This is a genomic window from Granulicella mallensis (genome assembly GCF_014203225.1).
Lineage (GTDB): Bacteria > Acidobacteriota > Terriglobia > Terriglobales > Acidobacteriaceae > Granulicella > Granulicella mallensis_A.
This window is the reverse complement of record NZ_JACHIO010000026.1, coordinates 1-92092: the sequence shown is the minus strand read 5'-3', so window position 1 is coordinate 92092 and position 92092 is coordinate 1. Positions and strand designations below refer to the sequence as shown.

Annotated in this window: 60 protein-coding genes; 29 read left to right on the top strand and 31 right to left on the bottom strand. The window is 56.3% G+C overall.

The window, feature by feature from the left end:
* Nucleotides 1–595: 595 nt before the first annotated feature.
* Complete coding sequence (locus tag HDF15_RS22730; RefSeq protein ID WP_184259806.1) at nucleotides 596–4051, bottom strand: TonB-dependent receptor; 3456 nt, start codon at nucleotides 4049–4051, stop codon at nucleotides 596–598.
* A gap of 156 nt (nucleotides 4052–4207) precedes the next feature.
* Nucleotides 4208–5281 (bottom strand): LacI family DNA-binding transcriptional regulator, encoded by a 1074-nt coding sequence (locus tag HDF15_RS22725; RefSeq protein ID WP_184259803.1) that lies wholly within the window; start codon nucleotides 5279–5281, stop codon nucleotides 4208–4210.
* Between the two features lie 174 nt (nucleotides 5282–5455).
* On the opposite strand from HDF15_RS22725, the gene HDF15_RS22720 reads away from it, so the two are divergent.
* Both HDF15_RS22720 and HDF15_RS22715 read left to right on the top strand, forming a co-directional pair.
* Nucleotides 5456–7714 (top strand): GH39 family glycosyl hydrolase, encoded by a 2259-nt coding sequence (locus tag HDF15_RS22720; protein WP_184259800.1) that lies wholly within the window; start codon nucleotides 5456–5458, stop codon nucleotides 7712–7714.
* A gap of 167 nt (nucleotides 7715–7881) precedes the next feature.
* Entirely contained in the window at nucleotides 7882–8814 is a 933-nt protein-coding gene (locus tag HDF15_RS22715) for an alpha/beta hydrolase (RefSeq protein ID WP_260331284.1), read from the top strand.
* 77 nt (nucleotides 8815–8891) lie between these two features.
* On the opposite strand, the gene HDF15_RS22710 is transcribed toward HDF15_RS22715, so the two are convergent.
* Entirely contained in the window at nucleotides 8892–10172 is a 1281-nt protein-coding gene (locus HDF15_RS22710) for an amino acid deaminase (RefSeq protein ID WP_221314578.1), read from the bottom strand.
* A gap of 88 nt (nucleotides 10173–10260) precedes the next feature.
* Between HDF15_RS22710 and HDF15_RS22705 the strand changes: the two genes are divergently transcribed.
* Genes HDF15_RS22705 through HDF15_RS22695 form a run of 3 tightly spaced genes read left to right on the top strand, consistent with a single transcriptional unit; the run spans nucleotide 10261 to nucleotide 13530 of the window.
* The gene (locus HDF15_RS22705) at nucleotides 10261–11715 is read left to right on the top strand and encodes an amidohydrolase family protein (RefSeq protein WP_184259798.1); all 1455 of its coding nucleotides are present in this window, start codon (nucleotides 10261–10263) and stop codon (nucleotides 11713–11715) included.
* Nucleotides 11716–11756: 41 nt separating this feature from the next.
* Complete coding sequence (locus HDF15_RS22700) at nucleotides 11757–12149, top strand: RidA family protein (RefSeq protein WP_184259795.1); 393 nt, start codon at nucleotides 11757–11759, stop codon at nucleotides 12147–12149.
* 31 nt (nucleotides 12150–12180) lie between these two features.
* Complete coding sequence (locus HDF15_RS22695; protein WP_184259792.1) at nucleotides 12181–13530, top strand: gluconate:H+ symporter; 1350 nt, start codon at nucleotides 12181–12183, stop codon at nucleotides 13528–13530.
* Between the two features lie 8 nt (nucleotides 13531–13538).
* On the opposite strand, the gene HDF15_RS22690 is transcribed toward HDF15_RS22695, so the two are convergent.
* The 7 genes from HDF15_RS22690 to HDF15_RS22660 form a co-directional block, all read right to left on the bottom strand.
* Nucleotides 13539–14174: a hypothetical protein gene (locus tag HDF15_RS22690; RefSeq protein ID WP_184259789.1), complete on the bottom strand. Its 636-nt coding sequence runs from the start codon at nucleotides 14172–14174 to the stop codon at nucleotides 13539–13541.
* Between the two features lie 902 nt (nucleotides 14175–15076).
* The gene (locus HDF15_RS22685) at nucleotides 15077–16357 is read right to left on the bottom strand and encodes an amidohydrolase family protein (RefSeq protein ID WP_184259786.1); all 1281 of its coding nucleotides are present in this window, start codon (nucleotides 16355–16357) and stop codon (nucleotides 15077–15079) included.
* Nucleotides 16358–16388: 31 nt separating this feature from the next.
* Nucleotides 16389–17738, bottom strand: coding sequence for an APC family permease (locus HDF15_RS22680; protein ID WP_311733188.1), 1350 nt, complete (start codon nucleotides 17736–17738; stop codon nucleotides 16389–16391).
* A 119-nt stretch (nucleotides 17739–17857) separates the two neighbouring features.
* Entirely contained in the window at nucleotides 17858–18715 is an 858-nt protein-coding gene (locus HDF15_RS22675; protein WP_184259780.1) for a fumarylacetoacetate hydrolase family protein, read from the bottom strand.
* A gap of 53 nt (nucleotides 18716–18768) precedes the next feature.
* A complete protein-coding gene (locus tag HDF15_RS22670) occupies nucleotides 18769–19806 on the bottom strand; it encodes an ROK family protein (protein WP_260331283.1) in 1038 nt (345 codons plus the stop codon).
* Nucleotides 19807–19830: 24 nt separating this feature from the next.
* Nucleotides 19831–21207 carry a sugar porter family MFS transporter gene (locus HDF15_RS22665; protein ID WP_260331282.1) on the bottom strand — a complete coding sequence of 459 codons (1377 nt, stop codon included), beginning with the start codon at nucleotides 21205–21207 and terminating at the stop codon, nucleotides 19831–19833.
* Nucleotides 21208–21239: 32 nt separating this feature from the next.
* Nucleotides 21240–22343 (bottom strand): SIS domain-containing protein, encoded by a 1104-nt coding sequence (locus HDF15_RS22660; RefSeq protein WP_184259774.1) that lies wholly within the window; start codon nucleotides 22341–22343, stop codon nucleotides 21240–21242.
* Nucleotides 22344–22652: 309 nt separating this feature from the next.
* Between HDF15_RS22660 and HDF15_RS22655 the strand changes: the two genes are divergently transcribed.
* The 4 genes from HDF15_RS22655 to HDF15_RS22640 all read left to right on the top strand — a co-directional run bounded on the left by HDF15_RS22655 (nucleotide 22653) and on the right by HDF15_RS22640 (nucleotide 28111).
* Nucleotides 22653–23855: an ROK family transcriptional regulator gene (locus tag HDF15_RS22655; protein WP_184259771.1), complete on the top strand. Its 1203-nt coding sequence runs from the start codon at nucleotides 22653–22655 to the stop codon at nucleotides 23853–23855.
* Nucleotides 23856–23976: 121 nt separating this feature from the next.
* Complete coding sequence (locus HDF15_RS22650) at nucleotides 23977–24780, top strand: sugar phosphate isomerase/epimerase (protein ID WP_184259768.1); 804 nt, start codon at nucleotides 23977–23979, stop codon at nucleotides 24778–24780.
* Nucleotides 24781–24817: 37 nt separating this feature from the next.
* On the top strand, nucleotides 24818–25954 hold the full coding sequence (locus HDF15_RS22645; RefSeq protein WP_184259765.1) for a redoxin domain-containing protein: 1137 nt from the start codon (nucleotides 24818–24820) through the stop codon (nucleotides 25952–25954).
* Between the two features lie 207 nt (nucleotides 25955–26161).
* Complete coding sequence (locus tag HDF15_RS22640) at nucleotides 26162–28111, top strand: beta-N-acetylhexosaminidase (RefSeq protein ID WP_184259762.1); 1950 nt, start codon at nucleotides 26162–26164, stop codon at nucleotides 28109–28111.
* Between the two features lie 27 nt (nucleotides 28112–28138).
* On the opposite strand, the gene HDF15_RS22635 is transcribed toward HDF15_RS22640, so the two are convergent.
* A complete protein-coding gene (locus tag HDF15_RS22635) occupies nucleotides 28139–28897 on the bottom strand; it encodes a ThuA domain-containing protein (protein ID WP_260331281.1) in 759 nt (252 codons plus the stop codon).
* A 77-nt stretch (nucleotides 28898–28974) separates the two neighbouring features.
* Entirely contained in the window at nucleotides 28975–31410 is a 2436-nt protein-coding gene (locus tag HDF15_RS22630) for a GH116 family glycosyl hydrolase (protein ID WP_184259756.1), read from the bottom strand.
* A 398-nt stretch (nucleotides 31411–31808) separates the two neighbouring features.
* On the opposite strand from HDF15_RS22630, the gene HDF15_RS22625 reads away from it, so the two are divergent.
* On the top strand, nucleotides 31809–35162 hold the full coding sequence (locus tag HDF15_RS22625) for a TonB-dependent receptor (protein ID WP_184259753.1): 3354 nt from the start codon (nucleotides 31809–31811) through the stop codon (nucleotides 35160–35162).
* A 73-nt stretch (nucleotides 35163–35235) separates the two neighbouring features.
* On the opposite strand, the gene HDF15_RS22620 is transcribed toward HDF15_RS22625, so the two are convergent.
* Nucleotides 35236–35997 (bottom strand): ThuA domain-containing protein, encoded by a 762-nt coding sequence (locus HDF15_RS22620; RefSeq protein WP_260331280.1) that lies wholly within the window; start codon nucleotides 35995–35997, stop codon nucleotides 35236–35238.
* 98 nt (nucleotides 35998–36095) lie between these two features.
* Between HDF15_RS22620 and HDF15_RS22615 the strand changes: the two genes are divergently transcribed.
* Nucleotides 36096–37226: a YncE family protein gene (locus HDF15_RS22615; RefSeq protein ID WP_184259748.1), complete on the top strand. Its 1131-nt coding sequence runs from the start codon at nucleotides 36096–36098 to the stop codon at nucleotides 37224–37226.
* A gap of 84 nt (nucleotides 37227–37310) precedes the next feature.
* Nucleotides 37311–38108: a HugZ family protein gene (locus HDF15_RS22610; RefSeq protein WP_184259745.1), complete on the top strand. Its 798-nt coding sequence runs from the start codon at nucleotides 37311–37313 to the stop codon at nucleotides 38106–38108.
* Nucleotides 38109–38169: 61 nt separating this feature from the next.
* On the opposite strand, the gene HDF15_RS22605 is transcribed toward HDF15_RS22610, so the two are convergent.
* A complete protein-coding gene (locus tag HDF15_RS22605) occupies nucleotides 38170–38487 on the bottom strand; it encodes a hypothetical protein (protein WP_184259742.1) in 318 nt (105 codons plus the stop codon).
* A gap of 240 nt (nucleotides 38488–38727) precedes the next feature.
* Nucleotides 38728–39024 (bottom strand): hypothetical protein, encoded by a 297-nt coding sequence (locus tag HDF15_RS22600; RefSeq protein WP_184259739.1) that lies wholly within the window; start codon nucleotides 39022–39024, stop codon nucleotides 38728–38730.
* A gap of 351 nt (nucleotides 39025–39375) precedes the next feature.
* On the opposite strand from HDF15_RS22600, the gene HDF15_RS22595 reads away from it, so the two are divergent.
* Together HDF15_RS22595 and HDF15_RS22590 are read left to right on the top strand one after the other, a co-directional pair.
* Nucleotides 39376–40086 (top strand): hypothetical protein, encoded by a 711-nt coding sequence (locus HDF15_RS22595; RefSeq protein WP_184259736.1) that lies wholly within the window; start codon nucleotides 39376–39378, stop codon nucleotides 40084–40086.
* A gap of 43 nt (nucleotides 40087–40129) precedes the next feature.
* Nucleotides 40130–41161 carry a LacI family DNA-binding transcriptional regulator gene (locus HDF15_RS22590; RefSeq protein ID WP_311733187.1) on the top strand — a complete coding sequence of 344 codons (1032 nt, stop codon included), beginning with the start codon at nucleotides 40130–40132 and terminating at the stop codon, nucleotides 41159–41161.
* A gap of 142 nt (nucleotides 41162–41303) precedes the next feature.
* On the opposite strand, the gene HDF15_RS22585 is transcribed toward HDF15_RS22590, so the two are convergent.
* Nucleotides 41304–45230 (bottom strand): carboxypeptidase-like regulatory domain-containing protein, encoded by a 3927-nt coding sequence (locus tag HDF15_RS22585; RefSeq protein ID WP_184259733.1) that lies wholly within the window; start codon nucleotides 45228–45230, stop codon nucleotides 41304–41306.
* Between the two features lie 255 nt (nucleotides 45231–45485).
* Here HDF15_RS22585 and HDF15_RS22580 point away from each other — a divergent pair, with 255 nt between their 5' ends.
* Together HDF15_RS22580 and HDF15_RS22575 are read left to right on the top strand one after the other, a co-directional pair.
* Nucleotides 45486–47039: a VWA domain-containing protein gene (locus HDF15_RS22580; RefSeq protein ID WP_184259730.1), complete on the top strand. Its 1554-nt coding sequence runs from the start codon at nucleotides 45486–45488 to the stop codon at nucleotides 47037–47039.
* 161 nt (nucleotides 47040–47200) lie between these two features.
* Entirely contained in the window at nucleotides 47201–50467 is a 3267-nt protein-coding gene (locus tag HDF15_RS22575) for a glycoside hydrolase family 2 protein (RefSeq protein ID WP_184259727.1), read from the top strand.
* A 24-nt stretch (nucleotides 50468–50491) separates the two neighbouring features.
* Here the strand turns inward: HDF15_RS22575 and HDF15_RS22570 are convergent, their stop codons facing one another.
* Nucleotides 50492–52669: a polysaccharide lyase family 8 super-sandwich domain-containing protein gene (locus HDF15_RS22570; RefSeq protein WP_184259724.1), complete on the bottom strand. Its 2178-nt coding sequence runs from the start codon at nucleotides 52667–52669 to the stop codon at nucleotides 50492–50494.
* Between the two features lie 158 nt (nucleotides 52670–52827).
* On the opposite strand from HDF15_RS22570, the gene HDF15_RS22565 reads away from it, so the two are divergent.
* From HDF15_RS22565 to HDF15_RS22545, 5 genes are all read left to right on the top strand, one after another.
* Nucleotides 52828–55563 carry an RICIN domain-containing protein gene (locus HDF15_RS22565; RefSeq protein ID WP_184259721.1) on the top strand — a complete coding sequence of 912 codons (2736 nt, stop codon included), beginning with the start codon at nucleotides 52828–52830 and terminating at the stop codon, nucleotides 55561–55563.
* Between the two features lie 174 nt (nucleotides 55564–55737).
* A complete protein-coding gene (locus HDF15_RS22560) occupies nucleotides 55738–57030 on the top strand; it encodes a glycoside hydrolase family 71/99-like protein (RefSeq protein ID WP_184259718.1) in 1293 nt (430 codons plus the stop codon).
* 30 nt (nucleotides 57031–57060) lie between these two features.
* Nucleotides 57061–59406, top strand: coding sequence for a GH92 family glycosyl hydrolase (locus tag HDF15_RS22555; protein ID WP_184259716.1), 2346 nt, complete (start codon nucleotides 57061–57063; stop codon nucleotides 59404–59406).
* 83 nt (nucleotides 59407–59489) lie between these two features.
* A complete protein-coding gene (locus HDF15_RS22550; RefSeq protein WP_184259713.1) occupies nucleotides 59490–60320 on the top strand; it encodes a GDSL-type esterase/lipase family protein in 831 nt (276 codons plus the stop codon).
* A gap of 225 nt (nucleotides 60321–60545) precedes the next feature.
* Entirely contained in the window at nucleotides 60546–60788 is a 243-nt protein-coding gene (locus HDF15_RS22545; protein WP_184259710.1) for a hypothetical protein, read from the top strand.
* Between the two features lie 293 nt (nucleotides 60789–61081).
* On the opposite strand, the gene HDF15_RS22540 is transcribed toward HDF15_RS22545, so the two are convergent.
* A complete protein-coding gene (locus HDF15_RS22540) occupies nucleotides 61082–61459 on the bottom strand; it encodes a hypothetical protein (RefSeq protein WP_184259707.1) in 378 nt (125 codons plus the stop codon).
* A 584-nt stretch (nucleotides 61460–62043) separates the two neighbouring features.
* On the opposite strand from HDF15_RS22540, the gene HDF15_RS22530 reads away from it, so the two are divergent.
* Nucleotides 62044–62427 carry a hypothetical protein gene (locus HDF15_RS22530; protein WP_184259702.1) on the top strand — a complete coding sequence of 128 codons (384 nt, stop codon included), beginning with the start codon at nucleotides 62044–62046 and terminating at the stop codon, nucleotides 62425–62427.
* Nucleotides 62428–62642: 215 nt separating this feature from the next.
* Entirely contained in the window at nucleotides 62643–65129 is a 2487-nt protein-coding gene (locus tag HDF15_RS22525) for a DPP IV N-terminal domain-containing protein (protein WP_311733184.1), read from the top strand.
* Nucleotides 65130–65222: 93 nt separating this feature from the next.
* On the opposite strand, the gene HDF15_RS22520 is transcribed toward HDF15_RS22525, so the two are convergent.
* Nucleotides 65223–65771: an alpha/beta hydrolase gene (locus HDF15_RS22520; protein WP_221314577.1), complete on the bottom strand. Its 549-nt coding sequence runs from the start codon at nucleotides 65769–65771 to the stop codon at nucleotides 65223–65225.
* 175 nt (nucleotides 65772–65946) lie between these two features.
* Between HDF15_RS22520 and HDF15_RS22515 the strand changes: the two genes are divergently transcribed.
* Nucleotides 65947–66816 (top strand): Rossmann-like and DUF2520 domain-containing protein, encoded by an 870-nt coding sequence (locus HDF15_RS22515; protein WP_184259700.1) that lies wholly within the window; start codon nucleotides 65947–65949, stop codon nucleotides 66814–66816.
* A 382-nt stretch (nucleotides 66817–67198) separates the two neighbouring features.
* Here HDF15_RS22515 and HDF15_RS22510 read toward each other — a convergent pair whose 3' ends face one another.
* Both HDF15_RS22510 and HDF15_RS22505 read right to left on the bottom strand, forming a co-directional pair.
* A complete protein-coding gene (locus tag HDF15_RS22510; RefSeq protein ID WP_311733183.1) occupies nucleotides 67199–68644 on the bottom strand; it encodes a GH1 family beta-glucosidase in 1446 nt (481 codons plus the stop codon).
* 385 nt (nucleotides 68645–69029) lie between these two features.
* Nucleotides 69030–72464 carry a DUF1349 domain-containing protein gene (locus tag HDF15_RS22505; protein WP_184259696.1) on the bottom strand — a complete coding sequence of 1145 codons (3435 nt, stop codon included), beginning with the start codon at nucleotides 72462–72464 and terminating at the stop codon, nucleotides 69030–69032.
* 651 nt (nucleotides 72465–73115) lie between these two features.
* Here HDF15_RS22505 and HDF15_RS22500 point away from each other — a divergent pair.
* Together HDF15_RS22500 and HDF15_RS22495 are read left to right on the top strand one after the other, a co-directional pair.
* Nucleotides 73116–74411 (top strand): alpha/beta hydrolase, encoded by a 1296-nt coding sequence (locus HDF15_RS22500; RefSeq protein ID WP_311733182.1) that lies wholly within the window; start codon nucleotides 73116–73118, stop codon nucleotides 74409–74411.
* A 105-nt stretch (nucleotides 74412–74516) separates the two neighbouring features.
* The gene (locus tag HDF15_RS22495) at nucleotides 74517–75833 is read left to right on the top strand and encodes a hypothetical protein (RefSeq protein WP_184259694.1); all 1317 of its coding nucleotides are present in this window, start codon (nucleotides 74517–74519) and stop codon (nucleotides 75831–75833) included.
* A 206-nt stretch (nucleotides 75834–76039) separates the two neighbouring features.
* Here HDF15_RS22495 and HDF15_RS22490 read toward each other — a convergent pair whose 3' ends face one another.
* Nucleotides 76040–77617: a Gfo/Idh/MocA family oxidoreductase gene (locus HDF15_RS22490; RefSeq protein ID WP_311733181.1), complete on the bottom strand. Its 1578-nt coding sequence runs from the start codon at nucleotides 77615–77617 to the stop codon at nucleotides 76040–76042.
* Between the two features lie 194 nt (nucleotides 77618–77811).
* Here HDF15_RS22490 and HDF15_RS22485 point away from each other — a divergent pair, with 194 nt between their 5' ends.
* Nucleotides 77812–78603 (top strand): TIGR03435 family protein, encoded by a 792-nt coding sequence (locus HDF15_RS22485; protein WP_184259690.1) that lies wholly within the window; start codon nucleotides 77812–77814, stop codon nucleotides 78601–78603.
* Nucleotides 78604–78663: 60 nt separating this feature from the next.
* On the opposite strand, the gene HDF15_RS22480 is transcribed toward HDF15_RS22485, so the two are convergent.
* From HDF15_RS22480 to HDF15_RS22445, 8 genes are all read right to left on the bottom strand, one after another.
* A complete protein-coding gene (locus HDF15_RS22480) occupies nucleotides 78664–79758 on the bottom strand; it encodes a mechanosensitive ion channel family protein (RefSeq protein ID WP_184259688.1) in 1095 nt (364 codons plus the stop codon).
* A gap of 240 nt (nucleotides 79759–79998) precedes the next feature.
* On the bottom strand, nucleotides 79999–80559 hold the full coding sequence (locus tag HDF15_RS22475; RefSeq protein ID WP_260331279.1) for a DUF2306 domain-containing protein: 561 nt from the start codon (nucleotides 80557–80559) through the stop codon (nucleotides 79999–80001).
* Between the two features lie 127 nt (nucleotides 80560–80686).
* The gene (locus HDF15_RS22470) at nucleotides 80687–81895 is read right to left on the bottom strand and encodes a putative sugar O-methyltransferase (protein WP_184259684.1); all 1209 of its coding nucleotides are present in this window, start codon (nucleotides 81893–81895) and stop codon (nucleotides 80687–80689) included.
* Between the two features lie 145 nt (nucleotides 81896–82040).
* Nucleotides 82041–83891 carry an ABC transporter ATP-binding protein gene (locus HDF15_RS22465; RefSeq protein WP_184259682.1) on the bottom strand — a complete coding sequence of 617 codons (1851 nt, stop codon included), beginning with the start codon at nucleotides 83889–83891 and terminating at the stop codon, nucleotides 82041–82043.
* A gap of 107 nt (nucleotides 83892–83998) precedes the next feature.
* The gene (locus tag HDF15_RS22460) at nucleotides 83999–84991 is read right to left on the bottom strand and encodes a phytanoyl-CoA dioxygenase family protein (protein ID WP_260331278.1); all 993 of its coding nucleotides are present in this window, start codon (nucleotides 84989–84991) and stop codon (nucleotides 83999–84001) included.
* A 712-nt stretch (nucleotides 84992–85703) separates the two neighbouring features.
* A complete protein-coding gene (locus HDF15_RS22455; RefSeq protein ID WP_184259680.1) occupies nucleotides 85704–86222 on the bottom strand; it encodes a hypothetical protein in 519 nt (172 codons plus the stop codon).
* Between the two features lie 34 nt (nucleotides 86223–86256).
* Entirely contained in the window at nucleotides 86257–86742 is a 486-nt protein-coding gene (locus HDF15_RS22450; protein WP_184259678.1) for a VOC family protein, read from the bottom strand.
* A gap of 97 nt (nucleotides 86743–86839) precedes the next feature.
* Nucleotides 86840–87619 carry a VOC family protein gene (locus HDF15_RS22445; RefSeq protein ID WP_184259676.1) on the bottom strand — a complete coding sequence of 260 codons (780 nt, stop codon included), beginning with the start codon at nucleotides 87617–87619 and terminating at the stop codon, nucleotides 86840–86842.
* 120 nt (nucleotides 87620–87739) lie between these two features.
* On the opposite strand from HDF15_RS22445, the gene HDF15_RS22440 reads away from it, so the two are divergent.
* Nucleotides 87740–88381 (top strand): TetR/AcrR family transcriptional regulator, encoded by a 642-nt coding sequence (locus HDF15_RS22440; protein WP_184259674.1) that lies wholly within the window; start codon nucleotides 87740–87742, stop codon nucleotides 88379–88381.
* 297 nt (nucleotides 88382–88678) lie between these two features.
* A complete protein-coding gene (locus HDF15_RS22435) occupies nucleotides 88679–89380 on the top strand; it encodes a hypothetical protein (protein WP_184259672.1) in 702 nt (233 codons plus the stop codon).
* A 183-nt stretch (nucleotides 89381–89563) separates the two neighbouring features.
* Here the strand turns inward: HDF15_RS22435 and HDF15_RS22430 are convergent, their stop codons facing one another.
* Complete coding sequence (locus tag HDF15_RS22430) at nucleotides 89564–91912, bottom strand: GH92 family glycosyl hydrolase (protein WP_260331277.1); 2349 nt, start codon at nucleotides 91910–91912, stop codon at nucleotides 89564–89566.
* Nucleotides 91913–92092 lie beyond the last annotated feature (180 nt).

Genomic DNA, 92092 nt, shown 5'->3' with positions numbered 1-92092 from the left:
CAACGCTTCCTTGATCCGTTCATACTGCGCCTCTGTCAGTTCCATCGGTACGAACAGGCTAACAGAAGTCTAGCCAATAGTGTGAACACGCCCTAGTAGATGGATGCTGTAACCAGTATAGAAGACTCAGAAAGGTGTCTCCCGGAGAGTAGTCGCTAGAGTGTGTCTGACGGATTGGAGACCCGTTTTCAGACCGAAATTAAGCTCGCTGCACGCATAGCTTTTATTCTTCGCCTCCCCACCAGAAACGTCATCCTGAGCGAAGCGTCCCAGCTTTTGGGGACGCGGAGTCGAAGGACCCCGAGGGCTGCATCTTGCCCGCACCTTTTGCCCCTTTTCAACCTCAAGCGCTCGAGCCATACGTTCGTACTGGAAAAGGTTCCAACAGCAAGGGTGAGATCAAGTCTCTCGGGGTCCTTCGACTCCGCACCTCGCAAAATGCGCGAGGTGCTCCGCTCAGGATGACATCTCTGTGGGGAACAAAATATGTGATTCGTCGTTGTTCACAATTCACCAGACACTACCTAAACTTCCTTCAGCGAACCTACCAGGCTCGCCACAAACAGGTCGCAACAATCACAACCTATTTGCCAGGCTAGAAGTTATATTTCAAAGCCACCTGAAGAATGCGCTTCTCGCCTGCGCCCAGTACCTGCCCTGTCGTGCCGTCGTCCTGCGTGGTATCCACATTGTTATAGTTCGTGTGGTTCCAAACGTTGAAGGCCTCGGCGCGGAACTGGAACAACTGATCTCCATACACTTTGATGTTTTTGAGCAACGCCATATCCCAGCGCTGACTTCCGGGTCCCAGAATGCTGGCTCGTGTCGAGTTACCAGGCCGGAATTCATTCGCCGGCACATCCACGAAAGCGGTTGTGTCATACCACGCAGCAATAGTGTGTGGAGCGTGGCGGTTCGGGTTTCCAACCTGGTCCGGCCTCGGGTCATTTGGAGCGGTTGCAGAGGTAAATACGCCGAGTCCACCGGGATCTGCCGATGAATTTCCGATTGCGCTGAGCCATTGTCCGGACTGCAACTCGACAATTCCGGAGAACTCCCATCCTCCAAGCACACGCCCTGTCAGTCCCTTTTGTTCGGCAAAGAATGGCAACTCATAGACCCAGTTTGCATTGAACACATTGCGGCGGTCGAAACGAGAAGGGCCATATTCAGCACTCAGATTGTAGGTGTTCTGCGGAACTGGAAGGTTGCCGCCAGCCTGGTCGGGGCGGTCCGTCAACGACTTAGACCAGGTGTAGTTCACACTTACGAGAGATCCCGCCTTGAAACGCTTTTGCAGGCTGCTCTGAAACGAGTTGTAGTTGGAGCTGAAGATCGGCTCATAGATGTCGATCGGCCCATACCCCTGATAGGGACGAATAATGTTGAGCAGGTTTTCCGTATCGGCGGTAATCTGCTGGCCGGGCCCCAGGGCATTCTCGATGGTTGCATTGTTGATATACGTACCCGGCAACGGTTGATTGATATCCACCTGAGAAAGCTGATGCGTGCCCTTCGACCCGTAGTAGCCCACGTCGAGAATGATGTCGTAAGGAATTTGACGCTGGATATCTAGATCCCATTGTTGCGCATAAGGCTGGTGCCAATCTGTCGACATACCTCCCAACGACTGCACGCTGTTGTTGGCCGTACTGCCCGCGCCGGGATTATTGAAGGTGCCGCCAACGACCGTTGTGTTCCCTACGAACGGCGGATTGATGAACTCGCTGTTCTCGAGAAATCCAACACCCGGAGAATCCACGAAGACTCCATAGCCCCCGCGTACGGCGGTCTTGCCGTTGTTCCAGGGATCGAAGGAGAAGCCGATACGTGGCTGGTATCCGTTGTGAAACTGTGGCGCAACGGCTGTATTGTAGGGCGAGTTGTGTGCCCCGTTTCCGCTGCCTCCAATAATCACGCCATTGAGCGGGTCATAACTCGGCGTTGCTACGACATTTCCGTTATCGTCGATTGCCGGGGCATTCGCGGCGATGTAGCGTGTGGGAGCAAAGTTGGTTGCGCGTCCATTCCCATCCGTTGGCTGGCGAAAGATCGAATATCGCAGACCAAAGCTCAGTGTCAGATTCGGGATTGGCTTGTACGCATCCTGGCCAAAAAACTCAAACTGGTTCTGGAAGATGACGGCGCGGAAGTCATTGGCCAACTGCGTAAACTGAGAGGGTTGGCCGGAGAGGAACAGCGCAAACTCCTGCTCGAACTCGGCCTTTGAATTCACCGTTGGGTCCGAGTAGGGTGTCGCCGCAAAGTTGAATGTACCGGCATTGTTTCCGCCCGAGTTCTCGGATTTCTCATAGTGATTGTAGGAGAAGCCGAACTTCAGGCTGTGCCTGCCAATCGTCTTCGTCAGATTATCGAAGATAGCGTTATTCTTATTGAAGTCGCCGTACGTGCCAAAGCCAAAGAAGCTTGCATTGGCAACGCCATAAGCGATGCTTGGGATGCGGTTCAGCGTCTCCTGGAAAGGCAGCGTGATGTCGCTCACCACATCCGGCGAGTTGCCGGCAGCTAGCTGACCTGAGTTGTGGCTCTTGATCGCTCCGGACGACCACGCATACTCCACCTCATTGAGCAGGGTTGGGGTAATGATCCACGTCAGGTTGGCGGCCACGTTCTGCCCCGGTGAGTCCGTTGAAGTCTGCGTGATATTCGGCAGAGGATTGCCGTTGAACAGGCCGCCGCCTTCGACCGTCGGAATCGAATCCTGGATGTAGTGCACGAAACCGGAGAGCTTCGAACTAAAGGCGTGATCGATACGACCGATCTCCTGCTGGAAGTTGAAGATGTTCCCCTCGTTTGCAAAGAGAAGATCCGAGCTTGGATCGGACGGCAACGGCAGGTGGGAATATACATCTTTGAGATATGCAGCGGCAGCCGGATTGATGCTGCTTATATTGGTAATGATCTGCCCTGGACATGATCCAACGGCTTGCGGGTAGACACTACAAACCGGATCCTCAAAATTTCCCGCCCGCTCATTCGCATCAGGCACCACGCCCGTCACCGGGTTCTGCTGCACCACGCGTCGCAGTTCCTCGGAGTAGAAGAAAAATGTCTTGTTGCGCTCCGTATTGTAGAGATGAGGAATGAAAACCGGACCACCGAGCGTCCAGCCAAAATCGTTGTAGCGGAAGGGCGTACGACTCGCAACGGGCGATTGCTGTTTGTTGCCCCAATCATTGGCGTCGAGCACGTCATTGCGGAAAAACTCATAAACGCCGCCATGAAACTTCGATTTTCCGGAACGCGTGATGACGCTGATGATGCCACCCGCGCTGCGTCCATATTCAGCGCTGTAGTTGCCGCGCAGAACTTTGAATTCGTCGATGGCATCGACGCTGGGATAGTTCAGTAGAGAGAAGTTTCCGCCGCGATCGACGTTGTCCGCGCCGTCCACCGTCCAGCTATTGGAAGAGCCGAAGCTGCCATTCAGCGAAAATGCTGTCTCGTTCGTGTTGCCATTCGGCGCGCTGACGCCAGCGTAGAGTGCGTCTCCGATATCGGCACTGACTCCGGGCATCAACTGCACCAGTTCTTCATAGTTGCGACTCTGCAAGGACAACTCCCGAACCTGCGTGCCGGTAATCAGTCCCGTAGCCGCATCGGATTCGGAGTTTACCTGAAGCGCATTGGCTTCGACAGTCACCGTTTCGTTGTTGCTTCCCACCTCGAGTACGGCATTCACATCGCGCTTATCGTTCACATTCAGGATAATGTGCTCCTGCGTCGCCTTCTTGAAGCCAGGCCCTTCGATCGTCACCGAATAGAGCCCGATCGGCAGCAGCGGCGCGGAGTATTCACCCTCTTTGCCGGTCTTCGTCGTACGCACTACGGCGTTGCGATCCGTGTTCGTGATCGTCACCTTCGCTCCAGGCACCACGGCGCCCGAGTTGTCAGTCACCGTGCCCAGGATCGTGCCTGTAACTTCCTGGGCCACCAACAAAGGGGTACCGGTCACAAGCAGAAGAGCAAGGAGGAGCATTCCATAACCAAAACGGCGTGCTGTGGATCCTGACAAGAGGGCAAGCGACATAGGGTCTCCGTGCATCCAGGAAATGATCGTGACAGACTTGCTATTCTGCTGCGTCGATTGAAATAACTCACATTCGCATGGAAGTATTAAATCGATTGAATATCAGTTGATATGTGTAGATATCTTGTCCCGCGGAGAATGTCAAGAGGGAAATATCTAGCTGGGACTCGAGGTCGAATCACGCAGCACCAGCGACGGAGGCAGAAGTTGAAGATCCGGCGTGACTTCGCGCGCTTCTCCAACCTCCTGCAAAACATCGAGTACCCGCTGGGTGGCCAGGCTACCCATCTCGTCCATCGGCTGGCGAATGGTGGTGAGACCGGGCGTAGTCAACGCGGCCAGCGGCACGTCGTCGAAGCCGATGATGGAGCAGTCCTGCGGAGCCGTGCGCCCCATGCGCGCCAGGCCACGCACCGCCCCCAGCGCCGTCAGATCGTCGAAGGCTACCAAGGCCGTAAACTTCAACCGGGAGCGAATCAACTCTTCGGTAAGCTGCACGCCGCCTTCAAAACCTGAGACGGGATCGAGCGCGTCAGACAGTTGGCGGACTCGGCGTGGGTCGAACTGTAAGCCCTGCTCTGCCGCAAAACGCTGCATCCCATTCCAGCGGAGCTGGCTGTCGTTCAACTTCGCCGGCCCGCGGATGACGGCGATCTTTCGATGCCCAAGCTCATACAGATGCTTCATGGCCTCATAGCCGCCAGCCTCGTTGTCCACCGTCACGGAGCCGATCTGCTTCTCCGTCACATCCCGTCCCACCACCACGATGGGCATCTTCTTTTCCTTTAATCCCACCAGCAGCCCGCCCTCATCGAAGAGCCAGTTCGCCACTACGATCAGCCCTTCCACGCGGCGCTCCATCAGCAGATCGAGATAGCCTTCAAATTGCTTCTGGTCGTGATGCGCGTCCATCAGGATCGGCAGATACGGCGTGGGGAGAAGCGTCTTCTCAATGCCCTGCAGGATCAATACGCAGTAGGGATCGGAGATATCGAAGACCAGCACTCCAACCGTGTGGCTGTGGCGGCTGCGCAAAGAGCGCGCGAAGACGTCCGGGCGATAGCCAAGCGACTGGGCCGTCTTGCGAATCCGCTCCTTCGTCTGGGCCGCAACATAACGCGAAAGCGGAGCCTCGCTCAACACGATGGATACCGTGGATGGCGAGAAGCCGCTCTTGCGCGCGACATCGACCAGAGTCACACGTGCCGATTTGGATTTACGCTCCGGCATCTCTTTTAAGCTCCCACTTCAAACCAATGCGCTATCGATTATGCACGTTGCATACGGATCTTCCGTGCAAAAATCGCAAGTCTCCCCTTCGCAGGCCTCTCTTCGCCTTACGAAAGCCAATCGTATTAAAACGATTGAATATTTCGTCAACACCTGTGTATAACAGATTCGACTATGTCGAACCAACCTTTATCGCCGGTCGCCTTCACAAGTCATTCCCTTTACCGGAACGGCCTTCTGCTCGCCGCGCTCAGCCTGATTTCGCTGCGCCTGCTCAACGCGCAGACCGTACTCGTGGACATCACGCCGGACCATGCCGTCAATCGCTTTGTGCCGCGGGAATCCCTCGGCTCCGGCGTTGATCGCATCCCCGTCGAGGCCATCGACAAGGACTTTACCAAGCCGGTGTTAAACCAGGCCTTTGCAGCCGGATGGCAGCCGGTTACCTATCGCCAGAACACCGACCTCGCCGTGGAAGCCTGGCACTGGAACCCTGAAGGCACCTGGAGCGATCCCACCGGCAAAGGCTACTTCACCGGCTCTACCAGTTCGACCAAATTTATCCGCTACTCCTTTGGCTATGCACTCCCGCATCGCGGCGTAACCCGCAACGACGGTACGGGAAACACGGGCTATTCCCGATTGACCGACGGCGACGAAAGCACCTACTGGAAGAGCAACCCTTATCTCACGAGCCACTTTACAGGTGAGAGCGATGCCCTCCATCCACAGTGGGTCATCCTCGATCTTGCGAGTGAAACAGCCGTCGACACGCTGAAGATCGTATGGGCCGAGCCCTACGCGAAAAACTATCTCGTCCAGTATTGGAGCGGTACCAGCCTGGGCAGTGGGCTCGGCGCCGGCACGGACCCCATCCACGCCCCCAAGCGAGGCGTCTGGAACACCTTCTCCCAGGGCGAAATCATCAACGGTACAGGCGGCACGGCCCTCCTTCACCTGACCCAGATCCCTGCAACCGTTCGATATATCCGTGTCTTAATGACACAGTCCTCGAACACCTGTGACGATCACGGCGCGAGCGATATCCGCAACTGTGCCGGCTACGCGATTCGTGAGCTCTACCTTGGAAACACGTCAAGCGACGGCGCCTTCCACGATGTGCTTCGTCACACCGCCGACCAGGAGCAGACCGCAACCTTCAGTTCTTCGGTCGACCCGTGGCACACTCCTGATAGCCACGTGAACAACAAGGAAGCACAGGTTGGCTTCGACCTCTTCTTTCAGAGCGGCCTCACACAGGGCCTGCCTGCGATGGTGCCCATCGCAATGCTATACAGCACACCCGAAGATGCAGCGGCTGAGGTTCGATACCTCGAAGGTCACAAATACCCTATATCCAGCATTGAGATGGGCGAAGAAGCGGACGGCCAATACATGCAGCCCGAAGATTACGCCGCACTCTACCTGCAATATGCGACGGCGCTTCGCAAGGTCGATCCGAACCTCAAGCTCGGAGGCCCGTCCTTTCAGGGCGCAAATCAGGACATCGAAGTCTGGCCCGACGCGCAGGGAAAGACCTCGTGGCTCGGCCGCTTTCTCGACTATCTCAAACAGCATGGCCGCATGCAGGACCTGCAGTTCTTCTCCTTCGAGCACTATCCCTACGATCCCTGCCATATCAGTTGGGCCAGCCTCTACGAGGAGCCCGGTCTGATCGGCCACATCATGAAGGTCTGGCGCGATGATGGCCTGCAGCCTGATCTGCCCGTCTATCTCACCGAATCGAACCTCTCCTCCTCCACCAGCGAAACGTACATGGATATCTTCGGTGGTCTCTGGCTGGCCGACTACATCGGGTCGTATCTCAGCACCGGGGGCAACCAGGTCTACTACTTCCATTACCTGCCGCTAGCAATAGAACACGGCTGCAACGATTCTCCAGGCACCTTCGGCATGTTTAAAGTCAGCGCTGACAATCAGATCGAACAGCCACTCTCGCAGTTCTTCGCCAGCCAGATGATTAACCGCGAGTGGCTCCAGCATGACGGCGGCATGCATACGCTCTTCCCTGCCGTAGCCGACCTTGACGACGGCGCCGGGCACTCCATCGTAACTGCCTACGCGGTAGAACGGCCTGATGGCGAATGGTCCGTCATGCTCATCAATAAAGACCAGCACAGCAGCCACAAGCTGAATCTCGTCTTTCAAAACCAGCAACGCGGCGGCGAAAGCTATTTCTTCTCAGGACAAGTTCACGAAGCTACCTTCGGCCGCGATCAATATCACTGGAAGACACCGCAACACGACTTCAACGCTCACCAACCGTTGGCCGCCGACACCCCGAGCCCCGGCGGTTCCGCCGATCCGGACGGCCCGATCAGCTCGCGCAACTTCGAGGCAGACAAGGCAACACGTTACGAACTGCCGGCGGCCTCCATCGTTGTCCTTCGCGGCAAGTTTACGAGCCGGTAGATGACGCTGTTACGAAACGAGATGAGCTAACCCATCTCGTCGCCGATACAACTTCCAAGTGGCTGACGAGCCGGAATCAAGTGACGAGGAGGGTTCTCCGACTCTCTCTTCATTCAGGAGAGGGGTTGTCTTGCTCTATGCTGTCTGCGGAGACCGTGATTAAGCCTTTGATCATTGCTCTTTGTGTTGTGTGCATGCCCGGCATGTTGGGCGCACAGAAATTTGATTGGCAGCCATCGCCTGGCCATAAACAAGTACCGATATGGCCAGGAAAGGTTCCCGATGCGCAGCCGGCGAAGGGACCTGAATTTGCGCTATCGTCCGGCACAACTTTTCTAGTTGCCGGTAAGTCGGCAACGGAAATTGACAACGTAACCCAGCCAACGATGACGGTTTATTCGCCGAAGGGTATCAACACCGGTGCCGCGGTCATCGTCTTTCCTGGCGGGGGCTTTTCTGTCCTGGCGATCGATCTCGAAGGAACGGAAGCGTGCGATTGGCTAGTTTCCAAGGGAATCACCTGTGTGCTTCTGAAGTACCGTGTCCCTGATTCAGGTCCGCATGACGACGCCGGAAATCAAAGATACCCCAAAGCGCCCATGGCGCTTGAAGATGCGCAGAGGACGATGCGGCTGATTCGTTTCCATGCAGCCCAGTACCACGTCGATCCACACAAGATTGGGGTACTGGGATTTTCTGCGGGCGGGTATCTGGTAGCAGACATCAGCACGAACTTCGACAAACGCGTGTATCCGCTCCTGGATGAAGCCGATAAAGTAAACTGTCGTCCGGACTTTGCCGTAGCCCTTTATCCAGGCCATCTCCGGGCCTCCCACATTGGATTACAGTTGACTCCAAAGATTCCCGTCAGTAGGCAAACCCCTCCTACCTTTTTGTTGCAAGCGGAGGATGACCACGTCGACAACGTGAATGACTCACTGGTTTATTACATTGCGCTCAAAAATGCAGGGGTTCCCGTGGAGATGCATCTGTTCGCACAGGGCGGCCATGCATTCGGGCTACGGAAAACAAACTCGTCGATTACAGAATGGCCTCAACTCGTGGAGAGATGGCTGCGGACGATAGCAATACTTTCGTAGTAGGAGAACTGGGGCGGTCTAGCTCCGCCAGGGTCAATGATGTGTAGTGACTGCCGGCAGAGCTAGACATCCGTCACTCAGAAGAAGGTCTGAACCGCATCGACTACCTGATACTCCGCGTTTAGCACCAGCAACGAACGCCACTTGTCGAAGGTCAGGCAAGGATGCGAGATATCGAAGCCGATCATATCGCCGACGCGAAGGTCGTCCCTTTCCGCAATCTGCAGGTAGGCGTGCTGGTCCATCATCTTCGTAAGCGTCCAATGCGCGGGTGCTGACTTTGGCACTGCCCCGCCAGGTCTGAAGTGCAGCGCAGGTGCCGGCAGTCCTGCATCGAAAGCGGCATCCCGTTTACCCATCGCAATAATCGCCTTCTCCGGCTCCGGCACTGACTGCACGTAGGCCCAGACATGAAGCGCGGGCAATAGACCGGAGCGCATTCGACGCGCAATCGGATTGCGTTCCAGGATCTGTGTCTGGGCATCACGATACGCACCAATATCGTGGGTGAGATAGCAGCCGGGGCGAAGGACGATCTCTACATTGTCTCCGAAGCCGGCAGCGGAGAATACTTCGGCAACCACGTCATACCATGCCGAGCCAGCACCTGAGAGCAGAGCAGGCGCGCGTTCGAAGCGCTTCTCCTCGGCAAGCGTCCGTGTCACAGCAACTGCTCGGTGCAGAAAGGCACGAATGGCCTCCTCTTCTGCAAGAACGCCTTCGTACATCTCAACGCCGCATAGAGCGATGGAGGCGCTCCAACGAGCCAGGGCCTCGAGCACGGTCTGCAACTGCGCCTCATCGCGAACGCCGGTACGGCCACCCATCGCTCCCAGCTCAAGCAACACCTGCAACCGCTGCCCGGTCTGAGAAAAAAATGCCCCAAGCTGATCGACCTGTGCCGCCGAATCCACCAGGCAGTAGTAGTCAAAGCTTTGGTCCTGCAACAGGCGCGAGATGATCGCCATGTTCTCTTTGCCGACCAGTTGATTCGCCATCAAAATGCGGCGTACTCCATGCTCATAGGCAACGAGCGTTTGATGCGCGGTCGCGAGCGTAATCCCCCAGGCACCCGCTTGTAGTTGCAGCCTGAACAATTGCGGAGCCATCGTGGTTTTTCCATGAGGCGCGAGCTTTACCCCATAGGCTGCGATGAATTCCTGCATCCAGTTAAGGTTGTGCAGCAACCGGTCCTCATAGAGAACAGCCGACGGCAGGCTGAGATCCTCGGCCAACAGGTTCCAGCCAAGCGATGCGATCTCTCCGGATGCGACCGGTCGCCCCAGATGCCCCAGGCCTTTGTTCAGCGAAGTCATCGCGGGAAAAGCAACGGTATGCGTGGCTTGTTTATCGTTCAAGGAAAGAACCTCCGGTAGGTCGCAGAAATAAGAATGCGATAACCCACATCACCAAATGTATTCAGCCTATTATGCTAGGAACAACAAGATGTTGAATTGCGATACGCTAATCCGAAATGCCAGCATACTGGACGGCAGCGGTGCCACTCCCGAGCTCCTTGACGTCGCTCTCCGTGGCGACCGCATCTGCGAGATCGGGCCATCCCTCGATTACAGCGCGAAAGCAATCGTAGATGCAAAAGGGCTCTCACTCTCACCGGGCTTTATCGATGTCCACACCCACGACGACACCAGCGTGATCCAGACTCCAGCAATGCTGCCGAAGCTCTCGCAAGGCGTCACCACGGTCATCGTAGGCAACTGCGGCATCAGTGCTTCTCCCGTGCAGTTGCGCGGTGAACCACCAGACCCCATGAACCTGCTCGGCGATGCAGCAGCCTTCCGTTACCCGACCTTTGCAGCGTATGTAGAGGCGATCCGTGAAGCACAGCCTGCAGTAAACGTTGGAGCGCTGATCGGCCATACCTCGTTGCGCAATAACCATATGGACCGGCTCGACCGTGTTGCAACCGGGAACGAGATCGCAGCCATGCGCGCGCAGTTGCAGGAGGCCCTCGACGGCGGCGCACTCGGGCTCAGCTCCGGCCTAGCCTATCTCTCGGCCAATGCGGCCTCAACCGAAGAGGTACTGGCGCTGGCACAGCCTCTTGCCGCAGCAGGAGCCGTCTACACGACGCACATGCGCTCCGAGACCGAAGCTATCCTCGATGCCATGAACGAGGCCTTCGAGATTGGACGTCTGAGCCGCATCCCGGTCATCATCTCTCATCTGAAATGTGCCGGCATCGCCAACTGGGGCCGCAGCGGCGAGGTCCTGCAAGCCTTGGAAGAGGCACGTGACTCGCAACAGGTCGGCTGCGACTGCTACCCCTACGCAGCCGGTTCGAGCACCCTCGATCTGCGCCAGGTAGACGAGCGCGTAGAGATCACGATCACCTGGAGCACGCCCCATCCGGAGATGGCAGGACAATCCCTGGCGCAGATCGCAGCGGCATGGGACCTACCCCAGGTGGATGCGGCACGCCGTCTGCAACCGGCCGGAGCGATCTATCACAGCATCTCCGAACAAGACATGCGCCGGATACTCTGCCATCCCGCCACCATGATCGGCTCCGATGGCCTGCCCAACGATCCGCGGCCGCACCCTCGCCTGTGGGGCACGTTTCCTCGGGTCCTGGGCCGCTATAGCCGCGAAGAAAAGCTGCTCTCCCTTCCTGCGGCCATTCACAAGATGACTCAAATGCCCGCCCAGCGGTTTGGGCTCGAAGAGCGCGGAATGATTCGCCAGGGATACTTCGCCGACCTGGTGCTCTTCGATCCCGAGAAGATCAGGGACACAGCCACCTTCACCGATCCTGTGCGCGCCTCAGAGGGCCTTGTGAGCGTATGGGTAAACGGTGTTCTCTCCTATTCCACCGAGGGAGCCACAGCAGAGCGCGGCGGACGTTTTCTTTCTCGCGGTAAGACGTCATGGCTTCAATAATTCAATAGAATTCGATCATCCAGTTTGAGAGGAATAGAACAATGAGCATCAAGCGATATGGCGTAGAGGGCGGTAAGGGCACAGGCGGGCAGCACCTCCCTTTTGCACGCGCGGTAGAAGCCAACGGCTGGCTGTACGTCTCGGGCCAGGTCCCCATGGTCGATGGCGAAGTCATCACGGGCAATATCGTTGCCCAGTCTCAGCAGGCCATTCGCAACCTCCTCGCGATTCTGAACGAAGCAGGCTATGGCCCGGAAGACGTCGTGCGTTGCGGCGTATGGCTCGAAGACCCGCGCGACTTCTCCTCGTTCAACAAGGTCTTCAAAGAATTCTTCGGCGAAAATCCGCCTGCACGCGCCTGCGTCGTATCGAGCATGGTCGTCGACTGCAAGGTAGAGATTGACTGCGTGGCCTACAAGGCGCCAGCCGCATGATCCCCGGGCTCCATCAACTGGAGGCGCGGTCATGATCGATCACCACACCATCTTTCTGCTCGTCTCGGCGCTGATCTCCGTCATCGGCCTGATCCTGCTGATTGCCGTCTTCAAGCTGAACCCGTTCATCACCCTGTTTCTCACGGCTCTGTCACTTGCCGTAGCTACAGGCATGCCGGCTACCAGCATCGTTCATTCCTTTGAAACCGGCGTCGGCGGTGCCCTGGGACACATCGCGATCGTGGTAGCACTCGGCACCATGCTCGGCAAGATGATGGCGGAGTCGGGCGGCGCGGACCAGATCGCGTACACCCTCATCCGTCTCTTCGGCGAAAAGAATATTCCCTGGGCCATGGCTCTTATCGGCCTTGTGGTCGGCCTGCCGGCCTTCTTTGAAGTGGGCTTCGTCCTCCTGATCCCGATTGCATTTACGGTTGCCCGGCGCACCAAGACTTCGCTCATCCTCGTCGGTTTGCCCATGCTGGCCGGGCTCTCCGTCGTCCACGGCCTGGTCCCTCCACATCCCGCGGCCTTGATGGCAGTCACCATCTTCAAAGCGGATGTAGGCCGTACGATCTTCTACGCCTTGCTCATCGGGGTTCCGACCATCGTCATCGCCGGTCCGCTTTACGCGAAGCTGATCGCGCCCCACATCAAGCTTGCGCCGGATAACCCCATGGCTGCGCAGTTCGCCGACCACGGCACAGAACGCAAACTACCCAGCTTCGGACTCACCTTGTTCACCATCCTGCTGCCGGTGTTTCTTATGTTGATGGGTAGCTGGGCCAATGGGCTCTCTGCCCCCGGGAGCAGGTTGAATGAAGCCTTGCGCCTCGTCGGCAACGACGATATGGCACTGCTGATCGGAGCGCTCTTCAGCTTCTTCACGCTGGGCACCCTGCGAGGCTTCTCTCGCGAGACCATCCTCCGTTTCAGCAATGAGTGCATCGCGCCGACCGCAACCATCACGCTGCTGGTCGGCGCAGGCGCGGGCTTCGGAAGAATCCTGCAGGATAGCGGCGTCTCCAACGCGATCATCCTGGTAGCGATGCGCAGCCACGTTCCACTGTTGTTGCTGGCCTGGCTGCTCGCCGCGCTGATGCGCTTGGCGACAGGTTCGTCGACCGTGGCCATGACCACCGCCGCCGGCATCGTAGCCCCCATTGCATTACATAGCACCGGTGTCCGCCCCGAGTTGCTGGCCATCGCCACCGGAGCTGGCTCGCTTATCTTCTCTCACGTGAACGATGGCGGCTTCTGGCTGGTCAAGGAATACTTCAACATGTCCGTAGCGGACACCATCAAGACCTGGTCGGTCTGCGAGACGATTATCTCCGTCGTCGCATTGCTGCTTACGATGGCCTTGGCCCTTGTAGTCTAAGCACGGTTCTATACGAGATTCTCTACACCTTCCCGATGGGACATCATCCTGGATGCTGTAGCAATATTTTGCATGGAGACCAACATCTCCCGATACTTCCGAACCGCCGTCAAGTTCAGAGTAGTGAAGTGCCCCTTGTGCCTTAGATTCGCTATTCCCGAGGATGCGCCAATCAGTGTTCCCGCAAGTTCCATGAACGCATACTTCGAAGACCCGCCGGAATAGATCGTCACGATTCCCGCCAGCTTGAAAGTGCTGGCCATAAATTGAGCGATACGGATGCTCTGTTCTTCATCGATCCAGTTCTCACCGACCATGAAGTATTCCTGAGTCTGCCGAATCATGTTTGTTCCTTCGCCGATCGCCCAGGCTATCTGTGAAGTCTTCCCTGCCCCCACTGGCGTTTCCGAAAAGGAACTGGCTGCGCCTGAAATACCGGAAACGGTGTTTGCGGCTCCTTGTATATAGTCGAAGATCAACGTCCAGTTTTTCCGCCGTTCCAACTCCTTCAGGCCAGAATAGAACTGCCACATGCCTCCGACACTGAATAGACTTTCTCCGAGAAAGTTGAGCGCGGTACTTCCGGGGGTTGCCTGGTTGTAGGCCACCATCAATGAGGAAATCTCCCCTAGCAGGTTGCTCAACTCACCGAGAGTCTTTCCACTGAAGCCCTTGAGCCGTGGCCCTTGGCTTGCCCATGGATTCGGAGAGATTGGCCTTGGACCGATCGGGCGATTGGGTGGCAGAATCGGACTACCTGGCCGGCTGGCCCAGGGGTTTGGAGAGACTGGCATTGGACTGATCGGACGTCCGGGAGACAGGATCGGACTACTTGGTCGACTGGCCCACGGATTTGGAGAAACTGGCCTTGAGCTAGCCGGACTACTGACAGGTGAAATGGGCGTTGGACTCGCTGGACGACTGGCCCAGGGGTTCAGCTCGCTCAACGAATCTAACTTCACCGTAATGGCATTAGGATCCGGACCTACCTGGGTGCCTTTCGTAAAACTCGTCTCCCAGGACACTCCAACCAACGGTGGCGAGCTCTTAGGCAGTGGAGGAAGAATCGGCGTACCGGGTCGGGAAAGAGGCGTATTAGGAGGTGTCGGCATAATCGAAACTGTCATCTCCATCCTAAGGAGGAAGAAGTGAGTTTCTTATAAAGACGCTTTAGGGCCAACGGCCCGATTCATACCAGCCTGGGGCAAAGCGAACCAGGGGCAACACGCGATAGCGTCGTGCTCGGGGAGCGACGCCCCAGGTTAGGCGCAGGAGTAGAAGTTGAGGGCTGTAGGTCCAACTCACCTTTGTGCAGGCACGATAGATGAATCGGGCTTACAGCCCTCCGCTTTCGAGTTGATCCTGTACCTGGGGCTACGCTTGCAGCGAGCTAAAACCGCTCGCTGCTGCGCTTCACCCCAGGCTGGTATGAAACGGGCCTTTGGCCCTAAAGATCAAGACTTTCTTCCCAGCTAAAAGTTTTCCCCAGCCTGTGAAAGCCCTCCCCTTCAAAGCAAGAACTTCCAGTGCGACTGGCAGCGTTCTCCTATCCCACCACCGTATGCTCAAGCGTAGCCGTCGCAGAAACATCCTTATAAAGCTCGCCTTCCTTCATAATCACGTGCAGATTCTTCGTATGCACCACAAGGTCGATATCCTTGAGCGGATCGCCATCGAGCAGCAGCAGATCGGCGATATAGCCTTCCTTCACCTCACCCAACTCCTTGCCCAGACCCATCACCTGTCCGCCGATGCGCGTACCGCACTGCAGCGCCTCGTTCGGAGAGAAGCCTAGCAGATCGACGAAATGCTTGAGATCCCGCGCATTGTCGCCTTGTGGCGACTGGGCGAATCCATAGTCTCCACCAATAAGAATGCGCACGCCCCTCTTACGCAGCTCCGTATAGACCTCCGCCGTCGTGTCGATCACGCGCTGCATCTGCCGCCCCACCTCGGAGTCACGATAGAACCCAAACTTTTCGCCCTCGTAGAGCGTGCTGTAGATAATGCCGATGGCCGGACCGACGAAGATCCTATCCTTTGCGGACTCCAGCATGTCGATCGCTTCTTCATCCGCAGACTCGCAGTGATAGATCACATCCACACCGCAACGAACGGCTCGCTTTACGGACTCCGCCGAGCGCGCATGGCAATTCACTTTCTTGTTGAAGTCACGTGCGACACTGACGGCCATCTGGATCTCGTCCTCGCGCATCACAGTCAGGCCGCCATGAGCCGCCGGACTGAGATCGTCTCCCGAGATATTCACCTTGATGTTGTCCACGCCCTCACGACAACATAGACGGACTACCTTCTTGATCTCTTCAACACCATCGGCGATCATGCCAAAGCTCTCGTAATACATATGTGCCTTGCGTTCGTCGCCGAGGCCTCCGGTGACCGTAATCTCCGGGCTGCCCGCACGGATGCGTGGCCCAGGAAACTCCCCCGCATTCACCGCATTGCGAATAACAACATCGAGCCGCAATTTTGAAGTAGCCGCGCTATAAGCGCTGGTAAAGCCGTGGTCCAGCAAGGTCTTCGCATTCCGTACCGTCAGCAGCATGTGCTCTTCGGGAGGAATATTCCCCAGATCGGAATCGTTCACCGCGCCGCCGAACGAGATGTGCGCATGCCCTTCGACAAGGCCCGGCATCAGCGTTCTGCCGCGGGCTTCGATCACCGTAGCGCCCTCTGTGGCAAGCCGGTCCGGCGCGCGAGCAATGGTCTTGATTCTGGAGCCTTCAACAAGCACGTCGGCCAGAAAGGCCGGAGCACCGCTACCGTCCCAGACACTGGCACCGCGAAAAAGAACTCGATTCATCATGGTGAACTCCTTCGATATTGAATAGTTGGCTTTACTGATCTGCTACGTAAGCACCGATACGCCGCGCGAGGCCAGGAGACAATCGCGCGATCACCGTGCCATAGAGGACGGATAGAACGAGAACCCCTAATACGATCCAGGGCAATACATTGAAGGGCCAGGATTGCCCTGGCTGAACAAAACCCCACAAAGGGAAAAACATAACCAAAGTGCCGGCGATCGGCATCACGACATGGCGAACGATGTTGAGTTCGTGCCGTTGATACCGGACGATGTAGACCGGCAGTGCGAGATTGGTGAGCATATAAGTGAGAATGATCGGGACAGTACCGAGTGTTCCGGCAAAGCCGAAATAGTCCATGGGTGCGATTCCGCCGAGCAGGCAGAACCCGAGGATCAGTGCAACAGCGATGAGTAGAAACACCCACATCGCGCTATGCGGCGTCTGATGCCGTGGATGAATCTTGCCAAGAAACTCCGGCAGCAGGCCTTCGCGTCCGGAGTTGAAGAGAATGCGTGCCTGGGAGTTTACGAGGCCGATCAGCGAGCCCAGAATGCTGGTAACCCCAGCAAGATACGCTACTGCCAGCAAGGCAGGCGCCGAGGCTTTTAATCCATCGATAAAAGGGAGTCGCGACGCTCCAAGCGCATGCGCATCCATCTTGAATCCAGCCGCCGTCGCATAGGCGAGGAAGATATAAAAGATGCCGATCGTCAACGTTCCGGTGATCAAAGCTCGTGGAATATTGTGTCGTGGATTCTCCGTCTCCTCCGCGAGTGTGGCAGAGTTCTCCCAACCGATGAAGAGATAGATGGCCAGCGGAAACCCTACACCCAGGCCCGTAAGACCTCCGGTCAGACTCGAAAACCTGAAGGGCGCAAGCGTCAGGAAGTGAGGATGAGCGGTCAGCATCAGGATGCTTCCCAGAACCAGCAACCCGGCTTCGAAGTAAAAGAATACGCCGGACCAGCGCGTCGAGAGACCAACGCCTCGCATCACCAGCCAGCCGGTTCCAGCCGCTAGCAGCACCATAAGAAGAGCCCAATTCACGGATAGGCCAAGAAAGATCCTCAGCGTCTCAGAGATCCAGACACCCGCAATGGCGACGATCGTCGATGCGGCTACGATATAGCCGAAGATGACGAACACCGAGACAGCAGCACCGACAGAAGGCCCGAAGGACTTACCGGTAAAGGTGACAAAGGACCCCGCCGATGGCGTGAAGCGGGAGAACTCCGCGATGGTATTCGTCAGAAACAGAATCGCGACCATCGCGGTGAGGATGGTCAAGGGCGCCGCAAGTCCAGCCCCTTGCACAATCACCGCAAAGCCGAAGAAGAAACTCATCGCCGGGGCAATACCTGCGAGAGTAGTCGCCACGACGTGACTCAGTGAGAGCGCATTGCGCCTGAGTCGTGTCTCGCCGGCTTGTGGGGTGGATACTGTTTCGCTCACCGACATAGTGCCCCTTGACTAGGTGGTTGACAGTTCTGCAGCGCTTATTCGTCCTGTACGGTGTTGCGCAAGATACCGATTCCTTCTATCTCGACTTCACAGACATCACCATGCTTCATAAACAGCGGCGGCTTTCGTGCCATGCCAACACCTGCCGGTGTACCGGTCACGAAGATATCTCCAGGAGAAAGCGTAATCGCTTCACTCAGGATCGAGATCAGCCGCGCCACGCTGAACACCATGTCATCCGTCGAAGCATCCTGGACCACGGTGCCGTTCAGTCGGGTCTGGATGTGCAACCCTTTCCCTCCGGGCGAGAGCTCGTCGGCAGTTACCAGGTAAGGACCGAACGCCCCTGTATTGTCGAAGTTCTTTCCGATGGTCCATTGCGGAGACTTCTTCTGATAGTCACGAACCGAGGCGTCGTTGAAGATCGAATAGCCGATCACGTGGTCGAGAGCGTCCTGCTCCGCAATGTGTCGTCCGGCAACGCCGATGACGGCAACCATCTCGCCTTCGTAATCCAACTGGGTCGAAACCGTGGGACGAATAATAGGCGTACCGGCGCCAAGCAGACTGGAGGTAAAACGCGTGAAGATGGTGGGATAGTCCGGCACGACGAAGCCGCTCTCAATCGAATGATCGACGTAGTTGAGCCCCACACAGATGATCTTTCCGGGAGCCGATAGCGGTGGGTGCAGTGTGACCTTGTCGAGATCGACGGCGAATCCCTTCCCTAATGCCACCGCTGCCGCATCGAGCGCACTGCGGCCCTTCCGTACGAGACTATCCAGCGATCCGGGGTACCCTGCATCTCCGCTGAACAGACCGTGGAACTCCCCACCCGGAGCTGTTACCGCGAGCCCTTCCCGTCCTTCACTACTGAATACAGCAAATCGCATGAGCATCACCTTTCATTGTTGAGCCGTAGTTTGAAATGATTCGCTATCAACCGTTATCTGCGAAGAGAGCCTGCCGTATCGAGCGCCAGACGCAGGGCTCCCATTAGCTGCGCATCCGTTCCCAAAGCACTGTGCGCCAGTTCTGGCTGGGTTCGCATATTTAATTTCTCCAGCATCTTTTGCGTTTCGCTGCAGAGTGCCGGGTGCATTCCGACGCCTCCACCCAGCACGAAGAGCGGGCAGTTCAACACCAGGGTCATGTTGTAGATGGCATATGCCAGGATGCGAGCCGTCTGCTGCAGAAGGGTCTGCGCCAGCGAATCTCCGGCAAGCGCATGATCGAAGATCTGGGTCGCAGTCAGATCCTTCGGCAGTGCCGTGCTCTCCGCACTCCAAAGATTCTGCCATTCCGCCTTGATGCCTTCGCCTCCGATCATGCTCTCGAGAGCTCCGGGTTCACCACGATCCCCCGGGATGCCCGAGGTGCCGGGCACAAGCATGTAGCCGATTTCGCCCGCCGCCCAGGCCCTTCCCCGGTAGGGACTGCCGTTCAGGATGAGACTTGCGCCAACACCGGTTCCAATCGCAACGAACACGAAATCGCGTACGCCCTTTGCAGCACCCGTCCAGCTTTCGCCGATGGCCGCAAGGTTCACATCGTTATCCACTGTGGCCGGTGTGTTGAAGGCGCCCTCAAGCAGAGCGCGCAGAGGAACGTCTCGCCAGCCCATGAGATAGGATGTTGCGATCACGATTCCCGCATCGACGTCGGTAATACCGGGAGCGCCGGCTGCAACGGCCTTCAGCGCCTCACGCGGCGCGGAGACCTTCTGCAGGAGACTCTCCACACCTTCCTTGATGAGCGAGATCACCGCCTCCGCACCGCGAACGCCTGCGGTAGAGGAATCCCACCGCCCCAGGACAGTGCCGGACATATCAGCAAGCGCCAGGCGTAAATTCGTCGCTCCAAGATCTATGCCGGCGACATAGCCAGTGTCCTCTGTTGCCACAGAGTTCTTATGGACAGCGATGGGGCTCTGAGTCTGCCGTTGTGTCATTCCTGAAATTGCCTCGTGTAAGCGGGTTTGCATGATGATGGTTTCTCTTGTGTTCCCTTAGGACACAGTTGCACCGTGTCCGGCGCTGATGCTCTCCAGTTCACGCCCTTTTGTCTCCGGGACGATGAAGCGCACAAAAAGCAGCGTAACGATACAAAAAGCTCCGTAGATGATGAAGGTGACTGAATTGCCCGCAACTTTAATGAGCGACAGAAAGGTGATCGAGACTAAAAAATTAGCGGCTCCGGAGCCGAGCGAAGCTGCGGCAACACCACGACCTCGCAACTGCAGGGGGAATACCTCTGAGACCAGAATCCAGGCGATAGGCCCCATGCTGAAGGCAAAGCAGGTGATGTAGACCATCAGGCAGATCGTCGCGATGATGCCGGGTGCTGCTCCGAAGGCCGCTGGATTGTGAAACGAATACGCCAACAGAAAGAGCGAGACAGTCATGCCGCTAATGCCCGCATAGAGCAATGGCTTGCGGCCCACCCGGTCCACCAGTACCAGCGCAATGATCGTGGCCAGCACATTGGTTACGGCAACCAGCAGGGTCGCGAAGATCGCACTCCTGTTCGAGGTGATACCCGCAAGAGAAAAGATTCGCGGTCCGTAATAGATGATCGTGTTGATGCCGGTAACCTGCTGCAGAACGGTGAATCCGACCGCGATCAGGAGACAGCCGCGGACAGCAGGGCTCCAAAGGGCGCTCCAGCGCTTTTCCACCTTGAGCTCCAGGGCAGAACGAATATCTTCAACCAGCAGCCTGGCACCAGCTTCATCGGTATAGGAGCTCAACACAGACTGCGCCTCGGCAACCCGGTTCTGCGCAAAAAGCCAGCGAGGGCTCTCCGGAAGGGTGAGGAGCAAAACGACAAACAGGGCTGCTGGCGCGGCTCCCAGGCCAAACATCAGCCGCCACGCATGTTGTCCGGCAAACCAATATCCCACCAGGTCCGCCAGCGCGATCCCCACCGTGAGCGCAAACTGGTACAGTCCGATAAGCCTCCCGCGAGACTGCGGAGGCGCCAACTCGGAGATATAGACAGGGGCAGTAACGGACGTAAAGCCGATCGCGATTCCAAGCAGAGCGCGTGCCACGATCAGCGTAGCCGCGTTCGGCGATGCCGGAGCAAGGAGTGAGGCGACGAGGAAGATGCCTCCGCCCCAGAGCAGCGTGGCACGTCTGCCGATTCGGTCCGCAATGCTGCCTCCCGCAATCGCACCCAACATCGCGCCGACCAGCACGATGCTCACCACCACCTCTTCCATGCGCGTGGAAAGCGAAAAGGATTCGCGCACAAAGATCAAGGCGGCCGCGATGATACCCATGTCGAAGCCGTAGAGAATGCCCCCCAGGCCCGCAATAAAGGACACCTTCCAGATGAAGTTTCGGCGGACGTGGGTTTGTAGAACGGTTTCCGTGTTGGGCAAGATTTCCTCTCGACTGACGAAGGTGCTCATATCTACTGTTCCATCACGCCGTATTGAAAACGTGGCGGGAGCCGGCATCCTGTTCTCTCCACCATGCCAAGGGTCAACGCCTGCGGTACCAGCAGCGAGGTGATGCCCTCCCAGGGCTCCGGAACCGCATCGATCCGGACAGGAAATAGCTTGTCGGTCGCCTCGTGGCTTTCCGTACTCACCAGAACAACCTTACCGCCGCGACGATTGCACTCCTCTGCGAGCTTGACTCCCAGTGCCGCAACCCGCCCGAGAGCGAAGATGATCGCCACGTGGGAGGCATCCACATCCAGATTGGGGCCATGCCGGAATCCTGCGCCGGTATGCGCCGCCGCCCTGTGACCGCTCATCTCGCGAATGCAGAGCGCGCTCATAATAGCGCCACCGTAAGCCGCTCCGCGACCGATAATCTCCGTATTGGCCGCCCCCCGGCAGAACGCTTCAAGTTCGCCGCGCAGCGCGAAGACGGGGTCCAGGTTCGCCGCAAAGATCTCCGCCACGTGCGCAGCCTCATCCTCCCAGGGACGGCCCAGCATCTCCGACGCGAGGATGATGGAAGCAGCCGTAGCGTTGGTGTAGGTCTTCGTCGCATTGCCGTACTCTGGGCCAGCCATAATCGGAAGCTTGTTTTCCGCCAGTCTCCAGCAGGTACTCGCGGGGTTGTTGCAAATGAGTCCCAGTTCCCTGTCGCCGCCCAGTTTGAAGAGTTCTACCAACTCGGCGCTCTCACCGGAGGTAGTAAGCAGCACGGACAGTGCCGCATCATCCCAGGTTGGCCGCGCATAGTGCAGCCACTCGCCCGCGTCGACTGAATACGAGGACCGTCCGTACGTCTGAAGAAGTACCGAGCCACTGATGGAAGAGCAGAAGGAGGCGCCCATACCGATGAAGAGGATTGGCCCTTTCTTTGCTGCAATATCCCGGAACTTCTTCAACTCGGCGCGAAGGGCCGGATCGCTGCGATAGGCCCGAATCAAGTCGCGAAGCCGATCCGGCTGCTCCCGGCACTCTATCTCGAGGATCTGTGTCCCGTTGGCCGCAAGCAGTTCCTTCGAGGGCTCGATCCCAGAGATCCAGCGTGGTGCTTTTTGACTCACTTCTCCCATTCCACTCCTCGATCCGGAAAATTCACAACAACCACGTTCTCTTCTTCACGGGATTCGCCCCTCTGGCATGCTCCTGGAGCTATGCCGCAAACTCTCATGGGGGTAACGAACAACGCTATAACCTCTGCATCACCGGCTTCCGGCCATATACTTCCTAATGTTTACTTAGTATCATTCGACAAGAGACAGAAAGCAAGAACTTCTTTGCATGAGACGGTTTATGAGAGTGGTACGAGTACACAATCCAGGTGACTGTGCCTCATCGCTGGCATATAGTAACTCTGGGAACTGTATATTCTCCGGAACAAAGTGAAGAAAAAGTCTATTCCAATCGGCCGGCCCTCCGTCTTGCGTCACGCGAATGCGCACAGCATCCTGAAGCTTCTGCGCGAATGCGGCTCATGTTCCAGGGCGGATCTGGTTCGCGCTTCCAATCTGAGCGCTCCGACGATCACCAATGTAGTAAAGGATCTGCTGGCCGAAGGCCTGGTCGAACCTCTGGGCGAGGGAGAATCCAGTGGAGGCCGGCCGCCGGATATGATCCGCTTCAAGGCGGAACGGGGTTGCCTGCTGGCCACGGAGATCTCCGCCGAAAGCATATCGCTTCTTCTCACGGACCTGAACGGAAACGAACTCGATACAAGCAAATTCTCCCTCCTAAAGCAGAAAACGACTCCTGAGGCCATCTGCGGCTACATCGGAGACGAGCTGAAGGCTCTGCTGAAGAAACAGAAGAAGACGCGCGAACAACTGCTGGCGCTGGTCGTCGGCGTACCCGCGATTACCAATGTGGAGGAAGGCAGCGTCCTGTCCATCAGCACGCTGGAGGGCTGGCGCTCCGTGCCCTTGCGCGCCATGCTCACCAAGATCGCCAATTGCCTGGTAATCGTCGAAAACGACATGAACCTGGCCGCTCTGGGCGAGCATTACTGCGGAACGGCTCAGGCCGAAAAGAACTTTGTCTTCATCAACATCGGTACAAATGTTGGTGCAGGTATCTTCCTGGGCGGCAGAATTCATCACGGCTCGCAATGGTCTGCCGGAGAGATCGCCTATCTTCGGCTACCTTCCATCTCACGCAGACAGCCCACCATCCATGAGTTCGGCGAACTCGAAATGGTACTCACAAGTTCAGGAATTCTGAAGAGCTGGCAGGAGGAAACCGGGAAAGCGGCCCGGACCGCAAGAGAGATCGATGCGGTGGGAATCCTGAATCTGGCGCAGGCCGGAGATCCCCGCGCGGAAAAGATCGTTCTCCATCGGGCAGAGATCGTGGCCGACATCATTGTGGATCTGTCGCTGATTCTGAACCCCGGCCTGATTCTCCTCGGCGGAGAAGTCGGCAGCCACCCTGCCCTGATCGATTTGGTGCGAAAACAACTGGAGGGAGACGAGTTTGCCGTAACCAAGGTAGGCTCCAGCGCCCCCGGCAACCGTGCCGTACTGTGGGGTGCGATCTCCCTGGCTCTCGATGCGATCCCGGGCGTTCTGCTTCCCCAGCCTGCCCTCTGAGCCCTTTTCTAGATATCTTTGACAGCCTGTTTCCGATGTGGTCAACTGGCTGGCATGGCGACTTTGTTAGCGAACCTTATAAACCGCCAGATCTGGAAGAAACAGCAAGGATGATACCTCCATGACGACGCGCAGAGGTTTTGTGAAGCTTGCCGCAGCCAGCGGCCTGATCAGCGCCGCTACACCCCTCTTTGCTCTCAGCAAACTCAATGTTGGAGTAGGCACATACAGCTATCACGGCCTCTCGATAGACGACATGGTGATTCAACTGAACGCGCTTCACATTCGAGAGATCGAGATGTCTCGCGGCGAGTTCATGCTAATGCATCACCCTCAGGATCAGTTATTCCGCGACACAAGGGCGAAGCTGGATCGCGCCGGCATTCGTTGCGTCTCGTACTATGCCGCCACCCTCAAAGATGACCAGGACGTTGAAAACGCGGTGCGCTTCGCGAAGCTGCTGGGCTGCAGCAATATCACCGGCGACGCAACGGGAAGTATTCTCAACCGGATCGATCAGCGCCTGACGCAGGAAGGGCTGACCTTCGGAATCCACAACCATTTCTTTCCGAATACCAAATTCGCCTACGAAAGCCCCGAAGACGTTCTGAACGCACTTTCCACACTTTCCCACACCATGGGGGCGACAGCGGACACGGGCCATTTCGCATCCTGCGGCTACGATCCAGCGGATGCCATTCGTAAGCTGGCGCCCCGCCTGCGGATGGTGCACCTGAAAGACGTCCAGGCAAAGGGTGGCGAAGTGAACGTGCTGCTCGGCAGCGGAGTCGCAAAGATTCCTGAAGTCATGCACGAACTGCACCGCCAGAAGTTTCCCGGTCTGATTGCCGTCGAGTACGAGAAAGAAGGCGACGTCGATCGGGACATGGTGCAGGAGATTACCTTTGCGAGACATCTCGCATAACTGCGGCTCACCATGGGCCGTTGCAGGGAGAAATACGATGCGGAAGCTGATTACCTTTGCCCTCACCTCGCTCATGTCGCTGGCCCTTCATGGACAGACTTCACACCCCATCCTTTCCGTAGGCTCGCCTGCCCCGAACTTTGCACTACCGGGCGTGGACGGGAAGATCCACAAGTTGAGTGACTATGCGAGCAGCCCTGTTCTTGTAGTGGTCTTCACCTGCAACCATTGCCCGATAGCGCAGATGTATGAGCGCCGCATCGAACAACTCTATGAAGAGGGCAGCAAACGTGGCGTCGCGGTCGTTGCCATCCAGGGCAACGATCCGAAAGCAACCACCATCGAAGAACTCGATTCTTCCGACATCGGCGACACCCTGGAGGAGATGAAGACTCGCGTGCAGTACAAGCATCTTCATTACCCTTACCTGTACGATGGCGCGACCCAGTCTGTAACCCGAGCCTATGGCCCGCAGGCGACGCCCCATGTGTTCATCTTCGATAAAGAGCGTCATCTGCGCTATGAAGGTCGCATGGATAACAGCTATCGCATCGAGATGGTGAAGACACAGGATGCACGCAATGCGATTGAAGCGTTGCTGGCCAATAAGCCTGTCCCGGTATCTCACACTGGTGTCTTCGGTTGCTCGACGAAATGGCAGGATAAGGAACCGCTCCGCACGGCCTATGAGCAGAAGCTGGAAGCACAGCCTGTCACGGTAGAACCTATTGATGCTCAGGGTCTGAAGAAGCTCCGCGCCAATGCGGGTGATAACTACACGCTGGTCAGCTTCTGGGCCACCTGGTGCGGTTCCTGCGTAGCGGAGTTCTCAGACTTGCAGGACACCTTCCGCATGTACACCGACCGCGGCTTCAAACTGGTAACAGTATCCGCGAATATGCCGGATGAGAAGCCAGGTGTTCTTCGGCTGTTGCAGCAGAAACATGCCACCAGCCGCAACCTCCTATTTGCCTCTGACGATACCGCAGCACTGCAAGCGGCATTCGATCCAAAGTGGCAGTCTGCCGTGCCCTACACGGTGCTGCTCGGACCCAATGGCAAGGTTCTCTATAGTTCGCTCGGCTCAGTCGACATGCTGGAGCTGCGTCGGAAGATTCTGGCGGCAATGCCTTCCGACTATAGTGGCTTCAATGAGTATTGGAAGAACCCGTAAAGCAGCATCGGTAACTCCGCTCATCTAACTCATCCATTCAACAAGAAACGAGCTGGCTCAGTACATAGGCTGGCTCGTTTTTCGTAATCACTAAACTACGTTCCTGAGGATAGAGACTTGAGCCAGTGCGGTGGCATTCATAGATTCACGACGGTTGTCCTTTTGCTATGTGCCGCATTGCCCTGCGGGGCTGCGGAACTGAGCCTCATGCCCTGGCCTTCGCACGTCACACAGCAGGAAGGATTTCTGACTCTGGAACATACTCCACAGATCCAACTCACGGGTGGAGATGAGCGGGTTCACCACGCTCTGACGCGGTTCATGCGAAACCTCTCTGCGCGTACCGGGGTTCCTTTCGATCATCACTTTTCCGGAGCTCCGGAAGGGCCGCGATTCGTTATCCGCTGCACGGGTCCGGGTCTCCATGTTCAGGCATTGGCGGAGGACGAAAGCTATCACTTAACCGTCAGTCAAACAGGAATGGAATTGACCGCTGCCAATCCCCTGGGAATCATGCACGGACTTGAAACAGTGCTGCAGCTTGTTGAACCAAGCCCTCAGGGCTGGGTTCTCCCCGATGTTCTCATTGACGACACTCCTCGCTTTGCATGGCGCGGTCTGATGATCGACGTATCGCGGCACTTCATGCCGTTCGAAGCCCTTGAGCGAAACATCGACGGAATGGCCGCGGTTAAGCTGAACGTTTTGCATCTGCACCTCTCCGACGATGAAGGCTTTCGAGTGGAGACCAAACGCCGCCCCAGGTTGACGGAGCTTGCCTCCGATGGCCTCTTCTATACGCAGGACCAGATGCGTGAACTGATTGCCTATGCGCGCGACCGTGGTGTGCGCGTAGTTCCAGAATTCGATGTACCCGGTCATGCGGTAAGCTGGCTGGTCGCCTATCCGAAGTTAGCCTCTGGCCCCGCGCCTCAGGGATTGGTCCGATCGGAACAAGACAAACTGCGTCCGCCGTTTGATCCCACGCAGGAAGCTACTTACGCCCTGCTAGACGCGGTCTTTGGTGAGATGGAAGCTCTCTTCCCCGACCGTTACTTTCATATCGGCGGCGACGAAGTGGATGGCAAGTATTGGGACAAGGATGAAGCCATTCAGGCATGGATGCGCGTACACAAGATCAAAGACAATCACGCCCTGCAGACTTACTTCACAAAACGAGTGGAGGTGATCGTCCACAAGCATGGCAAAGATATGGAAGGGTGGGATGAAATTCTGGACGGCAATTTGCCGAAGGATTCTCTCATTCAATCCTGGCGCGGCGCAGAGTCATTAGCAGATGCGGCGAGGATGGGATACAAGACGATACTGTCCGCAGGCTACTATCTCGACCTGATGTATCCCGCATCGCAGCACTACGCCGTTGATCCCCTGTCAGGCAAAAGCGCTGCCCTATCCGCGGAGGAGAAGTCGCACATTCTTGGCGGAGAAGCCGCGCAATGGGCGGAGTATGTCACACCGGAGAACCTCGATAACCGGCTTTGGCCTCGACTCGGAGCCATCGCTGAGCGGCTATGGTCTCCGGAATCGGTAACCGATGTTCCCTCCATGTATCGACGCCTGGCTGTTCTCAGTCGCAACCTGGAATATCTCGGCCTGGAACATCAAACCAGTAGCAGCCGTATGCTGGGCCGCATTGAGGGTGACGATATGCCGCCGGAGCTGCTGGAAACGTTGGCGAGGACCGTTGAACCGGTCAAGGAATATGACCGCGAAAAGACGCAGAAGTACGACGCGGAAAGGCCGCTGAATCATCTTGTAGACGCCGTCTCACCGGAGAGCGACCAGGCAAGATGGATCAATGAGCTGGCGCAGCGTGCGGTTCACGATCCGTCCGCTCGACCGGAGCTGCGGAAGCGGTTTATCCAATGGCGCGATAACGATGCGGCGCTGGAACCTTACCTGGCTACCTCGATGCTGCGAGCACCACTCGCTCCGCTGTCACAGAACCTTGCAGCGCTGGGCGCTCTGGGACTAACCGCACTCGATGCTATCGAGTCGACGCATCCCGTGCCCCCGGAACAGCGCAAGGAACAGCTTGCAAAGGTGGATGAAAGTGCTGCACCTCATGCAGAGCTGTTCCTTGTGGTCACACCGGCGGTTCGCGTACTGATCGAAGCCGAACCTGTAAATCAATAACGATCTTCGCAACCAACGGGCAGCACGCTATTGATGAGCAGCCCAGAAAATAGAATTTCTAAAGATGGTCGTAAAAGCCGGATTCTGAAACAGGTCCGGATGATGTCCCATAAAGATATATATATTGCGCGCCTTGTAGTGTTCGTTCGTCCAGATGACAGGGTGGTCTCCCATCTTGATCTTCGTATCAGGCGTATAGGTCTTCTCATCCACGCTGGCCAGCACATGAACATTGGGGCGAGGAGATTTATCCCACGTGTACCACTCCTCCTGACTTACAGGAAATGGAGTTTTGACGCCTTGCATGGCTGGATGCGTAGTGTCTTCCACCGTTACCATTCCATCCGCGAAAGTGGGGATGTAGTTCGTAAAGCGAATGCCTCCCATGAAGTTGGAGAACCAGGGCCACATCTTGAAACCATCAAACTCTCCAAGCAGCGTGGCATGATGAAATCCAATCCATCCGCCTCTGCCTTCCTCGATGTACTTTACGAAAGCAGCCTGGGCTGTGGGTGTCCAGTTATAGGGTGGATAGTTGAGTTGGATAAATAGCTGGTATTGGGAGAGAAAGGCGTCGTCGATCTTATCGGTATTCTGAATGTAATCGACGGCGAAATTATTCTCGAATGCCAGCTTGTTGAGCCAGAGTTTCGCCGCATCGACGAATGGCTGGTGAATCCCGCCCGATTCGGCAAGAGCAACGACCCGGAACTTTGGAGTTCCCTGCCCAGGGACAGCGGCTCTTGCAACGGTCGAGCAAACGAGCAGCAAGAGGAATAACCACATGGCTGGGTTTCGTAGTGAGAGGATATTTGATCTGCGCTGCATAACGTTCCGACCTCGATTCTGTGTCCTTGAAGTATCTATTTTGCCGTAGGCGAAGTCATTTCCAGCGCCCAGATGGCCGTTGGCCGCATATACATTCCGGCACGGAAGTTACCGGTGATGTCCCAGGCCTCTGGCGTCCGGAACCAGTAGCCCTTATCTTCGTAGATCACGTGATAGAGCCCCCGGGTGGTCTTCCAGGCTTCATCGTTCATTCCCTCCTGCATCAGCAGGCCAGCATAGCCGAGTGTAGTTCCTACCCAGACCTCTTTGGCCTCTGCGTTAGTGAGGATGGCACCGTCCGCTGTCATGCCATTGGCCGCGCCCATCTCGCCGTGGCCAAACTTCATCACGTTGACGTCAAAGATCTTCTTCGCAGCCGAGACCTGCATCGTATGCGGTACGATCTCGCCAAGACCGGTGAGGTTGGCATACCATTGCCCGGCAAGCTGGTCAGCCTGGATATCGTCCTTGGATTCGCTGCTGGTGTCATAGCGAAAGTATTCGCCATTCCATAGCTGGGAGATATAGGTCTTCTGCCCTTTCAGAAAGAGTGCGTGATACTCCGCAGTTGTTTTCGTATCGCCGACCACGCGCGCGGTTTCTTCTCCAGCGCGTAGAGCGGCCAGCCAGAGACCGCCGGAATAAGCACTTACCCCGCGAACCACCCAGTCGTCATAGGTCTGATCAGGGTAGCCGCTGTTCTCCGGGACACCACCGCCATGATCGAACTGGCGAAGATATTCGATCGCGGCTTTGACTGCAGGCCAGGTTTCGCGCAGAAACGCGGTATCCTTGCGACCGGTAAGAACATAGTCTCGATAGACCATCAGCACGAATTTGCTGTTGAGGTCCTTCCAATCGTTGGTGTCCTGCCAGCCCGGTTCGTTCACAGCGACAAAGGGATCGCCTTCCGGAACACCCAGGTCATGAGGCACCGCACCTATCTTCTTACGCTTGTGGGTAATGGGCTCGCCAACCTGCTGCGTCTTCCATACCCAAAGCCCTTGTTCCGGCCACTCCTTGGGCACGGTATCGGCAAACTCTCGGAGCACCTGCTTGTCGATGTCCGGCCAGAACTTCAACAGCGGAAGCGAGGCATAGAAACGGACATCGAGCGTGCCGTAGTAGGCGTAATCGAAACACTCGAGTAGCGCGAAAGTTGGCGCGGCCTTTGCATCTGAGCCGGACTGGCGACCCCAGAAGGTTCCCCCGTCAGTCAGCGCATACAACTCATTGAAAAGCATCCCGCGATACCACAGCGGCTTGCTCTCGTCAGTAATATAGGGGGCCTGCCACTTGTCTATCTCATCGCTCCACTCCGCAGCATGGAGTAGCCCATCTCGGGCTATCTTCCAGGCGTTCTGGCCAGAGGTTCCGTAGAAATCCGTATAGCGGCGATCCCACTTTCGGCCTTCTCCAAACTGAATCAAGGGGAAGTCCCAGGAGACGACCATCGGAACCACCTTCGTCTCCCCCGGCTTCAGGGTGAAGCGCAGGGCAATTGCACCGGCTAGCTTCTCCTTATCGCTCACCCACGATTTCCCATCGTTAGCGAGTCTGCCATCTTTGGAAAACGCCGACCATACGGCTTTGCCATCGCCGGATGCCTGGTACGTAGTCTGGTAGGTAACTTCCACACCGGGCGACTCCATCGCCGCGATGGCAAACTGCCCATCCCAGTCGTTGGGAGCCGTCCCGGCGCGGTTTCTATCGAAGACGATGCCTTTCATCGTTCCCGCATCGCCGACCTTCTCGCTCACATACTCATTGTGGTTGCCTTGATTAGGTGCCCCTTTGAAGTCGCGCGTATAGGTCCGAAACCAACCTGACATGTTTGTCCAGGAAAGGAGCACCGAGACCACGACCGTCTTATTCGTAGGATTCTCCGCATGCCAGCGGTATACGGCAACGGGGTAACTGGACTCACGATAGTTGTTGGGAAGTACCGGCGAAAACTGTTCCAGCGTGACATGCGCGGGGAACTTGTCCCACTTATAGTCAAACCACGCCTTCGGGAAGAGCCCATAATAGTCCCCCGCCCCGACTGGATAATCCCATTGCCAACTGGATAGTTCGCCATTGGAAGGATGGCCGTTCATCAATGCCTGCGAGGTGCCATGGGCATCGCCCTCGGACTGCTGGAACATCGCGAATTGATTGGCATACACCGGCTCATATTTATGGACTCCAGCCTTGATGTGCCAGCGAGCGAAGTCGCCGCGATAGCTGCGCGAAAAGGTCCCCGCGCCAAAGCCACCGACAGGAACGCCCTGCCAATAGCCGTCATCGATATCGCCGGCCGCCCGCGTCACCCCAGGGTTTTCCAAGGGCAGTCCCAGTGCGCGCTTCCAGGCTGCCTTGGGAATGCCGTCTCCACCCCATGCGGTGGAAGCCATTGAAAGGCAAAGCATAAACGCCAGGACGGGGAATGCCAGACCACGGGTCGATATCCGCTTCGATGTTCGTTTCATGGTGCTCCAATGCTTCTCAAATTTTGTACAGGCACGGATTCACACTGGCATCGGGAACGGAGGACGCGCCGAATCCACACCTTGCAACTGCCGCGAAAAATGGCTGAGATTCCTTTGTCGAACGGCCTCCTTTCAGCCCCGGCAAAAAAAGCACTTGCCAATCCATCGCATTGAGAGTAGATACTAACTAAACGTTACGAAGGATGTCACGCTTTTCTTTCATGCAGCCTGGTTTTTAAGGCTTCGGAGGTGTTTTCGAGAGATGCGCGGCCTTGCATGAAGCATTACTCGGAAGTTGCCGGGGGCATCGTCGAGACGGAATGCCGGCGAGAAGAATGCCACTGGAAAAAACGAAAGAACGAGGCGAAACAATGGATTTTATTCAGGAGAGGCTACACATGTTCGGTAAGCTGTGCGGCTATTTAACGGCACTTTGTCTTCTGCTGTGTGCGGGAACGTCTGCGATTGCGCAGAGCTCCGCTACCGGTGAGGTTCGCGGCACAGTCACCGATACCTCGAACGCGGTGATCATTGGGGCAACCGTTCTGCTCACCAATATCGATACGGGCGAAATTACGCAGTTTACGACCAACAAAGACGGCCTCTACGACACCGTCTCAACTCCCTCCGGGCACTATCGGATCGACTTCTCCAGGCAGGGCTTCGCCCCGTTGCAGCGTGGCCCCATCACACTTACGGTAAGCACCATCACGGTAAATGCCCAACTGCATGTGGGATCGATCGAGGAGAAGGTCGTCGTTACAGGCGACGCCTCCCTCCTGAAGACCGAAACCAGCGACCAGGGCACAACCTTCGACTCAAAGACGATGCAGCAGTTGCCGCAGGTTGGCCAAAGCTGGGATAACTTCACCATTCTGCTTCCCGGTTCAGCGGGAACGGCGACGCAAGGCGGTGATCCGGCTGCAAGCCCTGGGCTCGGTGTATCCATCAATGGAACGCTTCCCTACTCCTCAAACTTCCTTGCCGACGGTGCGTCCGTAACCCTTCCGCAAAGCGCGAACACCGACACCAATACCTTCGAGACCGTGTCTGAGGTGAACATCGAAACCTCGACCTTCTCCGCCCAGTACGGCATCGGCGGAGCGATCTTCAATCAAATCACCAAGAGCGGCACGAACACCTTTCATGGGTCCGCCTACGAGTATCTGCAGAACAACGAGCTGAATGCGCGCAGCTACTTTGATGATCCCAACACAGCGATTCCGCCGCTGCACGTGCATGTCTTCGGCGGTTCCATCAGCGGACCGATCCTCAAGAACAAGATGTTTTTCTACTTCAACACCGAGAAGACAATCTCGAACACGTCAGCAGACGAATTTGTGACTGTGCCGACACTCGCCGAACGCGGAGGTAACTTCTCCGATGTGCTTGGTGGTCCGGCACTCGACGGAAATGGAAATCAGCAGATCAATCCTTGCGACGGCACGGTGATCCTGACGAACCAGATCTTCGACCAATCGACGCTGACAACCGTTAACGGCCAGCCTTGCCGTCGTGCCTTCGCCGGCAACAAGATTACAACGCTTGATCCCGTGGCCAATGCCTTACAGGCCTTCTATCCCGCGCCGAACCGGCCTGGGTTGACGAACAACTACTTCCAGGTGACACCGGTACAGAACCCGTATCTCACCTTTTACGGCCGCCTCGACTACGACATCACCAGCAAAAATCGCATTACGTTCGCCGCCACCTCTCGCGACAACAAGGCGGTCTACCAGAACGAGCTGCCATGCCCCATCAACTGCCAGTTTGACGATGTGGCCGATCATGTCTTACTCCTGTCGGACACCTGGACGATCAATCCGACCTTCGTGAATGAATTCCGCTTCGGTTTCAATCGCCAGGGCAACTGGTTTGTTCCTTTGACCCTGGGCCAGGGCATTCCGCAGAAGGTCGGCCTGCAGTATTCGAAGGCAGACATCCTGCCGGACATCAGCATCAATGGCGGAGTCGGAACCTGCTGCGATGGGCTCTATAACAGCGGCAACTATATCGGTGTAGGCAACAGCTTTGACCCCTCCGATGTGGTGACACTGGTTCGAGGCAAGCATGTCATCCACTTTGGCGGTGAAGTGCTTCGATACCAGAACAATAGTACGCAATACGGAAATGTACAGTCAGGCGAGTTCAACTTCAGCGGCATCTATACGCAAGCTACCCCAAGTACAGTCGGTAGCGGCTTCGGCTACGCGGACTTCCTCCTGGGCGAAGTGCAGGGCTGGAGTGCGAATAACTACCCCGTCTCCGGCGCACGCCAGTTCAGCCCTCAACTGTTTGTTCAGGATGATTACAAGGTCCGCTCGAACCTTACCCTGAACCTCGGTCTTCGCTACCAGATACAGAGTGGCTGGAGCGAAGTCCACGGGTACGAGGGCACCTTTGATCCGACGTTGCTGAACACTGCAACTCAAACGCTCGGCGCGATGTGGTTTGTCGGCGACAACGGCCGTACGCAACTGCAGAAGAATGTCTATGACATCTTTCTACCCCGTATCGGATTCTCTTACTCTCCAAACGGTACAACTGTCGTTCGCGGCGGCTTCGGTATTTACTCCTATAACTGGAGTTCGGACACCTATGGATCGGGTGTAGGCTTCGGTTCCAACAGCTATGGCTCCGCAAGCGACCAGACCAATGGCCTGACACCGGTCGTAAGCCTCTCGGGAACGGGCTCGAATTTGCCGTACCTCAAGGCCTCCACCTCTTCGACCGCGTACAACGGCCAGGGAGTCAGCTACAACCCGTATCACACCCCCGTAGCCAAGTCCTATCAGTACTCCTTCGGCGTACAGCATCAGCTTCCCCAACAGATCGTGCTGAACGTCTCCTATGTCGGCAGCCATGGAACGAATCTTTCGTTCCCGCACGACATCAACCAGGTCCCGCAGTCACAGCTCGGCCCCAACGACGATCCCTCGGGACGTCCTTATCCGCAGTTTGAAGGGATCGGCGGCGACACCTACAACGCCATATCGAACTACAACTCTCTCCAGCTCGAGGCGCAAAGACGGCTAGCTTCGGGCTGGAGCTTCAGCGCAAACTATACTTGGTCGCACTTTCTGAACGATCAGGATTCTGCTGGATGGGGTGGTCACGGCGGCACGCAGAACTACCAGAACGGCTATGACCCCCATGCGAACTATGGGCCGTCGAACTTCGATATCCGTAACTCGTTCAAAGCGAGTGCGGTCTATCAACTACCCTTCGGCAAAAATCGGCGCTTCCTGAATAAGAACGCTGCGGTCGATGCCGTGGCTGGCGGATGGCAGCTCTCGCTGATCGAAGTCGCTCACTCGGGAAACCCCTTCACGGTCACCTATGGCGGGACCAACCTGTCCTATTCACAGGCAGGCTCGTGGCGCCCCAACCTTGTCGGCAATCCAGCCGTTGCGCATCGCGGCATTAACGGCTGGTTCAACCCGGCAGCCTTCGCAACCGCCGCTGCCGGCACCTTTGGCAATCTGGGCAGAAATACGATCTATGGCCCCGATCTTACAGAGTTGAACGCTTCCCTGGGCAAGACGTTTAGCTTCACCCACAATGTGCAGCTACAGGTCCGCATCGATGCCACAAACGCCCTCAATCATCCGAGCTTTGGGCAGCCGGATACCAACTTCGACGACCCTGTCGATCTAGTCGACAATCCCGGCAGACCGACCGGTGCGGGCACCATCAGCGGTACTACGGTGGGCGGTCGCAATGTGCAACTCGGCGGACGTCTCTCCTTCTGAGGTGCCTCCTAAAGCCTGGGGGACGACGGATAGAATCCGTCGTCCCCCAGGCTTCTTTTTTGGAGAAACCTATCTATTGATTCCGGCCCCCGAGCCACAACAGAGCGTTTTCAAAGAAGAGGTTCTGCTCCGGGCTGGTGAGGATCTTGTTGCCATGGCCCATATTCGTGTAGATCATCTTGTACTTCGTGTTCGTCCAGGTAACCGGAACATCGCCGCTGGTAAGGGTATCTTTGAATCCCAGTGGGTAATTGGAAGGGGCAAGCGTCATCAGCACTTTGATGTCATGATTCTTGCGCAGATCGGGCTGCCAGCTATACCACTCGTTGGCGGGCGACGTATAACTTGCCGGCAGTCCTTTCACGGCTGGATGCGACGGATCGTCAATGTCCAACCGGGCAGGCAGCGGGGGCCAACTGTTGCCAGAGAAGACCGTTCCGAGAAAATCGGCGAACCAGGGCCAGGTTGCGCGACTGTCCATATACCCCGCAACGTGGAAGCCCAGCCACGCGCCTCCGTGCTCCATATAGTCCTGAAAGGCAGTTCGCTGCATAGCGGTAGAGGGAGCATCGTTCAGCCATAGAACAACCTCGTATTGCTTGAGATGGCTGGAACTCATATCGTCCCAATTCGAGGTGGTCTCAAAGTCGAAATGGTCCCGTTTGGACATCTCCTGGAAGAAAGAGATCGCCTGCAGGGCGAAGTCCACATGGTCCTGCTCTCCATGTGTGGTGTAGAAGGCCAGGACATGAAGGGGTTTGGTCTGACCGAAGAGGGCTGTTGCCGCGAAAGCAAGTATCGCGAAGAAGCTGAGAGAGCGCATGAATCGAATCATCGATAGGTCTTTCCTGCCGGAGTAAATATTTCTCTGCTGCGCGGCATGGGACTTTCTAATGCTTGCTAACATAGTACCTAACGAGGTTGTATCACAACATGAATCTTCATCTCAGCCGTCGCCAGCCTGATTTTTCGATTCCCCGCTTCCTCCGCACTTTGCCTGCCCGTAGTGTGGTGGCTGCCATAGTGCTTGCCGGCGTGGCCGGCGGAGCCCATGGGGAGAGCAACGCGCTGCAGGGCAGACTGATCACCAGCCTCGGGGTTGCGGTCAATCCCTCCAACCACAAAGTCTATGCCGTTAATGAGGGTGCGGGAACGGTTTCAGTCCTGGACACACAAAACGGGTCGGCCCGGACAGTGAAGGTGGGTAGCGCCCCCATCGCGCTCGCCATCAATCAGGTTACGAACCGGATCTATGTGGTCAATACCGATAGCAACTCGATCAGTGTGATCGACGGTGGACAGGATGTGGTGATCGCGACGATTCAAGGCGGCTCTCATCCTTATGTGCTCGCGGTGAACGAGGCCACCAACAAGGTCTACGTGACCTATACCTACAGTAATGCGGTTACGGTCATCGACGGCGCGACGAATGCGTCACAGGCACTGAAGGTTGGCAGCGCGGATGGGATCGCCCTCGATCTCCGCAGCAACACGATCTTTCTTATGACCTATGAGGACCCCAATATCCGGATGATCAATGGCGCGACGGGTGCAATGACCAAAGTTGCAGTCGGGCCGCATCTCTGGGGCCTTGCCTTCGATGAACCTTCAGACACTCTTTATTTGGCCCATACCGGAACCGCCGATATTGTGACGCTCAATGAAAAGACGCACGCAGTAAGCACTATCTCTGTCGGAGCCATTCCTTGTGCGGTTGCGATCAATCCCATTACGCATGTGCTCTATGCCGTGAATTACGGCGATGAAACCGTCAGCGCCATTGACCTCACGACGAGAAAGGTCATTGCCACGATGCACGTAGGCAAACACCCCCAGGCGGTCGCGGTCGATCCCACGCATAACCGTGTTTATGTCGCGAATGTTCACAGCAACAGCATTACGGTGATCGACAGCACAAAGAATACTGTGATCGGCACGCATGACGCGGGCAGGAGTCCGTACGCTCTTGCGGTCGATCCTGTAGCCGGGCATGTCTATGCCGCGAACTACGGGGAGCAGCCGGTTACGGACATCGATGTCTCCCACATCGCGACACAGAAATAGGCTGACGTTATCGTCGCTAGTGATGTAGTGCTTTAGATCACAGGCTCAGGAGCAACGTACGATAGTTGCAGGAGTCGAAGACAGATGCCCACTACAGAGATCAATTCACCTCGCAAGCACGCATACACAGGCCCCGGCGGACCACAACTTCCGGAGCCGACCTATGCCGAGCGAGTCCGTACCTTAGTTTCACTCAGCACCATCGCAACGCTCTCCACCGTCTCGCTAAAGCGGGCCGGATATCCATTCGGTTCACTCATGCCCTATGCCATCGACGGGAGCGGACGGCCGATCTTCCTGATCAGCAATATGGCCATGCACACCCAGAATCTTCAGGCTGATCCTCGGGCAAGCCTGTTTGTGGGGCAAGCCGGCGATGGAGATCCTCTCGGCACGGCACGCGCAACACTCGTCGGCGACATCCTCCCTATACCCGACGAAGAGATCCGTGACGCTCGCGAAATCTACTTGTCTCGATACGAAAACAGCCGTTCCTGGGTAGACTTCAAAGATTTCGGCTTCTATCGCCTACAACCTCTCGACATCTACTACGTCGGTGGATTCGGCGTCATGGGATGGGTTACCGCCGAGGACTACACCTCTGCCAGGATCGATCCGCTCGCAGAGTCCGCTCCGAGGATTCTCGGACACATGAATACCGATCACATCCCGGCAATGATTTTGCTGGCTAAGGTTCATGCCAGCTTCCATGCGACCGAAGCAACAATGACCGCGGTCGACCGGCTCGGCTTCCATCTCCGCCTGAAGACCGCAGAAGGGATGAAGGGTACGCGCATCAACTTCCTTCGCGAAGTCCAGACCGCCGACGAGACCCGCAAGGTACTCGTGGAGATGGTTCGAGCAGCCGAAGAAAAGATTTAAATCTACAGAACGGCGTCCGGTCGGTTGCCAGCGAACCACTCCCTGGTTGAGTCAGCTATGGCTAGAGCGGAATGGCGGACATTGCTGTTGACTGACTGGATATCGTCTTGACGGGGTTCTGATCGTGAATCTCAATCACGAGCCGCTTCCCCGATCGTGCGGCATTTCGAGCCAATGCCCGAAACCGGCGGGACTTCAAAGGAGTGCCGACGAACGGGCCCAGGCTGGCGGCTCGGCACTCCTCCTCTTTAAGGTCCTTGGAGATCTGATCCGTACCGCCGAAGTATGAAAAGCGTACCGACTTCGAAGCCATATCTACCGCCGAGATGTCGACGCTAGTCCATGTTTGAATTCCCGTGCCGCTAAATTCCGTCGTCATGAGGTAATACCTCCCATCGTCCTTGTCAGAACGTGAGCACAACCCTACCCCCTGCGAGCGTTTGACAACAACGTTAGGCTCCGCTGTAACCCCTCCCCTAAATGGTTCATTCCATGCACCTTACAGTTTTAACGGTAGATACCCCCAACTAACAGGTTCTCGTCACCATCGGAAAAGAGCTGATCTGACCGGGCTCTCCCCCAGATGCTAAAATTGCGGCTACATCCGATGCCGCAACCGTTACATGTAGACGAAGAGGGAGAAGAGCTCACGTTCCCGGTGAAGCTTCCTGACCACCTTCGGGAGATCCGCCGTCATCTTAAGGAAATCCTCGAAGGCGAAGCCTTCCGCGGAAGCAATCGTAGCGGGCAGTTTCTCAAATACATCGTCGAAGAGACGATATCCGGGCGGCAGGAAAACCTCCGGGAAAGAATTCTTGGCATCGAGATATTCGGACGCTTGCCCTCCTACGACACCGGAGAGGACGCTATCGTCCGCGTCACAGCCAGCGATGTACGGAAGCGACTCCTTCGGCATTATGGACGCTCAGGCGCGACCGTAGATTTTCGCTTCAGTCTTCCGCCTGGCTCATATGTCCCTAGAATTACACGCGAACGCTCCGTCGAATCACATCCGTCCTTCGAGTCATCGCCCTCAGAAGCTTCCTCTCGCGTTCAAACCCTAGCTCCGGCCCCGACCGCCGCCACCCCAACGAGCCCCCTTTTCATGGGAACTCGCAGTAGATACCTTTGGCCTCTGGTCGCAGCGGTGTTTTTCGTTTCCACCGTCGTCCTCGGCTTTTCGCTTTGGCAGCATGTTCGTTCGAACAGTAATCGATTAGCCTTTTTGGTTCCATGGTCCGCGATCATCTCCGGACCAAACCCGACAATGATCATCACAAGCGATCCCAATATCGCTGAGATTCAAGGTTTTACCGGCGGTCCCATCTCGCTCTCCGACTACGCGAACCACAAGTATGTTCCTCACCCCGAGTTGCTGACTCCGGAACAGAATCGCTTTTGCAATGTGATCCTGCGGGGAGACAAAGCATCTACAGTGGATACGCCGATCGTTGCATTGGCCGCCGGGATTGCAGCCGAAAGATCCAGGCCCGTCGATGTTCGGGGAGCACGATTGATCCAGCTTTCGGACATCGAGAATGACAAGAATCTGATCGTCCTGGGAAGCTCACGCTCCAATCCGTGGGTAAAACTATTCAACGAACGGCTGGACTTCCGCTTTGAATTTGATCCATCCACGACGCAAGAGATCATCCGAAATACGCACCCTCGCACGGGAGAAGCCGCGACCTACGTCGCCACCGCGCCCGGTTGGGCCACCGGAGAGTCTTACGCCTTGATCGCCCTTCTTAGGAATCCCAATGGGGATGGACGCGTCCTGCTGATTGGCGGAGAGAACGGCGAAGGAACAGAAGCAGCCGGCAAGCTGCTAGGGGATGAAAGCCGTCTGCGCAGTACACTTGCAAAGTGTGGATTGAACCAGGGAGCAACCGGTCGAAACTTCGAGATTTTGCTGCACCTGAATACGTTGGCGGGTTCGCCAAGCAATGTCGATGCGATAGCATGTCACATCATCTGATCTCAGGGGGCAGGCCCTGCAACGAGGCTCACAACAGATTCGAGTGAAAAAACCATCTTCCATGCCAACGGTTGCGGATGTTGCACGTGTCGCAGGAGTGGGCGCGATCACGGTGTCGCGCTTCGTGAATGAGACGAGCTATGTCAGTGCAGCGAAGAAGAAGAAGATTCAAGCAGCCATTGACAAGCTGGGATATCGACCGAATCAGGCAGCCCGCATTCTCAAGGGCCATCGTGCAAAGGTCATCGGTCTCATTCTTCCGGACCTGGCAGATCCGTTTTTCGGAAAATGCGCCTCTGCCATCGAGAGCTATGCCTCGGCACATGGCTACATGACACTGATTGTGGCATCGAAACATGATCGGAACATCTCGAATAATGAGGTCTCGATGCTGATCGGCCAGCGTGTCGCTGGGCTCATCGTCGTTCCTTCCTTGTCGAACGACAGCCTTACCGAGTTTCTCCACGAGGGCATCCCCATCGTTGCGCTGGACCGCCCTCTCAGCGGAATCGCGGCGGACGAGGTCGTAGTCGAAAACCTCGGCGGCGCTCAAACCGCCGTTGAGCACCTCATCGGCCATGGACATAAGCGCATCGTATGCGTTGGTTACGACAAGGAATCCCATGCGGTCAGCCACCGCATTCTTGGATATACCAATGCCATGCAGTCTGCGGGCCTCAAGCCCGAACTGCGCCTATCGATCCAGTCCTACGAAGACGCACTCAAACTTGCAAAGCAATGGAGCAAGTCTCCAGACCGTCCTTCAGCAGTTTTTACCCTGAATAACGTTGCCACGCGCCATATGCTCGAGGCTTTGCGTGAGGTAAATCTACAGATCCCGGAGAAGATTGCGCTGGTTGCCTTTGACGACCTCGAACTGGCGAAACTGCTCTCCCCCGCTCTAACCGTCGTTCGTCAACCCGCGGTAGGCCTTGGGGCACAGGCCGCTCGCGTTCTCTTTGAGCGTATTGCGGCACCCAAAAATCAGGAAAGCGAATTCGGAATTAAACTTGTGCTGCCTGTTGAGTTCATCATTCGAAACTCATGTGGCTGCACAGGTATTCCGGCCGCCTGAACAAGGCGCCTTCCTCTCGGAACTCGAGCGTATCTGGCGAACATTCTGGGTGATGTAGCTCGACGCACCGGTCGTGTTCTTAAATAAGGAACCGGCGGAAGGTTTTCCCTTCCGCCGGCTGAAATGCAAACTTCGCTATGGCCTAGAAGTTCAAAAGAAATGCCAGGGTAATACCTCGAGCGTTCGCACCTGACTGGTCAGAGTTCGTTTGACCAAACTGCGTGCTAGTCGGCGACGTAGTTGCCCCCGCGGAGCGCTGGTGATTGAAGAGGTTGAACACATACAACTGGGGAGTGAACCTGATGCGATCTGTCGGGGAAAAGGTCTTACCCAGGTTCGCGTTGTAGTTCGCAATTCCCTGCTGCCGTACCCCCTCAACATGAGTGGGAAAGACCCTCAGGTTGTAAGCGTTGGGTTGGCATACGCTGTAGTTCGTCACCAAAGTGTCTACGAACCCTGTGCCGGTATAAGAACAGGTAACGGCACCGTTCGCAGCAGTCGCATACGACAGCGTGGTTACAGGCGCGGCATTGAACGACTGAACATAGTTGACGCCGGTAGCGTCGTTCTGAACATAGGTGGGTTTCTTCAACTTAATAGCCTTAACATCTCCCACATAGAACAGGTTCGGGAAATTAAGTAACGGGCCAGGCTGAAGTTCAGCAGTAGCGGCAAGAACGTATCCACCGAAAACTGCCTCTTTCCATCCGTGCTGAAGCCACTGCTGTCCGCGGCCCCAGGGCAGGCGATACACTGCTGATGCCGTGAAGCGCCATGGCGGGCTCTGGTTGCTTGATTCAAGGCTCGGGTGGGTGTCGAACGCGTTCTGATAGTAGTCGCGGTCCTTCTGATAATTCCACTGGTACGCAAGTGTCGCGGTCAATCCATCGCTGACACGCTTGAAGGCATTCACCTGGATCTCCTGAAACTGCGAGGTTCCATTGAACTGGTAGAGCTGCAGACCGGACATCTGAGGATACGGGCGCACCAGGTTCGCAACCTGGATCGTCGACGAAGTCGAGTAGCTGCTCTTGCTGAGTTGGTTATAGAGCGCCGAATCCGTAGTCGCCAGTCCGGAGAAGTTGTTTACGTAAAAAGGATTCGCCACCTTCTGCGTCAGAAGCGTGTTCGAAAGAGCATTGGGGCTCAGCCCACCAGCGAAGAACGAAGCAGGAATCGCCGTCGAATTGATGGTGGGCGTTGCTGTATTCGTGTGCGTGTTATTGGCATTGCCATCCAGGGTAATGTCCGTCGTGCGTGACGCCACATACGCAATTTGGACCAACGTTGTCGCCTTGAATTGATGTTCGACACTGAACTGCACGCGATTTGAGCGGGCGGGCACACGATCATGGTTATACACACCCAGGGTGGAGGCATACGCCGAGTAATAATCGGCGCCGAGAGAGCTACCAACCTGTGAAACAAAGCGGCTGCCGTTCGATTCCGGGAAGGGATCGGACAACGGAGTGCTTCCCGGCGTGAAATTCGAACCGTAGTGCGTGGTGTCGGATGTCGCGACAGGTCCCGTCAAGGACGAGAAACCTCCGTTCAACGTAGTTCCATTTTCATTCACGATGCTGAGCGAATCGTAGAAGAGCCCATAGCCTGCTCGCAGGACGGTCTTCGGCGTGAAGGCATACGATAGGCCAAGTCTCGGCATAAAGCGCCAGTTGTTCTGCCATTGACGTGTCGAAGCCCCATTAACACCCGCATAGATTGGACCACCCGCCACAGTAATAGACGGTGGAAGAATCGCTTTAAGAGCGGCTGAAGCGGTGCTATACGTGTTTGCATAGGCAGTCCGTGCTGCAGGAGCAATCGTCAGACTGGCGTTGGGATCCCATCCAACCATTTGCTGGTTGTGCTTGTCGGTGGGGCCATACTCGAACTCGTAACGCAGGCCGGGAATGATGGTGAGCTTGCGAGTCACGCGCCATACGTCTCCCGCATAAAAAGTGTAGTAGGGATTTGATCGTGAGTAGGGCAAGCCCTTATAGATGGAAGCGCTCGTGTTGATTCCCAGCAGAAGCGATGCGTACGAAGTGCCGGCCGCCGTAGTTGGAAAGCTCGAAGTCGTACCGTTCCCTTCCTGTGTGTACGTGTTATCAAAAGCGAACGTGCCCGCGCTTCCGGCCCCAGAGAATGAGCCCGCGCCGTCAAATGCCACATTCTGTTGACGCCACTCTGCACCGAGAGAGATTGCGTGTGAACCACGAACCGTTGTTACATCGCCCCGAAAACTCAACGTACGATAGTGCGAATAGTTAGTCGCAGCCGCGGTAACGGACGTGTAGGAACTAACGCTTACGACGGGAAACGCGGCGGAACTTCCCGAGTAATCGTCAATGTAAGAAGGCAGCCCCAGGTCTGAGGCCTTATAACCGGCCTCATTCGGATAGAAAGATCCGTTGCCGGTGTAATCGGACGCTCCCACCGTGGCTGTGACTACTGTATTTGCCGAGAGGCTATGCGCCCAGCCAAAAGAAGCATTCTTGATAAAACGCGGCGTCGATAACTGGCCGATATCGGTATTGGTGAAATCGTCTGTAGCGAGGGTGTAGTAGCCCAGGGAGTAGCGGAAGAAGAAGTGATTTGCCTCATTCAAGGCATAGTCAAAGCGGTTCGTGAACTGCTCATAGGTGCCGTTGGTGATTGCGTTGTAATTCAGGTTGTTGCCTGTAGGCGTGTTCGCCTGCGAGGGGTTGGAATAGGCCGCGTTAACCGCTGCTACCAGGGGATGACTTGAAAGCAGATTGCTGGGGAGGACGTTCCCGCAGAAGGGCGCACGGTGCGGAACCTCCTTCGAGTCGAAAGTGATTTGGAAAGGGTTATAGATCTGATAGGCCCCGAAGAAGGGCGAGCCTGGGCAGTTCTGAGCAAAGGTTTTACCCGCATAACCGGCGGTGGTAGGAATCGACGTGGTCTGCGGTAGGTCAGAGAAGTTTCCCACCCGCTCCTGCGCTGTTGGAACGGCAGCAACCTTCGGCGTCCCACCCCCAAATCCGATGCGATAAAAAGCCGCGAAGAAAAACAGCTTGTTGCGGCCATCAAACACGTGGGGGATATACACGGGACCACCAATAGACCCGCTGGGTGCATATTCCTCGTTGGTTGGAAGCCCGAACTTCGTGTTTGCCAGTTGGCAGGCACTTGATTTTGGACTCGTATCGCACCCGGCTATCCGCCGTTGATAGAGATAGGTCAGCTTCTGGAAATGTTGGAAGGCATCAAAAGTCGAATTGTCATAACGAAGCCGGGCGGTACCGTGTATATCGTTGGTTCCCGCCTTGGTTGTCTGAATAAACGTTACGCCGAAGGTATGTTCCTGCTGCGCATCGAAGGCCGTACTGATGATCTTCACCTGGTCAAGCTCATCGGCCGTCGGCGAAATAGCCGTTCCACGGTTGTTCCCCATATTGGGCGCGCCGTCAAGGCTGAACTCATTGGCTCCGATACGGCCATAGGCGCCAAAGCTCTGGCTTGGCGTGTTCAAAGAGTTGCTTCCACCATTCTGCTGGTAGTTGGAAGCTAGTTGGCTTTGGGTTCCCGGAGCCAACATCGCCAGATAGATGGAGCTGGTGCCATTCGGCAGAGAATCCAGTTCGGCAGAGGTGATCGTCTGCCCCGTTGAGACAGACTCCGTTTCGAGCAGCGGCGCGTCCGAATTGACGATCACAGAGGTCGACTCAGAGCCTACGTTGAGCTTGACCGGGACATTGCGCCGCTCGCTGGCTTCCAGCGTGATTCCACTCTGCGTCAGCGTTTGAAAGCCCTTCGCGGTTACCTTGATGTCATAGTGCCCTGCATTCAGATTGTCTTGTAAGAAGTAACCGGTACTGTTAGTAATGACGTCTGTGGTTACGTTTGTCTCCGTATTGATCACGGCCACATCTGCTCCAACAACAGCAGCACCTGTGTTGTCGGTCACGACGCCGGACAAGGAACTCTGGCCCGTCAGGTTTTGCGCCCGAATCTGGCTGGTCCCACAAATCAGGGTGAACGAGAGTAGGAGAAGAAGCCTGGTCCATGATGGATGTGATGGCCACTTTTTATTCGCTTGAAACATGAGTAGACTCCGATCAAAAGAAAGCAATGAGCAACAGACGCTGCCGAGAAGCGGTTCAAAACATGGTAGCGATGTCACATAGAGACGTCGACTTTATAGATGAACAGGTCAACTGTGGTCAAGACCTTATTTTCAAGGCTTCTGCAATACCTTCATCCATGCGTTACAGAGGATGCAGACTCAAGGTTTGCCGCGAACGAGAGGCATAATGACAACGCAACCATAGTATGTGAAGATGGAACCACCTGGTGATCCATGAACAACACCCTGCCGTTGCCGTTTAAAGTCCTGAGCGCTACCTCACGTATCTTCGCAGCACTTCTGATGACCTGGTGCACTGTTGCGGGAAATTGTGCGCAGCAACCTTCTGCCGATCAAACAATCCCAACTGTTCGGGTTCGTAGCCAGCTAGTCGTCCTGAACCCGGTCGTGCTTCGCACGGACGGAACGCCGGTTCGCGATCTACCTCAGAGCGCTTTTACGGTCTATGAAAATGGCGTCCCGCAGACCATCCGTCACTTTGAGCTGCCCTCCACGACATCGAAAGCAGCGGCATTGCCGAAAAAGGACAAACTAGACCGAGTGGACTGGGGCAACGCTGCTGAAACAATTCTGGTGCTGGATAGCCTGAACACACCCTTCAACGAAGTAGCCTACGCGCGCAACCAGATGAGCCGATACCTCAAGGCGCAACCCGACATGCTCTCTGTTCCGACTACGATCATATGGTTGACCAGCCGTGGCTTTAAATCCATCGCCCCATTAACCCGTGATCGAGCGGTTCTGTTGAAAGCGTTAGATTCTCAGAAAGGCACCCTTCCGGAAGCCCTGCTCATGAATGATCTTCTGCGCCAGTTCACGCTGTCTCTCGCAGCCCTGCAGCAGATCGCTCTTTCCGGCAGCGGAGAAAGTGGCAGCAAGGAGATCATCTGGATGGGAAGAAGCTTCCCCAATGTGGATATGCACACCAGTACATCCCACCAGACCGAAGTTTTGCATCATGCTGTTCAAAGTACCGTTGACCTCCTGCTGAAAGCGCGGGCCACAGTGTATGTGATCGATACAACTCCACAATCCTCCCCAGAGGAGGTCGACGAGCGCCTGCGACTCAACGAGGATGCGGATCACACCGGCCCCGCCAAGGATCCCTTCCTGTACGGTTTTACCTTCAAGTCGTTTGTCGAAAATACCGGTGGCCGTTACTTCTTTGGCCGTAACGATCTCTCCCAGGAGATTCGGGAAAGCCTCGATCAGGGAGAGAACTTCTACACGCTTAGCTATATCCCCAACACTCCTATCTCCGATGGCGAGTACCGAAAGATAGACGTGCGGGTCGATGCTCCGGATCTCATTGTTCATAGTCGCCAGGGCTACTACGCCTCAGACACGGAACCCGCTGCGACGAGCGTGGGCATACAGCGCTTCGATCTGTATGAGGCCGTGAACTCGCGTATGGAGTACACGGGTGTAAGCACCGTCATACAAAGCTGCGCGATCGATAAAGCCGCACAACAAATCACATGCAAAGCTTTGGTTGCGAACCAATCCATCTCGATAGGCGAAGACGGCGAATCTGGTTCAGTCGTTGCCGTGCTGGCAGCGCTCGACGTGAAAAACCAGTCGATCGCAAATTCGGTGAAGGACTTCAAGCTAAAGCTAAACCCAACCGAGAATCACCCAGGGCAAAGCGCCACGGCGTTGACACTGACGCTCCCCCTGAAGAGCAATACCCACATGCTTCGCCTCGTGGTTCGCGATTCAAGTGGCCGCATTGGCTCGGCAGATTTGAGCCTTCCCCCTCAACGATGAGCTGGAGGCAAAGAAGATCGCGCATAAAGAAAGTGAAGGTATTGCTGATGGTTCATCAAGGGGCACGACGTACGCGAAAGACGCAAACCATTGCCAAATTCTTTTCATCTCTGCGACAGCAAAGGTGGGGTTTCATTGCGCTGGCGGTGATGTCGCTCACGATGCCTACTCTCAGTGCGCAAACCGGTGTCCACTTTAACCATGAGTTTGCCCCCACAGATTCCTTTGTCAAAGGCCCGGAGTTAGAACGGCGAGCGGATCTCTGTCTCAACGGGATGTGGGAGTTTCAGCCGGTTGCGCTGCCGCCTAATTTTCACGAAGGCATCGATCCGGCGCCCACGCTCCCCTCCCCAGATCCTGCGCATTGGGAAAAGACCCGCATCCGTATTCCCTCCCCCTGGAATGCAAACAGTTTTGCCAATCAGGAGGGTCAGGGCGGTGACTTCCGAAATTTCCCGAGCTATCCGGCATACTGGGAGAAAACAGAGATGGGATGGCTTCGCCGGACGGTCACCGTCCCCGGAAAATGGTCAGGGAATCGTGTCCTGCTGCATTTCTCAGCAGCCGCGGGCGATCTGCAAATCCTCGTCAACGGCAAACCGGCCGCGACAAAGTTCGATATCTTCTTTCCCTTCGACGTCGATGTCACCAACCTCATTAAGACCGGCACCTCCAATGAAATTCTCATTGGCGTACGCAAAGCCTCCCTCTTCGATCAGAAGGGAAAGTACGGTCGTCGCATCTATCAGACAGGTTCCTTCTGGGGACAGCATGTCGTCGGCTTATGGCAGGATGTAGACCTTGTGTCCGTCCCTGCGGTGCGCGTGAGCGATGTTTTTGTCGAACCGCAGGTCGATCACAATCTGTTGCTGATCAAAGCGACTCTCCGCAACGATACGGATCAAGATGCGCCTGTGACACTGGACGGTGACGTCCGCCGATGGAATTCCCTTGCACCGGCTACCGGCCCTGATGACGCCGATGCCAGATGGAACCTCGCTGCGGAACCGAGTCTCGCGGTCGCACCAACGACAGCCACGGTCCCTGCACATTCAACGGTCACAGTAGAAATACGAAGACCAGCGGAAAAGAAGCTGAGTCTCTGGTCACCCGAATCTCCCACCCTGTACGGAATGACGATCCGCCTATCCCAAAGTAACCGCGTGATGGACGTGAAGTACCAACGTTTCGGTTGGCGGCAGTTTCAATTCAAAGGCAGTGAGCTATTGCTGAACGGTAGGCCGCTCCAACTGCGAGGCGACTCCTGGCACTTTCTGGGTATTCCCCAGATGAGCCGCCGCTATGCACGCGCCTGGTATGCTGCCATGCGCTCTGCAAACCTCAATGCCGTTCGGTTGCATGCACAGCCCTATCCGGAGTTCTATCTCGACGTTGCTGACGAGATGGGCATTGTCGTATTGGATGAAACCGCCATCTGGGCCAGCGATGGTGGTCCCAAACTCGACTCCCCTGCCTTCTGGGAAGACACAAACTCTCACGTTGCGGAACTCGTGATGCGAGATCGCAATCATCCTGCCGTGATGGGATGGAGCGTGTGCAACGAAATGAAACCCATTGTGCAGAGCGTCTTTCACAACCCACCCGGCATGTACGACGTGCTTCTCGAGCACTACGCTCTCTGGCGAAAGATCTGCGAGGAGCTCGATCCTACTCGACCGTGGATATCAGCAGATGGCGACGATGACGGGAACGGCCGATTGCCGGTGTACGTCGTGCACTACGGCGGAAATGCAGCCATAGTGCGCGCAGCCAAAACCGGAAAGCCTTGGGGTGTCGGCGAGGCAGGCGGCGCTTACTACGCTACCCCGGAGCAGGTGGCCAAGAGCTACGGCGACGCGGCTTACGCATCGTTTGAACAGCGCGGCCGCGGCATCGCGAACGACTCGTTCAAGGCTCTGGCTTTTGAGCGCAAGCTTCACGCGGACTATCAAAGCGTCTTCAACATGGTCTGGTACGGGCTCAAGCCGCTACCGCTTGGCTTGCGAGATACCACGCGACCGCCGCAAGTGACAGACGGCATCTTCTTCCCGGACTTTGTGGAAGGCAAGCCAGGGGTGCAACCAGAGCGCCTTGGCCCCTACTCCACAACGTTGAACCCCGGATACGATCCTTCCCTGCCAGCGTTCCAGACCCTGCCCCTCTACGACGCCATCAAGGCGGCTGGAGCTGATGGACAGGAAGACTTCTTCGATGCTCCACCCACCATACCTGCATCCCAACTTTCCTCCGAAGCTAAAGTTTCAGGAGTCCTATTCCTCTCGGCCACGCCCTCTTCCTTCGCGGCGCAGATGCGTCAGGCTGGAGTCTTGCCGAGCAACGAAGAGAGCGCCAATCTGGTAGTGGTAGACGGAGCCAACCCGCCCGCAGCCTCGGCGCGCGGGCAGATCGACGACATGCTTCACAAAGGCGGCACCGTGATCGTCTGGGGTGTTGATGCGAAGACGAACGCAGCGCTCAACCAGCTTCTGCCCGCTGAGATCGCCAGCACCAACCGCAAGAGCTCCTCGTTAGTCCTTGGGAAACCATCAAGTGCCACAAATGGCCTCACGCTTGCGCGCCTTTACTTCTCCGAGCTGAACCCACCCACGTTCATCACACAAGGCCTGAGCGGCCCTCTGGTCTCTCAGAGCGATACGCTGCTTTCCATGTGCGACATCGACTGGACAAAATGGAACAAGCAGCCGGAGTACGCCAAGACAGCAATGGCGCTCCGATCCGAGCGGGAAGCTAAGCCCAACGGAGCTGTATTGATCGAAGACCATATCGGGAAAGGGCATCTCTTTGTGACGACATTGCCTGTCTGGTCGTCGCAGTTCAAAGTACAAACGCTCATCCGCACTATTTTGGGAAACCTCGGTGCGCCTCTAGCCAAAGAGGTAGACCTCGGTCAGCCTTTTCTCACCACAGGCATACTTGCCCGTATTCTCGCTGTTGGACACTTCGCGCCAACGGACAAGGATGTCGATCCCACCTCAAAGGAGAACTTCAAAGAAAATGATCGTGCCGGCACACAGCGCTGGGTAACTCTCACGGCGCAGGACGGCGTCTTCGATCTCAGTAAAAGTACCGCCGGCAGTGATACCCCATCGGGCATCGAATACCTTAGCCTATGGATCGAAAGCCCCAGGCCGTTGGACAACCTCCTGCTTGAACCAAATGTGCCTCGCGTCTCAATGAATATTGCAACATCCGATGAGGCCGAACTCTTCCTGAATGGCACTAGCGTGTACAACAAAGCATCTGGGGCCGCCGTGAGCACGACGCCCCCACTCGCACTGCTGCAGGGGTGGAACCATGTCGTCGTTCGCCTGACGCGCGCCGGAAAGACCGAAACGTTCGCCGCTCGGTTGATCTCCAGCGACCCTGCATTCTTGCCACAACTCACATCGGCTTTTCAGCGGCCATGAGCAATGCTCGCATGGATCCGGGCTTCAGCGTGGCAGATGCACAGACACACTGGAGCCCGCCTCCGAACCACCAGGCAGTTCTATCTTCGCTTCGTGGACACCGATAGTCACACGGAAAGACAGCGGTTGATTGGCAGGGTTTGCTGCAGTGATCTCATATCCCGAAACGTCTTCCTTGATCATCACGGCAGACGGTTCTGAGACGGAGATGCGGCCGAGCGGCGTATCCAACGCCCCCTGTTTCCTCACCACGATGGAAAGCAGCTTCAATCTCGGCACGAAAACAGCTTGCAGATCGTCGGTGTTGCTGAGGACCAATACACTTGGATGCGTGGATTCCTCTTCGGTCTGCTCGACGGTGGCACCCGGCATTACGGTGTACTGATACGTTGCGTTCCTCGGCTTAGGGCCATGGTCGATCCAGAGATTGAAGACAGGCACCTCAACCGTCTCATCGGGTCCCGTGCCAAAGTTGCTCCAACGCCCACTCTGCAACGCATTCGAGAGCACGACTTTGAGGCCATCCCCCAAAACATAACCAGTCCCATCATGATGAACGTACTGAAGCACTCCTCGTTTGTACGTATGACTGCCACTTTCCAGGGCTTTCGATGAGAGGTTCGTGATCACGGCACCATGCAGAAGCGTTTGGTTGATATCCGTTGCGAAAAAGGGAGCGCTCTCTTTCTCGCTGGAGATTCCTGTCCCCAGGGCGACATACAGTGAGTCGAAGAAGAACCACGACTTCCTGGCGGAGAGCGTACCTCTTTCGAGATTCATGGTCGCAACCCCATAGGTCCCGTCAGAGACGCCTCCGACGAAATCCGATTTGCCGCGGCCATCAATGATGCTGCGTTCGCCCGTATCCGGTGCTCCATCGGGGCGATAGGCATGCGCCGCTGTTGTTCCGGGAACAAGCGCCCAATCCCATCCCGCGAAGATGCCGCGATACTCATCCCCCGTCCGATACAGGAGATTCATGCCATCTGAGAGATGGGTAGACCATCGGCCCTCGCTGTTCGTAATCTCCGAATTCTGAATGCGCGTGGAGAACATCTTCACTGAGGTCGAGTACCCTGCCCGCCGGTGCGACATGTAATCGGAATCCCAGAACATCCGGTTTCCAGTCAATGGCATGGCCCCCGCTTGCCCGTTGAGACGATCGGCGAAAGCTCGGAACTCACCCTGCCGAGGTACCGATTGCTCTGCCAAATGAGTCATGACGTTTGCCAGCGTATACGCCGCGTCGTATCCAGCGATAGGACCATGTGTCCAGTCGTGCTGAACCGCGGCCTCATCCTTTCGCGTGATCTCACGCCCGGCAGCGGCATAGTCAAAGACTTCACCTCGCACCATCCACTGCTGTCCATCCAATACAAAGTTTGCGAACGTTTGCATCTTCTCAGCGGGAATCTGCAGCGGCGTACCCCAGGAATAGGTGATGTAACGGGCTGCGTAGTTCGTATAGTCCAGGCCATATCCGCCCGAATAAAACTGAGCCCCATGCTGATGAAACGAGTCGTCAGCCTGAATCCCTTCCCCAGGCTTGCCATTAGGCAGCACCGCGGGTACCTGCTGAATCTCTTCGTATAAACGGGCGTACCCTTGAGCGACCGCAGGCTCGTCGTCGTACAGGACACCGCGCATAATCTGGTTCGTCACACCCCAGACGAGATTGGCCCCTGTCCACGTCGACCAGTTGGAGCGCTTCAGGATAGGCAGCATGCGAGCCGTATCGTCGTTCGTCAAAATGGGGCGCATCAAGAGCCCGATCTCCCCGAGCAGTTGTTGAGTGCCAATCTCGTTCCACCACCAGTTAGGATTCGTCGGATCTTTCTTAAGCCAGTAGCGCAAGGCAGATAGGACGGAGGCTTCGAGCGCCGGATCAGAATGGCCGGCCGAACGCACAAGATACGCAGACTTCGCCATGGAAAGAACCCGAATCAGATGTTGCGATGCAGGCCACTCCGATCGCAGTGGCGAGACATAATCGACGTCAGGCCATGTCCCATCAGGCCGCAGCGAACGCATCAAGAATTCAGTTCGCTGTTGCAGTTGTCCGCGTCCGTTGGCATCTGTGGGGAGAGTCTCCTCGATATAACGGCACCTTACAATCGCTACCGAATCCTGGCCTGAGCGAGGACATTGCGCCAAGGCAGCGCTGGCTAATGCCAGTGTGACGAGTCCAATGACAATCTTCATACCAACATTCTCACCTTTTTTGGCGACTCTAAAATTAATATGACAACGATACCATATTTGTATAGAATCCTCGCGTTCCGAGATGGCCAGGTTGAGCGGGAATCAAATCCCGGCCAACACCCCAAGGGTTGACCATCGCTGGAACCTGGAGAACACCTATGAAGATGAGTCGTGTGCCCGTAAAAGCTGTCTTTCTTGCCACTACCGCTCTCGCTTTTTTTGGCGTTGCTCGAACGGTAGTTGCACAACAGGGACCCACCACCACCCTGTTGCCTATGCCAGTGCCTGCCGTACTACGCATGCACGCCGGTGGTTCGGCCAGTGGTCTCTGGGCCGCCGAAACCGGTCTCAGCAATAGCTCCGGCTCTTCCGCCGTATCCACTACCACTGCCATCAACACCACCCTCGATCCCGTTCCCGCACCCCAGGCCATCTATCAAACTGCACGCAGCGGTGTCTTCACATACACCGTCTCCTCTCTCACCCCGGGTGCGATCTATCCCGTAAAGCTGCACTTCGCTGAGTTTCAGAAGACGGCAGTAGGTCAGCGCGAATTCAACGTCGCGATCAATGGCGCGCAAATCCTGTCGAACTTTGACATCTTCGCGGCGGCAGGCGGCGAGTTCATGGCCGTAGAACGAGCCTTCACCGCGACCGCGTCAAGCACGGGCACCATCGCCTTGCAGTTCAGCAATGGAGCGGCAGGTCTGGCCCAGGTCAACGGCATCGAAGTCCTGCCGTCGCTCAGCACCGGAACGACCTTGAATACCGGCGTTTATACGCTGACCTCTAAAACCACAGGCTTGAATATCGACAACAACAACTCCATGACTTCAGGAGCGAATGTCATTCAGTACAGCGGAAGCGTCGGCAATACGGGACAACAGTGGCAGATCAACAAACTCCCGAACGGCACGTACGCGCTAGTCTGTCTCTCGAACGGCCTGGCGCTGGATACGAATAACACCACGGCCACCGGTTCTCCGGCGGTTGAGGCTACAACTCAGTCCACAGCTCCTACTACTACCCAGCAATGGAACATCACACCGCTCAGTGGGAGTAGTTACACCATCTCCGGTGTCTCAAACGGGCTGTATCTGGATAGTGGAGCCAGTGCAAGTAACGGCGCACTGGTATCGGAAAATAACTCGACCGGTGGCACATCGCAGCAGTGGACTCTCACGCCGGTTCAGATCGGCGCGGCTACTCCCTTCGTTACCTATGAAGGCGAGTGGGGCTCTTTGCAAAACGGCGCAACCGTCATCTCTCAGCTCGTTCCCCAGCCCACCGAATTCGTAACCGCAGCCATCGAAGCGTCCGGCCGCGCCTATGCACACCTTACCGGGGCCGCATCTTCAGTTCAGTGGACCAACCTGACGGGTAGACCCATTACCGCAGTCAATATTCGCTACTCAATTCCAGATGCTCCCACTGGAGGAGGTATCGACGCCACACTCAACCTCTACGTAAACGGACAGCTCCGCCAATCCATTCCGATGAACTCCCACCAGACCTGGACCTATGAAACAGACGCCACCTACTTCGGCTCAACCGAAACACCAGGGACAGGAGAATCAGCCTTCATGTACTGGGACGAGGCGCATACGTTCATCTCCGGAGCCGCGGTGCAGCCGAATGACACCATCGCGCTTCGTATCGATACCCAGAACACAGCCACCTACTATGACATCGACAGTATCGATCTGGAGGCCCCACCAGCACCGCTGTCTCAACCCCCGAACTCTCTGTCGGTAATCAACTACGGTGCTGTCCCCAACGACAGCGGCACGGATAACACCCCCTTCTTCCAGGCCGCTATCAATGACGCCTTCAATAAAAAAGAAAGTGTCTGGATCCCAGAGGGCACGTTCTATTTGTCCAGCCAGCTCACTGTAAATAGCGTCACCCTCCAGGGAGCAGGAATGTGGTATTCAATGCTCTACTGGAACGTCCAGAGTGGCAACTATGCAGGAAACAACCAGATTTCCGGGCCGGGAGGAACGTTCGAGAACTTCGCGATGGATAGCAACGGCAACCGCGAGGCTCACAAGTATGGCCTCAATCTATCGGGGACCAACTGGAAGATTGACAGCGTCTGGCTTCAGCATGCAGGCCCAAGCATTTGGGTTCAGGGCACTGGCGGCCTCGCGCAGAATAATCGCATCAATAACTCCTTCGCCGATGGCATCAATCTCAATAATGGCAATGGCGCATCCGGGTCCAATACCGGAAACGACCTGACTGCTCGCAATAACTTCGTACGCGGCACTGGCGATGACGGCATCGCAGTGAACGACGCTGCGAGCAATCCTCCCGCTGTTACATCGTTTGTGCAGATGCAAAGCCCGACAGTATTACAGAACACGGTAGTCGCCCCATGGTGGGCAGATTGTTTCGGCGTTTATGGAGGTGTCAACATCTACGTAGCAAATAATATCGGCTCCGGCGGCGCACGCCAGAATGGCATCGACTCAGGTCCCTTCTTTCCTATAGGTGGCAAATTCGAAAGCGGAAAGATCCAGGGCAACATCCTCTTTCAGAATGGTGGGAAGCACCGCGGCGGCACACCACAACCTGCGGTTACCGCTGGCGTAGGCAATAACTGGAGCTACGACGAAACGCAGGTCACCAATGAACTCCTGCGTGGAAACAGCATCGTGAACGCAACCTTCAATGCCTTGCAAATCATCGCGATGCAAAACGGTCAGATCACCAACGAAGTCATCAATTCGCCAGGCATGGATGGTATTCAAATCCTTCCGAGCAGCCAGGGAAATGCCCTCTTTGACAATAACAATGTGTTCGACATTCCCACCGGCTTTAGCCCCTTTATCGACTCCGCCTCTTCCGCCTTCAGTGCGACCGGAAGCGGAAATACAGGTTTCACCCCCTAAAGCAGCGACAACGAAAAAGGGCGCCCATCGGGCGCCCCTTTTCGTGCTCTCACGAGAAAAGTTGAGATCTTGAATTGCATATGACATCGCTACCATATACACTTGTCTCGCTGCGCGGTCACGCGATCCTTCAGCACACGTTTCTGTTCCGAATCTGTTCCCTCAAGAGTTGCCATGATCAAGCTATTCGAACGTCCCCTCCTCGATCTTCTGCACACCTTGAGTGCTGGTCTATTACTGACATCAGCATTCCTCCCCTCAGTCGCGGAGAGTTCTGTGCAACAGCCATGCGGCACAGCCAAAGGTCTTGTACTGGTCGGATACCAGGGATGGTTTCGGTGTCCAGGTGACGGCTCTCCCGCGAACACTTGGAGTCACTGGTCGAAAGGCGCGCCCTCTCCAGACACGATGGCTGTCGATCTTTACCCCGATACTTCAGAGCTTGACTCGAAGTCCCTATGCAAACTTCCGGACGCAACCATCGATGGTCAACCGGCATACATCTTCTCTTCCTATCGCAAAGAAACCGTTGAAACGCACTTCGCATGGATGCAGCAATACGGAATCGATGGAGCTCTGGCCCAGCGCTTCATCAACTCGACACCTGGTCTTAAGCGTGAGGGCGATGCCGTCCTCCACAACATTCGCTCCGCGGCAGAAGATCATGGCCGGAAGTTCGCGGTGGAGTACGACCTGAGCGGGGCCCACCTCGACACCGCCTTCGCGCAACTCCAGGATGACTGGTCCTACCTTCAACGGGACGGCTTTGTCAGCAGCAACGCCTACCTGCGACTGAACGGCAAACCCGTCATCGCTATCTGGGGACTAGGCTTCGGAGACGGGCATCACATCGTCGATCCAGTGCTCGCGCTGAAGATCATCCGCTCGTTCCAGCAGCAAGGAGCAGCCGTGGTCGGAGGAACACCTTCAGGCTGGGGCAGTCTCTCCGGAGACAGCACGCATGATCCGAATTGGGCAAGTGTCTATGCGGCCCTCGATGTAGTGCAACCCTGGACCGTAGGCCGGTATAACTCTCCTGAAGCCGCCGATCACTGGAAGGCTTCGCATCTGGAACCTGATGTGGCCCTGACGCAAAAGAATCATCAGCTCTATATGCCCGTGATCTTTCCGGGATTCTCGTGGCACAACTTGAAGCCGGAGTCCCCTGCTAACCAGATACCCCGGCTCGGCGGTGAATTCTTCTGGCGACAGGCCTACAACGCCCGGACTGCGGGTGCCTGCATGGTGAAGATAGCCATGTTCGATGAAGTCAATGAAGGCACCGCAATTTTTAAAGCGGCTCCGCGTCGCACCGATGCCCCGACGCCAGGCTACTGGCTGACGCTGGATGCGGACGGAAAACAGCTTCCATCGGATTTCTACCTTCAACTGGCCTCACAGATCAAGAAGATGTTTAGCGAAGAAACGACACCTTCCAAAAAGCTTCCGCTTAAGCCAGTCAAGTAAAAATTCAATCCCCCGTTAGACAGGAGCCTCATGATTTCAAGGCGACGTTTCACCGCCCTAAGTGCTGCAAGCCTTTGCAGTGGAGTTGCGAAAGCGCGATCCCTTGGCGCAATCGCAAAAACCTACGCTGCCTCCTCAGAGAGCAACTACAAGGTCTCTCAGTACGTTGATATCCGCATTGGAACAGGCGGCCACGGGCACTGCTATCCCGGTGCCACACTGCCGTTCGGGATGGTGCAACTCAGCCCGGACACTTACAACCGCGGCTGGGACTGGTGTTCCGGGTACAACTACTCAGACTCGTCCATCATGGGCTTCAGCCACACCCACCTCAGTGGCACTGGCATCGGTGACATGCTGGACATCCTCGTCATGGCGTGTACAGGTGCCGTCAAGACGGTTCCCGGAACGCGTGAACATCCGGAAGAGGGCTACCGCTCGCGCTTTCATCATGAGGACGAGCGAGCATCACCAGGCTACTACTCCGTTCTTCTCAGCGACTACAAGATCACAGCGGAGTTGACTGCGACTGAGCGAACAGGGATGCATCGATATACCTTTCCGAAAAACGATGAGAGCTATCTCATCGTTGATCTCGCCCATGGCTACGACGACGGTCCCAACGTCGTGCGATGGAGCAATCTTCGGGTCCAGGGCAACGATACGTTGATCGGCGGGAAAAGCACTGCCCGGTGGGCCAACGGTCGCGAGATCTACTTCGCGATGAAGGTCTCGCGGCCTTTCGACTCGATTGAAATCTTCGTCGACGGTCATCGCGTAGACAATCATTCCACCGAACTGCAGGGCAAATCGATCCAGGCTGTCCTGCATTACAAGACCAGCGCTCAGGAGAAGATCCTGATGAAAACCGCCGTCTCTGGTGTTGACGAAGCAGGCGCGATGAAGAACCTCGAGGCAGAGGCACCCCATTGGAACTTCGATGCGGTGAGAGAACAGGCTGCCCAGACCTGGGAAGAAAACCTGTCGCGCATTCGGGTAGACGGGGGCACGCTGAAGCAGAAACAAATCTTTTACACGTCCCTCTACCACTCCTTGCTGGCACCGACCATCTTCGACGATGTAGATGGTCGGTATCGCGGCATGGATGGACAGAACCACACGCTGGAGACCGGCGAACATAACTTCAGCACCTTCTCTCTCTGGGACACCTACCGCGCCGCTCATCCTCTGCTCACCATCGTGAAACCGGAACTTATACCGGCAATGATGAACTGTCTTATCCGTATGGCCGAACAAAGCGCGATGGGAATGCCCATCTGGCCTCTGCAGGCGAAAGAAACGAAGTGCATGACCGGGTATCACTCGGCAGTGGTCATCGCCGAAGCCGTAGCGAAGGGCTTTCCGGGCATCGATCTGCAGAGAGCCGCCAAGGTCATGCGCAAGGAAGCCCTTGAGAGCGATGTTCGAGGCCTCCCTCTGTATCGGGAAAACAAGTTCATTCCTTGCGATGTATTTCCCCAGTCCGTTAGCGTTTCACTTGATTACTGCTATGACGACTGGGCAGTCTCACGCGTTCTGCGGGCGGCGGGTGACACCGAAACCTCGATCGCACTGGAGAAGCGCTCCCAGGGATATCGAAATCTTTACGACAAGCAGACTGGCTTCATGCGGCCTCGCCTGAAGACCGGCGAGTGGGCGCTTCCCTTTGCACCCAATGAAATGGGGCACTCCAAGCAGTGGCGCGACTATGCGGAATCCAACCCCTGGCAGGCGACGTTCGCGGTGCAACATGACCCAGCAGGCCTGGCCGAACTGATGGGCGGCCGTAGCGCTCTGAAGTCCAAGCTCGATGGCATCTTCAACGCGAGTTCCGAACTTCCCCCCGATGCTCCGCCAGACATCACGGGTCTCGTTGGTCAGTATGCTCACGGCAATGAACCGAGCCATCACATTGCGTACCTATACCTGTACACTGACACTCCGTACGAGACGCAACCACGAATCCATTCGCTTCTCGAATCCATGTACGACAATAAGCCTGACGGCCTGGCGGGCAATGAGGACTGCGGCCAGATGTCTGCCTGGTACGTGATGAGCGCCATGGGCTTTTACATGACGGATCCGACAAGCGGAGCCTATGTGTTCGGTTCACCTGTGTTCGACCGCATCACGATCGCCACGACGCAGGGCCGAAAGTTTGTGATCAACGTCACCCGATCGAATGCGGATGAGGTTTACATCCAGTCCATTGACCGCAGTGGCCATGACTACGGAAAACTCTGGTTCACGCATGACGATCTGACGTCAGGAACGTCCTTCCATATAAAGATGGGATCTGCTCCTAACCGCAGTCTAGGCGCAGATCCAGTGCTAGCACCCCCTTCCGCTAGCTTGCATACCCAGGATGTGACCTAACGGCCGGTCATACTTCGGATACAAAGGAATGGAAGGCACGAAAAATAGTGTTCACAAATCGTCTCGAGGAGACAACAGCTACGATGATGACAGCAATCGTCCATAAAACTCTCCGTTGGCCCACACGACGCCAGGCGGCAGTTGCACCGAGCCTCGATCGCCTGCACCTTTGGCGTCTACTGCTCCTTGCGAGTTGCATCCTGGGTACATCCGTTGCAGGTTTTGCGCAGGCGCGAGTCTATGTCCCCGCGGCCCCTCCTGGCTCAAACTCGGCAACCTACGCTGCTCCTCGTGATGAGTGGCTCATTACAGTACAGGGCAAGTTTGACAAGTACAGCGGCAAACACGCCGACATTCTCTTCGACGGCGATTCGATCACCAACCGCTGGGAGATAACGGGCAAAGCCGTTTGGGAGGCAAAGTTTGCCGGACGTGCTGCGGACTTCGGCATCGAGGGAGATCGCACAGAGAATTTGCTATGGCGCCTGTCAAAAGGCCAGGTCACAGGCGTGGACCCGAAGTTAGTCGTGCTGATGATTGGCACCAACAACGTAGTTCGTAACACCTCTGGCGAGATTGCGAGCGGCATAGAGGCTATCGTGAGCCAATACGAAACCCTCTGCCCCTCGGCTCACATCATCCTCATGTCGGTCTTTCCCCGAGGCAGGATGCCCTCCGACCCCAATCGCATGAAATTGGCTGAGGTCAATCAGGCACTGGCTACACGCTTTACCGAAACGACCGATCCTCGCGTAACCCTTGTCGATATCAGCACTAACCTCACGCAACATGATGGAACGATCTCAGCCGACATGATGCCCGACATGCTTCACCCTGCTGCCGACGGTTATCGCCTATGGGCCGATGCGCTCCAGCCATACGTCGACAAGTACGCTCCCGTTGCCGCCAAGTAAAGGCCATTGCGGTCCGACCGAGCAGCTGCGCTCCAAATTGAGTCGCCGCAGAGACCGCAGATGGATTTTCCGCAAAATTTGGGGCATTGGATAGAGATTTAAGGCTGTCCTGCCCGCCTGACGCGCTGCCCGCCATCTCCACGCATCCGTTTCAGTTATCCTTGGTCTACCCACGGACAACGTACGGCACAGGGGATGGTTTTGCCATCAAGAAAGGGACTCATCATGGCGGCAGTAATACAGTACCGATGTGAGATTTGCGGCACCGAGAGCTCGAACCCGATCCACTGGTTCATGATTCAGTGCAATGCAGAGGAATTGAAGGTTCTCAAGTGGAACACCGAAGCGGCATCGGCCTACGGCGCACGCCACTACTGCGGCGAAGCCCACGCCGGTATCTATATTAGCCGGTGGCTCGAGGCCTCGTGCTCACCTTCAATCCCCGACTTCAATCGCGCTAGTCGGTAGACCGTAGAGGGGTACCAGAGACGCACGTCCCGGGCAGGCATGAGACAGAAGCGCCTCAAGACACCGTACGAACGGCTCGGTCGTCTCCCATCGCGGAGCGGCGAAAGCTGCACAGGCAGCGCGCCGAAGCCGAAGGAACCCCTTTCCATGCGCCAGCCATGTGCCGTGGCGATGCCTGTAATGACGCTCTGGGTTACGTCTCAAATAAAAGGAGCAGGAAATAAATCCTGCTCCTTTTTCCGTAGCAGCGTTCGAAGGTCGCATCACCGCCTTCTGATTCCCAGAACCCGTTATCAGAATGAGATCTTGAAATATGCTTGTCCTTGTCGTGGCGTATTTGCCTGGCAGGGACTGCTTCCTCCACTTCCGTTGGGCTGAACAAAACCAAAGTTGTTGGCGCCATCCGTAACGGTAGCGTCTGGACTACAAACCTGCATCCGGTTCAACACGTTGAAGAACTCCATGCGCAGTTCCATGTTGACTCGTTCCCCAGCGTAGAAGTGCTTCGCCAGCACGAGCTCCGATGGAAAGCGCATCATCTTTTCATCCGGCCGCGCCACCAGTCTGGGCAGCATCTGGAGTCTACCTTTGAGTGGAGGCTCTCCCACTGCCGTGACAACACCGCTTACCCATACTTCGTCGCCCACCGTTTCGCCCGTGGGACATCGCATGGCCTACATCGACTCGCCAAACAACGTCTCCGTGTGGCGTCTTCCCATAGACGTTCATGGCGATGCGGAGCCGTTCATCCTCTCCAATTTTTCGATGCCAGCGCTGTGTATTCTCCGGATGGGGCTTATGTCGTGTTCCGTAGCGACCGCTCCGGCGCAAATGAAATTTGGGTCTGTCGAAGCGATGGTAGTGACTTGAAGAAGATCACGCACTTCGACGGCCCCATGACAGGTTCTCCTCGCTGGTCTCATTGGGACCCGGGATGTGGCATGCGTGGACAGTTTCGGGGAGTGGTCTTTTTTATCTAAAACGATCCTCCTCCATAGCGTCGACCACTCTATTCCGGTTCGATATGAGATCGGGTAAATCGCAAGCTCTCGCCCAGGCAGCTCAAGCGGTGAACGACAGCATTTCGGTGTCTCCCGGCGGACGATTTGTCCTCTTCGGCCGGCGCTCGAATACGAACAGCAGCATCATGATTCTGGATGATCGGAACTAGCCTTTTGCTTCTGAACCAGGGGCAATCACAATTTATTGATCTCCCCCATGTATATTGAAGGGACTTTGCACTAAAGGAACTTTTATGAAGCTATTTTTGCCTCTGTTTCTCCTATCGACGACAGCCTTGTTCGCACAGCCAACGGTTCCTGGATCATGGACGATCTCCGGGGATGTCCAGGGTTATGCCATCAGCGAAGTCTGCACCTTTACGCAGACTGCAGACAAGATCGCCGGCTCATGCGTGTCCGATGGAAAGACATACGATACGACCGTCACGATCGATGGCTCGAAGGTCATTTTTGTTCATGGCGGCGAGTATGAGGGGAAACCCCTGACACTTACTTACACCGGAACCTACAACGACAAAGGTGAGCTCAGCGGCGATATCGACGTGAAGCCTCTGGGTTACGACGGAACGTTTACAGCAACGAAGACAGAGACAGCAACAAAGACAGAGACAAAGTAGGTCAGTGCTTCCCTGCTCCCTGGCTGGTTCCATGTGCACAAGCCGCATTGCCGGCCTGTGCGCATCGAATCAGCCAGGACGGAAGGCTGTAAGGGTGAAAGCGGCTCATGACGTTGAAGTAAGCAGAATGGGCTGGACGTGAAACCTGGGCGGTGCTCCTGACGTCTCCCGTATACACTTTCGTATACCGCTGATATCTCAGCCCAGGAAGATCCGTGACGCCCCTGCTCTCCGCCCGTTCCGCGCACCGCCGTTTTTTTCTCTTTGCCGCGCCATTCGCGGTCCTCACCTGCACAGTGCACGCGCAGCAGACCTACACGGCTGCTGACTACGCCCGCGCCGAAAAGATGATGGGGTACAGCGTCAACCCGCTCGTCGACCACACCATCTCCGCGCCCAGCTACCTGCCTGATGGCCACGTCTTCTTCCGCGATCCCTCCAATGGCGAGGTCGTCTACAGGATCGCCTCGCCGAACGGGACAGTCACGACAGCCTTCGACAACGCGAAGCTGGCGGCGGCGCTCACCGCGGGCGGCGCGAGCAACGGGGATACTCATCGACTACAGGTTTCCGGGTACACGCCCGAACCCAGTGGCGGCTTCAGCATCGTCGTCTCCGGCCGCAAGGTCCTATGTGATGCCGCCGTGACCACCTGCACGCCCGATACTGCCACCGCCAGCACGCCGGCCGGCCGAGGCAATCGCAGTCTGTACGACGTCTCGCCCGACAAGACCAAGGGTGCCTTCATTCGCGACTGGAACCTCTGGATTCATGACATGAAGACCGGCCAGGAGACGCAACTGACCCACGATGGCGTGGAGAACTACGGTTATGCGACCGACGACGCCGGCTGGAGCCACTCCGACCGCGCCATCGTGCTCTGGTCGCCCGACTCGCAGAAGATCGCCACCTTCCAGCAGGACATGCGCAAGACCGGCGACATGTACCTGGTGCCCGTCACTTACCGTCATCCGGTGCTCGATCACTGGAAGGGCCCGATGCTCGGCGATAAGGACGTCACCATGATCGAGCGCGTCGTCATCGATCTGCCCACCGGCGGTATGATGCGCCTGAAGATGCCGCCAGATCAGCATCGCTCCACCATCTGCGACGACGTCAGCTGCCGCGGCGGCTCCGGTTGGGACGACGTCCAGTTCTCCGCTGACGGCAGGCACCTCGCCTTCGTCTCCAGCTCGCGCGATCACAAGGACGCCTGGCTGAAGGTCGCCGACACCACGACCGGCGAAGTTCGCGACGTCTACCACGAGCACGTCGACAGCTACTTCGAGAGCGGCACGGATAAGGTCAACTGGAAGTACCTGCCCGCGAGCAACGAGTTCCTCTGGTTTTCCGAGCGCACCAACTTTGGCCAGATGTACCTCTACGACCTGAACACCGGTCAGCTCAAGAACCAGATCACACATGGTGACGGCCCCGTCACGCAGTTGCTCCACGTCGACGAGAAGGCCCGCGTCGTCTACTTCCTGGCCACGGGTAAGGAAAGCGGCAAAGACCCCGACCACAGTCCCACGCGCGACCCCTACTTCACCTATTACTACCGCGCATCGTTCGATGGCAAAAACCAACGCCTGCTCACCCCCGAGGACGCCGACCACGCCATCACGCCTTCGTCCGACGACCAAACCTTCGTCGACATCTACTCCACGCCGACCACGCCCAAGACCGCCGTGCTGCGCTCCACTGCCGATGGCAAGGTGCTCGCCACGCTAGGCAAGCAGGACATCAGCCGGCTCACTGCCACCGGCTGGACGCCGCTGACGCCGCTCAAGATGAAGGCCCGCGACGGCGTCACCGAGCTCTTCGGCTACATGTGGAAGCCGGCGAACTTCGACGCGTCGAAGAAGTATCCCGTGGTCGACTATGTCTATCCCGGCCCGCAGACCGGCTCCTGTGGCTCGCGACAGTTCGCAGCAGCCCACGGTGACGACCAGGCGCTCGCTGAGCTCGGCTTCATCGTCGTCTGCATCGACGGCATGGGCACACCGTGGCGCTCCAAGAAGTTCCACGACTTCTACTCGCACGCCGAGACCATGGGCGACAACACGATCCCTGACCAGATAGCCGGCCTGAAGGACCTCGCGAAGCAGTACCCCTTCCTCGACCTCGACCGCGTGGGCATCTGGGGCCACTCCGGCGGCGGCAACGCGACCACCACGGCCATGTTCGGCTTTCCCGACTTCTTCAAGGTCGGCATCGCGGAAAGCGGCAATCATGATAACCGCGACTACGAGGACGATTGGGACGAGAAGTGGGGCGGCCTCGAGGTCAACAACGACACCCCGCAGGACAACTACCAGAAGCAGGCCGCCGAGAATTACGCTGGCAACCTGAAGGGCCATCTACTGCTCGCGCACGGCACCATGGACGACAATGTGCCACCTTCGAACACGCTGCTGGTCGTTGACGCGCTGATCAAGGCCAACAAGGACTTCGACCTGATCCTGATCCCCAACGCGCACCACGGCTACGGCGAGGCCTCGCAGTATATGACGCGCCGCCGCTGGGACTTCTTCGTCCACCACCTGGCTGGCGCGACACCGCCGCTCAACTACCAGATGCGCAGCCCCGCTGAGGTCGCCCGCATCACCGCCGAAGGCCCGTCGGCCGGTGGTCCCTCCGCCGACGACTTCTCTGCCGACGCCATCAGCGTCGAGAACCCCGGCGACGCACCCAACCAGTAAGAGCCCTGGATGGAGTTGTAGTGCCTAGCCTCAATATCACGATGCTAGGCACTACATACCATCCGTCATTGGAATGGATTCCACTGTTGCTAATCAGAGCTGTACACGAAGTCCGGCAGCGAACGCTTCAAGCAGAAGCCAACCCTCTTGCCAATCTCCATTGTTTGGCTCCGTGGAGATGTGACCGCGAGCCCCGACCGAAACGAACCCTGCTTCCCAGCTTTTTGCCAACCCGGCAGCTACTTCGATCGAGCAGTAGGGATCATTCGTACTAGCAATCACCAAGGCAGGATACGGCAACGGTGACTCCGGAATCTGGGTGAACGACGGAGATGGAAAGCCATCGCGTTTGAAGTTCGGGGGCGCTACTAGAAACGCACCGGCGATCGAGAGGTTCGGACGATCCAGTTGCGCCCAGCAGACACTTAAAAGGCACCCCATGCTATGGGCGATGAGAATCGGAGGGGCCGAACACGCTTCTATCGCTCGGTCCAGTGCGGCTATCCAATCGCTCAAATCTGGATCGGCCCAACTCACTGTCTGCAATCGTACGGCATCGGGCATGCGCTCCTGCCATAGGGTCTGCCAATGCTGTGGTCCGGAGTTGTTGCGGCCAGGAAGAATCAAAAGCGGTGTACGCACTATTCAGGCTCCAATGCGCAAAAGCGCAGTTCCATTGTAGATTCGTTGCAACGAGGGAGATCCATAGGTAGAACGAGACGACTCCGAAATCAGGTTTAATCTGAGACTTCAGACGTCCCTATATTCCGGAGTGTAATTCTGAAACAGACCGATCATATACGGCGTGGGAGAGAACATGAGCAAGAGGCGGTTGGACATCGTGGGGGCAGGCAGGGTTGGCAAGACCCTGGCACGTTTATGGAAGGAACATGCTGCATTTGAGATCGGAGACGTGGTCAACCGCTCACCTGAGAGCTCCAAACAAGCGATCGCCTTCATTGGCGGAGGAACAGTCGGTCAAATCGATCAGATCAACGTTCTCATGATCTCTACCGTCGATTCAGCCCTCGCCGATTGCGTGGTTGCTCTTGCAAAAACAGCAAGCATCGGCCCCGAATCCGTGGTATTTCACTGCAGTGGATCAATCTCTTCAGAGATCCTGGCGCCCCTCCGTGCGAGAGGGGCGAGCATCGCCAGCATGCATCCGGTCAAGAGCTTCGCTGATGAGTCTCTCGCAGTCGAGAGTTTTCCCGGCACATTCTGCGCACTCGAAGGAGATTCGACCGCTGTACAAGTTCTCACGGAAGCCGTGGACGCGATTGGTGGAAAGACATTCACCATCGCCCCTGCAGCCAAAGCCGTATACCACGCGGGGAGCGTCTTCTCGAATAACTATCTCGTAAGCACCGTCGCTGCAGGAATCGATTGCCTTGTAGAAGCGGGTATTGCAAGAGCGACCGCTTTAGAAATTCTGAAACCCATCGCCACCGAAGCCCTGGAAAATCTATTTCGTCTTGGACCTGTCCAGGCCCTTACCGGTCCAATCTCTCGTGGAGAGACGAAGGTGGTTGAAACGCAACTTCTGGCCTTACAGGCCTGGGATCCCGAAATAGCCGCATCCTATGCCAGCCTGGGAAGGTTAGCAGCTCGTCTTGCGCTACAAAATGGTCGGGCTTCCAAAGAATCGATTCGGCAAATCGAGGAAGTTCTAGCGAGGTCGATCTGAGACACACCTGGATATCCGACAAAGGGCTCCCCAAAAGGTCCGCAGTGATAACCTTAATTCGTAGAGGTCAATGCAAATGCCACTGGTTCTATTCAAAGACGTAACGTCCGGGGAAAACAACGAAATTGACTATCCTCACGGAGCACCTTTGCCCAAATCAGGCGATGAGATCTTCGCTCCCGGTTCAGAACGAGTCGTCAAAGTGCTGGACGTTGTTCGTGCGGACAAGTTGGAAGTCCATTTCCTTGAGAATGCTTCCTCGTAGAGATGTTCAGGGTGGCATCGTTGCGCTACTACGGATGGCTCGCGCCGTCTCAGCGCTGGAGTTATAAGACTGCTCGGCTATAGCTTCACTCATGAAGTGACCCTTGAGAGAACGCTCCTACGCCAGCCCATTCCTTGCGATCACTTCTTTATAAAATTGCCCCGAAAGCTTGATCGTCCGCTTCATGGTCTTGTAGTTCACATAGGTGATGCCAAAGCGCATCGCATAGCCATCGGACCACTCATAGTTGTCGATCAGGCTCCATAGAAAGTACCCCTTCACTGGTACACCTTCGCTCACCGCGCGCTGTAACTGTTCCAGGTAGCTGCGCAGGAAAAGGATGCGGTCCACGTCCAGCACCTCGCCGGTTTTGGTCGGCACATCCAGGCTTGCCGCTCCGTTCTCGGTAATGTAGATCTCCTTCACACCCCACAACGCCTGCAGATGCTTTGGCGACCAATACATTCCATCCGGCCCGAGCTCCAGCCATTTCGCCGCCATGATCGGATAACTCTTGGGCATGTCCACGATCTCGTATCCTCCTGGATCGGCGCTCGCTCTGATCCAGGTCGGCTCATAGACGTTCAGCCCAATAAAATCCAGGGGCGTGCTGATGAGCTTCATATCCTCAGTCGTAAACTTCGGCGCATTCGCTCCCAGGCCCTGCAAATAGTCCTCGGAGTAGCGCCCCTCCATGATCGGAGTCAGCGATCGCGCATTCATCTCGCGGTAGGCCTTTCGCGCCGCTGCGATATTCTCCGGCGTCTCAATCACCGGGCAGGTGCTCACCGCATTGTCAGCGATTCCTACCTTCGTTCCCACGCGCGCGTTCGCTCGCACCGCCTGCACAGCCAGCCCATGCCCCACCAGCACATTGTGCGTTACCTGCGCGACGATGGCATCCGACAGCTTGAGTCCAGGGGCATCGCTTCCGTATCTGTATCCTCCATCGACGAATTGAGACACTTCGCTCATCGTGATGAAGTTCTTCACCCGGTCGCTCAGATGTTTCACGGCATAGGCTGAGTAATCCGCAAACGCCTTCGCAGTGTCCCGGCTCTGCCATCCGCCGACTTTCATCATCGCCTGCGGCAGATCCCAGTGATACAGGGTGCAAAACGGTTGAACACCGGCAGCCAATAAGGTGTCGAGCATACGGTCGTAGAAATCCCAACCTCGTGGGTTAGGCGTTCCCGTCCCTTCTGGAAAGATGCGTGACCAGGACACCGAGAACTGGTACGTCTGCACGCCCAGCTCCTGCATCAGTGCAATATCCTCGCGATAGCGGTGGAAGTGATCGGCACCCATATCGCCGTTGTCGCCCGTGTAGGTGTTTGTCTTTACATCCGAGAACGTGTCCCAGATCGAGGGGCCACGACCGTCTTCCGTGGGCGCGCCTTCAATCTGATAGGCCGAGGTCGCTGTGCCCCACAAAAATCCTTTTGGGAATCCCCGCTCTTTTGTGGCGTTGGTGAGGGGGGAGGAAGGAGTCACTGCAGTTGCCGGTAGGGCGGCAACACTCGCCGACAAGCCGAGTAGTCGGGCAAAATTTCTACGATTCATGCGTTTTGTCATCAGCCACTCCCATCGTAGCGCAGGCATACACGTTACGGGGAGCAGTGACTCAATTCGGGCGATTGGCGCACTGCATGGCAAGGACACGGGTTTGATATGTCGATGGCACGATCTGCGCACACATTGTTTCTGAGATAAGTCCGGGTTTCTGAGATAGGTCCGGGCTTCAGCCCGGACATTCAGGACGGCCGATAAGGGGGCTTCAGCCCCTGGGACAGGCTCTCCTCTCCGCAGGCAGAGTGCCAGGAGATAGGAAGGCTTGTCCCAGGGGCTGAAGCCCCCTTTCGTATTTGTCCCGTAATACCCGGGCTAAAGCCCGGGCCTATCTCAGAAGCAACAGCAAAAGCGTACTCGTCGATTCCTCAGACACCACCTACGGCGTGGTGACGGACACGTTATCGAAGGTCGCCGTGCACAACTGGGAGGTGTTCCGGCTGCTGACCACCAGTCCGATGTACACATTGCTCGCCATCGATAGGCTGACCGTGGCCTGCTGGGTCCAGGTCACCCCGTCCGGTGAAAAGTAACCGGTGAAGGTGCTGCCGTTGCGCACGACACGAATCCAATAAGGTGCCACGAGGCTGGGGGTTCTGCTCCCGCTCGCGCTACCGTTGGTGGCCGTGCGATCGAGCCAGGTGACGCCATTCGCAGGTGTGACATTGATGTTCGCCATCGTCGCACCGGTGGCGAGCGTCTCGCGGACCATCACGCCTGCCTGCGCTCCGGTGTTGGTGTTAGTCATGCTGACCACCCGGGCCGTGATGGTGTAGCTCGTGCCTGCGGCCTGGTACGCATAGTTGAACTGATCGGCCGTGCCGGTAATGCTGCTCCCGGAACCGCTCACTGTGAACGTGCCATTGCTGTAGCTGGCGCTACCAGCGAGGCCCACGCTTCCAATATCCTGATCCGTCCAACCCGTCGGCAGACTACCCCCTGTGGGTGCACTGACCACCAGAGTGACTGCGGCCGAGTGCGACAGGCTGCCACTGGTGCCTGTGATCGTCAGAGGGTACGTGCCCACTGCGGTTGTCGCCGTTGTCGAGATCGTCAGCGTCGAACTCCCCGAGCCCGCGACCGACGCGGGATTGAGACTGGCGGTGGCCCCGGTAGGCAGTCCGCTCACGCTCAGACTCACCGTTCCGATGAAGCCGTTCAGCGCACTGAGCGACGTCGTATAGCTTCCGTTATTGCCCTGCATCACCGTCGCCGAACTCGGCGTGGCCGAGAGACTGAAGTCCGGCCCCTGCACGACCAACGTCACTGTCGTCGAGTGCGACAACGTGCCGCTGGTGCCCGTGATCGTCAGAGGATACGTGCCCACCGCGGTTGTCGACGCCGTCACAACCGTCAACGTCGAATTTCCGGAACTGGTAAGCGACGCAGGGCTGAAGCTTGCCGTCACTCCGGCAGGCAAGCCGCTCACGCTCAAACTCGCCGTGCCGGTGAATCCATTCAGCGCACTGAGCGACGTCGTGTAGGTAGTGCTGCTTCCCTGCGCCACCGTCTGCGAACTCGGTGTGGCAGAGAGGCCGAAGTCCGGCGGCCCCGGCACGATCATCGTCGCAGTCGCCGAGTGCGACAGAGTGCCGCTGACGCCCGTAATCGTCAGAGTGTATGTGCCCGCTGCAATCGTCGACGCCGTCACGACCGTCAGCGTCGAGCTTCCGGAACCGGTAACCGACGCGGGGTTGAAGCTTGCCGTCGCCCCCGCAGGCAAGCCGCTTACGCTCAAGGTCGCTGTGCCGGTGAAGCTGTTCAGCGCACTGATCGACGTTGTATAGGTGGTGCTATTGCCCTGCATCACCGTCTGCGAACTCGGCGTGTCCGAAATGCTGAAGTCCGGGGGCGGGGTGCCAACGGTCATCGTGTGAACGACGATCGAGTTGTTGTTGTAATTATCCTTGCTGATCAGATACTGGCCATTACTCTTCTGGTAAGCCCGAATGCCGTACATCGAATCCACATCGTTGCCCACCAGCACATTGGGATCGGCGCTGGTCATCGTCAGGTCATCGGTGCCGGTCGTAAGGTTATAGGCGTCGATATCGGGCACGGTATGGACATACGAGATGAACAGATAATTGCCCGCCGCCGTCCGCCCTTTGGGGCTCTGGGCAGTCTTCAGGTTGATGACGGGGTTGGGGTTCGTAGTGTTGCCCGCTTGCCAGCCGTGGTACACCTCGACCCGGCTCCCCAGCGAGGTCCAATCGGTGCCATTGGCGGTCATCAGGATCATCGTGTCGGTGGACGGGATGTACTCGATGCCGGCAAGTGGGGCGATGGTCGAGGGCGTAGGCGTAGTGGTAGGCGGTCCATACAGAGGCACGCCATTGGCATCAAAACCTGTCAGTGGGTAATGGGTGATCGCGTTGGTCTTGTCCAACCCTACCCAGATATCTCCGTTCGTGTCGAGGCAAAAACCGTTCCGAACCCGGGCCAGTGTATTGAAGTAGTTGGTGTAGCCCGCCGGAGTGGTCTGGCCAGGCAGCGTGCCAAAAGGAATCGACGCGTACTGGTTGGTGGGGAAATAGGAGAACAGGAAGATGTCCGAATTCTGGCCGGCAGCCGCGAGGATTCGATGCCCGTTGACGGTCGCCATCGTGCCAAAGTCGAATCCGCGGCTGTTGTTGGTGATATCCACGCGCGGATCGGTCGGATAGTCGAGCGTATCGACGCTGTTGCCAACATGTCCTCCTCCGCCCAAACCGGTGTAAACATCCTGACCGCTATACATGTAGGCGCCGTCCGTGCCGGGGTCGAAGGCGGCGTTGCCTTCGAAGGTCAGCCCTTGCAGCGTGTACTGCAGCACGCCGGAACTGTTGTAAGCGTGAAGATCGGTCTTCCCGTTTCGTCCCAGGTCCCAGGTTCCACCCCAGGGATTATTGAGGACATACAGGTTTCCGGAGCTGTCCTTCCCGATACCGACGACGCGCGTGAAGCGTTGGCTCCCGGTTTGCCCCTTGCTTCCCGTAGTCGTGTCCAGATAGCCGCCTTGCACGCCGAAAGAGCTCACCAGCGACGGAGTGCTGGACAAATTTCCGTAGATTTGAATGTTCATGTTCGGCCCCTGATCGCCGATCATCAACTGGCTCTTGACGCTGTCATAGTACAGAGCCGAAGGCCGCGAACTGGACCCCATGTTGATGGTGTTCAGCTTGGTCCCCGACGCGGCGAACTCCTGAATCGTACCCTCGCTCTTCTGGGCGACCCATATGTTCCCCGCTCCATCGAGCGCGATCGCGCCAGGATCCGTGAGGCTCCAATCCGATTGCCACACCCCTGCGGTGGTGTAGCACCGCACCAGGTTGTCGGGATGGTCGCTGACATAAACGAGCGTGCCGGTGTCGGCGATTCCTGTGATGACGTCCGCGAGCCGCTCGGTCGTGTCCGAGCTCGCCGACCATGTCAGATCCCGTGTGCCGGTGCTCCGGTTGTATCGGCCCACATAGCCGCTGCCTCCGAGGGTGGTGTTGAATTGCAGCGCGGCAAAGACATCGGTGGCATCGCCGCCGATCGCCCCGCCCTGGGCTTCCCCATGAGCACTGAAGGTGGTTATTTTTTGGCCATTCTGGTAGACGTTGATGCTTCCCTGGCTTTCGTCCCAGTCGGACGAGGTATAGATGACGCCCTCCGGCGCCACCCACATGGATCGCATGGCGTTCCCTACGTACGTGGGTAAAGTCGCATACGAGTTAGCGATCCACGACGTTGTGTAGGTGACTTGAGCATGACTGACCGTCGCACTGATCAGCAGAATGAAAAGCCATGGGATTGCGAAGAATGCTAGCCAACCTTGTTTCGAAAACATGGGGCCTCCTAAGCCTTCTGTACTTATGAATGGGTCTTGTAAATTCCACGAGCCTTGTAGTTCGCAGCACGAAGGCATGTCAATACGAATGACCCACTCAATCTCTTCCATGCCAGGCGTTTCATTTTTACGTTGACTCTCCTGATAGCGACTGCTTCTTTGACAGAAGCAATTCCCTGCCAAAACGCGAATCTTCTTGAACCACGCTATTCCTGGACACGCACCATGGGAGTCGCTTCAGAGCCTGAGTTCGTCTCATACAGTAAAACCCTCGACAGTGATGTGACCGCCTCCGGTCGGCTCGTGCTCGAGTCTCGGCTTCGGCGACAGTAATGAGTGCCTGAGGGAATAAAGGTCTGGATGTATGCAGTTCTGAAGAGTAGGTAGAACGAAGAGGATTGCCTCTAGGCTGATGCCTTCAAGGCTAGTCACTCATTGAACACGGTTAAGCTTCGGTCGGAGGATCAGTAGCGCAAAACGCTCTTGCGTTGAGCAACTGATTGCTTCCGAGAAGCCGGCTTCTCGTTACTAATCCGCAAATGTTGGCGTAAGTTCCGAGATTGCCTATCTTTAGCAAGTGAGCCGTGCAAAAGCCTCCGCTACAATGCATAACTAGCGTAGTTTCGGCTGATTGTCTAGAAAGGTTGGGTTGTGAAGCGAGTTCTGTTTGCGGCCGCACTGCTGTATTTCCTTATCGTGTCGCCCATGCGGGCACAGGATATCTCTGGTGACTGGCAGGGTGCGGTTGGCACCGGTGAGGAACGTTTACGGTTCATCCTGCATGTTGATCAGTCCGCCGATGGAGCCTGGAATGCGAAGTTTTTCAGCATCGACCAAGGTCCAGACGGCATACCCGTTAGCGCGATCACATTTCATGGCACGGAGTTAGCCTTTTCCATCGCGGACCTCAAGCTCTCCTATCGAGGGACAGTGAGCGTCGATGGCACCTCCATCGCGGGAAAGATGAAGCAAGATGGAACATCCTCAGTGACCCTCCACCGTCCTACCTCTGGCACGGCATGGCCGCGTGACATTCATTGCGCATGCACTGCCTCTTTCATATCGGTGGAAAAGGGCGTGAAGCTCGAGGTACTGGACTGGGGCGGCGCGGGACGGCCCCTCATCCTTCTTGCAGGACTCGGAGACACAGCACACGGCTTCGATGACTTCGCTCATAAGCTGGTCAAGAAATATCACGTCTATGGCATCACACGGCGAGGATTCGGTGAGTCCGATTCGCCCCCGCCAAGCGAAGCTAATTACAACGCGGACCGCCTTGGCGACGATGTACTCGCCGTCATAGATGCGCTCCGTCTTGTGTGCCCTGTGCTGGCCGGCCACTCAATCGCCGGAGAGGAACTCTCTTCCGTCGGTTCAAGACATCCTGAGAAGATTGCGGGGCTGATTTATCTAGAGGCGGCCTATGAATATGCCTTCTATGATCGCGCCAAGGGAGATGTGAACCTCGACGCAAACGAAGCCCGAAAGGAATTGGGCAATTTAGTTGAGAAGGGTGGTGTGGACAATAAGAGTCTCTCTGAACTCCTTACACAACTTCCGGCTTTGGAAAAAGAGTTACAGGATCAGCGGGACAAAGTGGCCAGACTACCTGAGAATCCTCCTGAACCTGCCCATGAATTGGGTCCTGAGGAAGCAATCATGCTTGGGCAGCGGAAGTATACGAAGATCACGTCTCCTGTGCTTGCTATCTTCGCTGATCCTCATGATTTGGGTCCGATGCCGGAGTACAACGCTGCAGGCCGTGCAGCTATGGCGAAGTTTATGGCCGACCACACGACAACTCACAGGAGTGAGTTCGCGGCCGGGGTTCCTTCTGCGCAGGTGGTGGGTATCCCAAATGCAGATCACTATATCTTCAAATCAAACGAATCGGAGGTGCTGAAAGAAATGGAGAAGTTCATCGCTGCGCTTCCGCAGACCGATTAGCTCCACGAAACGCGCATAGCGGAAGCAATCAGGCCGTCACTGACTAGAAGGCGACTTATGAGGACTAATCGAAAGAAGATGCCTATGCTCGCACGTCACACCGTTATGGATGATTCGTTGAAGTTGCGTTGGAGCTTTGGAACGAGGCTCGCGTTCCGATTTACCTTTTGCTACTTCACTGTTTATGCGCTGTGCTCCGGCATTTACACCGTATGGGAAACGATCCCCTGGGCTGGCTCCCACATCGAGAGTTGGCTGTCGTGGCCGTTCCTGCAAGCAGCTCAGTGGATATGTCTTCATATCTTCCATCTTCACGGAATCGGAACGGCAATAGGTGATAGCGATTCGGGCGATACCATCCTGAACTGGATCGCCATCGCGGTGATGTTCACGGCGACAATGATCGCAAGCCTGCTCTGGACAGCTCTCGACCGACGCGCAGAGGCATACCCTCTTCTTCTCGGATCGTTTCGCCTTCTCCTCCGACTGACGTTGGCTGTCGCTATGTTGGCCTATGGTTTGGATAAGGTTTTTCTGAGCCAGATGCCTCCGCCGTCGCTCGCGATCCTGAATGAGCCGCTTGGACAGACCTCGCCCCATATGTTGCTGTGGACAACGTTCGGCCTGAGGCCCGGATTCCAGGCAACAATGGGCATGATCGAAGTCATTGCAGGTCTGCTGGTCCTCTATCGACGCACCGCGTTGCTAGGTGCGCTCATAACGATCTTCATCACCTGCAATATTGTGCTTTACGACTACTTCTTCGACGTTGGCGTGAAAATCTACGCGGCCCATCTCCTGCTGATGGCGCTTCTTCTTGTAGCTCCCGACCTAGACTCCCTGCTTTCTTATTTCTGGCGACATCAACCAAAGCCTCCGCGAGGAGCGTGGATTCCGCTTTTTACTCGTCGCAGCTCGCGTACGGGAATTCTGATCCTAGAGTGGGCTGTGCTATTGATAGCGTTGGGCTACCGTTCGTACGGAGAAGCTAAAGACCGCCTGAGTGAGGCAGATCAGATGAAGAATATGAAATCGTTCATTGGACAGTGGCACGTCGAATCAACACAGCTGAACGGCGAGCCAAAACCTCTTCTCGTCTCTGCCCAAGATGTTACGGTTTCAGACTTGTACATCGAACCCTTTGGAGCCCTAAATCTACGCCTGTCTGACGGCAGACTCGTAGATGGCGATGTTCACTTTGACGAAGCGAGGCATTCCGTGGATCTCGACATGCATGTTGCAGATCATCCCATCGCATACGTATTGGATCGATCAGACGAGTCTCATCTAATACTCACACCGAAAGCTGGCGACGAAGGAACAGAAGCCACCCTGATGCTTGTGCGCGTCCCTCTCCCAAGACACTATCCCTTGGTGGATGCGGGTCCTCATCTCGTCATTGAGCGAATGGTCTTGCGCTAACGAATTCACTTGTCAGAACAAGATTGACTCAGTAGAGCGCGTCCGAATCAGGTCCCGACAAACGCGCATTGCGGAAGCTGGATGGCCGCAATACGCGGAAGCTCATGGTGGCAACGATGAGCATTCCAGGCAAACATGTTGCCCATCTAACCTCGAACGTGATCGTCAGGTCGAATGCATATTCGATTTTGCCCAGGATGACTGCATCAGGAAAGTGCCCAACCGGTGCGGTCCTGCCGCTGTATGAACTGCGCAGCCTGAGGACAGTTTTTCGCAACCATCTTCGGTCCGTCCCATTCGATCTTCTGGCCGACGCGCAAGGACACGCAGCCCAGCAGCATGATCTCCACCAGGCGTGCGCCGATATCAAAACGCGAGTAGCACATCTCTGGTTTGTTCGCCTTAATGGCATCGAGCCATTCCAGCGCATGCGCCTGCCCCAGATCCGCGGCATTCTCGGCATGCCCAAAATCCCCGACATGACGATTGCGCGGGATGCGCTCCGGGTATTGCGCCATGGCTGGATGCTTGAGGTAGTTGACGAATTCTTTCTCGCCCTTGAGCTTGATGAAGAAATTGCTCCCGTAATCGTCCGGTGAGAAGACCGTGCCTCCTTCGCCAATGAGCAGGCAGCCGCTGTCGGGAAGCTTGCCTAGTAGGGCGACGATATCGGCGGTGAGTTCCGCAGGCGGCTTGTTGCTCAGGTCGTGGCCGCCACGGGCTGTGGAGTCAGGCTGGCCGCCGTCGTACCACCAGAGTGTCATCGGGTCATGCTCGATCTTTTTGGAATGGTGGAAGAGATGTGGATGCTCAAGAGAAATGCGGGCTTCGCGCTTGGGAAAGGCGAACCGGATCTTGGAGCCGACAGGATAGGACTCCTTGTTCATCCGACCGAAAGGCATGGCTTCGATCTCTGTGGGGTAACCGAGATCGAGAGCGCGAAAGGGGATATTGACCGTGTGGCAGGCCATATCGCCCAGTGCACCGGTACCGAAATCCTGCCAGCCGCGCCAGTTAAACGGCGTATAAACTCCATTCTTGTCCTTAGGATTCCGGCTACCGACATAGGGCCGCATCGGAGCCGGACCGATCCAGGCGTCCCAATCTAAGGTGGCGGGGATGGGGTCTTCTCCGGCGGGACGTTCCATGGCCTGTGGCCAGATCGGACGGTTTGTCCAGACGTGGACTTCATGCACCTGTCCGATGAGACCATCCTGAATCGTCTCCACCGCGCGGCGGAGACCGTCCGAGGCACTCCCCTGATTGCCCATCTGCGTCACGAGCTTTCGGTCGTGGGCCATATTCCGCAGGTAGCGCGCTTCATAGATCGTTTGCGTCAGTGGCTTCTGGCAGAAGACCGCTTTGTTCCTCTTCATTGCCGCCGATGCCACAATGGCGTGCGTGTGATCCGCCGTGGAGACTGTCACCGCATCGATCTGATCGCCCATTTGATCGAGCATCTGGCGGAAGTCCTTGTAGAACTTGGCGCTCGGATATTTCTTCGTCTGCGTCTGATAGGCCTCGGAACCTGCATCCACATCGCACAGCGCGACGATGTTCTCACCGGCGCAGGCATCGGTATCGCTGCGGCCTTTTCCGCCGATGCCGATACAGGCGATGTTCAGCTTGCTGTTGAGATGCTGTCCGCGTACAAATGCAGGCGCGCCAAACGCGAGGGCACCGGCAGCGAGAGAGCTGGTTTTGATAAATTCACGGCGGCCGACACGTGAGGGCGTGGCCTCAGAGGCATTCAGCGAGAGCAGGTTTTCGTTTGGGTTCGACACACGCACAAGAATACACAGGCCCCCTTGCTGATGCCAGACCTTCGAGCGGATATCGTTTCGGCCAGTGCCTGCGTCAGTCTGAGAAACTCGCGCTGCGGTAGGGATAAGTCAACTTATGAGGACTAACCGAGAGTTGGCTGAGGCGGAGACCCAGTTAGCGGGAACTTTCTGATTCTCCGCAGCGTAAGGTTGGCATGTCGAAGTTTTTGCTTTCGCTCCTGTTCGTGGCGTCTCTGGGTTACTGCCGGAACTGTGTCGCCCAGCAACCCGCTTCTTCCTTGCCGGTCTATGACGCCGTTGTGATCAAGCTGAACCATGGCCTTTCACGAGGCACGCGCGTGGATAGGGACGACGCCTGGTTTCGAGCGACAAATGTGCCGCTCAAACATCTGCTCGTAAATGCGTATGGAATTCGCGAAGGCCTGATATCTGGTCTGCCCGCATGGGCCGATTCGTTGCGGTTCGACGTCTACGCCAAGGTGACAGATCCGGATATGAAGGCTTTGAGCAGTCTTTCGCGCGAACAGCAGCAGGCAATGCTCGCCGCCATCCTTGTAGACCGCTTTCATCTAAAGATACACACCGAGCCCAAGACGCTTCCTGTGTACGAACTGGTCGTCGCAAAAAATGGTCCGAAGCTTAAGGCGAGTGCAGTTGCGCCGGACGCGGCAGACTCCGGCAACATGAATGTGCACAATACGGATATGACTGCCACGGGAGTGACGCTATCGGACCTGGCGGGAAACCTGTCCTTTCCACTGGATCGCACGGTGATCGACAAGACGGGCCTCCCAGGCCGATATGATTTTCACCTGCAATGGACCGCTGATAACGTTGCGAACGGTGCAGCCGATAACGGTGCGGCTGATGCTCCACCGAACCTCTTTACGGCGATCCAGGAGCAGCTTGGACTGAAGCTGCAACCCGGAAAGGGACCGGTAGATACGTTGGTGATAGATCACGTGGAGCAGCCTACGGAAAACTAAACGCTGCGATCAGTCCTTCGATGCCATTGCTAGCTGTGGAGCCTCAGGAGGTTATTCCGACTAGTCGATATGTCCAGCCTCAGGTGGGTCGCCTGGACTGGTAGCGTGGGCGGAGAAGCGTGTCGTGGGGAAGGCCTCGGGATAGTTCCGTTGAATGAAGGCGGTCATCTGCTCGCGGACGAGGCAGCGAAGGTCGAAGTTCTGGCTTGAGTTGTGGCTGCTCACCAGGCAGCGGAGTTCCATGGTGCGCTCAGAGAGGTTGGTGACCTGAAGACCGCAGACCTTCTTGTCCCAGAGAGCAGAGGCCTGAATGATGCGGTTGAGTTCGCCCCGGAGTTCCTCGACGGGGATGGAGTAATCGACATAGAGGAAAGCGGTGCCCATGATATCGCTCTGCTCGCGGCTCCAGTTCTGGAATGAGTTTTCGATGAAGTAGCTGAGCGGAACGATCAGGCGGCGTAGATCCCAGATCTTGATGACGACGTAGGCGGAGGTGATCTCCTCGATACGCCCCCACTCTCCTTGCACAACGACGACATCGTCGATGCGAATAGGCTCTGTGATGGCGATCTGGAGGCCCGCGAGAAAGTTTGCAGCGGTGGATTTGGCGGCAGTGGCAAGGATCAGCGAAGCCACACCGGCAGAGGCGAGCAATCCGGTGCCGTAGTGCCAGATGCGCGGATCGTGGAAGCTCCAGAGCAACGCGCCGACATCGATGACGATGACCAGGCTGATGACCATGCGGCGGAAGAGCTGGAACTGGGTATGGATGCGGCGGGCCTGAACGTTGTTCTCAGCGGTGAGGTCATAGCGGCGGAGGAATACGTTCTGCAGGACGTAGACGCAGCCAACCGCAAACCATCCCAACGCGGCGATGAGCGCCATGATGAAGATCTGATTCAGCAGTTCCTGCAGCTTGCCGGACAGACGCGGAATCACCGGGAGCACAATGAGCAAGCAGGTGATGAAGAAGACGGCGCGGGACGGTGCGCCAAGATGACGCTGAAGCCCCCATCCGAGATGGGTATTCTCCGCCTCTTTGCGGCGCAGGAGACGGAAGAGAACGAAATGAATGACGTTGGCGAGAACCAGGGCCGTGCAGAAAAGGAAGATGGCGAAGAACCAGTCGTGCTGAAAATGAAGCGCATGAGTCATGCTGTGCTCTATCCCCGGGTGATATCGATGGACGCTATGTCCGATAGATTAGATCGCCTGAAACAGATTGGATGCTAGATATGGACAACGAGCAGAGGCTGAAGTTCCCCTTGACATTCCTATAACGCTCTCCCCTGGTTGCCCATCCCTCCCTACTGGGCCACGACACACCGACCTATTTGAATACTTTCCAAATGCTGTCCGGTTACAACATCCCTCGTTATGCAGACTGATTAGCAGTTAGGTCCGCCGTTTGGTTAGCTCTCGCCAGCAGAGGGCAAGGTCAGGTATCAAGATAGCCATCAAGGTGATCATGATGATCTCCATCGCAAAGCCCGCTTCACTATGGCGGTTCCAAAAAGGAATCGGTTGTAAAACGCGGGTGCCGACAAACGTGAAAGTCATAGCATAGGAGCGAATCATCCATTCACGATGTTTCTGAAACCATCCATTATAAGCCGTCACGAACGCTGCAACGGTCGTGATGATCCACGTTCCGGCCTGAACAACGTTTGCCACGAAAAAGTGAATCGCGTGGGGATCATGACGATTCTGCGAGAGGATCATCGCAATAGGAGCTGCAGTCAGTACCGCGCAAACGTAGATGCGCCCAAGGATGCGATGGAAGCGAGGATTACGGCGACGTAGCCTGCTTGAGAACTGTAGCGGACCGCTGAGCAGTGCGGTAACTCCTCCAAGCACATGAGGCACGATCAACAGGGGAATCGTATAGAGGTAGGCACGCTCTTTTGCCTGACGTAAGAGCGGTACCTCGCTATACAAAATAACCGACGTCGTCATGGCCGCCATCATAGCCCACAAGGCCAACTTCCACCGCCGAGGCGAAAGGGAGGATCGGCTTTGAGGGGGTTGGGTCGCATCTACGTTGTCCAGCATAATCCTCCAGTGAAAGTCACTTATTCAATGTTTATTGTTTACTTGACTGTGTATACCATCGTTCCAGCACGATGGAGTCTGCAAGGCCTGCTGCGCCTCCCACTCCAGCACCTGAAACCTTATGACTCAGCCAGCCGGAGTTACGAGTCTCTACCAGCTTCAACGAAGGGTGGTTTCGATCAAGAGTCTCTGCAACGAGATCAGCATTACGCTGTTTGTCTATATAAAGGAAGTGATCCTTTGTCACACGTGCAGTGCGCATGAGGTATTCGCCAACGCCGGACGGTGACCCATCGGAAAGAGGACGGCAACTGAAGGTGACATTTACGCTTTCAGCAGGCATGTTGGCGAGTTCAAAGACAGGCAGAAGAACCACATTCGCTCGTGCAAGTGCACCCGTAATCTCCTGCTCTCCGTAGAGTGCAAAGTTGAGTTGGGGAAAGGCCTTCATCAGGTAGTACGTAGTGAGGGCAATATTCTCTGGAAGGTCGAAGCCGATATAGGATGCCTTCGGCAGATCTCGAAGCAGGTAATAGGCCATGCCTCCGAAGCCGGTCCCTATCTCTGCGATCTTGTTCCCTTCCATGGGGCGCAGGCCAATAATTCTCTGGGCACAGTAATGAGCATACTCAGAGCCCACGCCGATATGGGTGCCGTCAATCACGACACCAAACGGGTTTCCCACGCCCGGCCCCGCCAACTCGCGAAGTGTAAAACGGTGGTCAGTCATCTCCTGCCAGTAGTCAAACCGGCACAAGACATGGCTTAAGTAAAAACGCCGGTAGAGGTCTCGAATCGACCCACCAAAGAATTCCTTCGACATCCCATAGGGAGCACCCAATAGACCAGAAGAACAGGCGTCACGATAAAAATTGCGATACATTCTTTGGAGAGTTTTAGTATCGCTGGCACGCAATGCCCGAATCACAGGACCCAAACTGGACTGCCGAAGCTTCTGCCTCTGTTCTGGAGCGGTGTAAGCCTTCGCTGCAAGGCTCTCCTGTTGCACAGCTCGGTTATAGGCTGCGCATATTCTCTGGAGCAGCTCCGTATCATCGGGCGAAGTATCGAGACGAGATCGAAAACCCTCTGTGACATTCTGTAAATCAAAACGAGCATCGCCCTTGAAGCGATGTTCGCCATAACGGCCAAACTCCCAGATCTTCCAGTGTGTCGACACTGATGCCTTGGCAGCTTTAGCCAAACGAAGAGGAGAATATAAAGATTTAAACTCGGCCATAAGGTCTCAACATGCAAAATTTCAGGTTAGAGGTAAGCTGTGGATTCAGAAACGCAAGAGGGACTGCTCGTATTCCTGGCTCTGTCGCTCCGCTGCCTTGATGTAAGCCGAGCATATTGCCGGCACGTCGGATGAAGTATAGGAATTAGATCACTTTATCGCCTTCACCAGGCGCGAGAAAGAGGTTTGTCTCAAGAGCATGCTGTCGCGTGTAGAGATCGTAGTATCGTCCCCTTTGCCGATAGAGAAATTCATGATCACCGCGTTCAACGATTCGTCCCCCCTCAATCACGAGGATTTGCTGCGCACGTCTTATGGTGGAGAGCCGGTGGGCGATGACGAAGGTTGTACGACCCTGCATAAGGTATTGCAGACCATCTTGAATCATGGCCTCTGATTCAGAGTCTAGTGAGCTCGTCGCTTCATCAAGAATCAGGATACTTGGATCAGCAAGAATCGCGCGGGCGATGGAGATACGCTGACGCTGCCCTCCAGAGAGCTTAATGCCTCGTTCGCCGACCACCGTTTCATATGCTTCCGGAAACTGCACTGCAAATTCATCGACACAGGCAATGCGGCAAGCATCCATAAACTGAGCCCTTGTGGCATGTGGCCGGCTGAAAAGAATATTGTCGCGAATCGTGCCGTCAAAGAGAAAGGTCTCCTGCAGCACAACACCGAGCTGTTGCCTGAAGCTCGAAAGACAAACAGCAGATAGGTCTATATCGTCAACCAGGACGCGCCCGCCTATAGCGGTATGAAAGCCACAGATAAGCGAGATAATGGTTGACTTGCCTGACCCTGAGGAACCTACCAATGCGGTAACGGTGTTTGGTTTTGCAACAAAACTGATGCCGTGCAGCACAGGCTTATTCGTGATATAGGCGAAGGTGACATCTTCAAAGGCAACATGGCCCTGGATTGTGCCGATCGCTATAGTACGGTGTGGCTCATCGTCCTCCGTTCGCTCATTAAGGATTTCAGCGGTGCGATCAAGGCCTGCGAAGGCCTCTGTGAGCTGAGTCCCTATACTGACCAGCAACCCTACGGGCGCAACCATAAAAGCCAGAAGCAGAATGAATTCAACATAACCGCCAACATCGATGCGGTGAGACATGGTCTCTTGAGCTCCGAGGTACATCACCAGGGCACCCACTATCCCCAGTGTCGCCGTGGAGTAGAGAGACATCATAGCTTGAGCAGAGATCGATCGTGCAATATTTTGAAGAAGACGATCTACCCCGTTCGCGAATACGCGGGCTTCACTCTCCTCGGCGTGGTAGCCCTTGATCACGCGTGCACCAGCGAGAGACTCCGTAAGACGTCCCGTAACTTCAGCATTGATACGAGAGCGCTCTCGAAAGAGGGGCCTGGTCACGCCGAGAACGCTCTTCAAGAACCAAACGAAGATCGCGAGAAGACAGAATGTAAGAATCGTCATCAAGCTACTGATCTTTATCAAAATGACAAGAGCGATCAGTGCAGTAAGGACGCCGCCAAGAAGGTCGAGAAGACCGGCGCCAATCAGATTGCGAACGCCCTCCACATCGGTCATAATGCGTGCGACTAGCGTGCCTGTCCGATTCTCGTCGTAGAACGAAATGGGTAGTCTGCCGATATGTGCCTGAACCTGCGCGCGTAACTCTGCAATGACACGCTGGCCAGTAAGCCCAAGGTAGCGATCCAGTAAATAGGTGGTACCCGCCTGAATAAAAGTTGCTCCCACAACAGCGCCAAGGATCAGCGGGAGTTTCTCCATCTGGTGCCGGTACATTACATTGTTGATGAGATATCGCGACGAGACTGGCACGACAAAGCTACAGAATCGGTTGGTGAGGATGAGCAGAAAGCTCCCTGCAAGAGGCCATCTCCGCGGTTTGACGAGCTTCCAAATTTCAGACACAGCACCGCTCATCCTCGGCTTGGGCTTTGATCCGCGTGGATCATTCTCTGCGTTTTTTTCGATGTCGCGCGATGCGTTGCTATGGGCAACCATTTTTGCTCTTTGACGGGCTCTCAGAATGAGCCGTCCGTAAACTCAGTACGTTGGAATATCGTGTGAAGTCAATTTCATGATCCTTATCGATATGCCCCGGCAGGACATCAATCAGACATCTGCGAATCGAGCTGACGAAGGGTTGCCGCATATCTTGATCGCATCCTTTCAGAGCTAGCTGTTTGAATAAGCTCGGCAAGCTCGGCTTTAGAGGGTTTCAACTTCAGCGGCATCTTCGTCCAAAAATACTTCAAGCTGTCAGAGCGCCAGTTGCGGTATGTCGTCTCCCAGCTTCTCCGCCCGGAAGATCCTGGGAACACAAGGTTCGCGGGGTCGATTGCTCGTTCGGCGCTCTGAAATCTGCAATCCATCGATATACGGAGCTGGTCGGAGACATTCGGAGAGGCTGCGTGAACCGTTAGGCTATGAAAGATCAGTGCGTCGCCTGCATTCAGGCTGCCTGCTACCCAGTCACCTCCGAGCGCCAGCTCCTTTGAAATCATTCCTGTCTCTGGATCGGCGTGCTGAAGACCATAACGATGAGACGCCTCCAGGATCTGCAACGGACCTAGCTCCTGCGGGCAGTCGTGTAGTGGCATCCAAATCGTGTAGCTTTCGGAATCACCCGCAACCGCTCCGTGATCCTGATGCGCGTGGATGACCAGACGTTCGCAGTTTGGAAAGATCAATCGTCCAATAGGTTTCGGATGAATGAGTAAGTCCGGTCCCACAAGCTGATGCATGACCTGTCGCAAAGCGACATGATGTGCAAAAGCATGGAATGATTCCAGACTAAACACCTTTTCATAAACACTTTTAAACGCAGGATCAGGATCACCACAAGCTGCACCTGGATTGATGACGCGAGCAGCAGGGTCACTATCCCCGGTGAGCCACTCTGCGTCATGCAGGATCTCTACAATCTTATCCAAAAGGTGTCTTACATCCTCAGCAGGTATCAGCCCTCTCAGAAGCAGGTAGCCATGCTCATTCAGCTCCTCCTTGAGGGAGCCAGGATCCAAGTCCTTTGCGTGTATTTCACGAAATGGCTTTAGCATACATTCGATCATCCCAGTTCCCTGATTCAGTACGTTGCGCAAGCAGCAATCGCTCCATGAGCCGCTATTGTTGGATCTCCCTGACTATCTCTGACCACCGATATCGTCCGCGTTTGCTCAGCGCATCGACCGCAAGTAATACCTCTAGCTCTTTCTTGCGTTCCGTAATCTGCCTAAGTCGCCATGATCGATAGAAGCTATGGATCAAACTGAACGCTGAAGCTTCCGGCGATACTTCGTCTCGGATCATTTTTGCCAGAAAGAACCGATGACTTCCGATTTGGAGAGTTGCAGAATCGATCGTGAAGCATTGGTCGAACGGTATGACTCATGGTTCTAACTCGATGACATCACTGAGAAGTACATGACGATTTCAAACGTATCATTCGGCTTTTATAGCTGCGTCAGCCCTTTGTCTTTGGTTTGTCATCAGATTGTCAGCACCCTCGGGATCGCTGGCGCGGCTCTGCATGAGAAGCTGTCCAGAAGCTATAGAAACCTTCTTAACTACTGGTGAGCGAAGGAGATAGGGAGGATGGTTTCTGCGGAAGTGTGTCGTATTTCGTAGTCTTTGCGAGTTGCATTACACGATTGAACCAGTTGACGTTCGAGCCGGTAGCGGAGCGACACTCCACACCGCTCGCGCTGTACGGGGAGGAGCGATCTAGGGCACCGCGCGTTCCATTCTTTCCAATGTTGTGAACGATGAGGCCGAGCAGCTGCGAAAACAGGAATTGTTAGCGGAAAGGCTGAATCAGATTGAGAAGGCGAGCTCCAGGAGAGTCTGGACATCCACCGCATGGTCAAATTCCAGCACCTTCGCCCCTGGTGCCTCGTCCCTTGTAACCTCAATAATCTGCTGCTTAAAAACGGCGAGCTTCTCATCGGCCACCACCCCGCCGCCGATCAACACAGCATCGCATGGCTCACTCTGCAGCCGCTTGCGAAGCTCTGCCAGTCCTCCCTCTGGGGAGGCATGCATCACTTCATATCGGTAGCCAGCGCCCTCCATTTTCTGCCGAAGGCCTATCAGGCGCGACGCAATCTTTTCGCAATCTTCGGCAGGAACCCATGGTGGCGCCAACGGTAGTCCAATGTGCACAACCGAGATCATTTCACTCTCTCCTGCCTCCTGGATAGCCTCGCCTCGAGCCGGATCGTTTGAGAACGATCCTGTTTTCAGAGGTCCGACGACCTTGTAATGACTGAGGATGACGCCCATGATTCGCTGCTTTATGTCATCTGCCAGAGTGGGGTCAAAGAGATCTTTCATCGTAGCCGCTCTTCGTCTCTGAGTGGATGATCTTCTACTGTTTCGCGCGTGCGGCCTCGATCGCGGCGATGTCGATCTTTCGCATCGTCATCATCGCGTTCATCGCGCGCTTGGCTGCAGCGCGATCCGGGTCCTTCGTCGCCGCCAGCAACGCGCGCGGAGTGATCTGCCATGAAAAGCCCCAGCGGTCCTTGCACCAGCCGCACATACTTTCCTGGCCGCCGGTGCTGACAATGGCGTTCCACAGCCGGTCGGTCTCGGCCTGGTCGTCGGTAAGAATCACAAAGCTAACCGATTCGTTGGAGACGAACTGCGGACCGCCGTTGAGACCCATGAAATTGCGGCCGCAGACGGTGAACTCAACGATGAGTTCCTGACCTTCGGGACCGGATGGCGTATCCGTGGGCGAGGCGCTTATCTTCCCGACGTGGCTGTCGGGAAAGGTGGCGGCATAGAATTCAGCTGCTTCGCGGGCTTTCCCGTGGTCGAACCACAGACAGGTGATCATCTTCTCCGACATGTTGCTCTCCTCTCAGGTTTTCAAAGTTCGCCGTAAGGTTCGGCGGCCGTTCTTCTGCCATGAAGAACGGCTTCGCCGGTGATGAAGTTCAGCGCGGTCAGGACTTTGGTCCCTGCATCAAAGCAAAGTGACCATCCTGATCGTCGGTGGCCTGCAGGATGCGTGAACCTCCGGGTACGTCCATGGGAGGCAGCACGATCTTGCCTCCGGCCTCGATCACACGTTTCTGCGCAGCCTCGATGTCGTCGACCAGGAAGTAGTACTGCCAGTGTGGGGGAATCCCTTCGGGCATGCCGGGCCCTTTACGGTTCATCATGCCGCCCGTATAGAGGGGTTGGTCGGTCCGGAAAGTCTGGTAGGCACCCATGGCTCCCATATCGTGCGCATAATCCTTCTGCCAACCGTAGTGCCTGGAGTAATAATCGAAGGCTTTTGCTGCGTCATCTGTAAGCAGTTCGTGCCAACCCACATTACCTGCCGCCATCTGACCCAACCGAGGCGGAACATATCCCTTGCCGGGTTCGAAGAGCAGGTACTTCACCTGTTGAGGGTCCAGCACGACCGCGAAACGGCCTACGCCGGGGATGTCCTGAGCGGGCTTCACAATCGTCCCGCCGTCGGCAGTCACAGCCTTCAACTCATCGTCGAGCTTTGCGGTGTGAATGTGGCCCATCCACTGAGTGGGAAGATCGGGCGCGCCCGCGCCAGCCCAGGTCATCATGCCGCCAACGTCTTTGCCGTTTTTACCGAAGATCATGTAGGTAAAGCCGGGCATACCGGCATCCTTGACATCCCACCCGACGACCTTCTTGTAGAAGTTGACTGCCTTGTCCATATCATTGGTAACAAGTTCGTACCAGATGAATCCGTCTGCCATTTCGCACCTCCATTTGGGATATATCGCTACGAAGTAAACATCGTCCACATACGCTACCACCGCTAAGTGGATGCTGTCTACAATGCTCCCCTGCGCGGTACACTCTAGTTTGAACGGACAATGAAAAAGAACGTCATCATTGAAAAACGCAAGACCTTTCGCCACGGTGATCTACGCAACGCACTCGTGACGGCCGGGCTCGAGATGGCCCGCTCTGGAGGACCCAAGGCAGTCATTCTGCGGGAGGCAACACGGCAGGCGGGTGTCTCTCCGAATGCAGCTTACAGATATTTTGCTGGCCAGGCTGAGTTGCTGGATGCGGTGCGGTCGGCATGCCTGTCGCGGGTCGCCGCGTCCATTGAAGACGAAATGAAGAAGTGCCGTCCAGGACGCGATCCCCAGGTGTATGCGCGAAAGAGTCTGCGTGCGGTGGGCATAGGATATCTGGGATTCGCGATGAGAGAACCCGGGATGTTTCGTACGGCATTCTCGGTTCCACCACCAGTTGATTCGCCCAACCCGGCAAACACCGCATCCATGGGTCTGAACGCCTTTCAGCTGCTTTCCCTGGCCCTGGATCGCATGCTGGAGAGCGGCCTGCTCACGAAGAAAAGCCGCAGCGATGCGGAGTACCTGGCATGGTCGACGGTCCATGGACTGGCACTTCTGGTGCTTGAAGGGCCGCTTTATCGGATGCCACACGAGGCGATCCTGGCGTTGGGCGAGCGGCTCGTGACGATGGTCGAACGAGGGCTCAACTAAATTTTCTACAAGGCTTCACGCAATGGATGGCCAAGTTCGAGCGAGGCTATACCGAGAAAAACCTGCACCGGATGATCGAGGGCTGGAGCGTATGCGACCGAAATCCGGAAAACAATGCGATGCGGCTCGTGGGACGCGCTGACGGACTGGGTCATCCGCACATTGGGAATAAATAAGAGCCCACGGTGTTTTGGTAAATGGCCCATGTATCACGTTTTCAGCAAACGGTTGCGGCAGCCTATCGTTTTAAGATCAACAACTAACCGCAAGTGACCAGCCACACGGCTATAGGAGCGTATGACAACAAAGCGAGCGAGCATGCTGGAACGCTACTTCTATCTCTTCATGTCATTGTTGAATGCAGCCGTTGTGGTCTATGGCTTTAGCTTTACCATCAACCAGAATCTGCTCCACCCAAGTGTCCAGCCTCCGCAGATCGTTTACCTGCACTCCGTTGTCTTCTCTGCGTGGGTGCTCTTTTTCATCCTGCAATCCGCCCTTGTACGCTCACACAATGTCCGCCTGCATCGTACGCTGGGTTGGGTAGGCGCCGGCCTCGCAGTCTCCATCCTCGTCCTCGGCTACACGACGTCAACCGCCGTGCTGAGATTGGCTATTCAGCGCCAACTTCCCTTCCCAACCGTGCCTTTCCTCTTCGTTGAAGTGATGGAACTAGTCTGCTTTGCAGTTCCATTTGCTTTGGCGATCTATTGGCGCAAACGTCCGGATTTTCATCGCCGCCTTATGCTGATCGCCACGTGTGCACTCACAGAAGCAGCTTTCGGACGCATCCCGAGTCTGCCCGCCGTCTTCGCACCCGCTGGAGTGGATGCCTTGATTCTCTTAGGCGTAGTTCGAGACATCATCGTGGAGCGCCGTATCCACAAGGTCTATCTCTATGCTCTCCCTGCAATGATCTTCTTGCAGATCATCGCAGAGTATACGTACGTTCACCAATCATCCTGGTGGATCGGAATCGGTAACTATCTCCTACGCTGATGCAGCGGATTATCGGTCTGGCGGGATATCGTCATCCGTTCTTCGAGGTCGAAGCCGTTCCGAGGGGCCGGAGGGTAAAGCAAGCCCTTTCTACAACAGCACTGCCCGCGCGGGCAGTGCTGTTGTAGAAGATCTGGAGCACGTCCGCGCGAGGCAAAGAGGCGCCATGAGCAAAGCAGCAGCTTAGCTCGTCTTCGGTGCCTGGGCGGTCATCCTGAAGAGAAGCGTGCCGCCCGCAGCGATCTCCCGGTGCGAGAGTTTTCGGCCGGTACGTGCTTCTCCATTAAGGGAAACCTTTTCAACGTACACCGTATCCGCGGAGTTTCCTTCGGCACGCACCTTCAGCGTCTTACCGCCTGGCAGGTGAACAGTTGCCTGCGGGAAAAGCGGCGCTCCGATCGTATACTCCGGAACACCCGGGCACACCTGGTAGAAGCCGAGTGAGCTCAGGATGTACCACGCGGCCATGGAACCTGTATCCTCGTCGCCGGCAAAGGAGTCCGGCGAGTACAACTCGTTCAGCGTGCGACGTACCCAGAACTGGGTCCTGTCAGGACGGCCTGCCTCCGCGAAGAGATACAGCATATGGTGCGAGGGCTGGTTCGAGTGGGCATACTGACCAAAGGGGACAGCTGCCATTTCAGACATCTCGTGGATCTCCCCTCCGTATACGCCGACATGGAAGATCGGTGGAACAGTCACCATCTTCTCGAGCGCATCCACCGCCGCCGCTTTACCGCCAATTGCCTCAAAGAGATCCTTCACCGCGTGCGGGGCATCCCAGCGGTGCTGCCACGCGGACCCCTCTTCATAGGGACTGCCCCAGGTGAACGAATCAAATGGCGAGAGCCAGGAACCATCGGCGTTCTTGCCACGGAAGAAGCCGACACTTGTGTCATACACGTTGCGCCAGTAGGCGGCCCGTGCCATGAAGGTGGAGTAGTCTTCGGATTTGCCAAGAATCTTCGCGATCTGCGCGATGCAGAAGTCGCCGTACGCCGCGTCGGCGGTCTCAGCAACCGACTGTTCGATCTGGTCAGCAGGCACGTAGTGCAGCTTCATATACTTCTCCACACCGACTCGTCCATAGCCTTTGTCGGGATCGCCCGGCATGGTTGCGTGCTTCTTCAGCCCGGCAAAAACAACCTCGCGGTCAAACGACCCGATTCCCTTCACGATCGCATCCGCAAAGAGCGAGTCAATCAGGCTACCGGACATGCAGGCACGGTACCCAGGTGCCGGGAACTGCGGAAACCAACCGCCTTCGTTCAGCGCATTGACCCAGGCCTGCAGTATCTCTGAGAGTTTCTCCGGAAAAACAATCGACATCAGGGGGTACCAGGCGCGATAGACATCCCAGTAGCCATGGTCGGCATACATCACTCCCGGCGCGATCTTGCCGGTGAATGCACTGTAGTGATGCATGCCCTTGCCGCCGGGCACAGGCTCATGAAAGGTGCGGGGAAACAACAACGTGCGATAGAGACAGGAGTAGAACGTCCGCTGCTGCTGTGCCGTCGCACCTTCGATCTCGATGCGTTCCAGCATCTCGCTCCAGTGCTTCTCTGTTGCTTCTTTGACGGCGGATTGCGACCGCTCGCCGACTTCTTCGTGCAGGTTAAACAGCGCCTGCTCAAACGAGATAAACGAGGTCCCGATGCGCGCCTCCAACCTCGTCCCGCTCTTGAACTTCACCACGGCGACCTGCTGTTCCTTCTTCTGGTGGTCGGAGTGTGGCTGCACTTCGAAACTGTCCCACGGTTCCGCGAACTCGACGACATAGTAAGTCGCAAAGTTATCAGGCGTGCCGCCGGAGCTCGCGGTCGAGGTGAACTGTACCCGCTTCTGCTCCTTGTGTGCCGTGATGTCGGAATTCGTCGCGGGAACGTCCAGGATCAGGCCAATCGTCTGATCCGTATCTGCCGGATCAGGCGCTTCAAAGTCGGCCGAGAGAACGCAGCAGCGCTCGGTGGGTACCAGCTCGACCTTGGCGCGATAGCGCAGCAGGAAGAGTTGGAGAGAATACGGTGTGAGCACCGCGTCTTCCGGAATATAGGACGAAGCGCGTGGACTGGCGTCTGGATGTACGTTGCCGCGAAATGGCATAAAGACCGCATGGCCGTAGTCATCGAGCCACGGGCTGAGCTGATGCGTGCAGCGGAACCCCTGTGTGCGCCGTGCCCACGGCTGAAACATCCAGGGAGTGTTTGCCTGGGTCTGGATCGTCCAGTGCGCCATGCCGAATGGAGCTGTCGCAATGGGCAGTGTGTTGCCATGCGAGAAAACCGGCGTCGATTGCGAGCCCTGCAAAAGGTTGACCGCATCGAGAGGCCGCATCGGCTTGCTATCTGTAACTGTGCCGGCGCCTGGTTGTGGTTCGGGTGAAGCGGCAAACGCTACCGGGCTGATCGCGGTAGCTGCCGCAGCTAGACCGGAGGCCTTGAGAAAACGTCGTCTGCCTGGTTGAACGGGACTCGAAGAAGGGAGGGTTGGATTCTCTGCTGAAAAACGATCGTCACGTGCCATAACCATGATGCTATGTCTTTTTGCCCTCGCTGGCGACCACACGTTGGCCAATTTCGCCAGGACGTCAGCGCTCGCGCTGCGCGAGCCCGCAGAGTCGGCAAGATTTTTTGCAAATTCAGGGAACCATGGAAAAACTCCCTTCGTATGAGTCTATGTAAGCAGAGATGCAATCGCTAAGCGGCAAAC

Excerpts from the sequence above, each read along its gene's own strand:
- HDF15_RS22730 (WP_184259806.1), bottom strand. The coding sequence starts at position 4,051 with ATGTCGCTTGCCCTCTTGTCAGGATCCACAGCACGCCGTTTTGGTTAT.
- HDF15_RS22725 (WP_184259803.1), bottom strand. The coding sequence starts at position 5,281 with ATGCCGGAGCGTAAATCCAAATCGGCACGTGTGACTCTGGTCGATGTC.
- HDF15_RS22720 (WP_184259800.1), top strand. The coding sequence starts at position 5,456 with ATGTCGAACCAACCTTTATCGCCGGTCGCCTTCACAAGTCATTCCCTT.
- HDF15_RS22705 (WP_184259798.1), top strand. The coding sequence starts at position 10,261 with ATGTTGAATTGCGATACGCTAATCCGAAATGCCAGCATACTGGACGGC.
- HDF15_RS22700 (WP_184259795.1), top strand. The coding sequence starts at position 11,757 with ATGAGCATCAAGCGATATGGCGTAGAGGGCGGTAAGGGCACAGGCGGG.
- HDF15_RS22695 (WP_184259792.1), top strand. The coding sequence starts at position 12,181 with ATGATCGATCACCACACCATCTTTCTGCTCGTCTCGGCGCTGATCTCC.
- HDF15_RS22685 (WP_184259786.1), bottom strand. The coding sequence starts at position 16,357 with ATGATGAATCGAGTTCTTTTTCGCGGTGCCAGTGTCTGGGACGGTAGC.
- HDF15_RS22675 (WP_184259780.1), bottom strand. The coding sequence starts at position 18,715 with ATGCGATTTGCTGTATTCAGTAGTGAAGGACGGGAAGGGCTCGCGGTA.
- HDF15_RS22670 (WP_260331283.1), bottom strand. The coding sequence starts at position 19,806 with ATGCAAACCCGCTTACACGAGGCAATTTCAGGAATGACACAACGGCAG.
- HDF15_RS22660 (WP_184259774.1), bottom strand. The coding sequence starts at position 22,343 with ATGGGAGAAGTGAGTCAAAAAGCACCACGCTGGATCTCTGGGATCGAG.
- HDF15_RS22650 (WP_184259768.1), top strand. The coding sequence starts at position 23,977 with ATGACGACGCGCAGAGGTTTTGTGAAGCTTGCCGCAGCCAGCGGCCTG.
- HDF15_RS22645 (WP_184259765.1), top strand. The coding sequence starts at position 24,818 with ATGCGGAAGCTGATTACCTTTGCCCTCACCTCGCTCATGTCGCTGGCC.
- HDF15_RS22640 (WP_184259762.1), top strand. The coding sequence starts at position 26,162 with ATGCCCTGGCCTTCGCACGTCACACAGCAGGAAGGATTTCTGACTCTG.
- HDF15_RS22635 (WP_260331281.1), bottom strand. The coding sequence starts at position 28,897 with ATGTGGTTATTCCTCTTGCTGCTCGTTTGCTCGACCGTTGCAAGAGCC.
- HDF15_RS22630 (WP_184259756.1), bottom strand. The coding sequence starts at position 31,410 with ATGAAACGAACATCGAAGCGGATATCGACCCGTGGTCTGGCATTCCCC.
- HDF15_RS22625 (WP_184259753.1), top strand. The coding sequence starts at position 31,809 with ATGTTCGGTAAGCTGTGCGGCTATTTAACGGCACTTTGTCTTCTGCTG.
- HDF15_RS22620 (WP_260331280.1), bottom strand. The coding sequence starts at position 35,997 with ATGATTCGATTCATGCGCTCTCTCAGCTTCTTCGCGATACTTGCTTTC.
- HDF15_RS22615 (WP_184259748.1), top strand. The coding sequence starts at position 36,096 with ATGAATCTTCATCTCAGCCGTCGCCAGCCTGATTTTTCGATTCCCCGC.
- HDF15_RS22610 (WP_184259745.1), top strand. The coding sequence starts at position 37,311 with ATGCCCACTACAGAGATCAATTCACCTCGCAAGCACGCATACACAGGC.
- HDF15_RS22605 (WP_184259742.1), bottom strand. The coding sequence starts at position 38,487 with ATGACGACGGAATTTAGCGGCACGGGAATTCAAACATGGACTAGCGTC.
- HDF15_RS22600 (WP_184259739.1), bottom strand. The coding sequence starts at position 39,024 with ATGCCGAAGGAGTCGCTTCCGTACATCGCTGGCTGTGACGCGGACGAT.
- HDF15_RS22595 (WP_184259736.1), top strand. The coding sequence starts at position 39,376 with ATGATCATCACAAGCGATCCCAATATCGCTGAGATTCAAGGTTTTACC.
- HDF15_RS22585 (WP_184259733.1), bottom strand. The coding sequence starts at position 45,230 with ATGTTTCAAGCGAATAAAAAGTGGCCATCACATCCATCATGGACCAGG.
- HDF15_RS22580 (WP_184259730.1), top strand. The coding sequence starts at position 45,486 with ATGAACAACACCCTGCCGTTGCCGTTTAAAGTCCTGAGCGCTACCTCA.
- HDF15_RS22575 (WP_184259727.1), top strand. The coding sequence starts at position 47,201 with ATGCCTACTCTCAGTGCGCAAACCGGTGTCCACTTTAACCATGAGTTT.
- HDF15_RS22570 (WP_184259724.1), bottom strand. The coding sequence starts at position 52,669 with ATGAAGATTGTCATTGGACTCGTCACACTGGCATTAGCCAGCGCTGCC.
- HDF15_RS22565 (WP_184259721.1), top strand. The coding sequence starts at position 52,828 with ATGAAGATGAGTCGTGTGCCCGTAAAAGCTGTCTTTCTTGCCACTACC.
- HDF15_RS22560 (WP_184259718.1), top strand. The coding sequence starts at position 55,738 with ATGATCAAGCTATTCGAACGTCCCCTCCTCGATCTTCTGCACACCTTG.
- HDF15_RS22555 (WP_184259716.1), top strand. The coding sequence starts at position 57,061 with ATGATTTCAAGGCGACGTTTCACCGCCCTAAGTGCTGCAAGCCTTTGC.
- HDF15_RS22550 (WP_184259713.1), top strand. The coding sequence starts at position 59,490 with ATGATGACAGCAATCGTCCATAAAACTCTCCGTTGGCCCACACGACGC.
- HDF15_RS22545 (WP_184259710.1), top strand. The coding sequence starts at position 60,546 with ATGGCGGCAGTAATACAGTACCGATGTGAGATTTGCGGCACCGAGAGC.
- HDF15_RS22540 (WP_184259707.1), bottom strand. The coding sequence starts at position 61,459 with ATGCGATGTCCCACGGGCGAAACGGTGGGCGACGAAGTATGGGTAAGC.
- HDF15_RS22530 (WP_184259702.1), top strand. The coding sequence starts at position 62,044 with ATGAAGCTATTTTTGCCTCTGTTTCTCCTATCGACGACAGCCTTGTTC.
- HDF15_RS22515 (WP_184259700.1), top strand. The coding sequence starts at position 65,947 with ATGAGCAAGAGGCGGTTGGACATCGTGGGGGCAGGCAGGGTTGGCAAG.
- HDF15_RS22510 (WP_311733183.1), bottom strand. The coding sequence starts at position 68,644 with ATGAATCGTAGAAATTTTGCCCGACTACTCGGCTTGTCGGCGAGTGTT.
- HDF15_RS22505 (WP_184259696.1), bottom strand. The coding sequence starts at position 72,464 with ATGTTTTCGAAACAAGGTTGGCTAGCATTCTTCGCAATCCCATGGCTT.
- HDF15_RS22495 (WP_184259694.1), top strand. The coding sequence starts at position 74,517 with ATGGATGATTCGTTGAAGTTGCGTTGGAGCTTTGGAACGAGGCTCGCG.
- HDF15_RS22485 (WP_184259690.1), top strand. The coding sequence starts at position 77,812 with ATGTCGAAGTTTTTGCTTTCGCTCCTGTTCGTGGCGTCTCTGGGTTAC.
- HDF15_RS22480 (WP_184259688.1), bottom strand. The coding sequence starts at position 79,758 with ATGACTCATGCGCTTCATTTTCAGCACGACTGGTTCTTCGCCATCTTC.
- HDF15_RS22475 (WP_260331279.1), bottom strand. The coding sequence starts at position 80,559 with ATGACGACGTCGGTTATTTTGTATAGCGAGGTACCGCTCTTACGTCAG.
- HDF15_RS22470 (WP_184259684.1), bottom strand. The coding sequence starts at position 81,895 with ATGGCCGAGTTTAAATCTTTATATTCTCCTCTTCGTTTGGCTAAAGCT.
- HDF15_RS22465 (WP_184259682.1), bottom strand. The coding sequence starts at position 83,891 with ATGGTTGCCCATAGCAACGCATCGCGCGACATCGAAAAAAACGCAGAG.
- HDF15_RS22455 (WP_184259680.1), bottom strand. The coding sequence starts at position 86,222 with ATGAAAGATCTCTTTGACCCCACTCTGGCAGATGACATAAAGCAGCGA.
- HDF15_RS22450 (WP_184259678.1), bottom strand. The coding sequence starts at position 86,742 with ATGTCGGAGAAGATGATCACCTGTCTGTGGTTCGACCACGGGAAAGCC.
- HDF15_RS22445 (WP_184259676.1), bottom strand. The coding sequence starts at position 87,619 with ATGGCAGACGGATTCATCTGGTACGAACTTGTTACCAATGATATGGAC.
- HDF15_RS22440 (WP_184259674.1), top strand. The coding sequence starts at position 87,740 with ATGAAAAAGAACGTCATCATTGAAAAACGCAAGACCTTTCGCCACGGT.
- HDF15_RS22435 (WP_184259672.1), top strand. The coding sequence starts at position 88,679 with ATGACAACAAAGCGAGCGAGCATGCTGGAACGCTACTTCTATCTCTTC.
- HDF15_RS22430 (WP_260331277.1), bottom strand. The coding sequence starts at position 91,912 with ATGGTTATGGCACGTGACGATCGTTTTTCAGCAGAGAATCCAACCCTC.